Below are 115343 nucleotides of genomic sequence, written 5' to 3' on the forward strand. Positions count from 1 at the left end.
ATTCATCAACTGCTTCCAAATTCATACTTGCATCTTCACGAATCGCTGTATGAGGGCAACCTCCAGTCTCTACACCAATAATTCTATCTTCTGGTAAAAGACTATTTTTTGCCATAAATTTGGCATCTTCTGAACAAAAAATATCGTTTGTGATCACTCCTAAATTATAATCACTAAACATTTTTCGACTTAATTTTTCTAATAAAGCTGTTTTTCCAGAACCTACAGGTCCACAAACTCCAACTTTGATATATTTTCTATTTTCCATTTTGAATATTGTTTATAAAATTTATGACATGTATAAGCGAGAATATAAGCGTTCGTGTTGCATACATCTGATATCAAACGATGTGTTGCATAAGCCTACATATTCTCTATCTAATTCTATTGTTTCTTTGGCTGTTTGAGAAATTGTTTCGTACAAATCGAACATTAAATCTTGTCCATCCAATTGTCCCAAAGGCACTAATTTTACTGCGTTTGTTACAATTCCAGAAGCCGAAGTGTAGTAAAAAGCAAACAATGCTTCGTAAAGTGGAATTTGCAATAAACTGGTATAAATTCCGAAAACAATCGCATAATTAGAATAAGCGATGTTTTGTTTGATGTTGCGCTCGTATTCTTCAACAAATTCTGATTCTACGCGACGCTTGAAAATTTTGATTAAACGCAAACCTAATTTTTGACTTGCTTGTCTGATTTCTTTTGGCGCTTTTAGAGCAGAACATTCTTCATCTAATTTCAAAATTTCTTTCAAATCTGAATGTTGAGTTGCTTCGTAAGCTAATTTTACAAAAGCACCATCATTATATTTCAGATTATATTTCATCATATTTTCTACAAACTCTTGCGCCGTTTGTTTGTTATTGACTATTCCATTCTGAATATAAGTTTCTAATCCATTCGAATGTGTATAAGCACCAATCGGTAAAGTAGGATCAGAAATATGTAATAAACTTGCTAAAAATTCTTGTTTCATTCTTTATCTTTTTACGATAATTTTATTTTCAGATTTTTTGTAGACATTGAACCTCCTACTTTGGTTTCGCGATGATGATCTACATTGGCATTCAATAGATGTAGGAGTTTTAAATCTTGAACTTTTGGATTGTAGCCAGATGATTCTAACCAGCGAAAAATGGTCAATTCGAAAGGCATAAGCAACAAATCATTTTCATTGTAAAGTGGTAAATGTTTGTTTCCTATTTCGTGGCAAAGTGCGCTCATTTCGAGAATAGATTGAGGAGAAAGTACAATAGTTTTGGTTTCTAAAACATTCACAACAATTGCCGTTTCGTCATCCATAAAAAGAATATCACCATCGTGCAAACGTTGTTTATCTTTCAAAAATTTGATCGCGACATCTTTTCCACCTCTTGTTCTTTTGCGTTGAATTCTTTTGGTTGTTTCGTACCAATCTAAATCCAAATAATCAATTGACTGTGAAATTGATTGTTCTGCAACAGTTCCTATTCTCTCATTAATAATCATCTTGCTTAATTTTTTCTTCTAAAATCGATATTTTTAGATACGCCCATTCCAAATGCAGAGCCATTAACTCCAGCAACAGATGTTTTTGTCCAACCTTCTTTTGATTTTGTTTCTAACAGCGAAAAATCTGCAAATCTAAATTTCAATCCCCAGCCGCCGCCTAAAACAATTCCAATCATAGGATAACCTCTCAATCGAAAACCATTAAAATTTTCCATAGATGATGTTGTTTCAGACAATTGTTGTCCCCAAACATAATGCACATCAAAATGCGCAATTAGCGTAAAATATTTACCAAGCGCCAAAGACGGACTATACCAAATCCCTGTTTCATTTTGTTTGCTTACAACGTGATGATTGGCATTATCTTCGGTATATGCGTAGTTAACCCCAATCGCATCATTATTATTGAAGAAATATCCTATTCCAATCGGAGCACTTGAGACGTTGCTGCTACTACCAGATGGCGACGTAACTTTAGAATAATCCAATGAACCATATAGTGAAAATTGCCCTTTTGGACCTTCATCATTGTCTTTCAATCTCATTCCTCCTAAGATTTGCCCGTTCATTTTCCCTGAAATCAATGACATTCCAATTACTGCAATTGAAAAAACTATTTGATTAAAATTTATCATTTATACTTAAAAACCTAATTTTATTATTTCATTAAAAAATTTGAAAAGGCTCAGCACATTGTCTGAGCCTATTTTTAATGATTAGAATAAATAATACAATTGAGCTAAAGGAACTACTTCCGATGGTTCGCATGTAATATATTCTCCGTCAACATATACTTTATAATTTTCTGCATTCACTTCGATATTTGGTGTTTTATCGTTGTGAATCAAATCTTTTTTACCAATATTTCTACAGTTTTTAACAGGTAAGAAAACTCTGTTCAAATTATAGCTGTCAATTGTTCCGTTATCGATAGAAGCCTGAGAAACAAATGTGATATTCGTTTTCTGAACTGCTTTACCGAAAGAACCAAACATATTTCTGTAAATAACTGGTTGTGGAGTTGGAATAGATCCGTTTGGATCACCCATTTTACTACCTGCGATAAATCCTCCTTTCAAGATCATTTCTGGTTTAACACCAAACATTGCTGGTTTCCAGATGACTAAATCGGCAATTTTACCAACCTCAACAGAACCAATATAATCTGAAATTCCGTGTGCTATTGCAGGATTGATTGTATATTTTGCGATGTAACGTTTTGCACGGAAGTTATCATTGTCATGACCTTTATCTTCTGCGATTTCTCCACGTTGATCTTTCATTTTACTTGCCGTTTGCCAAGTTCTTGAAATTACCTCTCCAGGACGTCCCATTGCTTGAGAATCTGAACTCATGATACTGAAAACACCCATATCATGTAAAATATCTTCGGCAGCAATTGTTTCTGGACGAATACGAGAATCTGCGAATGCTACATCTTCAGGGATATTTTTACTCAAATGGTGACAAACCATTAACATATCCAAGTGCTCATCAATTGTGTTAACTGAATAAGGACGAGTTGGATTTGTAGACGCTGGTAATACATTTGGATACATCGCAGACTTGATAATATCTGGCGCGTGACCTCCACCAGCTCCTTCTGTATGGAATGTGTGAATAACACGACCATTGATCGCTTCCATTGTATCTTCTAAGAAACCACCTTCGTTTAATGTATCAGTGTGGATCGCAACTTGTACATCATATTTATCTGCAACTTTCAATGCTGCATCAATTGTAGATGGTGTTGCACCCCAGTCTTCGTGAATTTTTACCCCTAAAGCTCCAGCTTCTATTTGCTCTTCAATTGGCTCAACAGTTGCACAGTTTCCTTTTCCGAAGAATCCAAAATTCATTGGGAAAGACTCAGTTGCTTCCATCATTTTTTGAATATTGAATTTCCCTGGCGTAACCGTTGTTGCATTAGAACCGTCATTAGGTCCTGTACCTCCACCAATCATTGTTGTAATACCACTGAATAAAGAAGTATTGATTTGTTGCGGAGAAATGTAGTGAATGTGAGTATCGATACCACCAGCAGTCACAATCATTCCAGCTCCATTGTGTACTTCAGTCGAAGCTCCGATAATCATTCCTTCAGTAATTCCGTCCATTGTATCTGGGTTACCAGCTTTACCAATACCAACGATTTTACCATCTTTGATTCCAATATCTGCTTTTACAATTCCCCAGTGATCAATAATAATTGCACGCGTAATACAAAGGTCTAAAACACCTTCTGCACGCAATTTTGTAGAGTTTTGCCCCATACCATCACGTACAGTTTTTCCTCCTCCAAAAATTGATTCATCACCATAATGTCCAAAATCATCTTCAATTTCGATGATAAGATTTGTATCTCCTAAACGTACTTTATCTCCCGTTGTAGGTCCTAAAATATTGGCGTATTGTTTTCTGTCTACTTCTAAACTCATTTTAAAGACTTTTAAAATTGTGAGATTTCATATTCTCTAATGCTTGTTGTTTTTGCTCGTCTGATTCTATAGAACCTTGAACCAAATTGCTGAATCCGTACATTTTTTTGTCACCAGCGATTTCTACTAATTCAACTTCTTTTTCTTCTCCTGGCTCAAAACGAATAGCTGTACTTGAAATAATATTTAATCGTTTTCCGAAAGCAGCTTCACGATCAAAAAGCATCGCTTTATTTACTTCAAAAAAGTGGAAATGAGAACCAACTTGTATTGGTCGATCTCCTGTATTAATCACATTAATTTTTACCGTATCTCTACCTTCGTTACAAACGATTCTTCCTTCTTTTACAAAAATTTCTCCTGGTATCATTTTCTTTTATTTTTAGAATTAACGAATAGGATTATGAACCGTTACCAACTTTGTTCCGTCAGGAAAAGTCGCCTCCACTTGTACATCGTGTATCATTTCTGCAACTCCTGGCATCACATCGTCAGTTGTTAAGATGTTTGCACCTTCTTGCATCAATTCTGCAACTCGTTTCCCATCTCTTGCACCTTCCAAAATAAAGTGGCTGATAAGCGCAATAGATTCTGGATAATTTAATTTTACTCCTCTTGCTTTACGTTTCAACGCAAGCTCTCCAGCAGTATGTAACATTAGCTTTTCTAATTCGCGTGGTGTTAAATGCATTTTTTTATTTTTTAAAAAATTAGATATTTATCCTACACATTGATGTAAACAATTTGTGTATGAATATGTTGAATTTTGACAATAAGAACCCTTCATTGTTTAGCTAAAAACAACGAAATCTATTGTAGATCAATAAAAATTAATTATTTGTAATCAATTTGTAGCGAATGAAATAAGATGTATTTCGGTAAACTTTTTAAAGTCTTGACTTCAACTGTTTCCGATATTTTTTGATAAAAGGTTTGATGAAAATAAATGGTCAAAAAACGAACAAACAAATCACAATCGAATGTAAAAATTTCTGATTCTGATTTATTTTCATCAACTGATAATAGATTGAAATTATCAAATTGAGTAGATAATTTTTTTCCACAATCTATTTGTTCTGTGTGTTCTCTATGCGCCTCGACAAGACTTCTCGTTTGAGAAAACTTCGAGATACTTATTACAACCGTAATAAATAACATTAAAAATACTATAGAGAAAACCTTTTTCATTACTGATGTAAAATTAGACGTTTTACTTTGTTTGTTTCTTACTTAAAAAATCAGATAAATATTCAAAAACGTGACAATTTCATTCTTTTTGACTATTCTAAAACCTTTGATGAATAATCCTTAATCTTACTTCAAAATGATTAATCTATTCATTTTAAATGATTTAATTATTTATTAAAATAAATCATTGTCATCCAAAATCACTTATTTAATTCCTACGGAAGCTTCCAAACCAAATCTACTGCAACATAATGCACACCCGATTTCGCTTCTGAATAATTCCTAATCAAGTTGTTAACATAACCAATATCCATCGTCAACGGAGAATTTGGAATTTGGAACATATAATAAAGTCCCAAACGCGTTTCTTTGTACGCATATTTTGTCCAATGTTTTTCCACATCGTTCATATAACTCGTCGCAAATAAACCTTCAGCACTAAGCGCTAAAGATTGCTTATTCTTATCTGAAATCGGATATGTTAATTGCGTTTTTACACGCGTTCTTAACTGAAAGTTTTCGTCAACTTCATTAAAATCAGCATCAAAAAACTTTCTGAATTCTTGTCTAATTGTATTCTTCCATTTAAACTTTCCTAAATTCGCAGTATACGCATAACGCCCATAAACTCTAAACTCCTGCTCTATTCCTTCTTTATGAAAAGGAGCTTCAGAATCAAATTCATTTTGACGACGATAACTTATCGCATAACTATATTGTTGATTTGGTTTGAATTTATTGTAAATCTCATAATTCAAGACTAAAATCGCAGGTTTATCAACTGGATTATAATTATCTTGTGAACTTTTTCGTCCCATTCCAACATATGCAACTGCATATTTATTCCCTGTAGAATCTAACTTATGTTGCACACCAAAAGCAGCCCAAGAAGCGGTTTTAGCTTTCCCTAAACCTGGAGGACTTAATTGTCCAAAACTTGTTGTAATCGTAAATAAAAAGGCAGCAACAATGCTTATTTTGCGTGTAATTGAAATCATTTTTATGTTTTGTTTGTTTATTTATTTTAGAATGAATAGCTTAACGTAGCCATCATATTACTTGGAGATCCAGGGAAAACTCGTGTGTAATCAATTCCTCCTTGGAAATAATATTTATCGAAAATATTATTGAATTGTACTGAAATTTTTAATGGGTTCAAATCATAATAAATTGCAGCATTTACCACTGTGTAATCTGGCAAAAATCCCCACTCAGCATTCCCTTGTACATCTTTTCCAACAGAATTTTCCATACGTCGATTGCTAACATAAGAAGCACCAAGACCAAATCCTAAACCTTTGAAAGTATCATGCAAAACCGAATATTTAAACCAGACATTCGCCATATTTTTTGGTGCATTTGGCAAAGGCATTCCAACTTCCGAAGCTACAGAAGAAGCTTTAACCTCTGTGTCTGTGTACGTATAATTGAAACTCATTTGTAAATTACGATGCAATTGTCCTCGTAAATCAAGCTCCAAACCTTTCGAAGAAACTTTACCCGATTGACGATAAACAGGAAAACCAGCATCGCTCAATTGTCCTGTTGGCATCATCATATCATTGCGTTGAATTTGATAAAGCGCTAAATCTATTTGCAATTTTTTCTTGAAAAATTCTGTTTTCAATCCTGTTTCTACTTGGAAACTTCTCTCTGATTTGAATGGTTTATCAGCACCATAATTTTTGTAATTCGCTACATAATCGGCAGCAATTGGCACATAACCTTGCGAATAATTAGCAAAATAATTTATTGTTGGCGTTACTTTATATGTCAATCCCACACGAGGTAACCATGTATCTTGAGTTGCCGAATAAGGCGTTTTTGGATCTGCACTTTCCGATGTATAATGCTCATAACGCAAACCAAATAACATTTCTAATCGATTAAATTTCACTTGATCTTGTACATAAACACCCGTTGTTTTATAAGAACTCAAAAATGGAAAAGACGCTTGTTTTAACCATTTGTAAGAAGATAAATCTTTCGATTCGTAAATTGGATGATTCAAATCAAATGTCAACGGAACAATTTCTCCATTCACCTCTTTGCTTCTCGCCTCTTTTTGCTGATTGTCCGCATCTGGCTTATATTGTGCATAATCAACACCAAAAATTATATTTTGTTTTACTTGCCCTTTTTGCAATTTATAATTCAAAAAAGCAACAGCATTGTCTGTATAATCAGTTGCTTCACGAGACAAGAAACGCATATTAACAATTGTGTTGTAAGGTGCATCTGCAAAGCTATTCAACGTTCTGTGTTCGTTTAATTTTTCTTTATAAATTGATTTCGAATAATTAAGCGTTAATGATAAATTGTCTAAAATCTTTTGAGTTAATTTTGTACGAAACGAAAATGTTTCTGTTTTGAAAAAATCCGATGGTTGAGACAATGTAAAAGAACGATTGATTGCATATAAATCTGTTTGTTTCACGCCCATTCCACGATCCAAATAGCCATCAAAATTATCGTAAGTTAAATCCACATCGATTTGTGTTCCTTTTCTTGGTTTGAACGTAAAAGATGGCGCAACCGAAACTATTTTTTGATTATTATTTTTTCTGAATGTTTTACTTGTTTGGTAACCTGCATTCAATCGATAAAATAAATTATTACTCAATGGTCCACCAATATCCAAGGTTGTACGCAAAGTTTCAAAACTTCCTGAAGAAAAACTAACCGCTCCTTTAAAATCTTCTAATGGTTTTTTAGTCACTAAATTAATTGTTCCACCTGGCGCAATATCACCAAATAACGTTCCTCCCGAACCTTTCAAAACCTCAATTCTTTCCAAATTAATAGTCAAAGGCGAATTGAAATAACTTGTTCCATAACCAAAACCAGAACGCAAACCATTCACCAAACGCAAACTATTTCCATATCCGCTGCTAAAACCTCTCAACGTATAATCGTCATAAGATGAAGCTTGATTAACACCCGATAAATCATGCACCATATCCGAAACTTTGAACGCTTGTTTATCGTCCATCAATTGGCGATTCGCAATACTAATTGTCTGTGGTAAATCTTTCAGACTTCCATTCAATTTTCCATCAAAAGTGATCGTATGTTGATAATATGAATTCTTTTTATCCGAACTAATTAAAACTTCTCCTAATTGCGTTGATTCCTTTGATAAATAGATTTTAAGACCTGTTTGCTCGTTCCAATTTTGTTTTGTAATCACAAAATTTGTCGAATTCAAACCATCAGCCATAATCGAAATTGTCAACGGAAGTTGAACTTCTTTTTCGAATTTAAACTCTCCATTTTCAGCAGTTTCTACGTTGTACGTGTCATTTTCGATCGAAATAATTGCATTCGAAATTGGTTGATCTTCTTGATTAAGAACTTTACCAAAGATCATTTTTGCTTCTTGTGCAGTAGCTGTTATTCCAAGAAAAATGAAAAAACTGAACGTAATAATTTTATACATGAAAGATGTTTTCATTTTGAGAAATATTATTTTTTAATTCGTTTGTACCAATCTCTTTTTGCATGTGATAAGTCGGAAAATTTGATTCTTCGCAAAACATCATCAAATCAAAACCTTGTTTCAACCAAAATTCATACGCTCCCGGCAAACTTGGATGCGTGTGCAAATACAAACGATGAATATTTTTTTGATGCGCTTGTTTTTCCAATTCCTGAAACAATTGCGTTCCCAAACCAAATCGACGATAAGCCGGCTCCACAAACAAACGAGCAACCTCTACCGTTTTTTCTTTACCAACAGAAAGATGAGGAAAACGATAATCGAAAGGCATCATACCAATAACGCCAATAATTTTATTGTTTTCATCACGCGCCTGAAGAAAAATTCCAGTTTGGCTTTCGATGTAATTGGACATAAAGTTCAACAAGTCTTTTGGAACAATTGTTGGGTCTAATGTTGGAAATAAATCGCGTCTAAACTCGATCACATAAGGCAATATTTCTTCAACCTGATGAGTTTCAACAGGTGTAATTTTTATATTTTTCATTCAATTTTTATTTTAATTGTGGCACAAACAATTGTTTTCCTTGATGAGTTAAATTCAACAAAGGCAATTGATACGTTTCTTGCAGAATATTTTTAATCTCTTCTTGATTATAATTTTCTAAATCAACCAATTGATGATTTTTCATCATATAAAATTGATCACCATACATGAATGCCAAATTAGGATCATGCATCACACAAAGGACGGTTTTTCCTTGTTTGACAAGTTCTTGTAAGGTTTCTAAAACCAAAACTTGGTAATGCAAATCCAAGTGATTCGTTGGTTCATCTAACATCAAAACATCTGGATTTTGAACCAAAACACGACACAACAATACCAATTGTCTTTCTCCACCAGAAAGCGAAGTATAAGCTTTGTCTTTTAAATGCCACAGATTAAACTTCGTCAACATTTCTTCGACAATTTGATAATCGTCATTTTTAGGAGAAAACCTCGAAAAAGAAGCGCGACCAGTCATCACCACATCAAAAACTTTGAACGGAAAAGTAGTTTGATGAAACTGCGTCATAAAGCCTAAACGAAGCGAAGATGATCCAACTTTTATCTTTTTGCGTTCTTCATTTCCAATGAAAACATTTCCGTCGTATTTCTTCTCCAAACCTGCAATGATATTAAACAAAGTCGATTTTCCACTTCCGTTTTTTCCCATCACAACAGATAGTTTTGCTTCAGAAAAATTGACATTTACCTCATTCAGAATTTTATCTTTTCCGTAGGTAAACGATAAATTTCGTATGTTAACTATTGCTTTCATTAGCCCCAATTTGCTGCGTTTTTTCTCATCAGATAAATAAAAATTGGTGCACCAATCAACATTGTAAAAACACCAACCGGAATCTCAAAAGGCATTACCGTTCTCGAAAAATCGTCGATTACCAAAAGAAGAGTTCCTCCAATACTAATATTTGCCCAAACCGTTTTTTCGTTATTTGGTCCAAAAAACATTCGACTAATATGTGGAACGATTAATCCAAATAAACTTATCACACCAACTGCGGCAACACAAGCGGCTGTAATTAAGGTTGCAACACCTATCAAAATAACTTTCAAAAGTCCTGGTTTTACGCCAACTGCAAGCGCTTCTTCATCACCCAAAGACAATAAATTAAGTTTCCAACGGAATAAAATGATAATGGTTAAACCAATTAAAATCGGATAAAAAGCTATTTCTACTTTTTCCCAAGAAGCTGTATGTAAATTTCCCATCGTCCATTGCACAATCATTTGCAATTTGTATGGATCGCTGATGTATTGTAAAAGCGTCAAAACGGCTGTAAAAACTCCAGAAATTATCATCCCTGATAAAACCATATTGATTAACGAGCTTTTGACATTAGTTTTAGAAATTAAATACGTTAATAATACAGCACAAACACCAAATACAAATGCTGAAATATTAATTGACAACACAGGAACAACCATTGCTAAAGCTGCTCCAACAGCAGAACCAGATGATATACCTAATGTAAATGGATCTACAATTGGGTTTCTGAAAATTGCTTGTAAAACATTACCAGAAGATGCCAAAGCTGCGCCAACAATAAACGTTAATACAATACGAGGTAAACGAACTTGCCACAAAATAGTTTCTATACTTGATTGAGGTAAATTAGTTGTTCCCGAAATTAACTTACTGATTGCAGATGAACTGTAACGAATCAACTCCGAAATACCTACAAAATTCGTTGCGCCCATTGTCATAGAAAGGATAACAACCGTTATTGGCAAAATCAAAAGTAGACCGTAAAATTTCAATTTAGATTGCATTTTTCTTGTATAAATCTGGTTTTTGGTACAATTGCATGATATCGTTTTGCACCTCTTTGTTTAATTGTTCAGTCGAATAAGCCGAAGGATAGCACCAATTGCGAAGTTGTTTGGCAAATAATAAAAACTTAACCGTATGCGGATCGTAATAAAATGCAGGATTCATCGCGAAAACTTGTTTCGATTTTACCGCTGGCAAAGCATCCAATTCTTTTAGTTGATACACCTCATCAAGGCTCGAATTCCAAAGTACAATCAAATCTGGATTCCATTTATAAATCGATTCTGCACCAACATTTGGCGATTCCATTTCCAACGGACAAGCATTTTCTGCACCTGATAATTTGATCGCTAAATCTAACAAAGTTCCTTTTCCTGATGTCGAAAAAATACGTCCTTTCGACCATGCGTAATAGACTTTTTTAGGCTTTTCGTTTACAGGAGTTTTCAACTTTTCAGCCTCTGTTTTTACATATGAAACCACTTCCTCTGCTCGTTGTTTTTTCCCTAATAAAGTTCCCATTCCAAGCAATTCTTTGTAAATCTTATCTTGACTTAAACTTGAAACGGTAAAAACTGGAATATTTAACTCTTCTAATTGCTGAATTGTTTCGATATTCTGTTCATAAACAATTGCTAAATCAGGCTGCAAACCAACAATTGTTTCAATATTACTTGATCCACCTCCAAAAGTTGGCGTCGCAATTGTTTTGTTTTTGATTCGCTCATCTAGTTTCGCATAGAACTCATATTTATCTTCATTCTGAAAAACTTGTTGGGGAATTCCAACCACTTTATCTTCGGCGTGTAACATATAAATTTCGTCCAAAGAAGGTTCAAAAAGTACAATCACTCGTTTTGCTTCTTGCGGTAACGAAACTATTTTTCCACGACTATCTTCTGCTTTTATTTCGCCTTGTTGTTCGCTCTTTTTTGAAGAAGAATGACAACTTTGAAAGAAAATAAAGAATGATAAAACAAGGGTTATGCGATGAAATATTTTACAATTCATGGTTTAATTTTTTACCAAATTTTTTAATAAAAATTCACTGATTAATTGTGCTTCGACAAGTTGTATTTTATCTTGATAACGAGTCAAAAGTTGCTCGTACATACGACCATCATAAGGAAGCAAAAGTTGATTATCGTCGTTTTTCCAATAAATAGGAAGGTGACGATTGCCAACGAAGTAACAAAAATCAGCGGCATCGGACTTCGATTTTGCAGAAAACTGAATACACAAACAAGGTTTTATGTAAACTGAAGCTATGAAATTGTTTTCATGAAATAATCGATCGCCGTTCTGCCACTCATTTTTAGTTTGTAATCGAAGTTCTAATGTCAAACCAGCAGTTGTTTTTCGCGTAATTTTTTGTTTTCGAATCTCAAACCATTCAATCGTTAATTGATCCAAAACATTTTCTACTTGTTCAGTTTTTGACTGAATTTTATCTATAATTACCAACTGATTTTCCATTGTTTCGATCTATTATTTTTGTTGAGCAGCTTCTTTTTTCAACTGAACTTTCTCTTTCAACCATTGACACCATTCGTCAATTCCTTCTCCATTCAACGTACTGATTGTTTGTACTTCTAAGTTTGGATTAACCTCTCTTGCATCTTTAGTAACCGCTTCGATAGAAAAAGGTACATATGGTAATAAATCTGATTTAGAAACCAACATCAACTCACTTGTTAAGAACATACGTGGATATTTTTTTGGTTTATCATCACCTTCTGTTGTAGCAATAAGTGTTACACGATAATCTTCACCTAAATCAAAAGCTGATGGACAAAGAAGATTTCCTACATTTTCGATGAATAATAAATCTGTTCCGTCCAAATTAATGTGATCCAAAGCTTGTAAAATCATTTGCGCTTCGATATGACACATTCCACCTGTTACAATTTGTAAAGCATTAATCCCAACTTCGCGCATACGAACTGCATCACGCTCCGTTTCTGGATCACCAACTAAAACAGAAATATTCAATTCTTTTCCCAAACGTTTTCCAATTTCTTGTAACAATGTTGTTTTTCCTGATCCTGGAGACGAACAAACATTGATGATACAAACATCTTTCAGACGTTCGCGAATCGCATTTGCAACATAATCGTTGGCTTTTAATAAATGTAAAGTTGTGTTGTCGCATTGAACAGATCCTACTCTATTCCCAAGACTTTTTGGATTTTGTGTATTTGTTGACATAATTGAAATATGTTTAATTAATGATTATTTATTTTTAAAGATGACTTGCGAGATAAAAAGCTCATTTCCTTTGACAATTGTGCTGGACGGTGTTGAGCAATCTTCGCAAACAAATTTGTGATATTTGACTTCGAAATTCTTGTGACAATGTTCGCAATACGCCACAATTTCATTGACTAAAACCTCTAACTCGATTTCATTATAATTTTGGTTATCAGCTATAAATGCATCAAATGCATTTTGGATTAAAACAGGTTGAACATTTGATAAAAGCCCAGCTGTAATTTGAACTTTTTCTATATCTTCTATCTTCGAATCATAGTGCTCGTTCAACGTATCAAATATGTCTTTGACAATACTTAATTCGTGCATAATTTTTAATTTTTGTGAATAGATCCCCTCCTTCTAAACAAAATAAATGCTTAGAAAATAGCTATGTATAAGAAAGTTTTATGTTTATCAGATAAATGGTAAACCGTAGATATAATGCCTCAACAGGCAAATTTTATTCGTTGAAGTAGAAAATAAATCAGAAAAAATACGAACACAAATCTGTTGATTAAAATTAAATTTAACATCTGCGTTGATAAATTCGTCAAAAGAAAAATCATTGATTTTTAAATCTTCTACAGTAAATGTAAATCCCTCAATAGTGCTATTTGTATTATCACATTTTATTGTCTCTTTTTCTACTTTTTGATGCGCAGAAGATTGATTTGTTTTGTTAGAAAAGCTAAACAGAACAATCAAAAAAAAGACAGAAAATATGTGAAAAATCGTTTTCATTTACGATTGTAAAGGTACTACAACATTCTACCTAAAGGATTATTCAAAATAGAGGATAAATGTTCAAAAACGTTACAAATCAATAAAAATTATTTAGCTTAAAAAAACGACAATTAAATCGTTTATTAATATATTTTTATTGCTTTACAATAAATTTATTTTGTAATTCAAAATATTTCTATTTAATTTGAAAAATAAATTATTACTAAATATGGAAACTAAATCTAAATTTTATTTAAAATTAATTGGAGTATTACTAATCACTCTACCTTTTATTGATTTCTTTTTTAATAATGGATTAAATGATTTCAAAAGAGGTTTGAATGATGGAAATTCAAAAAGAAATTATGAATATTTTAATGTCATTCCAAAAAATAGTGTCAATAACACTATTTCTATTCCAAGAATAGATGGAGACATTTTAACAAACGAAATTAGTTTAGAAGTATATACTGATAGAAGTCTAGACATTTACCCATTTTATATTTGGGTTTTATATTTACTTTTAGGCGTTGTAATAGTTTTTTATTTATTTTCTACAATTCGATTAATTAAAAGATTTATTAACGGTGAATTATTTGAAAAAAGCACATACAATACTTTATTGTACAATGGGTTTGCTGTTATTAGTTTCACTTTAATAGATTCTTTATTAAATTTTATTAAAAATAATCAATTAGAAAAATATCTTGTAAACAGTAATTTCATTATTTCTGAGAATAATATGATTAATATTTCATCTCTATCTGCAGGTTTATTTACACTTGTATTCGCTATAGCCTTAAAACAAAGTATTCAAATGAAACAAGAAAACGATTTAACGATATAAATATGGCAATTATTATCAATTTAGATGTCATGATGGCAAAACGTAAAATGTCTTTGAATGATTTGAGTGAAAAAGTTGGTATTACATTATCTAACTTATCTATTCTAAAAAATGGAAAAGCTAAAGCCATTCGCTTCGAAACTTTGAATGCAATTTGCAAAGCTTTAGATTGTAAACCAGGTGATATTATTGACTATACGGAAGATTAAAACAAAACCCAAAAATTCTAAATTATTAAAAGAAAATACTATATTTGTTGACAACCAAAAGGTTTTAACTTAATTTTCCTTAGTGATAAAGATTTTCAACTATTTTGAATTAAAATAGACAAAATCTTATTTTACGGTTTATCTTCTTCCGACTATAACCGTTTTTAAGGAATAAAATTTAATAAAAAATTAGCAATCAATATACCTTTTCTACCCAAATAATCGGATAGAATTTTGTAAATTTGTAACCAATACATTAGAAAATTTAATGGAATATAATACACTTCGTTCGCAATTGATTATTCCAGAATATGGTCGTCATATTCAAGAAATGGTAAATCATTGTAAAACAATAAAAGACGAAACAGAACGCAACGGATTTGCCGAAATTATAATTGAAGTAATGGGAGAATTAAATCCTCACTTGCGTGATGTACCAGATTTTCAACACAAACTTTGGGATCAACTTTTTATCATGGCTGAATTTGATTTGGATGTAAAATCTCCTTATCCAATTCCGACAAAAAAAGATACGGTAAATAGTAAACCAAATAAAGTAGAATATCCAAAAAGCATCTATAAATACAGATATTACGGAAACAATATTCGTAAAATGATTGATGTTGCTGTAACGTGGGAAGAAGGTGAAAAACGCGAAGGTTTGTACTTTGCGATTGCTAATCACATGAAAAAATGTTATTTACTTTGGAATAAAGATACAGTTGATGATCAAGTTATTTTTAATCATTTGTACGAATTATCTGATGGTAAAATTGATTTGAGAAAAGTTGATGACCACTTGGTTTCACCTGATCGTTTGAATTCGAATAATAATCATTCAAACAACAATCAAAACAATAGAAATTACCAAAACAATAATCGTAATCATCAAAATAACAACAATCGAAATAATAACCAAAATTCGAATAATCGTCAAAACAACAATAACAGAAATAATCAAAATAACAACAATCGAAACCAAAACGTTCGAAACAATAAAGGTTAAATCAAAACTATTTAATACAACTAAATGGCTACATTTCAAATAAAGGGAGGGAAACCTTTGAAAGGAGAAATTACTCCGCAAGGTGCTAAAAATGAAGTACTACAAATTTTATGTGCGGTTTTATTAACCAATGAACAAGTTCGTGTTAAAAATATTCCAGACATTCGAGATGTCAATCGTTTGATTGAAATTTTGGGTGATTTAGGCGTAAAAACACAAAAAAATGGAAAAGGAGATTTCACTTTTCAAGCTGACGAATTACGATTAGATTATTTAAAAGGAAAACAATTTCGCAAAGATGGTGCTGCCTTACGTGGATCGATCATGTTAATGGGACCACTTTTAGCTCGTTTCGGAGAAGCTTTTATGCCAAAACCAGGAGGAGATAAAATTGGACGTCGTCGTTTAGATACGCACTTCGAAGGTTTCTTTGCTTTAGGAGCAAAATATCGTTTCAATCCTGACGAAGATTTTTACGGTGTAGAAGTGGACGAAAACGGATTGCAAGGTTCTTATATGTTATTAGAAGAAGCTTCTGTAACTGGAACTGCAAATATTATTATGGCTGCAGTTTTAGCGAAAGGAACAACAACTATTTACAACGCTGCATGTGAGCCTTACATTCAACAATTATGTAAAATGTTGAACAGAATGGGTGCTAAAATCTCTGGAATTTCTTCGAATCTTTTAACGATTGAAGGAGTTGAGAAATTAGGCGGAACTGAACATACATGTTTACCAGATATGATCGAAATTGGATCTTGGATTGGTTTAGCAGCAATGACAAAATCTGAATTAACAATCAAAAATGTTTCGTGGGAAAATTTAGGTGTTATTCCAGATGTTTTCAGAAAATTAGGAATCAAATTAGAACGTCGCGATGACGATATTTATATTCCAGCTCAAGAACATTACGAAATCGAGCGTTTTATTGACGGTTCTATTTTAACTATTTCTGATGCTCCTTGGCCAGGATTTACACCAGATTTATTATCAATTATTTTAGTAATTGCAACACAGGCAAAAGGAAGTGTTTTGATTCACCAAAAAATGTTCGAATCTCGTTTATTCTTCGTAGATAAATTAATCGATATGGGGGCGCAAATTATTTTATGTGATCCGCACCGTGCAACAGTAATTGGTCTTAATCACGAAACTCCGTTGAAAGGAGCCGAATTAACCTCGCCAGATATTCGTGCCGGTATGTCTTTATTGATTGCTGCACTTTCTGCGAAAGGAAAAACTGTTATTCATAATATCGATCAAATTGACCGTGGTTACGAAGATATCGATGTACGTTTACGTGCTATTGGAGCTGATATAATTAGAGCTTAAAAAATAAAAAATGCAATCTATTATTGAGTTTATCACCAATTTTGTTCAACGCCCAGACAAGGTATTAATGGACATTATCAATAATTACGGTTATTGGATATATGTTATTTTATTCCTGATAATTTTCGCCGAAACAGGTTTAATTATCATGTCATTTTTAATGCCTTTTTTACCTGGAGATGCACTAATCTTTTCGATTGGAATGATTGCTGCAAGCGATGACCAAAACCATTTGCATATCGAATATATTATTCCATTACTGATGGTTGCAGCAATTCTTGGTGATAACGTAAATTATTATGTTGGACGCAAATTTGGCGGTTGGATTTTAGGACGAAAAGACTCATGGTTTCTTAAAAAGAAACATATCGAAAAAGCAACAGAATTTTTTAACGAAAATGGTAAAAAAGCAATTATTATTGCTCGTTTTATGCCTGTTGTTCGTACTATAATTCCATTTATTTGTGGTGTTACAAACCTTAATTATCGCACATTTATTACCTATAGTTTTATAGGTGCGGTGCTTTGGGTTGGCGTTATTTCGCTTTTGGGACACACATTAGGTCAGTTTGACATTGTAAAAAATAATTTAGAGAAATTCATTTTCGGAATTATATTATTGGCGAATATGCCGTTGATTATCCGAATCGTGAAAGCTCAATTCAATAAAAATAAAACAGAAGAATGAGACAATTTGGATTAATCGGAAGAAATATTTCTTATTCATTTTCTAAATCTTATTTTGCTGAAAAATTTAAAAACGAGAACATTGTAGACGCTGTCTACAATGTTTTTGATTTACAGCAAATCGATGAAGTAGAAAAAGTATTCGAAACCGAAGGTTTAGTGGGCTTTAATGTCACAATTCCTTACAAACAAGAAATCATTCCATTTTTGGACGAATTATCGCCAGAAGCCAAAGCAATTGGTGCGGTAAATACGGTTTTAATAAAAGATGGAAAACGAATCGGACATAATACAGATTGTTACGGTTTTCATCATTCGATAGAACCTCTTTTAGAACCTCATCACAAAAAAGGGTTGGTTTTAGGAAATGGAGGCGCTGCAAAAGCGGTTTTTTATATTCTTGATTTATTGAAAATTGACTATAAAATTGTTTCGAGAACAAAAACCGAAAATCATTATTCTTATGATGAATTAAATAAAGAAATCATTCAGAATCATCAAATTATTGTAAATTGTTCGCCAGTTGGTACTTTTCCAACTATTGAAAACGCTCCACTTCTACCCTATCAATTTATTAACGAAAATCATCTATTGTACGACTTGATTTACAATCCACCATTGACAAAATTTTTAGAAAATGGTCAACAAAACGGAGCCAAAATAAAAAATGGTCACGAAATGTTGGTTCTACAAGCTGAAAAAGCTTGGGAAATTTGGAATAATCGTACAAAATAGACTTGATATTGTCCTCAAATTTTATTAGATTTGAGAAACAAAACTTAATTTCTTATGAATACTGAAATGGATAACCTGCAAAATGCAGACGGAGAACAATTACCTAAACCTGCAACTACAAACGACTCTAACACGGAATCTTACAAAACGGAAGAGTTAACGAACCAAGAAAAAATAAGCGATATTTCGTTCAAAGATTACGAAACATTTAGTTTTGATGTTTTGATTAACGAAGCAAAAAATCTATTAAGCAAATATGATGTTCAAGAGATTCGCGAGCATTTTAATCAAATTCGTGATGCATTCAAAGCTAAATTAGAAGAAGATGAAGCTGCGAAAAAAGAAGCTTTCTTAAGTGAAGGTGGTGATGAATTAGATTTTAAATACGAAACATCTTTTAGAGCAAAATTTAACGCTGTTTACAACGATTTTAAAAATCAATTAGCAGTTTTTCATAAAGAAAACGAAAAAAAGGAATCTGATAATTTAAAAGAACGTTTAGAAATTATTGACGAATTGAAAGCCTTGTATCAAGAACCAAGTGATTCTTCGGCGGCAATGTTCAAGAAATTTCGTGAGTTAAAAACTCGTTGGCACAATGCAGGAAGAATTCCGAGCAAAAATGCTGAAAATGTATTCAAAAATTATTTTTTCCACTTAGATAATTTCTACACATATTTGGATATGAATAAGGAATTGCAAACATTGGATTATGCACATAATCTGGAAGTTCGTCAATCGATTATCAAACGTGCAGAAGAATTAATTGGAGAGCAAAACGTGCAAAAAGCCTTGAATGAATTGCAATATTTGCATCGTTTATGGAAAGAAGAAGCCGTTCCTGTACAAGAAGATTTGCGCGAACCAACGTGGCAAAAATTCAAAGAATTAACAAATAAAATTCATGACCGTAAAGGTGAATTGAATGAAAAAATAAAACAAGAGCAAAAAGATAATTTAGAAAAGAAGAATCAAATTATCGCTCGTATCAAAGAAATTTCTGAGCAAGCAACAACAAAATCGCATGGCGATTGGCAAAAAGCTATTTCTGAAATAAACTCTTTGCGTGAGAACTTTATCACAATTGGACGTGTTCCGAAAGATAAAAATTCTGCAACTTGGGAAGCTTTCAAAGAAGTGACAAGACAATTTAATCACATCAAAAATGATTTCTATAAAAATCTAAAATCAGAGCAACAACTGAATCTTGAAAAGAAATTGGCTTTGTTAGAAATTGCAAAACAACATACGGAAAGCACGGATTGGAATGCTTCTGTACAAGTGATTAAAAAAATCCAAAATGATTGGAAAAAAATTGGTCATGTTCCAAGAAAAAATTCAGACAAAATCTGGAAAGAATTCAAAGATACATGTAATCAATTCTTTGATCGTTACAAAAAACGTCACGAACAAGCAAATCAAAAATTGGAACTAAATTTCGAAAAGAAACAAGCTTTCTTAAACGATTTCAAAAATCAAACGATTTCTGAAAACAAAGATGAAGCGTTGAAACAATTAGAAGAAATTCAACATAATTGGACAAGTTTAGGAAAAGTTCCATCAGAAAAAATTTCAATCAATCAAGAATTTACAGATGTTTACCACAAAAAATTAGATGCTTTAAATCTTTCTAAAAATGAATTGAACGATTATAAGTTGAAATCATTTGTCAATAAAGTAAAATCTGGAAATAATGGAAATTTATTGGATGATGAGATTAGAAAAACACGTAAAATAATTGAGGATTTAGAAAAAGAAATCAATCAATTGGATAATAATGTACATTTCTTTTCGAATGCAAATGAGAACAATCCTTTATTAAAAGACGTTTACAAGCAAATTGACGATAAACGAAAAAAATTAATTGAAGCAGAAATCAAACTGAAAACATTATTCAATATTGATTTTAATGCATAATTTTTAGGCATGACACAACAATCTATCGATGAGCAATATATGGCTCGTTGTATACAAATTGCAACAAACGGGTTAGGAACAACATATCCTAATCCGTTTGTTGGTTCTATTATTGTACATAACAACAAAATTATAGGCGAAGGTTTTACGTCAGAATATGGTGGACCGCACGCCGAAGTGAACGCAATTAATTCGATTAAAAATCAAGAATTATTAAAGGAATCTACGTTATATGTTACGTTAGAACCTTGTTCACATCACGGAAAAACACCTCCTTGTGCGGATTTGATTATAAAAAAAGAAATTCCAAAAGTCGTGATTGGAACTTTAGATCCTTTTGCGAAAGTGAATGGGCAAGGTTATTTGCGTTTGCTGAAAAATGGTGTTGATGTAACGCTGGGTGTTTTGGAAAAAGAATGCATCAAACTTAATAAACGTTTTATAACTTTTCATCAGAAAAAACGTCCATATATTATTTTAAAATGGGCGCAAACCGAAGATGGATACATGGGACGCGATGATGTGCAATTGTGGATTACAAATCAATATACAAAACAGTTGGTGCATAAATGGCGAACAGAAGAACAAGCTATTTTGGTTGGAAAAAACACCGCTTTGATTGATAATCCTCAGCTTAACACGCGATTATGGGAAGGTAATAATCCGTTGAGAATTGCGATTGACAAAAACTTAGCGATTCCGAGAAGTTTCCATTTGTTTGATCAAACGCAACCTACTGTTATTTTTAATTCTATTGAAAAATGTTCTGAAGAAAATTTAGAACTTGTTCAACTAGATTTTACGCAAAAAATATTGCCTCAAGTAATGGATTATTTATACGAAAATAATATTCAATCCTTGATTATTGAAGGTGGAAGTGATACCATACAACATTTTATTGATGCCGATTTGTGGGACGAAGCACGAATTTTGAGTTCGGATACCATCTGGAATGAAGGAATTTTAGCTCCTCGACTAAAAGGAACTCGAACTGAAAAACATCGCTTTTTAAATGATGAATTAAATATTTTCGAAAATAGAATAGAAATTGAAGAACCTTAGATTTTAAGGTTCTTTTTTATTATCTTTTATCAATTATTAAATCTGTTTCTAATATCCAAAGAGAATTTTTGATAAGATTATGATTATTAAGATTTAATTCATCTAAATCTTTATCAAATAACACTAAAACTCTTCCTTCAAATAAATCATTATTTATTTCAATAACTTTTCCACTTTCTCCAATTAAAATCCAATAATGATTTTCATCTCTTAAATTATTTGTATTCTTTTTTCCTAAAAAAGTATTTAAAATTACTTTATCATTCAATTTCATTCATAATTTTTTTCATCACTCATAAATATAAAACCTTTTTTCTTTAAAAGTAGTATTTAAACTATCTTTGCGGTACTTTTCAATACAACATGACGGACAATTATCGTACAATCGAGAAAGCTGTGGAAGATGTAATTTTCAAAGAATTGGGTAGTAAGTTTATTAATTTTGCTTATCCTGTTGAAAATGAAGATGACATCAAAATTTATTTGGATCAATTGCGCGAAATTCATCCCGACGCCAATCATCATTGTTACGCGTACGCACTTGGAATTGATGGTAAAAATCATCGTGCAAATGATGATGGAGAGCCAAGCGGCTCGGCTGGTTTACCAATTTATAATCAAATTTTATCAAGTGAAATCACCAATGTTTTGATTGTTTCTGTACGCTATTTTGGCGGAACAAAATTAGGAATTCCTGGTTTGGTAAAAGCGTATAAATATGCGGCACAAGTTGTGTTGGAAGAAGCAAATATTGTAGAAAAATTTGTTTCTAAACGTGTGAAAATGGTTTTTAATTATGATCAACAAGGAATTGTAGAGCGCAATGTCGATCGTATTTCTGGAGAGATTAAAGACAAACATTTTTCTGATAAATGCATGTTTACAATTTCGGTAAGAGAAAGTAAATTGGACGAATTTATTCGCATGTTTGACGAATATTATCAAATGGAAATTAAAATTATTGACTAATGCTAAATAGCTTAACTTCTTTACGTTTTTTCTTTGCTTTTGTAGTTTTCTTAAGCCATTTAACGTTTGTAAAAACCGATTTAGCTTGGTATAATTATCTAAAAAATAACGTCTTTTTCGAAGGTTATCTTGGTGTTGGTTTTTTCTTTATTTTGAGCGGATTTGTTTTGGCGCTTAATTACGAAAAGAAAGTCATCGACAATCCAAATTTTGACAAAAAGAAGTTTTATATCGCGCGAATTGCTCGTATTTATCCGCTTCATGTCCTAACATTTTGTGCCATGTTACCGTTTGTTATCATCAATGTTTGGCAAGGTTATTTTCATTGGGATATTGCAAGTGCGAACTTATTTTTATTACAATCTTATATTCCGGTAAAAGACTTTTATTTCTCTATTAATAACGTTTCGTGGAGTATTTCGACCGAATTATTTTTCTATTTAATGTTTCCTTTTTATGTGATTTGGTTGCATAAATTCCCGAAACTGAAATATATTTTATTACTAATTATTCCGATTATCATTTTTGCTGAACCTTATTTCAGAACAAATATGAAGTTGGAGAAAGCAATTTTTTACATCAATCCAATTGTTCGCAGTTTCGATTTTATTTTAGGAATTATTACCTGTCAAATCTATAAAAAGATAAAAGATACGCCCATCAGTTTTTCGAAAGGAACTTTATTAGAAATCATTGCAATTACAGTTTTGGCAATCTTTTTTTACTTCCACGATGATGTTGCGAGAGCTTTTCGTTACGGAATTTATTATTGGATTCCGATGGTTGGAATTGTCTTAGTTTTTGCATTACAAAAAGGTTTATTTTCGAGAATACTTCAACATAAAACATTGGTTTATTTAGGTGAAATCAGTTTTGCGTTTTACATGATTCATATGATTGTGATAAAATATGGAAATCAATATTTACCTAAAATCAATGATTTCCAGAAAATTGGAATTTATTTTGTAATTGCTTTAATTCTAAGTGCATTAACGTTTGAATATTTTGAGAAACCCGTTGCGAAGTGGATCAAAAATAAAGTGAAGTAGTAGCGAGCATTTCTAGAAAATTAATTCAAATAGTTGATTATAATTGAAATTGTAACAACGATAATTGAAACAACAATCAAAATATCTAAGTAATTTATTTTTTTCGAACCAAAATTTGTTGTTCGTTTGCGTTTTCGTGAATACACTATTTCTTTGTTCATTTTTTTAAAAGAAAATAAGCCGCGAGCTACCACGACTTATTTGTCAAATAATTAATAGTACATTATATAGTTTATAGTAATCCTATTATTGGTACTTGTAACAGCTTCCTGTTTTCTTTGCCGATTTACCTGTCATTTTATCAGATAATAATAGAATAAATGGACATCTAACTTCTGCAGCTTGTTGTTTCAAAACTTTTTCTGCACGTTCATCTTTTCCATTTCCAGTTCTGAAGTTAATCATACCTGTTTTAGATTTTAAATCATCTCCTTTTTTCAAACCTGCAACCAAAGATTTATCTTCCAAAATAATCACTTTCCCCCAATCTTTATCGTCAGTAATTTCAATTTTATCAGAAACATCTTCAATACGTGTACTTTTCCCGTAAAATACTTTATTAACAGAATATTTACTCAAAGACTGTATAGCATCTTCTCCATCATACGTATATTCTACCGTAAATTCTCCTACACGCTTAATCTGACCTTCGATAATCTCACCAGAATGTTTGTAAATTTTATCTACTTGTCCAAATGCTAGCGAAGCCATAAGACCTAATCCTAAAATAAAAATGTTTTTCATTGTTAATTGTTTTAAATATTGACTTAATTTTAATTGATCTCTAAAATACTTTCAGTTTCGTTGATTGTAATTGTGGTTTTTAGAGGACTAGATTCCAGTAAACCATAATTTTCTTTTAGATTGGTGGTCGGTTTTTTCAATAAATCAATTAATTGATCAATTGATTCTTGATAGATTTTCTTTTTTGTTGAGCTCTTAACTAAAGAAATATAATACGTCTTATAGTTTTTCTTAATTGGAGCTTCTTTTTCTATTTCTTCTGCAATATTTTTAAAGAAACTAGTTCTATTTTCAGAATTTTTGACCACAATACGTTTTATATTTTTACCTTCAGTTTCTACCTCAATATTCAACGTATATGGTTCAATTTTTACTGAGTTGTACATTACTTTTTGATTTCCAAAATTATCTTCAACAGATGTAGAAGAAACTTTATAAAAATCCTCTAACTCATTTACTCGATTTCCAATAAATTGTTTTAAATTTTTGTAATCCAAATTTTGAGAGAAACCCATACTACACAACAATAGTAATAAAGTAGATAAAATAATCTTCATTTTTATAAATAATTAGCTATTAACACTAGATTTATGTGTTAAATAAATTCTTTGCAAATTTTAGGATTCAGTACTTAAATTCCTACTTTTGCAGGAGTAGTTATGAGGTAGTTTAATGATTACTACCTATGGGTAGTTGAGTTACTTTACTAAATATCAGTCATATAATAAAAATGAATAACAAAACACTTTTAATATTCTTTACTCTATTTTTCACCCAGGTAGGGATAGGAAATACAATAAATTCCGAAATTCTAAAAAAAGAAATTTCATCTTATAATGAAATTGGTTCATTTGATAAATCAATTATCAAATTGGATAGTATTATACATTCTAAAAACGTAACGAATTACGATTTATATAATCTGTATTTGTTAAAATATCTTACATATAAAACATTATTAAATTATCCAGAAGCAGAAGAAAATTTAAACGTTGCTGAAAAATATGGTTTAAAGAGTGCTAAATACAAATCCGAAGTTGAGACAAGAGTTTTGATTGAACGAATCTTTATCCAATTTGATTATTTAAAATATGATAAGGTTGAGGAATTGCTCGAAAAAGTAAATAAATCTAATTTAAAATATTTGGATGCCGAAACGTTTGGCTTTTATATTTCTGTTATAGGCACAATGAATAGTATAAATAAAAATTATATTCAGGCAGAAAAAGATTATTTGGAAGGGATAAAAATTTTGAAGCAAAAATCTCCCAAACATTTACCTAATATTTATAGAAAGCTTTTACACTTATATACAGAAACAAAAGACAATAAGAAGGCTTTAGAAGCTTTTAACAAAGGGTTATATTATGCAAAACATTATGGTATAAAACTTTATATTTTGAATATGTACGAATCTCTTACTTGGTATTATGCTCAGAATGAAGATTGGGAAAAAGCATATAAAACAAGATTAATTGTGAATGATCTTGCAACCGATTATGATGCAATTAATCAAAGTGGAAAATTACAAAATTTAGAAAGAGAAATCATTAACAAACGAAATGATTTAGAAGTTCGAAATCAGAAAAATATCCGACTATTTCTGGTTATTATTTCTGCAATTTTGATCATATTATTAATTGTTCTTTATAAATTCTACAAGATAAACATCGAAAAAAGAAAACTTGTTGAAAATGAAAATGAACGGATGAGAAATAAACTTTCTAATTTGATTAATCATTCAAATAATGCAAATCAAGTTGAAAAGAAAATCATTTTAAGTGATTATAATCTTTCGGAAAGGCAATTGGATATCATCGAATTAGTAAAAAAAGGATTTACAAATAAAGAAATTGCAACTGAACTCTATATTTCTGAGAATACAGTGAAATATCATTTGAAGGTTATTTACAATACTTTAGGAATAGAGAGTCGTAATTCGTTGTAAATAATAAAAGTCTACTCATATAAAATGAGTAGACTTTTTGTTAATTAATTATAAAGCTATTTTATTATTTCTTTATAATTTTTTTAGTTTCAATACCATTATCTGTTTCGATTTGAACAATATAAATACCAGATTTCAATCCTTTCATTCCAATTATTGATTGATTATTCACTTGTTTTACAACTTGTCCTAAAGTATTTAAAACCGTCACTTTATTAATCTTATTATTCAAATTAGATCTCACCTCAAATTTATCTTGAACTGGATTTGGATAAATAGAAATATTCGAATTAGTGATGCTAACTTCTGATGTCATCAGATTTTCTTTTTCAAATTCAGTTTTGATATAATATAAGTTAGCCGTATCGCCTTTTGTAATTTTATTTTCACCAATAGGAACATCATTTATAATTACAATACCATCTTTTGCTACATAATTTACGCCATTAAGTTTTATCTTACCATTAAAACTTGGATCAAGAACCAATGTTAAAGTTGATTTCTTTTTAGTCGTATAACTAATAACTGTTGCAGATTCTATTTTCAGACGTTTTGTAAAAGTCAACTCATCATAAGTGGCCGTTCCATCTGTTGAATTAATATTAGCCGTTCCAGAAAATGTATAAAACTTACTTGATAAACCGTTTATTGTAAAGTTATGCGTTTCTACGCTTGCACTTGTTTCATCTGTATCAATTGTAATTGTTCCCGTTGCTGAAATTGGTGTTCCTGTACCAATAGTTTTAACCGTAAAACTTGTATCTGAAGTTGGTATACCAAATACCAATAATGTTTTTGTCGAAATATCTTTCGTAAAATCTATTCCATTTGCAGGAAGTCCAACTATTTCTAAATCACTTGCTGTTCCTCCCCAAACAAAATTCATTGGTTCTATTGCTGTATTTGATTTTACTGTCTGATCATTATTAGTTGGTATTACTAATGTGTGCGTACTTACAGGTGTATAATCGATACCTTGAACATAAACCAATGAGGATTTATAATTTTTCAATAAATTCATCAATGCCTGATTTACTGCGTACGATTTATCATCAACAGAATTATCAAACGTAAATTTTATATCTCCTCCCTGTACTCTACCTGCATATTTCATAATTTTATCTTTTGCGATACTTGGTTCATCAACTATCAAATTCTTTACATAAAATGAAGAATTTGTATCAAAATTATTATAAACCGAAGCTCCTTTCAAAGCTTTAATAGAAGAACTTAATACTTCATCTCTTGTTTTTGAAACATAAGCATCAAACTGAATAGGATTTGAAGATGCATCGTAAGGCAAAAATGAATTAGCTCCTTCTATATAATTATTAAAAGCTTTTATAATTCCGCCATCTTCATTAGAAAAAGTTCCTGTTGAATTAGATGCGATATCACTTCCTTGTTTAGAAATCAACATAGGATATTTTGAATTCCTGAAATAATTGCCTTCAGCAAAAATAGAAGCACCCATAGTCGTTCCAATACCATATTTAGAATTACCATCGTAATAATTATTATAAATGTGAGTTGTATAAGTTCTTACACGAGGATGTCTAGAATCTGAATGATCAAACCAATTATGATGGTAAGTTGCATAAGCATTAACTGTATTCGCTTCGCTCAAACCAAGCAGACTTGATTTACCATTATCCCAAAAATGATTATACGAAAAAGTGATATAGCCAGATTTTTTTGCATCTAAAGCTCCATCTCCTTTTTCTTGATCTGCATCTTTTCCAGGAAAACCATAAAATAGGTCATTATTATGTACCCAGATATAATCATTGGATTGTTGCAAGCTTATATTATCTCCTTCAGCTGCATCAGTTAACATAAATCCTAGATTACGAATTTCTACATTTGAAGCATTTTTAATTCGTACTCCCCATCCATTTGCTACAGCATCTATTCCAACACCTTCAAATGTGATATAACTTCCACTATTATTGTTATTTTCTATAACAATATCTCCATTCAACATGTATGAAAAATCAGTTACATTTCCTAAAAGACGTACAACAAGAGGTCTCGTATCTTTTCCTTTCTTAAAACCATCTAAGATATTTTGTAAACCAACACAAGGATTACTATTTGCCCCAGTAACATTCAAACTTATAGAGTTCTTGTTATCCTCTGAAACATACAAAACAACAGCATCATTTTTTAATGTTCCGTCAAAATTATACGCTCCTGGTGCTCTATTGTTACTATGTGCAAAACCATTACGGTCATAAGGTAATACAGTTACATTACTTGTGACAACATTCTCTTTTTCAATACCATTTACAACTGATACTATTTTAAATGTATATTCTCCAGAAGCCAATCCTAAAATATCAGCTCTGAAAAAAGATCCGTAATTCCTTATTAATTGAGTGTCTATTTTTCTGTTAGTGATTCCGTTTCCTGAATAATATACATTGTAACTATCAACTGTTTCTGAGGGAGGATTCCATTTAACATAAGCAGATTCTAACCATCCTGCTGATTCTGTAACATTAACTTTCTGAGCGGATAAATTAACTATTCCTAAAACTCCAAAAGCACTTAATAAAATTTTTTTCATAAATAGTGTTTTAATTGTAATCGATTACATTATTTGTTTAAAAAATAACTTTTATCTTGATTACATATGTGTATTATGTACAATATTAACAATTATTTTAAATATATTCCAAAAAACAAATCAAAATAAGTAATCTATTAATCAACAACTTATATAATTATACTTATATTTATTTTAAAGCGTCATATTTACACTAAAAAGTGAAATTTTATTGGAAAATAAAATAATATAATTAACTTTATGCAAACGATTACACTAATATTAATCACAAAAAAAATTCAAATTATGAAGAAATCTTTAATCTTTTCTGCATTATCTTTAACGATAATGTCACTTAGTGTTAATGCTCAAACATTAACTAAATCCTGGGATTTTAGTGCATGGGATAATGAATCAACTGGTTATTCTGAAACTAAAATTATTGATAACCTAGGTCTATTTGCTGGCGCAAGTGTAACAAATATGGGAGTTGTTGAAAGTAATAATGCTACATTTCCAGACGCATGGAAAGGAAGTAAGCGATTAAAATTAAATGGAGGAAGCTACGAAAGTACTGAAACTTCTTTTATCTCACCATCAAAAAGATATTTATTCTTTTCTGTTACAGAACCTGTTAAAATAAAGGTTTGGTTTAAATCTGGAAGCTCTTCAGGTACAAGAACATTATATATAACTGATGGAAAGGAAGTTATCAGTAAAATAGATGTAAATGGAAGTGATAATATTACAACCGATTACATTGAATATAAAGGAGGTGCAGGAACTATTTATTTAGGAGGTGATCAAGCTTTAAACATTTATAAAATAGAAGTTTATGACGGAAAATTAGGAACAACCTCTACTCTATCTACAAAAAACGTATCTACAAAAAATTCTGTAAAAGTTATAAGTTCTAATGGAAAGATTTTTATTTCCAACTTAAAAAACACGAATACTAAAATTAATGTCTATACTTATTCAGGAAATTTAATTAAATCTTTAAATACTACTCAAGATATTAATTTTGATTTAAATAATGGAAATTATATAGTTAATATTCAATCTGATGATGAAGTTACCTCAACAAAGGTTATTGTAAAAAAATAATCTCATAAAAAAATCTCGCAATTGCGAGATTTTTTTATTTATTCATTTGTTTCAATATACTTAATGTTTTTTTATCGACTTGATCTGCATAAAAAAACTTCAAAACATCTTTGATAATTTTTTCTTTCGGAACTATAAAGTTGAATAATGTCAAACTTGATTTCAGTTTCATTGCATCATTTTTTCCGAAAATTAATTGCGGAATTACGCCTATATGTTGCATTAATAATACAGATAAAACTTCTAAATAATTTCCCCAAAGTTCTTCATCTTTCACAAAAGCTCTCGCCTCTTCTTTTGAAGAAATCGAAAATTCTAATGACGAATCACTCGAGCCTAATCCAACTAATTGAGGAAACATAAAAACAATCCAATTCGTTTGTTTTTTTCCTGCATGAACTTCCATTAAGATTTCATCATACACAAAACTTTGCGCATCGTGAAATCGTTTCAAATTAAATTTATCGTGAGGATCTTTTTGTTTCAGTAAATCTCCTATTTTCATATTGTAAAGTTAAAAAAATACCTCACCAAATTGATGAGGCATTTTATTTATTTTATAAGTCGATTACATTCTTTCTGGAACACCAATTCCTAATAAACGTAACGAATTCTGAATTGTATTTGCAACCCATTGAGAAAGATATAAACGGAAATTTTTCACGTTTTCATCTTCATTTTTCAAGATTGGGTTATTTTGGTAGAATGAATTAAATAATTTCACTAATTCATACACATAATTCGCAATCAAAGCAGGGCTCATTTCTGTTGCTGCTTTTTCTATTGTATCTTCGAAATCGTATAATGCACGAATAATTTCTTTTTCTGCATCATTCAACTCTATTGCATTTACATCAAATTCTTTTGGTGATTCTTTTCTCAATAATGACTGAATACGCGCAAAAGTATATTGAATAAATGGTCCTGTATTTCCATTAAAATCGACAGATTCTTTCGGATCGAATAAAATACGTTTCTTAGGATCTACTTTCAAAATGTAATATTTCAAAGCACCCATCGCAATTGTTTCGTACAACTCAGCTTTTTCATCATCAGACATTCCGTCTAATTTTCCTAATTCTTCAGAAATCTCTTTTGCAGTATTGTAAACTTCTTGCATCAAATCATCTGCATCAACAACAGTTCCTTCACGCGATTTCATTTTTCCGTTTGGTAAATCAACCATTCCGTAAGACAAGTGATGTAAAGCATCAGCCCAAGAATAACCTAATTTTTTCAAGATTAAGAATAAAACTTTGAAGTGATAATCTTGCTCATTTCCTACAACATACGTTAATTCTTCTAACGTTGGATTATTTTTGAAACGCTCTACTGCAGTTCCCAAATCTTGCGTGATATAAACTGAAGTTCCGTCCGAACGTAAAACTAATTTTTCATCCAAACCTTCTGCAGTCAAATCAATCCAAACAGAACCATCTTCTCTTTTGTAGAAAACACCTTTGTTTAAACCTTCTTCAACAATATCTTTTCCTAAAATATAGGTATTTGATTCGTATAAATATTCGTCAAAAGCAACACCAAGACGTTTGTACGTTTTCGCGAAACCATCATACACCCAACCGTTCATTTTTTGCCAAAGCTCAATAACTTTTGGTTCATGTGCTTCCCATTGACGCAGCATTTCTTGTGCTTCTAAGAAAATTGGAGCTTCTTTTTTCGCTTCATCTTCAGTTTTTCCTTGTGCTTCTAATTCTTTGATTTCTTGACGATAGTGTTTGTCAAATTCCACATAATATTTTCCTACCAAATGGTCGCCTTTCATATTTGCAGATTCTGGCGTTTCACCATTTCCAAATTTTTCCCAAGCAATCATCGATTTACAAATGTGAATACCACGATCGTTGATAATTTGTGTTTTAATCACATTATTTCCTGCTGCTTCAATGATTTGAGAAACCGAAAATCCTAACAAATTATTACGGACATGTCCTAAATGCAAAGGTTTGTTTGTATTTGGCGATGAATATTCTACCATTACCGTTCTCGAATTTTCATCAACTTTTGTAATTCCAAAAGTTGAATTTTGAGCATTTTGAGTAAAATTTTCTAAAAATTCTACTGAACTTAAACTCATATTCAAGAAACCTTTTACAACATTAAACGCTGTAATTTTATTATTTTCAACCAAATTTTCACCGATTTTAGAACCGATTTCTTCTGGTTTACCTTTCAAAGTTCTGATTAATGGGAAAACAACCAATGTATAATCACCTTCAAACTCTTTCCTTGTAAACTGAATTTCAACAGATTCAGGGTTAATTTGATAAACGTTTTGAATCGCTTCTAAAACATTCTGCGTGATGTATTGTTTTAAACTCATTTTATTCCTTTTTACTTAATCGAAATGCAAAAGTACGAAGTTTCAACGAATTTGAACGGATTGCACATTGAGTTTTTAAGAAGTCATCAAGAAAACTTATCTTTGCAAAATGAAAGCTACATTCGCGGATTTCGAATTAACAAAACAATTGAGTTCGGCTTTAGAAAAGTTGAATATCACAACCCCTACTCCAATTCAAGAAAAATCATTCAAACCGATTCTTTCTGGACGAGATATAATGGGAATTGCCCAAACAGGTACAGGTAAAACAATGGCTTATTTATTGCCTTTGTTAAATACATATCAATACTCTAAAACGAATCAACCAAAGATTGTTATTTTGGTTCCGACACGCGAATTAGTTGTTCAGGTTACCGATATTTTAGAGCAATTAACAGAATTTATCAATGTTCGTGTTTTAGGAATTTATGGTGGTGTAAACATCAATACACAAAAATTATTGGTGTATGAAGGCGTTGATATTTTGGTTGGAACACCAGGTCGTGTCTTAGATTTGGCGATTGACAATGTTTTATCATTCAAAGAAATGAAAAAATTAGTAGTTGACGAATTTGACGAAATGTTGAGTTTAGGTTTTCGTCCGCAACTGATTCATTTATTTACAATGATGAGCGATAAACGTCAAAACATTTTATTTTCTGCAACGATGACAGATCAGGTTGATGATATGTTGCACGAATATTTCAAAAATCCTATTGAAATTTCGTTGGCTCGTTCGGGAACTCCTTTAGAAAAAATTTCTCAATCAGCTATTTCTGTTGAGAATTTCAATACAAAATTGAATTTAATTGTTCATCAATTAGATGATAAAGCTAAATTTGAGAAAGTTTTAATTTTCGCAAACAATAAAAAACATGCTGATTTAATTTTCAATCATTTAGATGAAATTTATCCAGATGAATTTGGTGTAATTCATTCTAATAAATCTCAAAATTATCGTTTGAGAACAATGGAAGCCTTTACCAGAGATGAATACCGAGGAATTATTACAACTGATATTATGGCTCGTGGTTTAGATATTCCAGATGTTACACATGTAATCAATTTCGAGATTCCAGATGTTCCAGAACAATATATTCACCGAATTGGACGTACAGGACGTGCGGATAAAAAAGGTGAAGCAATTTCTTATTTTTCTGAAAAAGAAATTGAGCGTTTAGATGATATCGAAGCCTTGATGGATAAAGAGATTGAAGAGATTCCTTTCCCTGAAGATGAAGTAAAAATCAATCCTGTAAAACGTGAATTCGAGAAAGATGTTGTAAAAATGAAACAGCTTACAACTGTAAAAATTGAAGAACGTGGTGCAGCATTTCACGAGAAAAAAGATAAAAATAAAAAGGTGAATTTGGGAGGTCCTACAAAACGTAAACCACCAAAATCTAAACCTAAAAACCGTGGTCAGCAAAAACAAAAAGCGAAAGCACGCAAAAAAGGAAAATAAAATGAAAGCGACCGATTGGTCGCTTTTCTTATTTTAAAATCTGTTTGAATTTAGATTTAAATTTTGCAATTTTTGGTCCAACAACTGCCGAACAATATGGCTGATCCGGATTTTCATTGTAATAACCTTGATGATAATCTTCGGCTGGCCAAAATTTATCTAAAGACTCTATTGTTGTAACGAATTTATCTTCATATAAAGTTCCGTTATCAAATTCTTTTAACGATTCTTCTGCTTGCTTTTTTTGTTCTTCTGATGTGTAAAAAATACTCGAACGATATTGTGTACCAACATCGTTTCCTTGTCTATTTAACTGTGTTGGATTATGAATATTCCAAAAAATTTCTAATAATTCTTTGTACGATATCACTTCATTGTCAAAAGTAATTTCAACAACTTCCGCATGATTTGTATCTGTATCACAAACCTGACGATAAGTAGGATTTTCTACATTACCTCCTGCAAATCCAGAGATAGCTTGTTCTACTCCATTTATCGAATTAAAAATTCCTTCCACACACCAAAAACAACCAGCTCCTAAAACTGCTATTTCCTTGCTCATGTCTTCTCTATTTTTACTTATTCAATCAAAAAAAATTCTAATTTATCAGAACCATTCTTATATTTTTATACCAATTGGAAAGCGGTATCATCTTTTACATCACCAATCACAAAAGTACTGTGAGTACTACCAATTACCTTTATTGTTGTTAGTTTATTTACCATAAAATCTCTGTATTCGTCCATATTTTCGAAAGACATTTTAATAATGTAATCGTAATCACCACTTACATGATAACTCGCCTGAACTTCTTTTAAATTCACAATTTCGTTTTCGAAAATCTTGATGTTATCAGCAGAATGTTGTTGTAACTTAATATGGCTAAATACCAAAAGCTCTCTGTTAATTAATCTTCTATTTACAAGCGCAACATATTTAGAAATAATTCCTGACTTTTCTAATTTCTTGATTCTTTCATGAATTGCGGTTGACGATAAATTTAACTTATCAGATAATTCTTTATAGGTAATTTTACTGTTTTCTTGTAGATACATTAGCAGTTGTTGATCGAGAGTGTCAAATTTCATTTCAATTAATTTTTTTCTAAAGTAACAATATTATTTTGAATAATTATCTATATAGAGTAAAAAAAATAAACGTTTACAGAAAATATATTTATAATTTATTAAAACACACCGTTTTTGTTCTATTCTAAAAAAGATAAAAAGTTAAACTCTATAATTTTTATATACTAATAAATGTTAAATATCTTTCATTATTCATATTATTCATTGTATATTTGAGCTCGAAAAAAATCGAGAGGAATGATTTGACTGATTGCAACCTCATAAAACAATTGCTAAAACAGGACTTCAGTTTTCTCCTTTCCTCTATCATTTAAAAAAAGTATAGAAATGTCATATTTATTTACGTCAGAATCAGTTTCTGAGGGGCATCCTGATAAAATTGCCGATCAAATTTCTGATTCAATTCTTGACCACTTTTTAGCATTTGATGCAAAAAGTAAAGTAGCTTGTGAAACTTTAGTAACAACTGGACAAGTTGTTTTAGCAGGTGAAGTAAAATCTAATTCTTACATTGATTTACAACGTGTAGCAAGAGAAACAATTGCTGAAATTGGTTACACGAAAAGTGAATATATGTTTGATGCAAATTCTTGTGGAATTTTATCTGCAATTCACGAGCAATCTCCAGATATTAACCAAGGTGTAGACAGACAATCTGACGAAGAGCAAGGTGCTGGTGACCAAGGAATGATGTTTGGTTATGCTACAAGTGAAACTGAAAACTATATGCCTTTGGCGTTAGATTTATCGCACAGATTATTGAAAGAATTAGCGCATATCCGTAAATACGAAAAAGATTTATTGCCATATTTACGTCCTGATGCTAAATCTCAGGTAACAATTGAATATGATAATGACAACAAACCTGTTCGTATCGATACAATTGTAATTTCTACTCAACATGATGACTTCGCTAACGAAGAAGCTATGAGAGATAAAATTACAAATGACTTAGTAAGTATTTTAATTCCTCGTGTTAAAGCGCAATTACCTGTTCATTTACGCGATTTATTTACAGATAGTATTACTTATCATATCAATCCTACAGGANNTTTCTCAGGAAAAGATCCATCAAAAGTTGACCGTTCTGCTGCTTATGCTGCGCGTCATATTGCAAAAAACTTGGTTGCAGCTGGTGTTGCTGACGAAGTTTTAGTACAAGTTTCTTATGCAATTGGTGTTGCTGCTCCAGTTTCTTTATTAGTAAATACTTTCGGAACTCAAAAAGTTGAGTTAACAGAAGGAGAAATTTCTACAAAAGTTTCTGAAATCTTTGATATGAAGCCTTTCGCTATCGAGCAAAGATTAAAATTAAGAAATCCTATTTACAAAGAAACTGCATCTTACGGACACTTAGGTAGAGATCCAAAAACGGTTTCAAAACGTTTTGAATCTGCTAATGGACAAGATGTTGTTGAAGTTGAAGTTGAATTATTCACTTGGGAAAAATTAGACTTCGTAGATCAAATTAAAACAGCTTTCGGATTATAATCTGAAAATTTTAAATCATACTAAAAAATCCACTCAATATTGAGTGGATTTTTTTATGATTAATTTTTACTAATCGAATTGACTAACCAATATCGTTTTCCTTCTTTGTAAGAAATATTGATACTATCTCTAGAAAGCATAATCAGTTTTGTTGGTGTCCAACCCACGTTTCTTAACGAATTGCTTCCTGTCATTTCCATTTGAATATTTTCTATCGGATCAATTTTTTGAGATGTGATAAAATCAAATTTATATAAATTCTTAGATTGAGAAACTTGCACTAATCCACTATCTTGTACAATTCCTCCTAAAGAATCTTGAAAAATAATAAATCGTCTTTCATATTTTTCTTTATAAATAGTATTCTGGCTATCATCCTCATTATTACAAGAAAATATCATCATTAATAATGAAGCAAAACATACAATCGTTCTCATAAAACATCATTTTATATTTAACAATTTTCAGCTCAAAATATTGTATAAAAAAAGACGCTCACTACTGAACGTCTTTTCTATTATTATTCCTAAAAATTATCTTGTTGCATTTGCAGTCCAAGTTTTACCGTCTTTTGTGTAAAGAATTGTCAATTTAGCATTATCAATTCTAATATAAGATAATTCATCTGCTCCAACACTCACCAAAGTATTGTCACCTTTCTTTTCAAACTCAACACCGTTCAAATCTGGAATTTTATCAGAAAAAGCAAAATTATACTTTGTTCCGCTTGCAATTTTTGTTACAAATACACTACCACTTTGAGTTGATAATGAATTATTCGCGTCTTTATAACTTAAACTTCCTTTGTAAGTTCCTGCAAAAAAATCGTTATTTGCCGGATCGTCATCATCATTACAAGCTGTGAATACAAATAAGGCGAAAAATGTTACCGCCAAAAATTTCAATAGATTCTTCATGTTTTTATTTTTTTATTGGTTATAACAATCAATATTTTCAATTATAATACCATAAAATGTTAAATAAAATTGATAAAGTATTTTTTAACATTTTTAACTCTCACAAAAAATCGTATTTTTGAAGCAATATATAATACCTATAAACATGAATTTATTGCAAGGTAAAACAGCAATCGTTACAGGCGCAACTCGCGGTATTGGAAAAAGTATTGCTGAAGTTTTTGTGAAAAATGGCGCTAACGTTGCCTTTACTTATGCTTCTTCTGTAGAAAAAGCTAAAGCTTTGGAAGAAGAATTGGGACAATTCGGTAAAGTAAAAGGATATCAATCTGATGCTTCTGATTACGAAGCTGCTCAAAAATTAGTAGAAGATGTAATTGCTGAGTTTGGTCAAGTTGATATTGTAATTAATAATGCTGGAATTACGAAAGATAATTTGTTGATGAGAATGTCTGCAGAGGATTTCGAAAAAGTAATTCAAACAAATTTAAATTCGGCTTTCAACTTAACAAAAGCAGTGATCAAACCAATGATGAAACAACGTTCTGGATCTATCGTGAACATGTCATCTATTGTTGGAATCAAGGGAAATGCAGGACAAGCAAATTATGCTGCATCTAAAGCTGGTTTAATTGGTTTCTCTAAATCTGTTGCGTTAGAATTAGGTTCTCGTAACATTCGTTGTAATGCAATTGCACCAGGTTTTATCGAAACTGAAATGACAGAAGTTTTAGATCAAAAAGTGGTTGAAGAATGGCGCAATGGAATTCCATTAAAACGTGGAGGACAGCCAGAAGACGTTGCAAATGCATGTTTATTCTTAGCTTCAGATTTATCAAGTTATGTAACAGGACAAGTTTTGAGTGTAGACGGAGGTTTACATACTTAATTCTTAAAAATATCATACTTTTTGAAAGGTTTTGTTTAGTAAATTTGCTAATCAAAACCTTTTATAATTTAAGACAACTACGTTGAGAAAAATATCAAATAAATTAAATGTTCAATTGATTGCTGAAACTTTTTTGGCTTTCGGAATTGATCATATCGTATTATCGCCAGGATCTCGAAACGGAGCATTAACCATGCAATTTGCGAATGACAAACGTTTCAAAACTTATAGTGTAATCGACGAACGTTCGGCTGGATTTGTCGCTTTGGGAATGGCTCAGCAAATTCAAAAACCTGTTGTGGTTTGTTGTACTTCTGGTTCGGCAACGGCAAATTATTACCCAGCAATTACGGAAGCTTTTTTTCAGAATGTTCCTTTAATCGTACTTTCTGCCGATCGTCCCGAACATTTAGTTGATAATTTTGATGGACAAACTATTCGTCAAAATAATTTATTCGAGCAACATTCTGTTCATAATGTTCAACTTTCCGAAAGTGAAGAAACAGACGATTTGACAAGAAATATGTTGTTGACGAAATATGCGTTGATTGATTGTATGCACAAATCTGCGCCAATTCATATCAATATGCCTTTTTCTGAACCTTTGTACGAATCTGTAACAACGCCAGATATTGAAATTGATACAATTACAATTCCTGCAAAAGATTATCCAGAAATTGATGTAATTGATTTTATGAAACGTTGGAATGCTTCGACACGTAAAATGATTTTGGTCGGATTACATCATCCTGATGCCAAATTTGATCATTTTGTAAAACAATTAGCCCAAGATGATTCGGTTGTTGTTTTGACAGAAGTGACGTCAAATATTCATGATGAACGATTTTTCAATAAAATAGATCAAGTTATTTTCCCTTATTCGGAAGAAGAATTAGAAGCGTTGAAACCTGATATTTTATTGACAATTGGGCAAAATGTTGTTTCAAAAAAAATAAAAAAATTCTTACGCGATCAAAAACCAACGCAACATTGGCATTTGGACGAATATTGGCAACCAGATACTTTCCAAGCATTAACAGATAAAATAGAAACAAAACCTGAATTGTTTTTAGAACAATTTGTTCCGTTTGTCAATCCAAAAGAATCTGAATATTACATTACATGGAATTCGATACGAGAAGCGAATAATATCAAACACAAAAACTACATCAATATGATTCCGTTTTGTGATTTGAAAGCATTTGATTCTATTATCAGAAATTATCCAGAAAATTGGCAAATTCAGTACGGAAATTCTACCGTTATTCGTTACGGATTATTGTTCGATCATAACAATTCGAATCCTGTTTTCTGTAATCGCGGAACAAGTGGAATTGATGGTTCTACGTCGACAGCAATTGGCGCTTGTATCGCTTCTGGTCAAAATACGGTGATGATTACAGGAGATATTTCATTTTTCTATGATTCGAATGCGTTGTGGAATGTCAATATGCCGAATAATTTCAGAATTATTTTGATTAATAATGGTGGCGGAAATATTTTCAAATTTATTCCTGGCCCTTCTGAAACAGATGTAGTTGAAGATTATTTTGAAACAAAACATCATTTCACTGCCGAACATTTAGCTAAAATGTATGATTTTGAATATAATGTTGTTTCGAATTTAACAGATTTAGAAAATTCGTCCAACGATTTTTATGCAGAAAGTAATCGCCCGAAGATTTTAGAAATTGATACACGAAATTCTGCTAACGATGCTATTTTAAGAGGATATTTTAGTAGTTTGAAGTAAAAATATTAGAAGAGAAATCAATTTGTTTGGTTTCTCTTTTTTTTATTTAAATTATCTCAATTTTCTTTCCTAAAAATTTTGGTTGAATACCAAAAAAGCTATCAATAAAAACTTTCGTTCGGGCAAAATATTCACGGATATTTGTTTTTAATCCAGCATGTTTATTGACATCTTTCGCATTGTAACCATATGCATTAATTCCTTTTTGACGTGCAATGTAAACTGCTCGTTGATTGTGAAATTCTTGCGAAACTATAATAAATTCATTCTGTCCAAAAATTTCCTTTGCACGTATCATCGAATCTAAAGTTCTAAAACCTGCATAATCCAAATAAATCACATTTTCTGGAACTCCACTTTTTATCAAAGCTTGTTTCATCGCTTCAGGTTCGTTGTAATTTTTTCGACCATGATCTCCACTCAAAATAAAATGCGTCACTTTTCCTGATTGGTACAATTTTGTTGCTGCTTCTATACGATACGTGAAGTAATAATTTTGATAACCACTCACCAAATTTGGCGCAGTTCCCAACACAACCGCAACTTTAGTTTTAGGTAAAATTTCTAATTTATCTGTGACAAATTCTTCCGTAGAGTTTTCTATTTTATAATTCGCAAAAGCTGTAAACAAAAGACTTAAAACACCAAAAATAAGTAAAGTATAAAAAGATTTTTTCAGAAACTTTTTGGTTTTAATTTTCATACAATAAATTCGATTGATTCTTAGCTAAAATACACGATTAATATGATTTTAACTAATAAAAAAAGTAGCTAAAATTAGCTACTTTTCTATATAATTGTTAAAAATTATTAACTAATTATTTTTTTAGTTTTTGGAAATTTTTTGCGTAAAAGTTTTATCAGCTGTTATTACTTTTAAGATATAAGTTCCTTTAGAAAGAGAAGATACATTTACTTGTTTTGTATTTTCTTTTGTTAAAATTAACTTTCCATCCATTGAATATAATTCTATTTTCAAGTTATTATTTTCAATGTTTATATTTAGAAAATCTTTTACTGGATTTGGATAAATAACCATCTCATTTTTTGAAATTTCAGCTGTACTCAAATCTGATAAACTTATTTTTACTACTTTATTTCTAGAGACTAATGCGCAATACAATTCATCATTATAAACAGCAAGCCCGTTTGTATATCCTAAATCAGAAACAAATAAATCTGCTTCAGTAGTAGTTTCTGATAAATNNTTATACTTATAAATTTTACCTGCATAATCAGTTGAAATATATAAATTTTGATCTTTATCTAATGCCAAATAAGAAGGATTTTTCACATTTGTAACAACGGTAGACAATATACCATTTTGTGTAATTTTATATACTTTATTGTCTTTAACAGAAGCTACATATAAGTTTCCGTTTTTATCAAAAACAAGTCCTCTCGCCCCTTGTATCGAATGAGATAAATTAGTAATTTCTATTGTATTTAAATCAAATACAGATATTACACCATCTCTTTCTTCAGAAAAATAAATATTCTTTGATATAGGATCAATAGCCATTCCGTAAGCAGAATAAGCAGGATAAGAAACCGATGTTCCTGTCAAAGAATTGATTGACTTAATACTTCCTAAAGCTTGAAAAGAAGCCCAAATATCTCCAAAAGAGTCAATCGCTAATTGTCTTGGTTGACCATTCATTCCTGTTTTAAGAGTTGTCAAAGAGTTATTTTCAAATTTTTTTATACCATAATCAGATTCTGTTCCCACATAAAGTATACCTTTTGAATCGAAGACAATTCCCGTAGGGTTTCCAGATACAGTTACATAATCAGATACGGTTTGTGCATTTAACATTGATGTTAATAGCGTAACAAAAAATAAAAGTTTTTTCATAATCATAAAAATTTAAGTTGTTTAATAATGCAAAGCTAAAATTTTATTATGAACAAAAATCTGATTATTATCATAACAAACTCAACTGCAATAAGATACAAATAAACGTTTATATATGTAATTATTAACTTAATAGCTATTAAACTATAAATTCAAACTATTGGATACAATCCTTGATTAATATTGTATTTAGAAATAAATTAGAAAATATCTTGAAAAAAAATTAGAAAATAAAAAATCCCTCTAATTAATTAGAGGGATTTTTTGTTATAATTGTTCAGAATATATTATTCTTTAATTCTTTCTACATAAGAACCATCTTCTGTGTTGATTTTCACTTTATCACCTTCGTTAATGAATAAAGGAACACGAATTTCAGCACCAGTTTCTGTCGTTGCAGGTTTTGTAGCATTTGTAGCTGTATCACCTTTAAGACCTGGCTCTGTGTATGTAATTTCCATTACAACTGTAGTTGGTAACTCAGCTGCTAAAGCTGTTTCATCAGAAGCACGGAACAAGATTTTTACTTCGTCACCAGCTTTCATAAATTGTGAATTATCAATCAAATCTTTGTTTAAATAAACTTGAGAGAAATCATCATTATTCATGAAGTGGAAACCATTATCATCTTCATATAAATATTGGTAGTTACGTGTTTCTACACGAACCTCTTCAATTTTATGACCAGCAGAAAATGTATTGTCTAATACTTTTCCATTAGTTAATGATTTTAATTTTGTACGAACGAAAGCAGGTCCTTTACCTGGTTTTACGTGTAAAAATTCGATAATTTTATACGTATCATTATTAAAAATAATACATAAACCTTTTCTGATATCAGAAGTTGTTGCCATTTATTCTATTGTTATTTTATTAAACTCCCGAGCTATATCCTTTCATAATTCCACGATCACTTGTATTGATAAAATCAAGGATTACTTCACGATAATGTGAATCTGGGAATTTTTCTAAGATTTGTTCTACAGCCTGAGATACGTTATTTTTTTGTTGATATAAGATTCTGTAAATACCTTGAATTTCGAAGATTTCTTCTGATGTAAAACCTTTTCTTCTCAATCCAATTGCATTAACTCCTGCATAAGCAACAGGATTTTTTGCAGCTTTAACATACGGAGGAACATCTTTACGAATTTGTGTCGCACCAGCTACAAAAGCATGTTCTCCAATTTTTGTAAATTGATGAACTGCACTATAACCACCAATAAAAGCGAAATCTCCAACTTCTATATGTCCTGCTAAACCAACCGCATTTACGATTACGACATTATTTCCTACAACACAATCGTGCGCGATATGTGCAGTTGCCATAATCAAACAATTGTCACCAATTTTAGTATAACCTAATGCATTAGTTCCTTTGTTTACAGTAACGCATTCACGAATTGTTGTATTGTCACCAATATATGTTAAAGTTTTTTCACCTTCGTACTTCAAATCTTGAGGCTCACCAGAAATTACCGTACCTGGATAAATTTTACAATTTTTTCCAATACGTGCTCCTGACATAATTGTTACATTAGGACCAATCCATGTTCCATCACCAATTTCTACATCTTCGTAAACAGAAGAGAAAGGGCTGATTGTAACATTTTCACCTATTATTGCAGTTGGATGAACATATGCCATCGGATGATTCATAACTTCCATTTCTTTAATTATTCTTTTGTAATAACTGCCATCATTTCTGCTTCCACAGCAATTTGATTGTTTACATATCCAATTCCTTGCATATGAACAATTCCTCTTCTAATTGGTTCAACCAACTCTAATTTAAACACCAATGTATCACCTGGAATAATTTTGCGTTTAAATTTAGCACTTTCAATTTTCATGAAATAAGTTGAATAATCTTGAGGATTTTCTAATTCTCCTAAAATTAATAAACCTCCTAATTGCGCCATTGCTTCGATTTGCAATACACCTGGCATAACAGGTTCTTTAGGAAAATGTCCAACAAAGAAAGGCTCGTTCATCGTTACATTTTTCACGCCGATTAAACCTGTCGCACTTTTTGAAATTACCTTGTCAATCAATAAAAATGGTGGACGATGTGGTAATAACTTCATGATATCATTAATATCATAAACTGGTTCTGCTGTCAAATCAAATTCTGGCACTTTGTTACGTTGCGCTAATTTAATTTGTTTGCTTAATTTCTTAGCAAAATTTGTATTGGTATGATGTCCAGGCTTTGTTGCAATAATTTTAGCCTTCAATTTTTTACCTACTAAAGCCAAATCTCCCACAACATCTAATAATTTGTGACGAGCAGCTTCGTTAGGATAATGTAAAGTCAAGTGATCTAAAATTCCATTCGGACGAATAGAAACATCATCTCTATTGAATGCTTTACATAATTTTTCTTTTGTTTCTGGCGTAATTTCTTTGTCAACATAAACAATTGCATTGTCTAAATCTCCACCTTTTACTAAACCAGCTTCCAACAATTGCTCTAACTCGTGTAGGAAACAAAATGTTCTTGCTTGAGAGATATCTTGTTTGAAATTTTTGATAGATGTTAAAGTTGCATTCTGAGTTCCCAAAACTTTCGTTCCGAAATCTACCATTGCTGTAACTTGGTATTCATCTGCAGGAATCGCTGTGATTTCTGATCCTGTTTCTGGATCTACATACGTTACAATTTCTTTAATTCTATAATATTCTCTGTCTTTATCTTGCTCTACAATTCCAGCAGATTCTATTGCTTCGACGAAAAAACGAGAAGAACCGTCCATAATTGGTGGTTCCGCATTGTCAATTTCAATGTAACAATTATCAATATCCATACCTACCAAAGCCGCCAAAACGTGCTCTGTTGTATGTACTTTAACTCCTTTCTTCTCTAAAGTTGTTCCTCGAGCTGTGCTCACAACATATTGTGCATCAGCTTCTACTTGAGGTTGACCTTCTAAATCTGTTCTAACAAATACAAATCCTGTATCTGGTTCGGCTGGTTTAAATGTTAAGGTAACAAATTTACCTGTATGTAAGCCAACACCTTTTAGAACGGCTTCATTCGCTAAAGTTTTTTGTTTATCAGACATTAACTTTTACTTTTGTTTGTTCTCTTTTTCTAATTTATCGATTCGTTTCACAATTTCTGGAAACTTTCTAAAATGTACATACGATTTTCTAAAGCTTGACGCTTCGATTGCTGGCGAACCATACAATTGCGTTTTACTTTCTACATCACCATTAATACCACTCTGAGCTTGTACTTGTACAAAATCTCCGATTGTCAAATGACCTGCGATACCAACTTGACCTCCAATCATACAATTGCGTCCAATTTTTGTAGATCCTGCTACTCCACTTTGCGAAGCAATAACAGTATTCTCTCCAATTTGAACGTTGTGAGCAATTTGAATTTGGTTATCTAATTTTACTCCTTTACGAATAATTGTAGATCCCATTGTTGCTCTATCTATTGTTGATCCTGCTCCAATTTCGACATTATCTTCAATCAAAACATTTCCTATTTGAGGAATTTTTTCGAAAGAACCATCTGGATTTGGCGCAAAACCGAAACCATCAGCACCAATCACAACATTAGAATGAATGATACAATTTTGACCAATTTCACACTCTTCATACACTTGTACGCCTGAATGTAAAACGGTATTATCACCAATCTTAGCATGATCGCCAATCGTTACATTTGGATATATTTTCACATTATTCCCAATCGAAACGTTAGCTCCAATATAAGAAAAACTTCCAACATATACATTATCTCCTAGTTGCGCAGTAGAATTTACTTTCGTATATTCTTCTATCCCAACTTTATTATTTTTTATCGTATTGTAATACTGCAATAGCTGTGTAAAGGCTTGATATGCATCTTCAACCACAATCAATGTAGACGAAATAGAATCTGTTGCCACAAAATCCTTACTCACAATCACAATAGAAGCGTTTGTTGTATAGATAAAATGCTCGTATTTCGGATTAGCCAAAAACGAAATCGAACCTTCTTTTCCTTCCTCTATCTTCGATAATGTGGAAACATCTACATTTGCATCACCTTTTACGGTTCCTTGCAATAATTGCGCAATCTCTGCAGCTTTAAATTTCATAGTCTGCAAAACTAATAATTATTCTTAAATTTATAAAATGATTATTTAAGTTATTTAACTTTTTTGTCAAATTCTTCAAATCACTATTTAAACGCTGTGGTAATGATATTTTGTAATTTCTTGTTGCAAAAATTGCGTTAACAAACTTTTTTCTGAACTCGAAATTTCTTTTACCTCACCATTTTTATATAAAACCTTTATCGGACTTTTTGATTTTTCGTAGGGAACAATTTTTATCGTTGTTTGCTCTACAAAATAACTTGCATCATCAATTCCTAAAGCTTTTTCTACTCTATTTTTTTCAACCAAAATTTCTTCTTCAGATAATTTTGTATCCATCAAATATGATTTTGGTAATGTACGCTGAATAATATTTTTGGATAATTTACTCAAAATTAAATCATCATGAAACTGCCATTCTTTTATCGCTGATAAAACATCCGAATCGTCTAAACGCGTAAAAATTTCTAAACCTTCTTTCGATAAACTTCCTACTTCATTTTCTTCTAAAAAGTATTTAAAAGCAAACGTAGCAAAAAGATTTTCTCCCGCTTTTGTCAATTCTTTTGCTCTTCTCAAAACGCTAATCAAAAAATTCTCTGCTGTAAACGACTTATTGTGCATATACACTTGCATGTACATAAACATACGCGCCATCAAAAATTTCTCGACCGACGAAATTCCCTTTGCTTCTATCACCAGCTCATCATTCGAGACATTCATCATCGAGATAATTCGTTCTGGATTGATATTTCCTTCTACCACTCCTGTGTAAAAACTATCGCGTTTCAAGTAATCCATTCTATCACAATCCAACTGACTAGAAACCAATTGCGACAAGAATTTTTTCGGATAATTCCCTTTAAAAATCTGAATAGCTAAAGCTAATCGATTATCAAAAATTTGATTCAATTCTTCCATCAAACGAAGCGAAATTTCTTCGTGATGCGAACCATTAATGATAGAATGTTCAAGAGAATGAGAAAAAGGACCATGTCCCAAATCGTGTAATAAAATTGCAATTAAAGCTCCATTTTCTTCTTCTGGAGTAATATCGACGTTTTTTCTTTTGAGAATATTTAAGGCTTTTTGCATCAAATGCATACAACCTAAAGCGTGATGAAAACGAGAATGTCTGGCTCCTGGATAAACTAATTCTGTTAAACCCGTTTGCGAAATCCTACGAAGTCGTTGAAAATATGGATGTTGAATAATCTGATAAATAAGCTCGTTTGGAATCGTAATAAATCCATGAACTGGATCATTTACTATCTTCAACTTATTATTGTTTAATGGATTCAAACGTACTATTTTATCGGCAAAGATAAGAATTTTTACTCATTCTGAACGTTACTTTTTTGATTAAGAATGGTTTTTATAAAATATTTTAGATAAAAATCATTTTTGGAATTATTTATGCTAAATAATCATCGCAAATTTTGGGAAAACTCCAATTTTGTTTAACATACAATTTTGATTTTAACATTTCCGTTATCGCTATATTTGGAATAATTCTAAAACGTAGAAATCAATATAAAAAATAAAAATATAACAAATGGCTATAAAAATTTTATGGATTGATGATGAAATCGATTTATTGAAACCACACCAACTTTTTTTAGAGAAAAAAGGATACGATACAACAATGATAAATAATGCGACTGATGCATTAGAAGAAATAGAAAAAGAGAACTTTGCAGCGGTTTTAATCGACGAAAATATGCCAGGTTTAAGTGGATTGGAAGCCTTACCAAAAATTAAGGAATTGCGTCCAAACCTTCCTGTTATTATGGTCACAAAAAGTGAGGAAGAGCATATCATGGAAGATGCAATTGGCTCGCATATAGCAGATTACTTGATTAAACCAGTTAATCCAAATCAGATTTTATTGAGTTTGAAAAAGATTTTGGATGCTTCGAAAATTATTTCAGAAAAAACAGTTATCAATTATCAACAGGAATTCAGAAATATCACAATGGATATGATGAATGCGCGCGATTATGAGGATTGGCAAGAGATTTATAAAAAATTAGTTTTTTGGGAACTTGAGCTTGAAAATATCGAAGATACAGCACTTTCTCAAATCATCGAAAATCAAAAAAGTGAAGCGAATGCAGCTTTCTTCAAATTTATAGAACGTAATTACGAAGATTGGTTGCATGACGACGAAGATCGTCCCGTTTTATCGCACACAATTTTCAATCAATTAGTTCGACCTCATCTTGGAAAAGATAAAAATGTCTTATTGATTATGGTTGATAATTTACGCTACGATCAATGGAAAGTTATTGAGCCAATTTTCAATCGTTATTATAATTCGGAAGCCGAAAATTTATATTATAGTATTTTACCTTCGGCTACTCAATATGCTAGAAATGCGTTCTTTTCGGGTTTAATGCCTTTAGAAATTGAGAAAAAATATCCTGAATATTGGTTGAATGATACCGACGAAGGAAATAAAAATATGTACGAAAAAGAATTGTTAGGAGAACAATTAAAACGTCTTGGTTTTGGCGATTTATCGTATAATTATTTCAAAATTTTAAATTCTGATTTCGAGAAAAAAATTGCAGATGATTTTAATAATTACAAAAAGAACAATCTAAATGTAATTGTCTACAACTTTATCGATATTCTTTCGCATGCGAAAACGGACAACAAAATTGTTGGTGAAATTATTCGTGATGATAAAACGTATCGTTCGATCACAAAACATTGGTTTGAGAATTCATATTTAATGGAAATTGTGAAAAAAGCGGCGCAAGAAAAAATGAAAATTATTGTAACAACCGATCACGGAACAATTTACGTAAAGGAACCTACAAAAGTGATTGGCGACAAAGAAGCAAGTACAAATTTGCGTTATAAACTGGGGAAACAATTGCAATACGATCCGAAAGATGTTTTGGCGGTTGAGCAACCAGAAAAATTCCTTTTACCTAAGGTTAATGTTACGTCAAAGTATATCTTTGCAAAAGAAAATTTATTTTTAACGTATCCAAAAAATTACAATCATTTCGTTAATTATTACAAAAACACTTACCAACACGGTGGAATTTCGTTGGAGGAAATAATTATCCCAATGGTTGTTTTAACACCAAAAAATTAAATGGAATTTATCATCAATAATTTAGACGAATTACCAGAAGTTGCTCAAAAAATAATCGATCAACTTCAACATAAATTAATCACTTTCGAAGGAGAAATGGGAGCTGGAAAAACAACTTTTATCAAAGAGTTTGTAAAAGCTTTGGGAACAAATGATGAAGTTTCGAGTCCTACTTTTTCGATTGTAAATGAATACGAAACAGATAAAGGAAAAGTTTATCATTTCGATTTTTATCGTTTAAATCACGAAGATGAAGCCTTAGATTTTGGGATTGAAGAATATTTATATTCTAATCAATATTGTTTAATGGAATGGCCAAATAAAATTGCTAACTTTATACCAGATGAACACCACACAATTACATTGGAAAATGTAGATGGAGTTCGTCATTTAAATTTTAGTTAATCGTATATGGACGGAAAAAATATTTTCACGCCTTTTTCTCAAGAAGATCTTATTCCTCAACCCGAGCGTTTAGAGATTCCTCATAAGAAAGAACGCTTTGATATTGGAATTCCAAAAGAAACAAATAATCAAGAAAAAAGAATTTGTCTTTCTCCTGATGCAGTCGAAATTTTAGTCAATAATGGACATCAAGTTACGATAGAAACTGGAGCAGGAGAAGGTGCAAATTATTCGGATAAAGAATATTCGGAAGCTGGTGCGCAAATTTCTTACAATACGCAAGCTGTTTTCGAGAAACCTATTATTCTAAAAGTTGGACCACTTACTTTAGATGAAATTGATTGGGTGAAACCAAATGCATTGATTATTTCATCTGTTCCGGCGAATACCTTAAGACGCGAATATTTTCAGAAATTAATTACAAAACGTGTAAACGCTGTTGGATTTGAATTTATTCGTGATGAACAAAATCATTTACCAGTCGTTCGCTTATTAAGTGAAATTGCAGGAACAACGGCAATTTTGGTTGCAAGTGAATTGATGTCTTCTACAAACGGAGGAAACGGAATTTTGATGGGCGGCGTAACAGGCGTTCGTCCAACAGAAGTTGTGATTCTTGGAGCTGGAACGGTTGCAGAAAATGCGACAAGAACAGCTTTAGGTTTAGGTGCTTCGGTTCGTGTTTTTGATAATTCATTAACAAGATTAAGACGATTACAACAAAATATAGGACAACGAGTTTCTACTTCTACATTAGATCCAAAAGAATTAGGAAAAGCTTTGCGACGTTGCGATTTAGCAATCGGTGCTCTTCGAGGAGAAACACGTACACCTTGTGTTGTAACTGAGATGATGGTGCAAAATATGAAAGCTGGCGCTGTTATTATTGATGTGAGTATTGATCAAGGTGGATGTTTCGAAACATCTGAATTAACAACCCATGATCATCCAATTATTATTAAGAATGATATAATTCATTATGCGGTTTCTAACATCACTTCTCGCGTCGCACGTACCTCTACCAAAGCGTTGAGCAATTATTTCTTGTCGTATTTATTCCAAATTTCAGAAGAATCTGGTTTTGCGAATGTGGTACAATCGGATAAAACTATAAGAAATGGCGTATATTTGTACAAAGGAAGAATTGTAAAAAAGAACTTATGTGATTGGTTTGATTTACCATTTCACGACATTAATTTATTGATCATATGACGTTTACGCAAAGATTTATGAAGTATTTGATGGGAGTTGGAATTGGGTTAGTTTTCGTCGCAATGGCGTTTGGACCTCGTGCTTTCTCATGTAATTACTTTCCAAATGCAAGGGTTTTGGATGAAGCTTTTTCAAAAAGATTAGCTATTTCACCAGAAGCTCAGGCATTTTTAAAAGCAGAAAATTTAGATTCGACATTCTTGAAAAAAGAATTATTCAAAAGAAGTAAAGTTGATTTTGATCACTCGAAAAAAGATCAGGTTCCTTGTAGAGAATATTTGGCAAACTATAAAAGCAAAGACAATACGAAAGATTATGATTTTGTATTAGAAATTTGTAAAGAAGATTCGAAATTAGTTTCCATCAAAAAGAAATAAAACAAAAAAACCACTTCGTTTGAAGTGGTTTTTTTGTTTATGATTAATTTATAAATTTCAAAATTACTAAAACAATTACGAAGATTAATATTGCGACAATAATTACATCTTTAAATTGTACTTTTTTAGTTCCGAACTCTACGTTTCGGTTTAAACTTTTTCTTTTTTTATTGGCTTGCATGGGTTGATATTAGACTGCAAATTTATTAAATATTATCAAATATCAAACCTTTATTTTATTCTAAGATATTTAATTTACAATAAGATATCTTAAATTCCAATTTCTATCTGAAAACGCGCATACCAGTTGTTTTTCTTTTCTAAATTATAGAATTTTTGTTGCTCATACGTGAACTCTGCTTGTAATTTGAACGCATGTTCCCAAATATATTTTGTCAAACCTAATGTGAATTGGTTTGTATTTGGCGTAAACTCAAAAATATCTTTATCTACTGTTTGAGTTGAATAACGTCCTATCACCTCCCAATGTTTCGGAAATGTGTACGAACCTTGAAAATCCATCCCTTCTCCATTATAAATATAATTAAAATCAGAAATATCCGCAGGGTTATAAAATAATACATTATCCGAATTACGATTCATATAAGAATACATCAAATTCCATCCACGATATTTTAACATCGCATCCAAAAACAATGATTTTATATTAGCTGTTCCTCCACCTACAATATCATCTCCTAACATTCCCGCCGTTCTATGCGCTCTATCATTATAACTATAAGCTCCCGAAAGCATCAATTTTGGTGTTTGTTCATGAACTAAATCACCTTCATAATTGCTCCCTCCTTTTGTAAATTCTCCAAGTGGAAACAGCTCAACTTTTCCTGTATAAGCTAAACCAGTATCTTTAAAATTTGTCCAATTTCGTCCTTCACCAGTAGAAATAGCTCCTCTCAAAATATATGAGAATTTTTCTTGATTTCTTTTATTGTATAAGACCTGAAATCCAAAATCGCGATCAATATTAAAATCTGCATTATTGATAGATCGATCCGTTAATTGTAATGCTCCAGAAGAATTAACACGTTGCCTATTTCCTGGAAGTTTTGTTTGACCAAATCCTAAACTCCAATGTTTATTTGGGTAATAGAAAATCATCGCATCACGAATAATATTCGTATTCTTCCCCTCTTCTGCTTTTCCTACATCACCTGCTGCAAAAGATAATTGCATCGAATAACCAAATTTTGGATCTCCGATATATCCATCAAAACGCAATCTTAAACGACGAATTTGTCCATCAATATTATCTTCTTCTCCATCATTATGATTATAACTAATGCGATTTTGCATACGAAATCTAATGTTGACCTGATAAAGACTATCTGGAGAAGTAATTCCCAATCCGTTACCATAGCTATAATAGGGCGACATCATATTCTTAAAATCCTGTACAGTTTTCTTTTTAGATTCTGTAGAATCTTTTACTTGCGCATACGAACTGATTGAAAATACAATAAGTATTAATATTAAAAATTGCCTCATGTTTATTTGTTTCTTGATTCGTGTGCAAAAATGCAGTTAATAAAATTAAATAATTGTAAAGCGTAAATTAAATTAACGTTAACAATGACTCGAAGTTACGTATTCGATGATTGTCATCAATTTCTATGATTTCGATTTGTTGTGGAAAAATATTTTGTTGAATTTCGAAGAAAGTTTTTAGTTTTTCAAAATCCAAAACTTCATCATGCACAGAAAGAAAAACCGTTGTATTTTCGAAACGATTCATATCAACTAAATACTGCGAAAGATTTTCAGGAAAATTATTTTCGACTTTCATTGAAACATCAACCAAAGGATTTAACAAAATCAATTCGCTCGATTTTCCATTTTCCTTTAATTTTTGTTGCAATTGCCAACCAAAATTCCCTCCAGTAGAGCTTCCTATAATTGTCAAATCATTTACCAAACCTTTTAAATGTTCGTAAGCTTCAAATAAAATAGTTGCAATATTCTCCTCGGTTTTCCATTCAATACAAATCGCTGAAGGATATTTTTTTAGAATAGTTTTGAATTTAGTTGAATTTGCCGAACTATTTAGTCCATGGATATAAACAATTTGTCGATTATTTGTATTCATATTTAGTGCAATTAAACCTTTAAATTAAACTTTTTCAATAAGTTAATCAAAATGAATTGTAAATTTAACAATATAATTGTGTTGTAAGAAATTCTTTTGACAAAAAAAGCGACCAAATAAATTTGATCGCTTTTATTATTTTGTAAAGTTATTTCTCAAGATCGAAGCCCCAATCAACTCCCTTAGAAATAGCAGGAACTCCTTCTGTCATCCATTTTGGAGCAGGTTTATCTTTCAGATAATGATCAAAAAATTGCACTTGACGTTGCTGAATATCATTTTTATTTGCACGTTTTATCAAGTTATGGTCATCACCATTATAATTTAACATCCAAACTGGTTTTTGTAAACGACGCAATGCCATAAACATCTCAATTCCTTGGTACCAAGGAACAGCACCATCTTCGTCGTTATGCATGATTACAACTGGCGTCGTAACTTTCGGCATATTGAACAAAGGCGAATTTTCGATGTATAATTCTGGCGCTTCCCACAAGGTTTTACCAATTCTACTTTGCGTTTGTTCGTACTGAAATTGACGACTCATACCCGTTCCCCAACGAATTCCACCATAAGCAGAAGTCATATTCACAACAGGAGCACCTGTCCAAGCAGCAGCATACATATTGGTTGCAGTAATCAAATGTGCCACTTGGTATCCTCCCCAACTTTGTCCTTGTATTGCAATTTTACTACCGTTTACCCACGTATTTTTCTTCAATGTTTCTACTCCAGAATTGATATAATCTTCGGCAGATTTCCCAGGATGACCAATTGTATACGAAATATCTGGTGTAAACACAATATAATCGTTACTTACAAAATATGTATGATTGATACGAGAAGGCGTTGGCGCAGGCGCTTGATAACGATTCAGATTATCCGAAAGTTTTTCGTAGAAGTAAACAATCATTGGATATTTTTTATTTGGATCAAAATTCTCTGGTTTGTATACAACTCCAGTTGCATCTTTACCCGAATACGTTTTCCACGTTACCAATTCACCGTTCCCCCATAAATAATCTTTTTGTTGCGGATTGATTGCTGATATCTTTTTCTCATCTTTAAAATTAGTTGAAACATATACATCAGGCGAATTTTGGAACGATTCTTTTGTATAAATAAATTCATTCGCATTCAACGCTTTCGTCATTTTTTGCGTTCCCCAAGTATTCGACATCACAACTTCTTCAGGATTTTTTGCTTTCGAAATGATAGTTTGATAAACTCCAGATTGTTTATTCTGATTATTAAAAGCACCTAAATAAACTAAATTATCACGATTAAGAGTTTTTATATCATCATTTAATTGATTGATATCAAACGTAATGTTATGTTTACGGCCGAAACCATTTGTCATATTTTCTGGACGACGATTTCCCACCAAATCAAACTCCCAAATATCATAACGATCTTTGATTAAAACCGTTTCGTCATTATCCGTAAAATAAGCAACACCATATTCTTGCGCTAAAGTTGGTGAATCATTTTCTTCGTCATAGAATTTCACTTTTAGCTTTTTATTCAGAACTTTTGTTTCCTTTGTTTCGATATTATAGCTCGACCACAAACCATTTTCGGCATTATAAAAAACAGCAAATTTTCCATTTGGCGACATCTCTACTCTTCCAGCCAAAGCTTTTGCAAATAACTCGCGTTGTCCCGTTTTCGTATTAATGATATAATAATCTTTACGACCTGTTACATCCCAATTAGAGCTTAATCGATAGGCATTATCAGAAGTTCCTAAAGCAAAATTTGAATTTCCTTCGTTCAAAATTTCGACTTGATTCATATCCAAATCCGCTAATTGTGTCACTTTTACAGGATTCGATAAATCAATCACAGATAAATACGAACGCTTTTTTTCACGCTCAAGATTCTTTAATTGTTGTGGCTGAATAAAATCGTCTTTGTAACTCCAAACATCCACTTTTGCATAGTCATCAGCAATTAAAGTTGTGTCTTTTTCTGCTAATTTAGGCATCAAACCAATGAACAAAGAATTTCCATCTTTACTAAATTTTGGTTGACGATTTTCTGAAACTTGCCAATCTTTTTTCAATCCTAACAATTCAGATTTCTTGATTTGTTGTGGATTATTTGTTGCAGAATAATATAAATAATATGTTTTATTTTCCTTTTTCTCTTCGTCAGAAGTTCCAACAAAAGCAACTTTATTTGCTAATTCATCAAACGCAAATTGTTTGAAATCTCCAATTGTATCAACAAATTGTTTTTGAGCAAAAGTTACTGTATTTACCAAGAAAACGCCATATTTAGTTTTATCTAAACTGTCTTTTTTCTCTTGTTTTGTCGAAAAAATTAATTGTTTACCATTTTCGCTAAACTCATAATTCATTACATTTTTGAAAGATTTTTTCTGACCAGAAATCAAATTTCTCAACACCAATTCTAACGGCGTATCTTTCTTATCTTTTCCAGCTGGTTTTGCAACTTTATCTTTCGTTTTTGTAGAATCTGACTTGTCTTTTTTATCATTCTTCGCTTCTTCTTTTTCTAATAAATAAGCTAAAAGAGAACCTCCTTTTTTCGGTGTTTTGAATGATTTTATATTCGGTAATTTCTCAACTTGATTTGTTGCTAGATTTAATATTCCAATTGAATCTTTAGCAATTTCGTGTTCTTTCTTTTTCTTAATTCGAACCAATTTCAAATCTTTATAAAAAGGTCGAATTTTAAAAACGGCAAATTTAGAATCTGATGTAAAAACACTTTGTTCACCACGATGAAAACTAAGATTTTTATCCGTTTTCAAACCAAAAAAGTTCAATGTATTATCACTTTCTTGTGCATTAACTTGATAAGCAACCCACGAACCATTGTTCGATAATTCTTTCATTCCGATTGATTGCCATTCATCAAAAACAGTCAAATCTAATGGTTTCTTTTGCGCATCAACATTTGTTGCCAATAAAGCGATTGCCGCAGCATACATTGCTTTTTTTGTCATCAGTTGAGTCGCATAATTTTTAAATATTTTAGTAGATAATTTCGATTTCATTCTAACTAATTTTATGCGTTAATTTTTAAAGAAGTGTGAAAATACTAAAGTTTTTAGAAACTATGAGGATATTTTAGTTTAATAATACTTTCAGTTGTATTTTTGTTAAAATTCTTTTTATGAAAAAATATCTATTAAGTATTGGATTTGGAATTTCGATGATTGCATCAGCACAAAATATTCAGATTGTTCCACTTGGTGTTTATGGTGGTAGCAACGAAAGCAATCTTTCTTCTTATTTGATTGGTGAAGAAACGACAAATAGCTATTTAGCATTGGATGCTGGGACAATTCTTTCTGGAATCAATAAAGCAATAGAGAAAGGTACTTTTGAAGAACAAAATAGTAAAATTCTTAAAAACTATATCAAAGGATATTTTATTTCGCATGGACATTTGGATCATCTTTCAGGCATGATTATTAATTCTCCAGAAGATGCAAACAAGCCTATTTATGGTATTTCTGAAACAATTTCAGTTTTAAAAAATAAATATTTTACCAATGATGCTTGGGCAAATTTTGCCAATGAAGGCGAATCGCCAATTTTGAATAAATATTACTACAAATACGCTGAAATTGGAACACCTTTCACAATAGAAGGAACTAATTTTACTGGAACTATTTACGAATTGAGTCATGTAAATCCTTTGAAAAGTTCGGCAATATTAGTAGAAAATGGCTCAAATGCAGTCTTATATTTTGGTGATACAGGAGCTGATCGTATCGAAAAAACTAAAAATTTAGCAACTATTTGGAAAGCAATTGCACCTAAAATCAAATCAGGTAAACTGAAAACAATGATGTTGGAAGTTTCTTTTCCGAATTCTCAACCCGAAAAATTATTATTTGGACATTTAACGCCAAAATTGATGAACGAAGAATTAGGAGAATTAGCGAAAGAAGTTGGAAAAAGTAAGTTAAAAGGTTTTACAATCATCGTTACTCATATCAAACCAAAAGATGATTATGAGCAAAAAATTAAAGACGAATTATTAAAAGATAATCCATATAACATCAATTATATTTTCCCTCAACAAGGTGAAAGAATAATTCTAAAATAAATAATAATTACGAATTTATCATTTAAAGACAAGATAATTTTTAACCATTTTATTTTAGTCGGTCAATTTTTATTATTTTGATAAATTAGCGCTATTGATTCTTCATTAATTCGTGTGGCTATTCTACATTTGAATAAACCATAAGAAAAAATGACCGCGCAAATAGGAGAAATTTTATTAATCGACAACCAACAATATATTATAGCCGAACAACCATTACATCATTATTTTAGAAAATTAAATCTTCCACCTTATTTTACTCCGCCTTCGCCAACATGCTGGAGAGGATATTATGGGAAATGGGAATTGAGAAATGACGAATTGTTTTTAATTAATTTCAGAGGATATTTGGATGGTTTGGATGAAGTTGAATTGAATTATTTATTTCCAAAAAGAGAAGAAGTTTTTGCGAGCTGGTATTCTGGAATTATTAAAATTCCTCAAGGAAAATTATTACAATTTAATCAATTGACACATACATCAATTTATGAAGAAGATTTGATGTTGTGTTTTGAAAATGGAAAACTAATCGATTATATCGTTCATAGCAATTGCACAAATTCTGAACGAGAAGTTGAGATCTAATCAATCGAACGCTTCAAAGCTTGTCGGTGAATTCGTCTTGTTATTTGACCTTATTATTCTTTCGAATTCACCGATTTTTATAAAATAAAAAAAACCAACTTTTCAGTTGGTTTTTCTTTTATAATCAAATCAAAAATTAACAATTTTCGATTACGCTTTTTACCACGCGAATTACATTTGGCATTGCTGTGTTTGCTGCATTTAATACATCTTCGTGCGAAACATCAAATGAAATTTCTGGCCCTCCTAAATCTGTAATAATAGATAAACAGAAAACGCGCATATCCATGTGACGAGCAACAATAACCTCAGGAACTGTACTCATACCAACACAATCTCCACCAATAAAACGAACCAATCCGTATTCTGATGGCGTTTCGAAAGTTGGCCCTTGTAATCCTACATAAACTCCTTGATGAACCAAAATATCATTTGCTTTTGCAAATTCTGCCGCTTCATTCAACATTTCTCTGTCATATGCTTTTGACATATCCACAAAACGAGGTCCTAATTCATCAATATTTTTTCCACGTAAAGGATGTTCTGGCATCATATTGATATGATCTTTTACCAAACAAATATCCCCTACACTAAAACTTGGGTTAACACCTCCAGAAGCATTCGATAAAACAACTTTCTTAATTCCTAATCCATTGAAAACACGCATTGGGAACGTTACTTCTTCCATCGAATATCCTTCGTAATAATGAAAACGACCAGCCATCATCAAAACTTTTTTACCTAAAATAGTTCCGTATACTAAATGACCTTTGTGCCCTTCTACTGTTACTTGAGGAAAGTTTGGTATATCTTTGTAGCTAATAACAACTTTATTTTCTACTTCGTCTTCTAATTTTCCTAATCCAGACCCTAACACAATTACAAATTCTGGTTGATCTGGCAATAAATTATTGATGTACTTTACAGCCTCATTAATTCTGTCCAACATACTCTAAAATAGTTTGATTAAATTTTTCTTTATCGTTAATATCGATACTAATTGGGATGTAGTATAAATCGTCTTTTATCATGGATTCTTCCATCAAACGCATATAATCTTTCTCTGTTGTCATGATAATTTTATCAAAACGCTTTCTACCTTCCGTATCTTCGTATCGTTTGTAAATATACTCAATTTCTGATTGACTAAAATTATGATGATCTGGATATTCTAAATGCAAGACATTTGCAAAGTTTTCTTCCGCAAATTTTACCAAACCATCTGTTTTAGCAATTCCTGTAACCAAAATAACATTCAGATTTTTCCAAGTTGATTTATCAACATTATCCAATTTTCCAATCAATTTGTTGTCATAAACAATTTTTGAGAAAAATAATTGCTGATGAGATCTTAACTTAATCTTTTTCGAAATTTCTTTGTGCTTTTCCTCCGATATTCTGTCTGGACATTTCGTTACAATAACAATATCTGCACGACGAACTCCACTTCTACTCTCTCTCAAATCACCAGCTGGTAATAAAAAATCTTTATAATATGGATTATTGTAATCAGTCAACAAAATATTGAAACCAGCTTTTATTCCACGATGTTGATAGGCATCATCTAACAAAATTGCTTCTGCATTGTAATGATCAATTAATTTTTGTGCTCCAAAAGCTCTGTCTTCGCAAACTGCAATCAAAATTCTATTCTTGAAACGTTGAAAAAACTGCATTGGTTCGTCTCCAATATCATAAACTTTGGATGAATAATTTGCAATCAAAAAACCTTTTGTTTTTCGTCCATATCCTCTACTCAATGTTGCAATTAATTTTTCGTCTTTCAACAAATCGATTAAATACATGATATGAGGAGACTTTCCCGTTCCGCCAACAGATAGGTTTCCAACATTAATAATTGGAATTTTGAATGATGATGAACGCATCATTCCTATATTGTAAAACAGATTTCGAACCGAAGTCCCAATCCAATATAAACCAGAAAATGGAAGTAAAAATCTACGCCAATTCATTTTTATTTTTAATATTAAGCGAAAATACTATTTTCAATTTTAATTCTAAAGAAAGAAACACTTCATTTCTTTATTCAGCGAAAAAAAACCTATTCTATCGGAACAGGTTTTTAATTATTTATTAATCGTATAATTTATTCAATTCGTTGGCGTAACTCGTTTTATCCTCTATCTTCCAACCATAGGTTTTGGCAAGGAAATACAAATCTCCAAGATTTTGAATTAATTGTTGATGTGCTTCTTGTTTTAGTTTGGTTTGATCAACGGTTTTTTCTACATGCTCTACAGCACGTTTTTTAATTCCGTTCAAATCATCTTTACTAAATTTATTGAAAACACTTTGATCCATGTCATAAAAACTAACATCTGGATACACTTGGATTTCAACTGGAGGAATAGATTTGATGATAATTTTTTTATTCACCGAATCCAATTCAATATCCATTTTTTTCAAATCATACGTTGCTTGTGCTTTGGCTTTCACCAAAAGTGTCACCTTTTTATCCGCAGAAAAAATATCAGTTAAACCTGGCAACGATTTTTTTGACGTGTGATTGTATAAATCTGAATAGGTTTGTTCTGCAACAATCATTTTATTCATTCGTTCGATTTGATACGCAATCACATGAGATTGTTCGGTATAACTTTCAGATTTGAATTTATCCATGATGAAATACGTTATCATCACACCAAAAATGAAGGCTACAACGACAAGAATTATTTTCTTTAAATTATTCATTTGCATAATTTGGAGTCAATGGCGTACCATTCACAATCTGTGCCAAATCTTCTTCTAAATAGCCCGAAACTGGAGATTCTACAATTCTACCAACTTCTTCTTTTTTATTATTATATACGATAATTGTCGGAACGTGAGTAATGTTTTTATTAATTTCTTCTCCGTTAAAACTTTTCTTTTGATAGTTTACACCAATCACTTTCAAACGATTTTGAGGAAATTTAATGTCATCTAAAATCTTATATAAACGCGGCAATTCACGACGAGAATCTGAACACCAAGTTCCCATAAAAACTTCCAAACGATAATTACGTAAATCTTTTAAACTTTTCAATTTACTTTTTTCAACTTCGTAAGTGTCATATTCATGATGATACCAATCTTTAAAATCATCTTCTTCCAAAGCTTTTCTATTGAATTCTCCCGTCAACATTTTCTTCCCATTTTCAGCTGTAATCGTACGATTCAACACTTTATTTTGAGCAAACGATTGTGTAGAAAATCCCAACATCGCAACAAGTGCAATTGCCAATATTTTTTTCATTGTATTTTTAGTTTATAGGTTAAATGTATAAATAATTATGAAATGATTTGACCATTTTCAACTTTAATTGAACCAATCTCGAAAGTAGCCAATTGATTCAATAAAGGATAATTTTTGGTAGTTCCTTTATAAACTTGTTTTTCAGCATCAATTTCGAGATGACCAATAAATTTTCGCAAATCACCAATTTCAATAATTTTCGCAATTTGCTCTACCGAATTATTTTCTTCGTTGTATTCTTCTTCAAAATAAATTCCTAAATCAACAACAGAAGAATTTTCACCATTTTGGATTTGAACATTATGAATCACAACATCCAAATATTTTTGTCCATTTTGAGGAATCGATAAATACTCATCAAACGGAAAATTTTCTTGCGTAGCTAAAGCATTCAGTCCAGCCAAAATAGCCAATGCATTGTATTTTCTTGTTGTATCACGTTGATAATCATTCGGAAAATGTCCCGCTTCAAATAATACACAAGGATAACCCATTTTTGTGAAATTATCTCCGGTTGACATCGGATAAAACTCTGATGTATAACGACCTACATGACCAGAAATTACTTTTTGTAATTCAGTATTCATTGCTTGAATAATTCCCATCGTTTTTTCGCGAACTTCGTTTACATCTTCCTCAACATTATAAGAAGGCGCCAAAAAAGAAAGCGTTGCAGGTTTTGCTGATTGCCCAACATTGAAAATCGTACGTTGATCGTGTAAATTGAATAAGGTTTGATAATTTCCTTTCTCTACTTGATTCAACAAAACGTGAATTTCTGTTGATTCTTTTGCTAAAAAATCACGGTTAATATCAATTCCAACCGCATTTCTACGTGTATTAACATTTGCACCATCAGGATTTAGCATCGGAATAAAATCAATCGTCAATTGAGATAAAATGGTTTGAGATAATTCAGATTTTTGTTCAAAAAAATTAATCACATCAAACATTGCACGCGTACCAGATGATTCGTTTCCGTGCATTTGAGACCAAATCAATAAACGTTTTTCTCCAGTTCCGAAACTTAATTTATAAATTTCGTTTCCTAAAAAAGATGTTCCAATTTGTTCTTTTTGAATTGATTTTAATGAAAAATAGTGATTTAAAGCTTCAAAATTTAACCATTTCGAATCAAAACCTTCTTGTCTGAAAGTTGAATATTCTTTCTCTAATTGATGAATATCAAACATATTTTTTAAGTTATACGTTTATAAGTTTTATGTTATAAATACTGATTATCAAATAAATAAAACCGTCAATTCGAGTGAAATTCGTTTAGAATTTTGTATCGAGAATAAAGTTTTAGAAGATAAAATTCATCTTAATTCTCGATACAATTTTTAGAAATAATCTTTCTAAAAATCACTCGAATTGACAAATTTTAATTCAAAATATATAACATTATTATTTATATTTTACTGAATTGATTTCTTGAAAGTTTTACGACGTTTGTGGTTTACAGGATCATAAGCTTTCCACAAAACTTGAATACTTTCGTTGTCCGCTAGTTCAGGATTTGTTTCCAAAAATTTGATCCCGTTGTTTCTAAACGTATCAAACATTGCATTAAAAATCAATGCTGTAACACCTTTTCCTTGAAATTTTGGATCAATTCCGATCAAATAAAATTGAGCAGAATCATTATTTTTACTTGCTCTCATCAAATGCCACCAACCAAAAGGAAAAATTTTACCTTTCGCTTTTTGCATCGCTTTCGAGTAAGAAGGCATCGTAATAGCAAACGAAACCATTTTTCCGTCTTCATCAACAATACAGTTTACAAAATCTGGATTAATAAACGGAATATATTTCTTTTTGTAATATTCAATTTGATAATCCGCAATTGGTACATAAGTATCCAATTCGCTGTAAGTTTTATCTAACAAATCGAACATCTCGTCAACATACGGAATAATCTCTGAAGTTTTTGTAAACTTCAATTCTCGTAATTTGTAACGTTCTCGAATAATTTTATTGAATTTGATAACTTTTTCTGGTAATTCTGTTGGTGCAGACAATTCATATTCTACCCATTCGTTTGCAGTTTCAAAACCTAACGATTCTAAGTGTTGCGCATAGTACGGAAAATTATATAAACCAACCATTGTAGCCAATTTATCAAATCCGAAAGTTAGTAAACCTGCCTTTTCCAAATTCGAAAAACCAACTGGGCCTTCTATATATTCTAATTGATTTTCTTTACCTATTTCCGCAACTTTTGCCAAAAGTGCTTTTGTGACGTCGATATCATCAATCATATCAAACCAACCGAAACGCATTTTACGTTTTTGTTGATTATTGACTTCTTGCCAATTGATAATTGCCGCAACACGCCCCACAATCTTACCTTCTTTTTCGGCAAGAAAATAACGCGCTTCTGCATCTTTGAAAACGGGGTTTTTAGAAACATCTAATGTTTCCTTCTCCTCATTAATAAAGGGCGGAACGTAATATTGATTATCCTTATACAAATTCATCGGAAACTTAATAAATGCTTCCAAATCATGTTTTGATTGTACTTCTTTTATGCGAATACTCATAGCTGGCAAAGGTAATAAGTTTTGTAATTTCAATTCAAAAATTTTTGAGCAAAATGTCAGCTTTTGTTTATTTTTTATATGATTTAATACAGAACTCTGCCAAAAAACCAACTTTTCTGCTATTTTTGTCTCTATTCACTTATTGGAATACTTTTTGAATTTTGAATGAATATTAAAATTGATTAAAAAATAAAATAGAAATAGATGACAGGTTATTACATTATTATTGGACTGTTTATGTTGATTAGTTGGTTTGTTAGCAACCGACTTCAAAGTAAATTTAAGTATTATTCGAAAGTACATTTGGCAAATGGAATGTCTGGAAAAGAGATAGCTGAGAAAATGCTTTCTGACAATAACATTCACGATGTACGTGTTATATCTACTCCAGGACAATTAACAGATCATTACAATCCTGCTGATAAAACGGTAAACTTATCGGAAGTTGTTTACCACGAACGAAATGCGGCAGCGGCGGCTGTTGCAGCGCACGAATGTGGACATGCAGTACAACATGCGGTTGGTTATAATATGTTGCAATTACGCTCGAAAATGGTTCCGATGGTAAATGTAGCATCTCGCTTAAATCAATGGATTTTGATGTTAGGATTAATCGTGATGGCTTCATCTAAAAATGCAACTTTGTTATGGATTGGTATTTTCTTATTTGCAGTAACAACCGTTTTTGCTTTTGTTACTTTACCAGTTGAATACGATGCTTCTAACCGTGCATTAGCTTGGTTAAAAGGAAACAATATGGTGATGCCAAACGAATATGAAGGTGCAAAAGATTCATTAAAATGGGCTGCAAGAACTTATGTAGTCGCAGCGATTGGTTCGTTAGCTCAACTACTTTATTTTGTCATGATGGCAATGGGCGGACGACGAGATTAAAACTTGATTATTATAGAATTAAAAAATCCTTTCAAAAATTTTTGAAAGGATTTTTTAATTGTTTTTTTATTTACTTTTTATCGTATAATTTATTGTATAAATCTTGATATTTAGCTAGCACATTTTTACGTTTCAATTTTAATGTTGGCGTTAATAATCCATCATCAATTGTCCATTCATCAGGTGTTAATTCGAACTTTTTGATTTGTTCCCAATGTCCCAAACCTTTATTCATTTTTTCAATTTCTCGACCAATAACATCTAAAATTGCAGGTTCTTTAATCAAATCTGCATTCGTTGCAGGTTCAGCAATTCCTTTGATACGTAAATAATCTTTCAACACTTGGAAATTAGGTTGAATAATCGCACAAGGCATTTTCTCTCCTTCTCCAACAACCATTACTTGCTCGATAAAACGAGATTGTTTGAATTTATTTTCGATAATTTGCGGCGCGATATATTTACCTCCAGAAGTTTTGAACATCTCTTTTTTACGATCAGTAATTTTAAGTAAACCTCTTTCAAGAACTCCAATATCACCCGTTTTGAAATAACCATCTGGCGTAAATGCTTCAGCAGTTTTTTCAGGATCTTTGTAGTAACCTTGTGTAACGTTAGGACCTTTGACTAAAATCTCTCCGTCTTCTGCAATTTTAACCTCTATTCCTTTTAGTGGAGCACCAACAGTTCCAATTCCGAAACCGTCTTTCTTCATACAATTCACCGAAATTACTGGAGAAGTTTCCGTCAAACCATAACCTTCTAAAATAGGAATTCCAGCACCCCAGAAAATATGATTCAAACGTGCTGCTAAAGGCGCAGAACCCGAAACCATACATACTAAATTACCACCAACACCTTCTTTCCATTTACTGAAAACCAAACTTTTTGCGATAGAATGTTTCAACCCAAATAATCCACCTTTTGGATTGTAAGGATCGTAATCTTCAACAAGGCTTAAAGCCCACATAAAAATTTTCGTTTTAAGACCTCCTGCAGAAGCACCTGTATTGTAAATTTTATCATAAACTTTTTCTACTAATCGTGGTACAACCGTCATTACATGCGGTTTCACCTCTTTCATATTATCTCCTAATTTATCGATGCTTTCTGCATACCAAATTCCGATGCTCAAATGTTGATACAAATAAATCAACATACGTTCGAAAACGTGATTAATCGGAAGAAAACTCAATGCAATTGCATGATTTGGAAAATCTGGAATACGATCAACGGACATTAAAACATCAGAAACGATATTTTCGTGCGTTAATACAACACCTTTCGGACGACCTGTTGTTCCTGAAGTATAAATCAAAGTCGCCATATCAGATGGTTTTATCATCTCTTTGATACTATCTACTTCATGTTGCGTTGAATTATCTTCACCCAAATCTAAAATCTCTTTATAATTTGGAACTCCAGCAATTTCATCAAAACTATAAATCCCAACCAATGTTGACACTTTATCTTTTACAGCTACAACTGTATCATATAAACCTTTATCAGAAACAATGATAAATTTACATTCAGCATTGTTTAAGATATAATCAAAATCGTCTTCGGAAAGTGTTGGATATAACGGAACGGAAATCGCGCCAACTTGCTGAATACCGATATCACAGATGTTCCATTCGGTACGATTAGTTGAAGTAACTATTGCAATTTTATCTTGTGGCTTGATTCCTAATTGTAATAATCCTCGACTAAATGCATTTGCTTTGCCAACGTATTCTTGCGTAGATGTTTTCACCCAAGTTCCGTTCACTTTAGACACCAATGCATCTTCTCGAGGATTATTTTCTAATTGATTTTGTGGAAAATCAAATAATCTTTTTATTTCCATGGTTTTGAATAATTTTCTTAGTTGCAAAATACTAATAAAAAAATTATAATGCAAGCATATAAAATTATTTTAGTGTAAATCTTACACTAATAAAAACATAGAAATTTTATTTATTTAAGACTTATTCTTCGTCATCTAACAAAGACATTTCTTGATCATAAAAATCTAAAGCGTCTTCGATTAAATTAGCAATTTCAGTATTAAATTCTTCGTTATCTTCTTCTTCAGAAATATCTTCAAACCACTCGATATCGTCAGTTTCAACGTCTAATAAAAAACGAGGATAATCTGTATGTAAAATAAAGATTTTGTCTGGCATTGTTGAGTTATCAGCCAATAAAAATTTTGGTAATTCCATTTTATATGTTTTTTAATTTATCTTCTAAAATTATTTCTGCATTAGGATTTTCCCTAATCATTTTCTTCGTTTGACGATTGTAACGAATCATCAAAAATATTGCCGAAGCCGTTAAACCAGTTCCTAAACCAATCCACATTCCAAACGCGCGCATTTCGAAAACAATTGCTAATACTACACCAATCGGAATTGCGATTAACCAATATGATATAAATGTTAGAATTGAAGGAATTTTGACATCGGTCATTCCTCTCAAAGCACCTAATAATACCAATTGTACGCCATCAGACATTTGGAAAAGTGAGGCAATGATTAATAATGATGCAGCTAAGTTGATAACATCTGGATTATCTAAATAAATTGTTGGTAATTGATAACGGAAAATAATGAATAAAATTCCGCACAAAATCATAAATGATAATACCATTAAAATACAAGACCAACCTGCTTCTCTTAAAGTTTTGTAATCTTTTAAACCTAATTGATTTCCGATACGAACCGTTGCTGCAACTCCAATTCCTGTACACATCATAAAAGTTGTGGAAGCTAAATTTATCGCAATTTGATGCGCTGCTAAATTTACTTTTGCTAATTCTTGATCTGCGATAGAATTTGTAAATGTATAACCGCAAACAAAGGCTGCCAAAGAGAATGCACTCATTTCGAAGAAAGATGTTAATGCGGTTGGAATTCCAATTCCAGCAATTTTTCTAAAAATTACTTTCTGGAAATTACTTGCTTTAAATTGAACTTCTTGTAAAACAGATTTCGTTTTCTTGAAATTAAATAAAACTATAATCAAGAAAATCATCATTACTGAACGTGCAACGAATGTTCCCCAAGCTGCACCAGCGACTTCTAAACGTGGGAATCCCCAGTTTCCATAAATCCAACCATAGTTTAACGTAATATTGACAACGTTACTTAAAATTGTCGCAATTGTAACGGGAATCGTTAATGATAAACCTTCTGATAATTGACGAAATGTTTGAAAAATCATCAATGGAATCATCGAAAATGTCATAATAGTTAGATACGGAATACATTTTTCTACCACATCAGCGGGTTGTCCCATGTAGAACATCAGCGGTTTTAGGAATGTAATCAATAAGAATAAACCGATTGATAAAGTAATATTCAAGACCAAACTGTGCGAAAAATAATTTGCAGCCATTTTTTTATCGCCTTTCGAATCTTCTGCCGCAATCAATGGTGACAGCGCAAAACTAAATCCAAAAGCAAATACTAAAACTGCAAAAAACAATGAATTTCCTAAAGAAGCTGCTGCTAGAGCTGTTTTACCCAAAACCTCATCTTCTATATTATCATATTTCCCACCTAAACCACCAACCATAATGTTATCAATAATGTTGACAGAAATTTGTCCCATTTGAGTAATCATTACAGGAAATGCTAATTTGATATTACGCCTTAAATGCTCTTTTAATTCCAATTTATTTTCTATTTACGATTGCAAAGATACAGCAAAGGTTTTGCTTCTACATTTAGAAATTGTGATGTAATTTAAAATTAATCAATAAAAAAAGATCAAAATAAAATTTTGATCTTTTTTCTATATCAGTATATTTCATTTAAATCGTTTTACAACGAAACAGTTGTCAACATAGTGCTAACCGTAAATGATTTTATTGTGCTTCCTTCAGTCACTGTTCCTCCCACAATATACCCACTTAGAGATTCTGTTCCTCCAGAAACTGAAGCCCCTTTACTAATCGTGTAATTTCCGTTTAAAATTAAAGGATCTGTGATTAAAATAGTAACTGAATTACCATTTCCATTAGAAGAAAAAGCAGGAACTCTATATGTTAAAATTCGCGTTCCAGTAGAACTTTTTAGATTAATGATTGTTGATATATTATTGGTTAAAGTTGTTGTGATTTTTATTGATCGCTGCGTACTTACATTCGTAGTAGGATTACTCGTTGCTCCACCTGTTCCTATTATTGTACCTCCAGTTATTTTGAATGTATTATTATCACAATCAAAACCTTCTTCTGGTGATCTAGCTCCGTTTGAAACTGTAAACCCTCCATTTATAGTAAGCGTTCCATTACTATCAATCCCATCATTTCCTCTTGCTTTCACCCATGTATTTCCTCCATTAATTATTATAGCTGTAGCTGCATTAATTGCATCATCATAGGTTTCAATATTAATTATTCCATCATTAATTGTAAGAACTGCTTTACTTTCCAAGCCTTCTCCTCCATCTGCATTTTGTGTTCCTTTTATTGTTATCGTTCCACTATTAACAGTTAAATTACCATCTGCTTTTACGGCTTTAGGATTTGCATAATCTGCATTATTACCAGATCCTGATACAAGAAATCTTTCCCCAGATGTTGTAATATTTAGATTTAACAAAGAATTATCTTTATTCAACTCTCCTATTGTAATATTACCATCAGCCGAAATTCCTTTTCCTCCATTACCAGTACTTGTAATTGTAATATTTCCTCCATTAAGATAAATATTAGTATCAGCTGTTATAGCAGTAGAAGCATAAGAATCTTTTATTCCGCTTTCATTTACATAAACGGCACCAGTCGCAGCAGTTTTAATGTTTATTGAACCTCCATTAATGATAATTTCTCCATCAGCAGAAATTCCTTTTCCTCCTTGAGAAGCAGCGGTTAGCGTGAAATCATACGTTCCTGAATTAATGGTAATATTTTTGTCTGATTTTAATACTGTTCCATACGATGGATCATATCCACTTCCAATTGCTTCAAGAATTACTTTACTACTTATAGATGCTGTAATATTTGCATCTGATATATTAATATTTTGATTCGATTTTATACCTTTTGAAGCCGCGCCTGAAACTGTTAAAACAATTGTCCCACCTGAAATATCAACATCTGCTGCTCCATTTTTTATTGCTTTTACATCATCTGAAGTCGAAACAATATCAATATTTCCGTTAGAAATAGTTATTTTTCCATCTCCTGCATCAATTCCGTCACTTAAAGAATTTACTTTCAGATTTCCATCAATCATTGTAAAGCCTTCAGAATGTAATCCATCGCTAACAGCAGTTTCAACAACAATATTTCCATTATTTACAGTAATCAAAGAACTCGAATTTATTCCATGCTTTTTATATCCTTTGATTGTTAAATTTCCTGTATTTTCAAAAATAAGCGCTCCATTACTTGTCACTACACCAGAATTACTTCCTCCAGTTCCATCTATTAAAGTATTTTTAGAATTTTGTTTTACATCAATAGTTGTTGTTTTCTTTCCACTAATCGAGACTGCAGCTCCGTTTGGATTTGTTAAATTCAAATTATTAAATACTAATTTTGAAGACAAATCAGTATTAAGCGAAAAAGATCCATTTGATGATGTTCCTATTAAATTATAAACCAAGTTTGTAATTCCAGCAATAGAAATCGCTGAAACCGTTCCTCCATTTACAAAAATCACAACGCCTTTATCACTATAGGGATTAATAATTGTTGCATTTTCTAATCCATTATAAATCACAAAAATTTCTCTTTCATTTATAGGATTAGTATCAAAGGAAATACTATCAATAAATGATTTCTGAATTTCAAAAGTTGATGCAATTGAAGATTCTTTGATATTAACAAATTGATTCGTTAATTTTATACTATCAACTTTAGTAATTTCGGATTTGTAAATAGTATTTCCTGCATAATGAACATTTATATTATGCTGAGCTTTTACTCCAAATGGAATCAAAGCAAGAATAAAAATCAGTAAAAAACTTCTCATTTCTTTATTAATTTTAAAGTTGAACCATTCACTTTTATAAAATAAATCCCAGGTAATAAATTTGATACATTTATATCTTCATTTTTTTTGTAGACTTTAGATAAGACTAATTGCCCCACCGAATTATAAATATTTAACGTAGATTTTGCTTCTTTAGAAGAAATTTTAAAATAATTAGTTGCAGGATTTGGATAAATGATGATTTGTTCTCTATTCTGCTTAATATCTTCTACTGCTAGAGAATTTTTAAACGTAATCTTCGAAATAATTGAAACTGGAATATTAATTTCAGTACTTTCAAGTGATGTTTTAATGATTAAATTATCATTTGAAAAAAATAATTTTCCAGAATCTTCAACAGCATATTGTTGCTGGGTTCCTGTATAGTAATTGATAACTATATTTGTTTGTGCGCAAGCATTATAACTTACAAACAAAAAAATCGCAAACAAGAACCTAATTAGAAATTTGTTATTTAGTTTCATATATAGTGTTTTATCAAAACTAAAATTTCAATTATTCATTTCTAAATTTAATCGGTAAACCGTTAAAATTTGTCGGTAAATATTTTTTTATAAAAGAACGTTAAATTCATTTTTTCTATTAAAAACTTCTAGATTTTCATTCTAAATTATCCTTATATTGCATCCTATACCACATCAAAAAAAATTTTAGTATGACCCTACAAGAATTTAAAAATAGTTTAGATTTACCTTTAATCACTTCTCCTATGTTTCTTGTTTCTCGAACTGAATTAGTTGTAGAAGCATGTAAAAATGGAGTATGCGGAACTTTTCCTTCTTTGAATGGAAGAACTGCCGAAGATTTCGAACAAATGTTAATTGATATCACTTTTCAATTAAAACAATTTGAAAAAGAAACAGGTAAAAAAGCAGCTCCATTTGGAGTGAATTTAATCGTTAACAAAACAAATCCTCGTCTCGAAGGTGATTTAGCTTTATGTGCAAAATATAAAGTACCGCTTATTATTACGTCACTTGGTGCTGTAAAACAAGTTGTAGATGCAGTTCATAGTTATGGAGGTTTGGTTTTTCATGATGTGATCAAAAAACGTCATGCAGAAAAAGCTGCCGAAGCTGGTGTAGACGGAATTATTGCTGTAGCTTCTGGTGCTGGTGGACATGCTGGTACGGCTAATCCTTTTGCTTTGATTGATGACATTCGTACTTTTTATGATGGTTGTTTAATTTTAGCAGGTGCGATGAACAACGGAAATGATATCTTAGCAGCCGAAAATATGGGTGCTGATTTTGCATACATCGGAACTCGTTTTATTGCGACAAAAGAAGCGTCTGCTGATCAAGATTATAAAACAATGTTAGTCGATTCTACTTTCGAAGATGTGATTTATACAGATGGAATTTCTGGTGTAAATGCAAATTTCTTGAAACCAAGTATTATTCATTCTGGAATTGATTTAGACGAAAAGAAAGAAGAAGATTTTTCGAAATTAATTGGAGGAGATGGACATAAAGCATGGAAAGACATTTGGTCTGCTGGACACGGAGTTTCTGGAATTCATGATATTATTTCAACCGAAGAATTAATCAATCGAATGAAAAATGAATATAAATGTGCATTAGAACAAAATGTGCAGAAATTAAATAATTTGAAATTTTAAACTTAATAATGAAAACTACTCAAGAACTCATCGAATTAATTTCTCTCAAAAAACTAGAAGAAAATTTATTCGAAGGGAAAAGTTCTTTTATGGGAAGTCCAAATGTTTTTGGAGGTCAAGTTGTAAGCCAAGCTTTACACGCGGCGTATCAAACTGTTCCTACAGATCGTTTTTGTCATTCCCTTCACTCCTACTTTATTTTACCTGGACATTTAGAAAAACCTATCTATTTTGAAGTAGCAAATCTTCGTGATGGAGGAAGTTTTAGTACGCGTGTTGTTACAGCAAAGCAAGACAGTGTGCCTATTTTTGTAATGGCTTGTTCATTTCAGTTAAAGCAAGAAGGTTACGAACATCAAGAAGAAATGCCTGTTGTAACACCTCCAGAAGAATTAATGAGCTGGAATGATGTAGCAGAGCAATTTGGTTCGGTTTTACCAAAATCAATTATGCGATTTGTCTTAGCAGAACGTCCATTAGATTTCAAACCTGTTGAATTTGTCAATCCTTTTGATAAAAAAGATTATCCTAATTTCAGTAATGTTTGGTTAACTTTTAATGATGCTCCAGAGGGGTTACCTTTACCTATTATTCAGCAATTAATTGCTTATAGCTCTGATTACAATTTGTTATCAACAGCGATAAAACCACATGCTTCTAAAGCTCATTTTGGAAATACGCAAATGGCAAGTTTAGATCATTCGATTTGGTTTCACAGAGAACCAAATTTGCATGATTGGATATTAGTTAATGTTGAATCTCCAAGTGCAAATGACACAAGAGGTTTTACAAGAGGAAATTTATTCAATCGTTCTGGTGAACTAATTTGTAGTGTTGCACAAGAAGGTTTAATCAGACCAATCATTAAAGATAAATAACGAAAAAAGCTAACCAATTGGTTAGCTTTTTTATTTAAATCTATTTTTTAATTTGATTTTACTATCTTTAATAAAACAATTAAAATGAACAAAGAAAAATCTTTGAGCGAATTATCATTAGAAGAATTAAATGAAAAAAGAAAAAAAGTTAACAAACTAAATCTTAGCATTCAAATCCCATTATTACTTATAGCAGTCATTCTATTAATTCTGAAAATGACAAACAAATATGATATCAATGTAACATTCGTTATTTTATTATCATGTTCTGTAACTTTTATTCCTCTTATAACAGATTTAGCGAAAATAAACGCAGAAATAAATACTAGAAAAAAAGAGAATCAATGACTCTCTTTTCTCTTTTTCCTAAGATGTAAAACGTTTTTGATTGGATTATAAATCATAATAAAAACCATCATTACAATTCCGAAATAAAATAAAGTTCTAAAAATTTGAATATCTGCAATCAACAAGGCTTGGTTATACAATTGAGATTTCAGATTACTTGCTGTCAAACTGATAGATTCATTTACTAAATGAGTTGTATTGTGTTTATTGAATAGATTATTCCATTGTTCTTGAAAAATCGTATTGGTAATATCTAAATTTTTCGTCATCAAAAATTGATGTTTAGTCGTCAAGAAAAGAATTGCATTTTGCATAATCGAAAAACTAATTGTCGACGACCAATAACGCATTGCAACTGCTGCTTGCATGGTATTCATAGAAAAATTAGCATGTACAGAACATACCATATATTGCAAAATTGGCGCAAACAACATTCCTTGTCCCATTCCTTCCATCAACAATGGCGGAATAACTGCATTCGGACGAGTATCTGGAACCAAAATGTAACTAAACCACAACATAGCAAACGTTAAACAAAAAAAACCTCCAAAAAACACATACTTATATTGCGTTTGAAATTGTGTAATGATGTAATAAGCAAACAATGCTCCGATATAAATTCCGGCACAATTATAATATTGTATTTGCAAAACAAACTCCCAATTCCATTTCCAAACAACATTCATAACTTGATAAATGTTACTCATACTCGATTTGAAAATATAAAATGTAAAAAACAACAACATACCTACAATAACTCTTTCGGAACGAAGAATCTCGAAATGAAAAATCGGTTTTTTAGACGTTAATTGTTGCAAAATAAATAAGCCTGAAAAAATAAACATTGCAGCAAACGCAATAACGATATAAAGCGATTCGAACCAATAATATCTTTTACCATAAATCAATAAAAAAGCTCCTGCTATTAATGACATCATCATCAAAAAATAACCCGCCAAATTTAACTGATACAATGGTTTTTTGGGATACAATCTACCATGACTAAAGAGAAAAACATAAATCAATAATGATAAAACATGAAAAAAGATGACAGTATAAATCACCATATTGAAATTATAATTTTCGATGGCAAATTTTACAATAGAAGTCGTGTATTTATCAGCCGTCATCATAAATCCATACAAAAAAGTATTTCCTAATAATCGTCCATATTCGCCTTTTATACGCGACATAATTAGCGGAACAATAATACATCCTTCGAGATAAGATGTTGTCCCTTGTATCACACGAAGTAAATAAATCAATTGCGTATTTGTTGTCAACGAAATTATTAACATTAATACAATATTGATAATAGTCATAGACAATAAATAAGAACGAATATTAAAGAACTGAAAAAGCCGTTCGTTAATAAAAAGTCCACAAACAATTGTAGCGTAAGCCAAAGAAAAAATGAATTGTAAATCGTCTACATCAACATCTAGAAATGAAGCTGTAAATATACTATTCATATTGAAAAGTGAGAGAATCATCACATGCGGAATCAACGCGGCAATGAGAATTGGAAGCACCAATTTTTCTGGTATCCATTTCTTGAAAATGGGATGTTGATTGTGCATTGAGTTATTTATTCAATTTTACAATCAAGTTCAAAACATTCATTCGAAAGTTTGTCTAATTAAAAATATTTTATTGATTTCGTGATTATCTTACCTAAAAAGTAAAAAAAGGAAGCTGCCTGAGAAAAGTCAAAAGGCTAAAATGTGATTCTGAATAATAAATCGTTAAAATACGATGATTCATTTTTATAAAAATATAAAAAATTTAAAATCAATAAAATACAACTAACATTTATTAAAACAATTAATCATTTTTCGTTTGATTTATTTTGATGGCAAAAGTAAGTGCTAGCGCATAAAAACAAGTTGATTATTTGAGAATAAAATTTGTTCATTTAAGCCATTTTCAAATTTAAAAAACTTTAAAACACCTCCTTTTTACAAGATAATTTTGATAAAACATTCATTTTTAAAATTTGTCATAAAAAAAACGTACTTGATTCTATTAAATCAAATACGTCAATTAAATAAAAAATAATTTATAAAACTTATTTTAAGGATGTAAAAGTCTATTTTTTATCGGTTGATAAAGAATGACAAAAATCGCTACGATAATTCCCACAACAAACAATGTTCGGAAAATCTCAATATTACTAACCAACAAATCTTGGTTATACAATTTTGCTTTTAAGGCTGCAGCAGTAATACTTTCTGCTTCGTTTGGAAGATGATTCGCAATATTTTTATTGAACAAATTATTCCATTGTTGTTGAAAAATCGGACTCGTTTTGTCTAAATTTTTGGTCATCAAAAATTGATGTTTAGTCGTCAAATATAAAATTGCATTTTGCATTAACGAAAAACCAATTGTTGTAGTCCAAAAACGAATAGCCGTACCTGCTTGTGCCGCACTACCAGTAATAGAAGGATGTACAGAACCTGTAATATACAACACCAATGGCGTAAAAATAACACCTTGTGCAATTCCTTCTAACATCAGCGTTGGCGCTATTGCCTCGACTTTTGCGTCTGGATAAAACAAATAACTAAACCACAACATGCTCATGGCTAAAAGTACAAATCCAAGAAAAAATATTTTTCTAAAATCGACTCTATTCTTAACCATAAAAAATGAAAACACAACACCAATGATAGAACCAGCTACATTAAAATATTGAATCTGCAACACATATTCCCATTGCCATTTCCAAACTGTTGACATAACTTGGTAAATATTGCTCATTCCAGCACGCAAAGTATAGAAAACAAAAAACATTAATATTCCTAAAATGACACGTTCTGATTTGAAAATCTCAAAATGGAACAAAGGTCGTTTGGCTGTTTTTTGATGCAATAAAAATAAACCACTAAAAACAAGTGTTGATGCAAATGCTATGATAATAATTGGTGATTCGAACCAATAATATTTTTTTCCATAAATAAAGAAAAATGCACCAGAAATTAGAGAAATAATCATCAAAAAAATTCCGCCTAAATTTAATTGANNTCTGTTGTGATTAAAGAAAAATACATAAATGATTAATGCAACAACATGAAAACTCATAATCGTATACACCATCATATTGTGGTTATAATTCTCAATCGCAAACTTCACGATAGAAGTCGTGAATTTATCACCTGTTAACATTACGCCGTACAAAAACGAATAAGCAATCAATTTTGAATGTTCACTTTTAATATTCGACATAATGATTGGCAACAAAATACAACCTTCGAAAAGCGATAAAGGTCCTTGAATAAAACGCAGAATCAAAATCAATTCTGTATTTGTCGTTAATGTCATTCCAAACAACACCAAAATATTGAGCATGGTCATTGTTAGCAGATAACTTCTGATATTGAAAAAGTGAAAAAATCGAACGTGAATAAATAAGCCACAGACAATAGTGGCATACGCCATCGAAAAAAGGAACTGCAAATCGTCAACCTCCAAATCCAAAAATGATGCTGTAAACGTACTATTCATGTTGAATATCGTCAAAATCATCAAGTGTGGAAATAGCGCAAGGATAAAAATTGGCACAACCAATTTTTGCGGAACCCATTTATTGAATATTGAATTTTGTTGTGACATTTATTTAATTTACTTTTTCTGCGGAAACATTTACATTCATTCCGGCACGTAATTTTTCGTTATTTTTAGACTCTTTCAGAATTATTTTCACAGGAAAACGTTGTTCAATTTTCACGAAGTTCCCTGTTGCATTATCAGGTTTAATCAAAGCAAACTCAGACCCAGAAGCTGGCGAAAGAGATTCAATTTTTCCTTCAAACTCAATGTTTTTGTAGGCATCAGCTTTTATAATAACTGGTTGATCCAAATCGATTTCTCCAATTTGCGTTTCTTTAAAATTTGCAACAATCCATTTCTCTTTCGAAACTACTTGCACCAAGGCCTGCCCTTCTTTTATTAACTGACCTTCTTGTATATTTTTTGTTCCAACCCAACCATCGTAAGGTGCTACAACATAGGTATATGAGAGAATAAGTTTAGCATCGTTCAATTGGGCTTTTCGTTGTAAAATTTGAGTTTTTGCAGGCGCAACTTTTGTTTGTTCTGCAGACGCACTAACATTCACGGCATTACGTTGTTGTTCCAAAGCACTCAAACTTGCTTTTGCTTGTTTATATTTCGCTTCAACTTCTTCAAACTGTTGCACGGTTGCAGCATCTTCTTGCACTAAATTTTTGAAACGATTATAATCTTTTTCAGTTCTCCAAACCTCTATTTTAGCAGCTTCTATATTTGCATTAACAATATTAACATCACTTGATTTTGTATCTACCGCTTTTTCATATGTTAAAACAGATTGCGAAGTCGATTCTAAATTTGCTTCTGCAATATCAATCTGGTTCTGAAATTCTCTATTGTCAATCACAACAAGCGTATCACCTTTGTGTACAAATTGATTTTCTTCGAAATTTACTTTTTTGATAAAACCAGAAACTTTACTCGAAACTGGCGTAATATATTGTCGCACTTGCGCGTCATTTGTATTGACATGTGAACTCGAAAAGAAATAAAACCAAGCTACTGCAGTGATTCCTATGATAATAAAAATCCAAGCAATCGCAGAAAGCGTTCTATTCATTCGTTTTTCTCCTTTTGTCTGTTGTTTTCCCATTTTTATAAGTTTCCTAAAATGTATTGTAATTGATAGTATTTTAATTGTTTGTTAATTTGCAATGAAATCAAATTCGATTGAGCTTCTAAATAAGCGTTATCCGCATCGATAAGTTCTGTAATCAAACTCAATTTGTTGATGTATTTTGTTCTAACAATTCGATAATTTTCTTTGGCTTGACCAATTGCTTCTTCCGCAATTTTTATTTTATCGATCGATTCTTCTAATCGTTTATTCGCTGCAAAAACATCATGTCGAATTTGTTCTTCTTTCTCTTCTATTTCTAATTTTGCAATTGAAATGTTACGATCTGCGATTTGCATTTTTTGTTTATTCTTGAAAAAATTACTCAACGGAATCGAAACATTTACACCAACAGAACCAAATCTGTACAAATATTCTTCTGGTGGAAAAAACATAAAGTTTGGATAATTATATCCATATTCCGCTCCAGCAGTTATTTTTGGTAATGTATTAGCTTTGGTAATTTTCTTATCAATTTCTTTCAAATTCAAATCATCTTTCGCAATTTTCAAGCTTTCACTTTGATCTATTGCTTCCAAAATCATTTCATCAACCAAACCCAAATGCTCTTCATTTGTAAACAAATCATTGGTGTCAATATGCATTTCTTGATTTTCTGGTAAGGCTAAAATTGTTTTGATTTGATGTTCAATAATCGAAATTTCATTCGCCAATTCTGTAAAAGACATTTTATGATTTGACAATTGCAATTCTGTTCTCAAGACTTCGTTGTAGGTTACCAAACCATTTTTTTTCAAGGATTCTGTTTGTTTAATCACAACCGAATCTTCTCTCATTTTATCTGAAATTAACTTTTGTTGTTCTTGCAAATGCAACGCTTGTAAATAAGCTGTGATGATTTGCATTCTCAATTCTCGTTCATCTTTTCGAACTTGCAGTTTCGAAATATTAGTTTCTATTTCAGATTTTTTCTCATCATTTTTTAATTTACCACCTAAATAAATTGGAATTTCTGCCGAAAGTGTAAAATCGTATTTCACGCGAGGAACAGCATATTTTGTAGAAGGTTTTAGAAAACCGTCTTCATATTGGCGTAAATTACTCAAAACATGAAAACCAGTATGAAAGTCTACATCTGGCAATTTCTCATTTTTAAGATCTTTCTCTTTTAATTCAGCAATATTAGTTTTTAAAGCGCTAATTTGTAATTTTTTATTATTTTGAAGTCCAATTTCAATTGCTTTGCTTAATTTCAGTTGGTTATAGTCTATTTCATTTTGAGCATAACTCAACCCACTCAGCATTAACAACAATGTAAGCAACTGATATTTAACGAATTTAAATATCATTTTGTATTATTTATAAGTCTGTTATTGATTTTTAGTGATGCAAAGTTACATTCAAAACACCTTTACCCTCTTGATAAAAAAAGAAAATAATTTGCTCATTTACGCCAAAATAAAGTAATTTGCAAAAGCAAAAATATTTCACTTTATAAAAGTATAAAACAATGTTGTTTGATCAGTTTTTTTTTAACGAAGTTGACAAATCTAAAGTCCATTTTTACATACAACATGCACATTTAGATACGATAGGAACGCGCGTACATGAACACAAAAAAGCACAATTATTATATGCAGAAGGCGGAATTGTACATGTTTTTGTAAACGACAAACATTGGTATTTGCCTGCGCGTTGTTTTATGTGGATTCCTGCAAATACGCCACATTCTATCTTAACGAATAGTAAAACAGGCGATTTGTATAACTTTTATTTCAAGACCGAAAAAGAAGAAAACGATTTTTATTCGATTACAAATATTTATTACACGAATGAGTTGTTAAGGGAAATGATTTTGTACACCAAAAATTGGAGTGGATCAATTTCGGAAAAAGATCCTGCAAAATATGATTTTGTAAAAGCCATACGATCTATTCTACCCGAAATGGAATCGAACAAATTACCTGCTTTTATTCAGCATCCATTTCCAAAAGATCAGAAACTGATTGATATTGCTCGATTTCTGATGAAAAATATCGAGAAAAACTATACAATAGATGAAGTTGCGCAACAATTTGGTTTGAGCACGCGAACATTATCTCGAAAATTCAAAGATAATATGGGAATTAATTATGTTCGATTTTTACGCGCATTACGTATCACAAAATCATTGGAATTGATTGCTGAAAATAAATACAATATGTACGAAATCGCAATGTTAGTTGGGTATAATTCGTTGTCTTCTTTCAGTAATATTTTTCAGAAAGTTTCGGGAATTCGACCAACGGAATATGCGCAATTATTACACACAAAAAAACAATAACTTAAGATAAAAACTATGATTATTAAAGCTTTTGCTGGTAGTAACAGCTCTACTTCTATCAACAAACAATTGGTAACTTATGCTACTTCATTTTTAGATGAATTTGAAATTGAAATTTTAGATTTAAACAATTATAATATTCCAACTTTTGACATCGATATTGAAAAAAGAGAAGGCTTTTCTGATGAAATAAAACGTTTTTATCAAACTTTGATTGATACAGATGTTTTATTGATTTCTTTAGCGGAGCACAATGCAAATGTAACCGCGGTTTTCAAAAGTTATATGGATTGGTGTTCTCGCATCAATCATAAATTTTTGGAAGGAAAGAAAATATTTGTCATGAGTACTTCTCCAGGAAGTTATGGCGCTAAAAATGCACTAGAAAGTGGATCTAAATTATTGGTAAAATTAGGTGGAGAATTAATCGAAAATTATTCATTACCAAAGTTTAAAGACAATTTCCAGAACGGAAAAATTATAAATGAAGAATTTGATGCTGAATTATTCGCTAAAATAAATGAGTTTAGAAAAAAAATATAAGTTTTTATCTTTTCCTAACATAGGTCAATAAAATTTATCGTTGCTTGCAATAACTTTGCTTCATCAAAAATAAAATAACTCAATTAGAATATGAAAATTTTAGCTTTCGCTGGTAGTAACAGCAAAAAATCAATCAATAAAGAATTATTAAATTATACTTTAAATCAAATCGAAAATGCAGAAATCGATTTAGTTGACATCAATGATTTCGAGATGCCTATCTACTCTATTGACCGTCAATTAGAAAATGGATTTCCACAAGAAGCACAAGATTTCTACAACAAAATCAAAGATGCAGAAGGTGTTGTAATTTCTTTGGCAGAGCATAATGGAAACTTTTCTGTCGCGTTAAAAAACATTTTGGATTGGGTTTCTCGTATTGAAATGCCATATTTGAAAGATAAAAAAGTATTGTTATTAAGTACATCTCCAGGTGCTTACGGAGGTGGAAATGTAATGGAAGTTGCGACAAAATATTTTGGAATGTTTGCAAGTGGAGAAATTGTAGCAAGCACGACTTTCCCATCTTTCAACGATAATTTCCGAAATAGTGAAATTGTAAATGAAGAATTAAAAAATAAAGTATTAGCGCAAGTTAATATCTTTCAAGATGCTTTAACTGCTGTTGAAGCTTAATTGAAAATGTATGTATTGAAAAAAGGTCTTTCGAACGAAAGACCTTTTTTTTGTTATCAATTTAATTCACATTTATCTCGTAGGTGATATCAATCCCGCCATTTGCAAGCATATCATGTACACTACAATACTTCTTAACCGCTAATTCAGCAGCTTTATTTGCTTTATCTAAATCAATATTTCCTTTTAAGAAAAATTTGATGTGAATATTCGTGAAAATATTTGGAATTTCATCTCTACGTTGACCTTCAACTTCAACTTTAATATCTTCAATTTCTTGGCGTTGTTTCTTCAAAATCTCATTCAAATCAAAAACACTACAACTTCCCAAAGCAATCAAAACTAACTCCATCGGGCGAACTCCTTTTCCTTCTCCTCCAATAGATTCTGGTCCATCAATATTTACTTTTACTGAAGAACTTGGTGCTGTCGCTTCATAGTGAGAAGCCTGATTTACTCTATTTAATTCAATTTTCATCTTATTTCTTTTAAAGTATAAAAATAATCATTCTCAAAAGATTTATTCTAATATTTGATTGAATAATGATTTTCTGAATAAATTTTCACTAAATTTAAATTCAATTATAGAAAATTTACCACAGATGAATAGCATTGTATATTTTGAAATTCAAGCAAATGATCCACAGAAATGCATGACATTTTATGAAAATGTTTTCGGATGGAGTTTTTTAAAACAAGAAGGTTTACCGCTCGAATATTATCGTATCAATACATCTGGAATGGAGGGAGGAATGTTTAAGCGCCCTGCCGAAACACCTCCTCTAAATTGTGGTACAAATGCTTTTACATGTACCATGGAAGTAGAAAATTTTGATAAAACTGCTCAAAAAATCCTGGAAAACGGAGGAATAATAGCTATGCCAAAATTTGCAATTCCTGGAATGTGTTGGCAAGGTTATTTTTTGGATACAGATAACAATGTTTTTGGAATTTTTGAAGTTGATAGGCACGCGAAATAAAACTAAAACACACCAATATGAAACAATTTACTTTTCTAATTTTATTTATTTTTTCGCTGAATTCTTGCGAATCAACTAAAACTTCTGCTGATAAACCAAGTTTTGATTTTTTGGTTGGAGAATGGATTAGGACGAATGAAAAACCTGATCGAAAAACGTATGAAAACTGGAAAAAAGTTGATAAAAACACTTTTTTAGGTTGCGGGTTTACAATCAAAAATAATGATACAATTTCGCAGGAACATCTTACTATCACAAAGATTGATGATAAATGGATATTGAAAGTTAATTTGGACAAAACTAAAAAAGAGACAACTGATTTTGAGTTAATCAATTCTGATAGAAATTCGTTTACATTAGAAAATCAAGAGAATGATTTTCCTAAACTTATCAAATATTGGAAAATTGGTCATCAGTTAAAAGCTGAAATTAGCAATGATGAATCAAGTAAAATTGCTTTTACTTTTGAAAAAGTAAAAAAATAATTAAGCAACATTTGTGATCATCGCGTAAGCAAACGTTAGAACAGATAAAATAGTTCCAATCATAAAAATTGTGTAGGTTATGCTTAACAAACGATATTTTCGTTCCAAAACTTTTCCTAAATAATACAAATCCCTTGTCAAAGAAGTATATACATAATCTCTGTCTTTCATCAACTCTTGCATAGCATCATCGTAGGCTTCAAGTGACATTTGATAAAAATTACCAAAGAAAAGCAAATTCACTTTTTTGTTTTTGACATCTTCTTCGTTAAAACTTTCGTATGTTACATTTGGTTTAGTTGCTAAAATTGCAAAAATAATTGAAACAACACTTGATAAAAGCATTACAATTGAAGGTAAAAGTAAATACTCATTCTTTGGACTTCCTAACTTTGGAACCAAAGTAGAAAGTGCAATCGAAATCACGATCGCGTTTACAGACAATAATATATTAGCTTTACTATCGGCAATATCACTTAAACGAGTATGATTGTTCAACGTTACACGAAAAAGTGTATCAACACCACGATCTGGTTGTTGAATCTTATCGTTTTTCTTTTTCTTGATTTCATACTTATTGGGAATATCACCAATCAACTCTATCTCTTTGATTTTATTTTGGGTAAAGATCAAATTTTCTTCTTTTCCTTTCTGCCAAAGCTTTTTTGCGGCATCCGTATAAAAATGATGTATGTTTAGAAAAAAATTTCTATTCTCTACATGCCATTCATAATCAGAAAATTCTTTGTGACATATTTTAGCTATTTCATCACGTAATAACTCAGAAATTTTAGGATATTCAGTTTGTCCTAAATGATAGTTATCTGCATCTTTTACAATTGCTTCACCTATATTTTTTGGAACATTATTTAGCGCTGTGATTAAAATATAATCTTGGACTTCTTTGATGTAATTTTCGTCAAAATTATGCTCAATCAAATACTCTTTTGCAATGTTTGCACTCTCACTTTCATGCCCTTGCACGATTTTTGTGTAACCCGTATCATGAAACCAACCCGCTATTAATAATTTTTCTCGTAAATCTGTAGATATTTGCTCATCAGTAGACAACGTTTTTATTGCTTCTACAACTTTTACGGTATGCATAAAATTATGATACGTAAAATCTAAAGAAAGATTATCTTTGAACAGATTGAAAACATAGTTTTCTATATTTAATAACAATTGGTTCATCACAAGTTTTTAACGCTTAAATGTATGAAATTATTACCAACACTAAACAACAAAAAATTGAATTATCCTTTTTTGGCTTTAGTAGGTTCTTGCCTTTATATGACATCTTGCGCTACGCAACATCCTCAATATGGGAAAAACATTAAGACAGAAAAAGTACAAAATGTAGAAGGAAATAAAATTCAATCTATCTATTTAATTGGCGATGCAGGAGATCTTGATCAACCAAAAAATAAACAAAATTTAGAAATTTTAAAGAATCAATTAGCGAAAGCTGACTCTTCTTCTTATCTTTTCTTTTTAGGTGATAATGTTTACGAAAATGGAATTGTAACGGATTCTACAAAAGCTGAATACACAACAAGTAGAGAGAAGCTTCAATTTCAGATTGATTTAGCGAAAGAATTTAAAGGAAAAACTCTTTTTATTCCAGGAAATCATGATTGGCGAAATGGTGTAAAAGGATTAAAAGAACAAGAAAAATTAGTCAAAAAACAATTGGGTAATAAAAAATCATTTTTACCAAAAGATGCGTGTCCAATTGATAAAATAAATGTAAATGATAGTATCGGAATTATTGCGATAGATTCTGAATGGTATTTGCAAGATTGGGACAAACATCCTGGTCTAAATGAAAAATGTGATATCAAATCGCGAGAAGCTTTCTTCGAAGAATTAGAATCGCAATTGAACAAATATCAAAACAGAACAACTGTTATCACGATGCATCATCCGTTATATTCGAACGGAACACATGGTGGACAATTTGATTTCAAAAAACAGTTTTATCCATTAGGAGATAATTTCAAAGTTCCATTACCTGTAATCGGATCTTTTATTAATTTATTAAGAAGTACAACAGGTCTTAGTCCTCAAGATGTTAATAATTTCAAATACAGAGAAATGGCTTCTCGTATTGCAACACTTATCGAAAATAGAAATAATGTAATTGTTGTTTCTGGACACGATCACAACTTGCAATATATTCAACAAAACAATGTCAAACAAATTATCAGCGGTTCTGGTTCTAAAAAAGAATCTGCAAAAGCGGTTGGTAAAAACGATTTTTCTTACGGAGATAATGGTTTTGTTGTACTAGATTTATATGATAATGGCGCTTCTAAAGCTAATTTCTATGGTTTTAAAGACGATGGAATCGAATTATTATTAACAAAACAAATTACAGAAAAGAAAAAGGAATATTTGGCACAAGTTTATGATGATAAAAAAATGCCAAAAACGAAAGAAACAAGTGTATATCCATTAGACGTTACACGTAAATCTGATCCGTATAAATTCTTTTTTGGTCGTCATTATCGTCGAACATATGGACAAACAATTACTGCTAATACTGTTAATTTAAGTCAACTAAATGGAGGTTTAACCCCTGTTAGAATGGGTGGTGGACATCAAACGCAAAGTTTACGATTGGCAAATGCAAAAGGTGAAGAATACAATATGCGCTCGGTGAAGAAAAGTGCCACGCAATTTATTCAGCAAGTAGCGTTTAAAAATAAATATGTTGCAGATGAATTTGAAGATTCGTTCACAGAGAAATTTTTGATGGATTTCTATACAACCAATCATCCATATTATCCATTAACAGTTGCTAATTTGATGAAACCGATCAATATTATGCATTCTACGCCAAAATTATATTATGTTCCAAAACAAGAAGCCTTGAAAGCATATAATGAAAATTTTGGTGATGAATTATACATGATAGAAGAACGACCAATGTCCGGATATCAAGACGGTGTTTTCGGAAAACCAAAAGATATTGTTAGCACAGATGATATGTTGGCTGCGATTCACAAAAACAAAGATGTTGTCGTGGATAAGCAAGCCTATATTCGTGCACGACTTTTTGATATGTTAGTTGGAGATTGGGATCGACATTCTGACCAATGGCGTTGGGGCGTTTACAAAGAAAATAAACAAACTATTTATAAACCAATTCCACGTGATAGAGATCAAGCATTTCCACGTTATGACGGACTTTTCTTTCATTTGATTATGAAAATTCCTCCGCTTAGACATATGCAAGATTACAAAGATGATATCAAAAATGTAAAATGGTTCAACAGAGAACCTTATCCATTGGATTTAGCCATTTTAGAATCATCCGATCTTGATTTATGGAAAAAAGAAGCAAAATATATTCAAGATAATTTGAGTGATGATTATATCAAACAATCATTTGAATTAATTCCTGAAGAAACAAAACAAGAATATGATCAAGAAGTCATTAATAATCTTATTGCTCGAAAATCTAAATTAGAAAAATTTGCTGAAGAATATAATAAAGTTCTTCGCAAATTAGTCATTCTGAAAGGAACAGACGAAGATGAAGATTTTGTGATAACTCGTTTACCAAAAGGAAAAACAAATGTAAAAATCTATTCAGGACAAAATCGAACTTTAATTCTTGATGAAGATTTTGATAAAAAAGAAACGAAAGAAATTCGTTTATATGGATTAAACGGAAAAGATAAATTCAAGGTTGAAGGAAAGCCAAATAACGCTATTTTAGTTCGTATTATTGGTGGAATAGATGACGATATATACGAAGTAAAGCGTTCTGCAAAAGTAAAAGTATATGATTACGCTAACGGAAGCGATGCATCTGAATCTACCTTTTTAACATCGAAAAATTTTGTCAACGATTACGAAGTTAATACATACGATTACAAACAACCGATGTATAATTTCTTTACTATGTTACCTAATATTGGCTACAATCCTGATGACGGAATAAAAATTGGTTTATCGCCAACCTACACTGTCAACGGTTTTGATCGTAAACCATATTCGCAACGTCACAATTTGCAAATAAGTTATTATTTTGCGACAGGCGGTTGGGATGCCAAATATAAAGGAACGTTTACAAAAGCTTTGGGTAAATGGAATTTAGATCTTAATGCAGCTTACACGAGCCCAACTTATAGTACAAATTTCTTTGGTTTAGGAAACGAGACCATGAATAATCAAGAAGAAATTGGAATGGATTATAACCGTGTTCGATTAGAAAGTTATAGCATTGGACCGTCTATTTTCAAGATTATGAATAACAATGGTCGTTTAGATTTTTCTGCAATTTATAGTTACAAAAAGATTGAAGAGAATAAAGATCGTATCGTCGAAGATTTACCATCAATTAATAGAGACGTTTTCAAAGGACAACATTTCGGAGAAATTGGAGCCAAATATTTGTTCAAAAATTACGATAACGAATCATTGCCAAAATTAGGTATGACATTTTTAGCTAATGCAAAGTGGATTTCTAACTTGACAGATTTTGAACGTAATCATTTTTATACCGAACTTAATTTAGGTTTTACGCACAAAATTTCTGCAAATGGAAGATTAACAGTTGCTTCTATGCTAAAAGGTAAAGCAGTTTGGGGTAATTTTATGGAATTCTACCAAATGGCTAATTTAGGTGGAGATCAAGATTTACGTGGTTATCGATTAGGTCGTTTTGCTGGAGACAAAGTTTTCTTACAAACATCTGATTTACGATTTGATGCTTTACGTTTCAAAGCCGTTGTTCCATTGCGATTAGGCGTTTTTGTTGGAGCTGATTATGGACGAGTTTGGTTAAACGGAGAAGACTCAAATAAATGGCATTCATCTATGGGTGGCGGACTTTGGATAAACGGAGCACAATCTATTACCGCAACAGTTTCATACTTTAAAGGTGAAGATCCGGGACGAATCGTTTTTGGATTGAATTTCGGATTTTAACATATAAAAAAATAACCTTCAAAAATTTGAAGGTTATTTTTTTTGTACATATTTCTTGATTGCTTGCATCATATTTATCCACGCATTTTCTGAATGCGAGCGCTCAAAATCATCCGCAAAATCTTTTCCTTCAATTGATAGATAAGTAAAATTACCCGAAACTTTCAAGTTAAAAATTACTTCAATCTCATGGTCTGTATTTTGTTTTTTATAATTATATCGCAAACGTTCATTCTCCATAATTGATGTAATCAAGGCTTCATCTATCAACGTTTCATTATTTTTTTGTGATACAAACTTTATCTTCTCTCCTACTTTCCATTCGTTACAAGTCATTTTTATGTTTTCAAAACATTCATTAAATGCTTGTTCATCTGTCAAAACTTTCCAAATATTTTCGACAGTACTATCTATCGAAATATTAAGCAATACATCATCTTTTTCCATTCTTTATTCTTCTATTTTTGTATATTTTTCGAGTTTATTTTTATAATTAATCGAAACTCTAATTGCTTGCAAACCACTTATACCTTGCAAATCATCAATTTCCAAATATTCAACATCTTTTTTCAAAAATTTCTTATCAATTAATAAATTGATATAATTTGAGTATTCTTCTTTTAGGATATATTCGGTATAAATAATACAAATTTTGTGTGGCAAATTGATTCGTTCATTTGTTCCTTTCACAAAAGCTTTACTCAATCTTTTCTTGATTATTTCATATTTTGCATTGTTATATCCATTAACATCAAAACGTTTCTCATCTAATTTGAACAAAATATCTAAAGTGGTATTCGTTGCAAAAATCAACGAAGCAACCTCAACTTTTAATGGTGTTTTTTTCTGAATTTCTTTGTAAGATTGTTCCAAGGCTATCATCGCTTGTAGTTGCCAATATCTAATTTCTCGAATATTTTGATAGGAGAATTTTTTGAACGGCGCAATACTTCGCCCAACATACAAATTGTAATCAATTCCATCTGTCTTGAAACGTTCGTAATAATGCGGAAATACATCTTGAGCATCTTTCTGAAAAGTGTCTAATTTGTTCGACAAAAGTGAATTTGTCATTACAATTGTTTGGTCAAATTTTTTGCGTTCTACGTAAAATAATCCCGTTGTAGAATCTAACTTTTTTAGATATTCTTCGATAATTGATTTCTCATTGTCCTTTACATATTTGGGAATTTCAGGATGAATATGCAACGTAATGTAATCAAATAATTCGCTTTCGAAATAGATTTTATCTACATTATCTATTCGTTGCAAAAAATCAGTCAAATCGTCAATATAATCCAAAAATTTATTCTTTTTTGTACGATTATATAACTCGTTACAAATCAAAATCAAGTAATTAATCTGATTAGTATAATCCATTTTTAAACATTGATTTCGAATCACTGACGAATTTCTCACATCGAATTCACCATAAATTGGATATACATTTTGAAAAGAGATCTGCAATTTTTGTTTTGTATTTCCCGGATGCAATATATGTTCGCGAGCTTTTTCTCTAAATTTCCAATCTACACTTGGATGCAACGACGTATATTCGGTTTGTATATAAGCATTGATTTGATTCTCAAATTCTACCGTATAGCGATAAATAGATTCTTCTAAAAGAGGCGTGATTTCGCGTAAAAGGTTTGCATTAATTCGATTGAAAACTCCAGCTTCTTTCGAGCCTATTTCCAAAATACCTAAATGAGATTTTCCGTTTTTCAATGGATAAAGAATCAAACTTTTCAGACCAGATTCATTTGCCATTCTCAACATTTTATCTTGTGGAAACTTCTCCAAAGCTGCGTCAATATTAGAAACAACATAATAATCTGATTTCGATATTTTGTTCTCTAAATCAGCACAAAAAACTTCATTCAGTTTTATTTTTTTATGATTATCAATCAGTAAGCTATCATTCAATTGTAATAAATGACTAATTTCTAATTGATTTTTATCCGAATTATAAGCTGAAAAACCGACTTCTAAATTATTAATTCTAAAAATAGATTTTAATGCAGAAATAATATCATTTCGAACAATATTAAAAGGTTCTCCATAAGATAATAATTTAGATTTTAAGTTAGAAAGTGCAATTTCAGTCGTATTATCAAAAAATGATACAAGATTAAACCCTTTTGCAATCCAAGATCCAATTGGAATTTTTCTCATCCACAAAGCTGTATCTTCATAATTATTCAACAACTCTTCAATTTCATCTTCAGTCAATTTAAATTTATCTTCAGATGGATAAATACGAAAATAATCATGGTTTATATCAGTCCCAAGATAAATTCTGTAGCCATTTTGATTGTCTATCACCAACTGATTTGATAAATTAAAATCTAAATTTTTATGATAATATTTTGATAAGATGAAGCAACAACAAAACTTATATAATGTATCATAATCTAAATCTTCAAAATTGAATTTTAGTCGTGATTCATTATTATCAATCAACTCTTTAAGTCGATCCGTTGCAAAAATAAATTTATCTGAAAAGGGAAAAGTTATCGCTTTTAAATTATATTTTACAAATGGTTTAGGAATAATTTTCTCAATAATTGGCTCAACATCTTTAATAATTTTCTGAAAATCTTCAAATGTTTCAACACCATCAATCAACTCTGGTCGAGTAGCTTTCAGATATTCTAAAAAAGCTTTAAACTCTCCAAAGTTGTATTCAGATCGTTCTAATTCTTCAATCAGCGATTGGAACGAGTAAATAATTTTGATGGGTAATTTATCGATAAAATTTTCTTTCATATATGATTTAAAAATAACAAAAGACTACTAATAAAGCAGTCTTCAAGTTATTATTTTTTTTAGTCATTATCTTGTAAATACCAAAGTTTCTTCGGTAGAAAGGTTCTCATCAAAACGATAACCATCCACGTCAAATGCTTTCACTTGATCCAAAGTTTCAACTTTATTTTCTGCACAATAACGCGCCATTGCACCACGAGCATGTTTAAAATACATCATGATTTTTTTCAATTCACCGTTTTTGTAATCTTGAAACTCTACATCAATCATCGGAACTTTTAACGATTTTTTATCCAAAACTTTAGCATATTCATTACTTGCTAAATTTAAGATAAATTCTCCTTTTTTTAATTTCGAATTTAGAAAAGATGTCAAAATTTCTTTCCAAAAACCATACAAATTTTTCGAACCATGAACATCTAATTTCGAACCCATTTCCAAGCGATACAACATTACTTTATCCGAAGGACGCAACATTCCATAAAGCCCAGATAACAAAAATGCATGTTTATTGAAATAATCAAGTGCTTCGTCGTTTAACGTTTCAGCATTCAAACCTCTATACACTTCACCTTTGAAAGCTAAAGCTGCCGGAATAGCTTGTTTCGCAGTAGGTTTAACATTCCAAACCTGATTACGCTCCACATTCATTTCTGCAATATCTTTCGAAATTTTCATTAATTTTTCAAGATCAGTTGTACTCATCTCTTTCATAACATCCATAATTTTTTGCGAATGTTCTAAAAATTGAGGTGTTGTTGCTCTCCATTTAGCATTCGTTTCCAAATTCATCATCTTCGCTGGAGAAAGTAATATTTTCATAGTTTTTTTCTTAAAATAAATTATAAATAATCTTCAATATCACCTTTACCTTCACGTAAAACCTCTACTCCATCTGTCATATCAACAACAGTAGACGCAATATTATCTCCATAACCACTATCAATCACAGCATCTACAAGTTTCTCCCATTTTTCAAAAATCAATTCAGGATCTGTTGTATATTCTACAATTTCATCTTCATCATAAATAGAAGTTGAGGCAATAGGATTTCCTAATTTTTCTACAATCATTTGTGGAACAGCATGATCAGGAACACGAATACCAACCGTTTTTTTCCCTTTGTAAGCGACAGGTAAATTGCGCGAAGCATTCATAACAAATGTAAAAGGGCCTGGTAGAGCGCGTTTCAAAATTTTGAACGTACTATTATCAATTGGTAAAGTATATTGAGACAAATGGCTTAAATCGTTACAAACAATAGAAAAATGAGATTTTTCAAGTTTAACACCTTTTAATCGTGCCAATTTTTCCATTGCTTTAATATTCGTAATATCACATCCTAATCCATACACAGTATCAGAAGGATAAATAATTAAACCTCCATTTTGTAGAATCTTAACCACTTGATCAATCGCTTTTTCTTGTGGATTTTCTGGATGAATTCTGATATAATCTGCCATTTGTAAATCTTTATTCAAAGATACAAAATTGACAACAAATCTATAATTTCGGAGATTTTAGTTTTTGATTATATGATTGACTAAATTTATAATATTGGATAATTAGGATAGATTCATCAATTTAATTAATATTAAATTCATGAATTTTTCAAAACAAAATAAACACGCATAACATTAATATAAAATGTTTTACATTTTAAAAAAAATGAATTTTAATTATATAATAATCATTTTGTTAATGAAATTCATTATATAAATAATTTTGAACTATACAATTAACACAAATATGTAATTATGAAAAAAATTTATTCTTGTTTGTTAAGTGCTAGTTTTTTTGCATTAACAATGTATTCAAATCTATTAAATGCTCAAGTATATTTAATAGGAAATGGTGAATTCTCTTATAGAATATCTGATGATGGAAAAGTTGTTACCTCAAATACAACATCGGGTAGTTATTACTGGACAAAAGAATTAGGAACTCAATTACTAGGTACAATGCCTGATAATGTATATTATCAAGGAGTTCCTTCGGTTTCTTCTGACGGGAAAATAATTGCTACAACTATCACAAATCCAAATAAAAATATTGCAGAAATAGGCATATTCGATACTACAACCAAAACTTGGACATATTTGGGATCATTAGGATTTTCAACTGATGGTGTTGCGAGTTCTCTTTGGGGAATGACGCCTGATTCTAAAAAATTAGTTGGTTTAGCTCAAACTTCTGGCAAAACAGCACATGCTGTTTATTGGACGAAAGAAACTGGCCTAGTTGATATAGGATCTACTATAGAAACAAGTAGCTCTAGAATTAATAATGTAAGTGATGACGGTAAAATATTTGTTGGATGGCAAGATAATATTACAGGATTAAGAGAAGGATGTTATTGGGAAAATGGAGAACAGGTAATTATTAAAGACCAGAATGGATATTCCGTTAATGAAATTGGTTACATATCTGGAAATGGAAAGTGGATGTTAGGTTCTAGTGGATATTATGCTTCAAAATGGAGCAAAGAAACTGGATTAATCAAAATTGAAGATCCTAATGCGGGAATGTACTATAGAGGTAGTGCTACTTCTTCAAATTATAATGGTAGTGTCATTATTGGTTATTATAGAAATTGGCCAGGAGGAGCAACAATGGGACAAGGATTTATTTGGACAGAAAAAGATGGTTACCAAAACTTAAATGATTATGTTAAAAGTTTAGGAATAGATAATTTAGGAGTTACATTTTCTTTACCGTTAGGAATATCAAGAGATGGCAAACATATCGTTGGAGTAGGAAGAACAGATACAACTTCAGTTTCATTCTTAATAGATTTACCAAAAGATGATTTATTTACAAATGAATCAAACAAAGTTAGTTTTGACATTTTTCCTAACCCAACAACAGAAACCATAAATATTCAAACAAATGGAAAGTTAACCACTGCTACCTTGTATGATATGAATGGTAAATTAATTCTTAACACTTCTGAAAAGTCTATCAATGTAAAACATTTACCAAAAGGCATTTATATACTAAGAACAATTATAGATGGAAAAGAAAGTACAAAAAAAATAATCAAGAAATAATATAACAAAAAAGGCTTAAAAATTAATTTTAAGCCTTTTTTGTATGTTGTAGTTTACTACTTATTTTTCAGGATCTCGTGGAAAACAGTTTGAGCTGAGAAAATTCTGTTCGTTGCTTCATCAATTACGATAGAACAATCAGAATCTAAAACTTCGTCAGATACTACCACATTACGACGAACTGGTAAACAGTGCATAAATTTTCCGTTATTTGTTAAATTCATTTTATCCATTGTCACTTCCCAATCTTTATCACCATCATTCGCTTGACCATAATTTTCATAAGAAGACCAGTTTTTTGCGTAGACAAAATCTGCATCTTTCAATGCTTCATCTTGATCATAAGCTATCATTGCTCCATCAGTAAATTTGGAATCTAATTCATATCCTTTCGGTTGTACAACTGTAAAATCTACCCAATCTACTTTAGAAAACCATTGCGCAAAAGAATTCGGAACAGCTTGTGGCAAACGACGTGGATGCGGCGCCCAAGTCATCACAACTTTCACTTTCTTTTCAGGTTTTGTCCCAGGCGTATAACCCGTTTTTTCTGCAATTGTAATTAAATCAGCAAAAGATTGTAATGGATGTAATGTTGCACTTTCCAAAGACACAACAGGAACAGAAGATAATTCTTTTACTTTATTGAACATGATTTCGTTATAATCTTCATCACGATCTACTAATTTCGGAAAAGTACGAACGCCTAAAACATCACAATACGCACTCATTACCTGAATTGCTTCTTTGATATGTTCTTGCGAATCTCCGTTCATCACAGCACCATCAGCCATTTCCAATGTCCAAGAATCTGCTCCAGCATTCAAAACCCAAGCATTTGCTCCAAGATTATAAGCCGCTTTAATAGAACTTAGACGTGTACGTAAACTTGGATTAAAAAAAATTAAACCAACTGTTTTATTTTTACCAACTTCTTGTTGAGCAAAAGGATTTGCTTTAATTTCTAAGGCTGTTTTTAGTAATTCGTCGATGTTTTCTACATCATAAACCGAAGTAAATTGTTTCATAATTGAGAAGAATCTTTTGTTTTATTTGTTCTGCAAAATTAGTTGAAACAATCGAGGTTTAAAGAATTATTTGTATATTTTTGTGAGAATTATATACTAATCTTTTTCAAAAAATAGAATGAAATACTTTATACTTTTCTTCTCTTACTTATTATTAATACAATCTGTTTATCCACAAACAAAGGAATTAGATTCTAAGTATATTAAAAATATAAAATCAACTCTTAGTAATTTCAATTCAAAAGAAGAAAGAAAAGAATATGAAAATTATTTTGAATTTTTAGAACATCGAATTTCTCTTAATTATACTAAAAATAATTACGTATTAGATAATGATTATCAGAAATTTACTCAAAATATTTTTAATCAAATCATTTCTAAAAACGCTGAATTACAAATAAATAAAAATAAATTTTATATCATAAAATCTAATATTCCAAATGCTTCTTCACTTGGTTTTAATGTATATTTTATAGAATCTGGTTTGTTTAATTTGTTAGATAATCAATTTCAATTTGCAGCAGTAATCTGTCATGAGATTGCTCACAATCAATTAAATCACACAAGATTAGCAATAGAACAAGATGCTGAATTTGAGAAAGATTTTAAACGTGAAATTAAGTCAATCAAGCGACAAGATTTTTTAAAATTGATTAAATCTCAAAATGAAGTTATTCAAAAAAAATATGATTTAGCAGAACAATCACGCAAGAAAGAGATTTCTGCTGATAGTTTGGGATACATTTTATATAAAAATCTTAATTATCCTAAAAGCGAATATTTTCATCTTTTAAAGAAAATTGAAGAATTTGATCAAAGCGATAAATTTATACTTGATGATTCTATCTATGCTTATTTATTTGATTTGCCTGAACAAAAATTCAATCCTAAATCGATTAAAATAGAAAAAAACTCATTGTTCGAAGGATTAAATTTTACTGAATATATTGATAAAGATTCTATTCGTACACATCCAAATTTGAAAGATCGATTAGATTGGATTCAGAATAATTTTCAAGAAGATTTTACGAAACAAAATGTAACTCCTTCGGCAGAATTTGAAAATATTAAAGCAAAAGTAATCCAAAATTATTACGAAAATTATATTCACAATAAAGAATATACAACTGCACTTTTGGAGTTGATGTATGAGAAGCAAAATCATTCGAATAGAACATATTTAGACAAATATATTGGAATGATTTTCAGTAAACTATATGAAAGTCGAAAATCGTTGAAGTTTAATAAACATGTTGCTCAAGTTGATGCAAATGATAAAAATATTAATAAGCAAAAGTTACTCAGTTTCTTATGGAGTTTGACTAATGACGAATTAAAAAATATTGGTGAACATTATACAAAAAAAGCAACTAATTAGTTGCTTTTTTCCTTTTTATAAATTTAATTTTTATATTCGAACTGAGCTTTCTTTTTCATCTTTATTATATTCACTAATAAAAATATAACCATATTTAGCTTTACCAAAACGCATACTTGTTTCCTTTGTTTTGAAAGGCATTTTATCTTGAGTTAACACGCCATTTTTAAGTTTATTGATAATTAAATTCCAAACTTTTTTATCATTTTTATCTTGTTCACTATAAAAAAACAAAACTTCGTTTTCAGTTTTATTTTCTTGAGAAAAAAGATAACTATCAAACATTTTTTGTTTCGATTTTTCTAGTACAATATGATTTTTAAAAATCCCATTACTATCAAAATTAGCGATAATATAATCTGTAGATCTAATAACGGTAAAGCTATTATCTCCTTTTTGCTTTTCTAATAAAACCGTAAACGAATTATCATTATAATTAAAAAATTCTTTCAAAGCATAGCGATAACCATCATTATCTCTTAACGTTTTAAAACCAATATCAGAAAATATTTCGCTGTAGTTAATTCTTTTTTCTAACAATTGCTTTCCTACATTATCATAAATTGTTCGTATCAATCCAATAGTTGGTCCAAATCTAGAGAATGGAATCGCATATTCTGAAGATTCTTTTATTTCTCCAATTACAAGTAGTTTATCATTTTGTATTTCCATCTCAGGAAAAACATAAATTCCGTTTCGATTAGTTTTTGAACTATATACAATATTTGATGTATTTTTCCCATCAGCTAAATCATACGTTAACAATCTTTCCACTCCTATTTTATTAAATCCAGAAGATTCGTCATTCTTTTTTTGCAATAAAACTAATTGATCATTTTTAAAAGTTCCTAACTCAAATTTATATCCATCTTTTCTCATCTTTTTATCAATTACATAAGAAAAAGTATTCTCATAATTATCGTTATAAATATTTATACTTTCTAAAAGATTTTCGAAACCAATCTTAAAATCAACATAATAAACTTGATTTTCGTCTTTATATATTTTAAATACATTGGCAGAATACATTGAAGTGTTTAAAAATTTCATCTTATCAAAACTTTCAACTTCAGAAAACAAAGTATAACTACCATTTCTATAAAACATAACATCTTCACTTTTATTTGTTTTCAAATCAAGCTTCATCAAAATATTTCCATATTCTCCAAAACTTTTAGCATGGTATAATTTTGAATTGATATACAATTTTTGTTTCAAAAATTCTATTCCTGTAAAGGTATAAATTGACTTTGCAATGTTACGAAGCTCAAAATCTCCATTCGTAATTTTGTTCAAATTATTGTCTAACAATACATATTCGTATTGAACAAATTTATCTTCTTTTATTAATCCTTTGTTGAAAATGAATGCATATCCGATCACATTTCCATCGTTGTCATTAAGTCGAGAAGATTGCTCTAAAACTCCAGTAGACAACTCTTTCAAATTCTGAACTTGAGCAAAAGAAAAAGTGAGAGTAATAAATGTAAGTAGTACAAATAAAAGTTTTTTCATATAGTTTTTAAAATAATTTCTAATAATCTTAAACGTCTAAAACAACGTCAATTCATCTTGCGGACCACGAATGTCTAAATCCAAATCATTGTTTAATTTTTTGATAAAATATTTTGCAAGCATAGGAGATTCGAGTTCCAAATTTTGATGAATAAAGAAATACAATTTTTGCAAACCTTCTGCTTTCCAAAGTTTAATTGTATCAATCCATTCATCCAAGCGTTCATAATCAGATGGAATATTTGCTCCAACAAAACGTACAAAAGCTTCGCTAGAAGTCAATCGCATATGCACCATATCTCTCCTACCTGCAGCATCAACAATAATATTTGAAATATTATGCTTTTCTAATAAAGTTATCAATCGATTAAAGTTTTCTTCATTAGAAAACCAATCTTCATGGCGTAATTCTACTGCCAAAGGATAACCTTTCGGAAAATTTTCAATAAAATTCTGAAGTTTATCAAAATCTTTTGGAGCGAAATTTTCATGCATTTGCAAGAAAATCATTCCTAATTTATCTTCAAACAACGCTACTGCATCCAAATATTGAGTTAATTTATCTGTCACATTTTGTAATCGACCATAATGACTTATACTTTGTGGAATTTTCGGGAAAAATTTAAAATCTTTTGGCGTTTTATTCGCCCAAGTTTCTACATTTTCTTTGCTAGGAGAACGGTAATATGTTGCATTAAGCTCAATACTATTGAATTGAGTCGAATAATAACTTAATTCATCTTTCGTTTTAGGTGGATAAAAATTCTTCAAATCTTGTTTATTCCATTTTGCACAACCTACATAAACTTCAAAATTATTTGTTTTATCGTAAGAATTTAAAAGCTCAATAGTTTCATTAGGTGTTTTGGGCAATGTAAAATCAACCAATTCTGGATTTTCTACTTTTCCGAATTTCATCTTTGTAAATTTTAATCGAAAATACGGATAAATCCAATAGCATTAAAATTACTGCTGCGACAAATTGTCAGAAATCTTGGTTTGGAATATCTTTTGAAAATTAGTTTCCGTCTACAAATCATACATTTTAGACCATTCAATAGAAAACTAATTTTATAAATAAAAAAATACAATAAAATGAATAAAGGAAATATTAATGTTTCGGTTGAGAATATCTTCCCATTAATTAAAAAATTCTTGTACAGCGATCACGAAATCTTTTTACGTGAGTTAATTTCTAATGCTTCTGATGCAACATTGAAATTGAAACATTTAACAAGTATTGGTGATGCAAAAGTTGAGTACGGAAATCCAAAAATTGAGGTAAAAATAAATAAAGAAGACAATACTTTACATATCATCGACCAAGGTTTGGGAATGACAGCTGACGAGGTTGAAAAATACATCAATCAAGTGGCGTTTTCTGGAGCGGAAGAATTTATCAATCAACACCAAGATGCGGACGGAATTATCGGACATTTTGGTTTAGGTTTTTATTCTGCGTTTATGGTTGCGGATAAAGTAGAAATCATTACAAAATCATACAAAGACGAGCCAGCAGTTCATTGGACATGTGATGGTTCTCCTGAATTTACATTAGAAAATTCGGATAAAACTGAGCGTGGAACTGAAATCATTTTACATATTGCTGAAGATTCGAAAGAGTTTTTAGACGAATGGAAAATCCGTGAATTATTGAATAAATACAATAAATTCATGCCAATTCCGATCAAATTTGGAACGAAAAAAGAAACACTTCCTTTACCAGAAGGTGCTGCTGAAGATGCAAAACCTGAGGAAATCGAAGTTGATGATATTATCAATAATACAAATCCGGCTTGGACAAAAGTGCCATCTGAATTATCTGACGAAGATTATCAAAATTTCTACAGAGAATTGTATCCAATGCAATTTGAAGAACCTTTATTCCACATTCATTTAAATGTTGATTATCCATTTAATTTGACTGGAATTTTGTTCTTCCCAAAATTAGGAAACAATATCAATATTGATAAAGATCGTATTCAATTGTACCAAAATCAAGTGTTTGTAACAGACGAAGTGAAAGGAATTGTACCTGATTTCTTGATGTTATTGCGTGGTGTGATTGATTCTCCAGATATTCCGTTGAATGTTTCTCGTTCGTACTTACAAGCTGATGGAGCTGTGAAGAAAATTTCGGCGCACATTACGAAAAAAGTGGCGGATAAAATGTCTTCATTAATGAATCAAAATCGTGAAGATTACGAGCAAAAATGGAACGATATTAAAGTTGTCATTGAATATGGAATGATTTCGGAAGATAAATTCTTCGAAAAATCTGACAAATTTGCATTGTATCCAACAGTTGATGGTAAATATTTCACTTGGGATGAATTGAATGCTGCAATCAAAGACAATCAAACCAACAAAGACGGAAAATTAGTTATTCTTTATGCTTCTGATGTTGATGGACAAGATCAATACATACAAATTGCGAAAGAAAAAGGTTACGAAGTAATTTTATTAGATTCTCCTATTTCTTCTCACTTGATTCAGAAGTTAGAATCTACAAAAGAAAATGTAACATTTGTTCGTGTTGATGCAGATCATATCAATAATTTGATTGAAAAAGATGAAGTTAAAATTTCCAAATTATCTGATGATGATAAAGAAAAATTGAAAACTGAAATCACAGAATCAATCAACAACAAATCATATACAATTCAATTAGAAGATTTATCTGGAACAGATGCGCCTTTCATCATTACGCAATCAGAATTTATGCGTCGTATGAAAGATATGCAGGCTTCTGGTGGAGCAGGAATGTTTGGAATGGGTAATTTCCCTGAAATGTATAATGTTGTTGTGAATGCAAACTCGGATTTAGCAACAGAGATTTTGGCTAAAGATTCGAAAGAAGAAAAAGATGCGTTGATTAACCAAGCATTAGATTTAGCAAAATTATCACAAGGTTTGTTAAAAGGTAAAGAGTTAACAAATTTTATCAATAGAAGTTTTAAGAACATTAAATAATCTCAGAACACTATATTTTAGTAGTCTTAAACTTAAAATCCAGCACATAATGTGCTGGATTTTTTATTTCTAAATAGATTTATTGATGTGTTAAACTTTTAAAATTAATCTGAAATAATTTGCAAAACATGATTTTTGTCATTAATTTTACATCAAGGAATTAATAATTATTCGTTCAGGACTTCAAAATACTTTAGTTGTTTTGAAACAGAACATTAAAATTAATAGTTGTTTTTCCACAAAATAACGAAATTTTTAAGCCGACAGAGAATTTTCATAATAAGGTGAAAATTAATTCAAATCATTATCAAAAATTTCGGGAAGGATTTCAAGAAATTGAAATCCTTTTTTCCCTAGACGTTCTTTTTAAATCGATTTTGCTCATAGTTATTGCATAGGATTAATAGTCTCTCATATATGAGTACATTTCATTTATTATTTACAATAGATATTTGTTCTATTTATAAAAATTCTTTTTTATAATCATTTAAAAAGAACAAGTTACAATGGACTTATTCAGAAGAAAGAATTTGACATTGGGAAGGATTTCAAGAGATTGAAATCCTTTTTTTTTTTGCAATTATTATAACAAAAAAAGAGCGACAAACATGTCGCTCTTTTAATATATATCAGAATGTTATTATTCTTGTGATACAATTTTTGCAGATAAATACTCACGGTTCATACGTGCAATGTTATCTAAAGAAATTCCTTTTGGACATTCGATTTCACAAGCTCCTGTATTTGTACAGTTACCAAAACCTTCTAAATCCATTTGTGCAACCATTTTTTGAGCACGACGAGCAGCTTCTACTTGTCCTTGTGGTAACAATGCGAATTGAGAAACTTTAGCTCCTACGAATAACATTGCAGATCCATTTTTACAAGTTGCAACACAAGCTCCACAACCAATACATGTTGCAGCGTCGAACGCTTCATCTGCATGCATTTTGTTTACTGGAATATTGTTTGCATCTACTGTACGTCCTGATGTATTTACAGAGATGTAACCACCAGCTTGTTGGATACGGTCGAAAGATGAACGGTCTACAATTAAATCTTTGATTACTGGGAATGCAGCAGATCTCCATGGTTCGATGTAAATCGTTTCACCATCTTTGAACATACGCATATGTAATTGACAAGTTGTAACACCTCTATCTGGTCCGTGCGCTTCTCCATTGATGAATAAAGAACACATACCACAAATACCTTCACGACAGTCGTGGTCGAATGCAACTGGCTCTTTTCCTTCCTCTATTAATTGCTCGTTTAATAAATCAAGCATTTCTAAGAAAGAAGAATCAGTAGAAACATCTTTTAAGGAATATGTTTCCATTTTTCCTTGAGCATTAGCGTTTTTTTGACGCCAAATTTTCAGCGTGATGCTGATTGTTTTTGATGATGCCATAATTCTATATGATATTTTGACATTTTGCTTGAAAGTTTGTTATCAAGCAAAATGATTTTATTATTTATAACTACGAGTTTTAAGCTCGATATATTTGTAATTTAATTCCTCTTTGTGTAAAACCTCAGTGTTGATATCATCACCTTTATATTCCCAAGCGGCAACATAAGTATAGTTTTCATCATCACGCATTGCTTCACCTTCTTCTGTTTGGTACTCCTCACGGAAGTGACCACCACAAGACTCATTACGGTTAAGAGCATCAATTGCCATTAACTGTCCTAATTCTAAGAAGTCAGCTACACGTCCAGCTTTTTCTAACTCAGTATTCATTTCGTTAGCATCACCAGGAACTTTTACATCACGATAGAATTCTTCACGTAAAGCAGCAATTTCAGCAATCGCTTCTTTTAAACCTTGAGCATTACGAGCCATACCTACTTTGTTCCACATAATATTTCCTAAACGTTTGTGGAAACTATCTACAGTTTTAGTTCCTTTATTGCTTAAGAAATGTTGAATTTGGTCTTTAACAGCCTTTTCAGCTTCATCAAATTCTGGCGTATTTGTAGGAATTTTACCTGTACGAATATCTGCTGATAAATAATCTGCAATTGTATAAGGTAATACGAAATAACCATCTGCTAAACCTTGCATTAATGCAGAAGCTCCTAAACGGTTAGCTCCGTGATCAGAGAAGTTAGCTTCTCCTACTACGAAACATCCAGGAATTGTTGATTGTAAGTTGTAGTCAACCCAAACACCACCCATTGTGTAGTGAATTGCTGGATAGATACGCATTGGATTTTCGTATGGATTCTCATCTGTAATTTTCCAATACATTTGGAATAAGTTACCATATTTCTCCTCAATCCATTTTTTACCTAATTTCTCGATTTCAGCATCTGATGGATTTTGATCTCCGTTTGCGAAAGCAACCTCACGACCTTTTTTCTTGATCTCATCTGTAAAATCTAAGTAAACTCCTTCTCCAGTTTCATTTGCTTCAATACCATAACCAGCATCACAACGCTCTTTTGCAGCACGAGATGCAACGTCACGAGGAACTAAGTTACCAAATGCAGGATAACGTCTTTCTAAGTAGTAATCTCTGTCTTCTTCTTTGATATCAACTGCTTTTTTCTTACCAGCACGGATTGCTTCAGCGTCTTCTTTCTTTTTAGGAACCCAGATACGACCAGAGTTACGTAAAGATTCAGACATTAAAGTCAATTTAGATTGATTTGTTCCGTGGATTGGAATACAAGTTGGGTGAATTTGTACATAACAAGGGTTAGCAAAATAAGCACCTTTTTTGTGAATTTTCCATGCAGAAGTTACGTTAGAACCCATTGCATTAGAAGATAAGAAATATACGTTTCCGTAACCACCAGTAGCAATAACTACTGCGTGAGCAGAATGTCTTTCGATTTCACCTGTAATTAAATTACGAGCGATAATACCACGAGCTTTACCATCTACAAGTACAATGTCTAACATTTCGTGACGATTGTACATTTGGATGTGCCCTAAGTGGATTTGCTGATTCATTGCTGAATAAGCTCCTAATAATAATTGTTGTCCTGTTTGACCTTTCGCATAGAAAGTACGAGATACTTGTACCCCACCAAAAGAACGGTTATCTAATAACCCACCGTAATCACGTGCAAAAGGAACCCCTTGCATTACACATTGGTCGATAATATTACCAGAAACCTCTGCTAAACGATAAACGTTAGACTCACGAGCGCGGTAATCACCACCTTTGATTGTATCGTAAAATAAACGGTAGATAGAGTCGTTATCTCCTTTATAATTTTTAGCAGCATTAATCCCCCCTTGTGCAGCAATAGAGTGCGCACGACGTGGTGAATCTTGGTAACAGAAAGCTTTTACTTTGTATCCTAACTCTGCTAAAGTAGCAGCTGCAGAACCACCAGCTAAACCTGTACCTACAACAATAACATCAATTTTATCACGGTTATTTGGAGCCACTAAGTTTAAGTGTGCTTTGTGTTCGCTCCATTGTTGTGCGATATCTCCTTGTGGAGATTTTGAATCTAATATACTCATTTCTTGATATTATTTAATTATTTAACAAAAAAATGGTAAACAGCGATGATAATGAAACCTGCTGGAATTAAAATTGAATACCATTTCCCGAAAGCAACAATTACTGGAGTGTATTTGTTGTGTCTTGCACCAATAGATTGGAATGCAGATGCAAATCCATGTTGTAAGTGTAATGATAAAAATACAAATGCAACAATGTAAATTACTAATCTTACAAAACTTAAAGCACCTTCTAATGTGAAAACGTGGTTTAAGTGATCCATAAAGTAATTTCCTTGAGCAAACTCAGGATTTGGAGCAATGTAGTGATCAGTAATTGTAGGAACCCAAAAGTCATACAAGTGTAATAATAAGAAAACTAAAATTACAGATCCAGAAACTAACATGTTTCTTGACATCCAAGAAGCATTTGCAGCACCATTATACTTTTGATAAGCAACTGGTCCACGCGCTTTCTTGTTTTGCGCTTCTAATACAAACCCCATTACAAAGTGGTATACAACACCAATTAATAAAATAGGCTGCATTAAATATTGGATAAAAGGGTTATCACTCATGAAAGCCGAAACTTCATTGAACCCATTCGGATTAATAACAGATAATGCATTAATCACGAAATGTTGTAACAAGAACACGATCAAAAATAACGCTGAAAGCGCCATCGCGAACTTCTTACCAATCGACGATTTTAGTAATGATTCATTTGCCATAAAGCAATTCGTTTAATTTTTTAGATATTTCCACAAATTTAATCATCCCGTTGCTCTAATCACAATGAATTATATCATTTCGTTAACAGATTTCGATAGTTTAGAATCATTCTTAGTTAATTAAGACATTTTTAACAAATTTTCTAAATTTTTATTGCTTAATAAATAATTAATTTCTATACTTGCAGTAGAAAAGTAGAACAACTTTTCATAGGTTTAAGTTAGTTAGGTTAATCCTCTTATAGAAATATAAGAGGGTTTTTTATTTTTTAGTTGTAACATTATTCTTTTTTTTACTACAAATAAAGAGCAACAGAATAATAGTTTGAATAATAAAGCAAAAATATTTACCGAATTAGTCGAGAAAAATCAGGGAATTATCCATAAAGTTTGTCGTATTTACACAGACGACAAGGATTCTCATGACGATTTATTTCAGGAAATAGTTTTGCAATTATGGCGCTCTTATGACTCTTTCAAAGGAGATTCAAAATTTAGTACGTGGATGTATCGTGTTAGCTTAAACACAGCAATTACTTTAATTAGAAAAAAAACAAAATCCAGTGAAACTGATTTTAATGAAGCTCAATTTTTAAACTTAAAATCTGATGACAAAGACGAATTTTTAGAAGAGCGTATCACACTTTTATACGCAGCAATTAGATTATTAAACGACGTAGAACGTGCATTGGTACTGCTATTTTTGGAAGACTTACCTTATAAAGATATTGCTGAAACTTTAGGAATTTCAGAAGTTAATGCTCGGGTAAAAATGAACAGAGTAAAGATAAAATTAAAAGAAATAATGTCTAAAATGGAACAATAATGGAGTTAGATGACTTAAAATCAATTTGGGGTTCCATAAAGGAAGAAGAAAAGTTTGATCAAAATCAAATTTTTCAAATGTTGAAGAAAAAATCATCAACGACAATAAAATGGTTATTTATATTCACTTTTTGCGAATTTATCCTTTTTCTTGTCTACAATTTATATGTTTTAATTTCAGGAAAAAATTTTTTTAATAACGAAGTCAAAACATTAGTCGAAGAAAAAACAATTAACAATTACGAGATCGCTTCGGTTTTTAGTATTGTGATTACGTTTGGATTTTTGGTGATGGCTTATCGTTATTTCAAAAAAATAGATCTTAATCAATCTGTAGTCGATTTGATGAAAAATATTATTTCATTTCGTCGATTGGTGAACTTGTTTATTCTTTTCACCGTTTTAAGTTTAATTGTTTCTTCTGCCCCATTCTATTACGAATTAGGCCAATCTATTTATTTGGCAAAACACGCTCATGATATACAGCCAATTGTGAATAATGCTGCTGTTTATGGTTGGATTGCAATAATAACTGCTGTTGCTTTTATTGTGATTATAGGAACGGTTTATTATGGGATTATTTATTTTTTATTTTTAAGAAAACTTCAACAAAACATGAAAGAGTTGAAAGAAATGAAATAAAATCTTATTTTTGTAAACTGAATGAAAAAATTTATCCAATATATTATGCTTACGATTTCACTGTTTATGACAGTGTATCAGTCTGCGCATATATTGGATCATGCTCTAAATAAAGAGCACAAAGAGCTGAAAGACAAATTCTCTAACGTACACGATCATAGCTGTACAATTTGCCATTTCAATCAACATTTTATAGAAAATGATTCAGAAATTGAGTTATTTGAATGGTCACAATCATTTATCCAAAAAGATAAAACACTTTACACAACTCGTGTAAAACAAGCTGTATTACTTACTCAAAAAAGTCTTCGAGCACCGCCCTACGCAATTTAATTTCAGAAAAAACCACCTTATTTTTTTAACGTTATTAAATTATTGTATTTATGTCAATCAACATAAAATGTAGTATTGCGGCTACATTATTGTGCGGAACTGTGTTTGCACAAAACATTTTCGAAGGTCAAATTATAGATAAAAATCAAAAACCAATTCCTTTCGCAACTGTATACTTCAACAACGAAGAATATCACACAAATGCCGAAGGAAAATTTAGAATTGAGAATTTAAACAAAGGAAATTATCAAGTTCAAATTGATGAGCAAGGTTACGAACCTTTTTCTCAAAATATTACGTTTGATTCTCAACAAAAATTTGTTTTTACACTTACTTTTCACAAAGCATATAATTTAGATGAAGTTACTGTTTTAGGGCATCATCACGATTTTTCAACAGCTAATGTAGATCGTGTCGATCAATCTTATATTCAAGAAAACTATGCAGGATCATTAGCCAAATCACTTGAAAATATTGCAGGTGTTAATGCTTCTGGAATTGGATCATCAGCTTCAAAACCAATTATTCGTGGACTTGGTTTCAATCGATTAATTGTTGCTGAAAATGGTGTAAAACAAGAAGGACAACAATGGGGAGCCGATCATGGTTTGGAGATTGATGCGCTAAATGTTGAAGATGTCGAAGTGATAAAAGGGCCTGCGGCTTTGGAGTACGGAAATGAAGCTATTGCTGGAGTTATCAAGATTAACAATAACAATTTACCAGCGAAACATTCACTTTCTGGAGAAGCAAAAACTTTATATCAATCAATAAATGATAATTACGGAATTGGATTTAATTTGAAATCTCGTAACGATCATTTTTTCTATAAAATAAAAGGTTCTTATTCTGATTATGCAGACTACAGAACGACTACCGATCGCATTTATTACCTGAATCGCTATTTACCAATTTACAATAAACGTGTAAAAAATACGGCTGGACAAGATTTGAATGCTGAAATACAAACAGGTTATATTGGTGAGAAATTTCGTTCAATTTTAACGGTTTCTAACGTTAATCAGAAAATCGGTTTCTTTCCTGGTTCACACGGAATTCCTTCTGTAGATAGACTTCAAGATGATGGAAATTATAGAAATATCGAATTTCCTTATCAAAAAGTGAATCATTTTAAAGTAATTTCCGAAAATGAATTTCGTTTAAATTCAAAAGACGTTTTAAAATTTTTAGCAAGTTATCAAAACAATCGTCGACAAGAAGTTAGTTCATTTCACACACATTATGCAAATCAACCAGTTCCAACAAAAAATCCTGATTTAGAATTAGATTTTAATTTATCAACGTATGATTCTCAATTAAAATTTGAACATAATCATAGCAAAAATTTCAAAACAATAATTGGCGCACAAGCGCAATTACAAGCCAATAATATTGCCGGTTACAATTATTTATTACCAAAATATGACCGAAATATTTTTAGCGGATTTTTGATTGAAGAATTCAAAAAAGGAAATCGTTGGAAAGTAACTGCTGGTTTACGTTACGATTATTCGACGTTCAAATCGGAAGGTTATTTTGATGAATTTCTTTACAATTATTTGATTGAAAAAGGTAATTCTGAAGGCATTGCAGATTATTATGCAAATCGTAGCAAATCAATCGATCGTAGTTTCAGTAATTTAAACGGAATGATTGGTGCAACTTTTCAACCAAATGATTTATGGGATTTCAACTTGAATGTTGGAACAAATTTCCGTTTACCAACCGCTATAGAATTGGGTTCTAACGGAATTCATCACGGTAGTTTTAGACATGAACGAGGTGACGAAAATCTTGATATAGAAAAAGGAATTGCTGTAGATTTCAAATCTGTTTTTCACAAAAATGATTGGAATATTTCGCTAAGTCCGTATTTATATTATTTCAGCAATTATATTTTCTTAAAACCTTCGGGACAATTTTCGATTCTTCCTCATGGTGGACAAATTTATCAATATACACAAAGCAAAGCTTTGTTGACTGGTTTTGAATTTGAAGTTCGTAAGAAAATCAACGAAAATTTTGATGCAAATCTTGTGTACGAATATTTATACAATCGACAAATTACGGAAAATAAAAAATTCGGAAATTATCTTCCTTTCACTCCTGCAAATAATTTATTTGGACAAATTAATTATAAAATCAATCAAAATATTGCATTTTTAGAAGGTTTGAGCTTTTTTGCAAATGGAAAATATACATTTGAGCAAGATAAAATTGCACAAAATGAAGATATCACTCCAAGTTATTTCTTGGTTGGAATTGGAGGAAAAACGAAACTTAAATTCAATAATTTTAGTGCAAATTTAAGTGTTCAGGTTTCTAATTTATTCAATAAAAACTATTACAATCACACCAGTTTTTATCGTGCATTGCAATTACCAGAACAAGCTCGAAACATACAAATTATGTTAGGAATTCCGTTCGGAAAATAGTTGATACATGAAAAAGAAACATCCTATTTTTGGACTTTTCTTTAGTATTATTCTTTTTTCGATTCCAACTTTTAATCAATTACATTTTTCTTTAATCGATCATTCACAAGATTTTTCGAATCAAAAGAAAGAAATTATTCATCATCAATGTAATCATTTCACCTATTACTCTGTCTTTATTGACACGCATGATGAACCAAAAATAGAATCAAAACCGAACGAAGAATTTTACAGTAAAGAAAGTTTTGAACAAGTAGAAAAAATTAAACATTCTACAATTGAATATCATTTTACACGAGGTCCGCCTCAGGATTTTGTTTATTAATAAATCAACCAAAATCTTAAAAAAATAATATTCAATTCAAAAAAAATAAAACAATGAAAAATTCAATTTTAAACTATTCATTTATAACATTATCAGCATTATTCATTACATCTTGTTCATCAGATGATTCTTCATTAGATACAACAAAACCTGAAATTAATTTGATTGCACCTAAAGACCACGATGAATTTCATTTAGGCGAAACCATCTCAATTGATGCTATTTTGAAAGACAATGTAGAATTGGGAACGGTAAAAATTGAAATTCATTCCGCAGAAGATGGTCATCAACACAGAACAGCAAATGTTAATTGGACGTATGATGCAGAAGAAGCTATTCCAGCAGGAAAAACTGAGCACACATTAAGTCATAAAGTAAATATTCCTACAGAAGGAATTACGGAAGGACATTATCACTTAGGATTATTCTTAATTGATCGCGCTGGAAATCAAACGCAATCTTTTATCGAAATCGTTGTAGGTGAAGATTACGACCATGATCACTAAAAAAAAAATTTGAAAACGTCCGAAATTTCGGGCGTTTTTTTATGTGCATTGTTAAAAGAATACTATTTTAGCACTCTTCAATTATATCAAAACAAAAAAATGATTGCAATAGCAGATAGTGGTTCTACTAAAACGGATTGGGTAATTTTAGATAGCGACCTTAATGAAGTTTTTAGAACAAGTACAATTGGATTTAATCCGTATTTTGTAACAGCAGAAGATATTACGACTGAATTACAAAAAAATGAAGATTTTGCACCTGTTGCAAATGATTTCGCAAAAATCTTTTTTTATGGTGCTGGAACTTCCAGCGAAACAATGCATGCTGTTGTTAAAGAAGGTTTACAAAACTTCTTTACAAATGCAGAATTTGTCGTAGACCATGATTTATTAGCCGCTTGTTATGCCACTTACATGGGAAAACCTGCAATGGTTTGTATCTTAGGAACAGGTTCTAATTCTTGTTATTTCGATGGAACAACAATGCGCGAAGAAACAAAATCTTTAGCTTATATTTTAGGAGACGAAGGTTCTGGAAATGACCTAGGAAAACGTGTATTACGCGCTTTTTATACAAAAAAAATGCCTCCACATTTAGCAAAAGCTTTTGATGATTATTATAAATTATCTGTAAATGAGTTAAATAAAAATGTGTACCAAAATAAATTTGCAAATACTTATTTAGCCTCTTTCAATAAATTTGTTGTCGAACATAAAAATGATCCATTTATTCAGAAAATTATTTATGATGCAATGTCTTCTTTTATCGAATATCAAATTATGCCTTACGAAGAAGCTCGTCATTCTGAATTAAATTTCATTGGTTCGATTGCTCATATTTACGAAGATGTTATTCGTTCAGTTGCGGCAGAATATCACTTAACAGTTGGTCATATTATTAGAAAACCAATTGATAATGTTGTTGATTATCACAAAAAATATTTGATTAAATAATCATGGCAACTCAACCAAAAATAGCAGTAATTTCTTACAATACTCCTCATCGCAAAACACAAGATGTTTTACACGGATTAAAAGCTAAAGGTTATCAAAATGTAAAAATATTTGCATTGCCTTTTGTACAAAGAGAAAATCCGTTCAAACCAATTTATCAACATCGTCCAAGTAAAGCGATTCAAGTAAATTTAGATGATTACTGTAATAGTTTTGGTTATAATTTTGATTTAACAACTGCTGAAACGTTGAATAATCAATTAAACGATTATAAAGCTGAATATGTAATTATTGCAGGTGCAGGATTATTACCAGATGAATTGGTTGAAAATCATAAAATTATCAATACACACCCAGGTTTTTTACCTTTGACAAGAGGTTTAGATTCATTAAAATGGGCAATCACAAAAGGAGTCGAAATTGGTGTTACAACTCATTTTGTAGACACAGAAGCCGATGCTGGTTTTTTGATTGAACAACAATATGTTCCTGTTTACGGGAATGATACGTTTCATTCTTTGGCTAATCGTCAATATGAAACAGAAATTGAAATGTTAGTTAATTCGATTGAATTAATACCAACACTTTCAGAATTCAAATCACTTTCATCAAATGAATTTGACANNGCAAGCATTTGATACTTACAAAGAAAAATATAAAAGGGATTAAATATTTTTTAGAAAAAAATTAAAAAGCTAACCGAATTGGTTAGCTTTTTTTATTAATATAATCCTTCACTCTTTTCACAATTCTTCCGCCAATAACTGATCACCTTTTTTTCTAACACTTTTATATGCTCTATAACACACATATAAAATAATCAGTACAAAAATAAACGCCAAAGGAGCCAATACAATTGCCGTAATACTTAATACAATAGAACTAAACGTTTCACCTGTATTAACCAAAAAATTTCCAGCTCCCGCAGTTGTGGTGGTCGAAACAGCTCTTGCAGCAGCAGTTGTACCGCTAATCGCAGCCGCAGTTCCTCCTCCTGCTATAATCGCCAAAGCCCAAGTTGCAACTTCGTTCATTTCTGGCATCGTAATTCCAACCGCTATTGTTCCTGCAATTCCAGCTAAGGGAACCGCAATCGTATCCAACAAATTATCAATAATTGGAATATAATAAGCTCCAATTTCCACTAACATCGCTACACCAAGTGTTATAAGAGCTGGTGTACTCCCAACCCACATCCAATTTTCGTCGAGATTAATAAAACTTCCTGCAAATTTGACAGCTAAACTCAATATAAATAAGGGAAGAAAAATCCGAAAACCAGCAGCGGCGGCTAATCCTATTCCGAGAAATAACGAAAAAATAGTAGACATTGAGATTAAATCGTTCATAGTTTAGTATTTTATAATAGTTCTGATTTTATAAATATAATGATAAAAAAGATAAAGTTTTTATAATTTTTTCTTTCCTTTGCATCCGATTAAGAGAAACCAAGTACTGCAAAGTACTTTTTTTGTGTAAATAAACCTAAATGTTTGAGCTACATCTAAATAATCGAATAATAAATCAATCATTTTTTAAATGCGTTGATAATTATTTCTTTTCTCAAAATCAATCAACCAAAACTTCTTCACGACAACATTTAAAATTTTGCGAGAATCAATTTCTTTTTATTTTAATTTCTGATAGGAAAATTTTATCTTTAAGGAAATTTTACGAGAACTCTTGCAATGGAAACATCAAACGAAATTAAAAAAATTAATAAAACAAAAATGCTGGTAATAGGAATTGCAGGAGGAACAGGTTCGGGAAAAACAACTGTTGTAAATAATATTTTAAGAGATCTTAATGCGGAAAGCGTTATCGTTATTTCTCAAGATAATTATTATAAAGATCATCCTGAATTATCTTTTGATGAACGTTCTAAAATCAATTTTGATCATCCAAGATCAATTGATTTCGAATTACTAAAAGAACATGTCGCTTTATTGAAAAATGGCGTATCAATAGAACAACCTGTCTATTCGTTTATTACGCATAGTCGCAAGGAAGAAACGATTTTAACACATCCACAATCGGTTATTATTGTAGAAGGAATTTTGGTATTGACTGACCCAGATTTACGCGATTTATTTGATGTAAAAATCTTTGTTCATGCAGATTCTGACGAACGTTTAATTCGTCGCGTACGCCGTGATATACAAGAACGTGGGCGCGATTTAGACGAAGTTTTAACACGTTATCAAAAAACGTTAAAACCTATGCATCAGCAATTTATAGAACCATCTAAAAACTATGCAGACATTATTATTCCGAATATGAAAAAGAAAAATTCTGTCGCAATCAAAGTTTTATCAACTGTAATTAAAGAAAAACTCAACTCGAAAACTACTGTATAATGAAAGAAAAATCGGAAGAAATCTTTGACAAAGAACTTACACCAGAAGTACCGAAAAGAAAAATTAAGGATACACGTGTATTCAAATTTGTTTGGAATCGTTACTTTGTTCTAACGGTTGCGTTTGCTGTTTGGATGATTTTTTTCGACCAAAATTCTTTTTTCGTACATCGCGAGTTGGATAAACAAATCAAATTATTAGAAGTTGATCAACAATATTACCAAGAACACTTGGATACTGAGTCTGAAAAATTAAATCAACTAAATAGTAATCCTGCTGAAATTGAAAGGATTGCAAGAGAAAAGCATTTCTTGAAAAAAGATGATGAAGATATTTTTATCATTCAGCAAGAAAAAGTTACGAAGCCGCAAAATAAAGAAAATGAGTAAGTTATTTGAAAATTTTGATTCTATTTCTGAAAAAGAATGGAAAAATAAAGTTCAAGTCGAGCTAAAAGGTTTAGAATATAATGAAACTTTGGTTTGGGGAACGAACGATCAAATAAATGTAAAACCATTATATACAAAGGATGATGTCGATTATTCGGCTGTACAACCATTACCAAAATCCTCAAAAGATTGGAAAATTATTTCGAAATATACTGGAAATAAAAACCAAGATTACAGCTTTTTGTATGGATATTTGATTAATCAAAATCAAATTGATTCATCGTTAGAACTTCCTAATTATCTAGATTTATTTATTAAATATAATGGAACTTCTGATTTAAAATCGCTTGAAAATCTTCCAAATCTGAAATATTTAGATTTAGATATTTATGGATATTTGGCACAGAATGGACTTTGGCAAAATGATTCAGAAAAAGCATCAAAAGAATTGGTGAAAGAAGCTTTGGCATTGAAAAATTTCGAAAAAGTAATTTCAATTCAAGGAGATGTTTATCAAAATGCTGGAGCAAATCATGTTCAACAAATTGCGATTACACTTGCACATGCAGTAGAATATTTAGAAAATTTTGGAGCTGATATTGCGGACAAAATTTATTTTAAATTTGCTGTTGGAAGTAATTATTTCTTCGAAGTTGCGAAATTAAGAGCATTTCGCTTTTTATGGAAAATGATTTTGGAGCAATATAATAAAGAAAGTGAAGCATTTATTTTCACTTCAACATCCGATCGCAATAAATCTAAATTAGATATTTACAACAACGTTATTCGCTCTACAATAGAAGCTTCTTCGGCTATCTTCGGATCAAGTGACGCTATTTTTGTTGGATCATATGATGAAGTTAATAAAGAGTCTGATTTTGGGTTAGAATTAGCTGCTAAACAACAATTATTGTTGCAAAAAGAATCTTATTTAAACCAATTTGCTGATCCTGCTGCTGGTTCTTTCTACATCGAAAGTTTGACAAATCAAATGGCTGAAAATGCGTTAGAATTGTTCAAAACAATACAAAATGTTGGTGGTTTTGTGAATGCTTTACAAAATGAAACTATTCAAGATTTTGTTTACACAAGCGCGAAAAAAGAGCAAAAAGATTTCGATGAGCAAACCATTAAATTAATTGGTGTAAACAAGTTTAGAAATCCTGCGGATGTGATTGAAAAATCGCCAAAAGAAAAAGTGGTAAAACAAGCACTTTTTGTTCCAATTGTTCCAACTCGTTTGGCAGAAAAAGAAGAAAAAAAATAGTTTTACATGAATTGGACGCCAATTTCATTAAAAGAACTCAACAATATAATCGAAACTTCAGTAGCTGTGATGGATACTGAAGTTTTGTGTTTTTGGAATTCTATAAAAATAGTTCCAGAAAAAAGACAAGTTCCTTTTTATAGTAATGAAGATTATTTTTGGATAGTAGGTAAAATCAAGAATTATATGATTTATTACAACGATATTGAAGAAGGTTTTAATATTTCCTTAGAAAATAATTTATCGTATATCGAAGTTACTTCTGCCGAACAAGATGAACTTCATTTTGCTTTGATAAAACTTCTTAAAAACTATGAAATCTAATAAATACATTTTTCAACGACTTATAGCCGGATTTATTGATTACGCACTATTTATAATCATTGCAGCGCTCTATATTTATAAGTTTGGAACTTTAGCAAATGACGGAAGTTATAATGTAAACGGAATAAATGCTTTACCTATTTTTATCTTTTGGTTCATTTATTTTGTAGTAATTGAAGTTATT

Annotated in this window: 112 protein-coding genes (1 of these 112 running past the window's edge); 48 read left to right on the plus strand and 64 right to left on the minus strand. The window is 31.0% G+C overall.

Features of this window, described 5'->3' with window-relative positions; all coding sequences use genetic code 11:
* The 17 genes from B4H69_RS05790 to B4H69_RS05870 form a co-directional block, all read right to left on the minus strand.
* On the minus strand, positions 1 to 268 hold a 268-nt coding region (locus B4H69_RS05790; protein ID WP_291093116.1), incomplete at its 3' end, for a GTP-binding protein.
* A gap of 21 nt (positions 269 to 289) precedes the next feature.
* Complete coding sequence (locus B4H69_RS05795) at positions 290 to 979, minus strand: urease accessory protein UreF (RefSeq protein WP_115000043.1); 690 nt, start codon at positions 977 to 979, stop codon at positions 290 to 292.
* 11 nt (positions 980 to 990) lie between these two features.
* Positions 991 to 1491: an urease accessory protein UreE gene (locus B4H69_RS05800; RefSeq protein WP_280045780.1), complete on the minus strand. Its 501-nt coding sequence runs from the start codon at positions 1489 to 1491 to the stop codon at positions 991 to 993.
* Positions 1492 to 1496: 5 nt separating this feature from the next.
* A complete protein-coding gene (locus B4H69_RS05805; RefSeq protein ID WP_280045779.1) occupies positions 1497 to 2129 on the minus strand; it encodes a hypothetical protein in 633 nt (210 codons plus the stop codon).
* An 81-nt stretch (positions 2130 to 2210) separates the two neighbouring features.
* A complete protein-coding gene (gene ureC / locus B4H69_RS05810) occupies positions 2211 to 3932 on the minus strand; it encodes an urease subunit alpha (RefSeq protein WP_115000038.1) in 1722 nt (573 codons plus the stop codon).
* Between the two features lies 1 nt (position 3933).
* The gene (ureB, locus tag B4H69_RS05815; RefSeq protein WP_280045778.1) at positions 3934 to 4302 is read right to left on the minus strand and encodes an urease subunit beta; all 369 of its coding nucleotides are present in this window, start codon (positions 4300 to 4302) and stop codon (positions 3934 to 3936) included.
* Positions 4303 to 4320: 18 nt separating this feature from the next.
* Complete coding sequence (gene ureA / locus B4H69_RS05820; protein WP_038336653.1) at positions 4321 to 4623, minus strand: urease subunit gamma; 303 nt, start codon at positions 4621 to 4623, stop codon at positions 4321 to 4323.
* Between the two features lie 712 nt (positions 4624 to 5335).
* Positions 5336 to 6118 carry a DUF2490 domain-containing protein gene (locus B4H69_RS05825; RefSeq protein ID WP_280045777.1) on the minus strand — a complete coding sequence of 261 codons (783 nt, stop codon included), beginning with the start codon at positions 6116 to 6118 and terminating at the stop codon, positions 5336 to 5338.
* A 26-nt stretch (positions 6119 to 6144) separates the two neighbouring features.
* Positions 6145 to 8574 carry a TonB-dependent receptor gene (locus tag B4H69_RS05830; RefSeq protein WP_291093121.1) on the minus strand — a complete coding sequence of 810 codons (2430 nt, stop codon included), beginning with the start codon at positions 8572 to 8574 and terminating at the stop codon, positions 6145 to 6147.
* Positions 8552 to 9106 carry a GNAT family N-acetyltransferase gene (locus tag B4H69_RS05835; RefSeq protein WP_221414075.1) on the minus strand — a complete coding sequence of 185 codons (555 nt, stop codon included), beginning with the start codon at positions 9104 to 9106 and terminating at the stop codon, positions 8552 to 8554. Before B4H69_RS05835 ends, B4H69_RS05830 begins: the two co-directional genes overlap by 23 nt.
* A 7-nt stretch (positions 9107 to 9113) precedes the next feature.
* On the minus strand, positions 9114 to 9881 hold the full coding sequence (locus B4H69_RS05840; protein ID WP_180906403.1) for an ABC transporter ATP-binding protein: 768 nt from the start codon (positions 9879 to 9881) through the stop codon (positions 9114 to 9116).
* Positions 9881 to 10894 carry a FecCD family ABC transporter permease gene (locus tag B4H69_RS05845; RefSeq protein WP_180906402.1) on the minus strand — a complete coding sequence of 338 codons (1014 nt, stop codon included), beginning with the start codon at positions 10892 to 10894 and terminating at the stop codon, positions 9881 to 9883. Before B4H69_RS05845 ends, B4H69_RS05840 begins: the two co-directional genes overlap by 1 nt.
* Positions 10884 to 11906, minus strand: coding sequence for an ABC transporter substrate-binding protein (locus B4H69_RS05850; RefSeq protein WP_180906401.1), 1023 nt, complete (start codon positions 11904 to 11906; stop codon positions 10884 to 10886). Before B4H69_RS05850 ends, B4H69_RS05845 begins: the two co-directional genes overlap by 11 nt.
* Before the next feature lie 3 nt (positions 11907 to 11909).
* Entirely contained in the window at positions 11910 to 12371 is a 462-nt protein-coding gene (locus tag B4H69_RS05855) for an urease accessory protein UreE (RefSeq protein ID WP_291093127.1), read from the minus strand.
* Between the two features lie 12 nt (positions 12372 to 12383).
* Positions 12384 to 13103 carry a hydrogenase nickel incorporation protein HypB gene (hypB, locus tag B4H69_RS05860; RefSeq protein ID WP_052217937.1) on the minus strand — a complete coding sequence of 240 codons (720 nt, stop codon included), beginning with the start codon at positions 13101 to 13103 and terminating at the stop codon, positions 12384 to 12386.
* Between the two features lie 24 nt (positions 13104 to 13127).
* Complete coding sequence (locus B4H69_RS05865) at positions 13128 to 13475, minus strand: hydrogenase maturation nickel metallochaperone HypA (protein WP_038336663.1); 348 nt, start codon at positions 13473 to 13475, stop codon at positions 13128 to 13130.
* Between the two features lie 87 nt (positions 13476 to 13562).
* Positions 13563 to 13889 (minus strand): hypothetical protein, encoded by a 327-nt coding sequence (locus tag B4H69_RS05870; RefSeq protein WP_180906399.1) that lies wholly within the window; start codon positions 13887 to 13889, stop codon positions 13563 to 13565.
* A 187-nt stretch (positions 13890 to 14076) separates the two neighbouring features.
* On the opposite strand from B4H69_RS05870, the gene B4H69_RS05875 reads away from it, so the two are divergent.
* From B4H69_RS05875 to ribD, 8 genes are all read left to right on the plus strand, one after another.
* Positions 14077 to 14718, plus strand: a complete 642-nt coding sequence (locus B4H69_RS05875; RefSeq protein WP_180906398.1) for a DUF2975 domain-containing protein — start codon at positions 14077 to 14079, stop codon at positions 14716 to 14718.
* A gap of 2 nt (positions 14719 to 14720) precedes the next feature.
* Positions 14721 to 14927 (plus strand): helix-turn-helix domain-containing protein, encoded by a 207-nt coding sequence (locus B4H69_RS05880; RefSeq protein ID WP_180906397.1) that lies wholly within the window; start codon positions 14721 to 14723, stop codon positions 14925 to 14927.
* 268 nt (positions 14928 to 15195) lie between these two features.
* Positions 15196 to 15933 (plus strand): DUF4290 domain-containing protein, encoded by a 738-nt coding sequence (locus tag B4H69_RS05885; protein ID WP_180906396.1) that lies wholly within the window; start codon positions 15196 to 15198, stop codon positions 15931 to 15933.
* Positions 15934 to 15957: 24 nt separating this feature from the next.
* Complete coding sequence (gene murA / locus B4H69_RS05890) at positions 15958 to 17268, plus strand: UDP-N-acetylglucosamine 1-carboxyvinyltransferase (protein ID WP_280051833.1); 1311 nt, start codon at positions 15958 to 15960, stop codon at positions 17266 to 17268.
* 10 nt (positions 17269 to 17278) lie between these two features.
* Entirely contained in the window at positions 17279 to 17956 is a 678-nt protein-coding gene (locus tag B4H69_RS05895) for a DedA family protein (protein WP_038336669.1), read from the plus strand.
* Positions 17953 to 18690 (plus strand): shikimate dehydrogenase family protein, encoded by a 738-nt coding sequence (locus B4H69_RS05900; protein ID WP_180906394.1) that lies wholly within the window; start codon positions 17953 to 17955, stop codon positions 18688 to 18690. The genes B4H69_RS05895 and B4H69_RS05900 overlap by 4 nt, the downstream gene beginning before the upstream one ends.
* Before the next feature lie 54 nt (positions 18691 to 18744).
* A complete protein-coding gene (locus B4H69_RS05905) occupies positions 18745 to 20607 on the plus strand; it encodes a DUF349 domain-containing protein (protein WP_180906393.1) in 1863 nt (620 codons plus the stop codon).
* A gap of 9 nt (positions 20608 to 20616) precedes the next feature.
* Positions 20617 to 21669 (plus strand): bifunctional diaminohydroxyphosphoribosylaminopyrimidine deaminase/5-amino-6-(5-phosphoribosylamino)uracil reductase RibD, encoded by a 1053-nt coding sequence (ribD, locus tag B4H69_RS05910; RefSeq protein ID WP_280045771.1) that lies wholly within the window; start codon positions 20617 to 20619, stop codon positions 21667 to 21669.
* 19 nt (positions 21670 to 21688) lie between these two features.
* Here ribD and B4H69_RS05915 read toward each other — a convergent pair whose 3' ends face one another.
* The gene (locus B4H69_RS05915; protein ID WP_291093133.1) at positions 21689 to 21937 is read right to left on the minus strand and encodes a hypothetical protein; all 249 of its coding nucleotides are present in this window, start codon (positions 21935 to 21937) and stop codon (positions 21689 to 21691) included.
* A gap of 95 nt (positions 21938 to 22032) precedes the next feature.
* On the opposite strand from B4H69_RS05915, the gene B4H69_RS05920 reads away from it, so the two are divergent.
* Complete coding sequence (locus tag B4H69_RS05920) at positions 22033 to 22638, plus strand: IMPACT family protein (protein ID WP_038336679.1); 606 nt, start codon at positions 22033 to 22035, stop codon at positions 22636 to 22638.
* Positions 22638 to 23687: an acyltransferase family protein gene (locus tag B4H69_RS05925; RefSeq protein WP_291093135.1), complete on the plus strand. Its 1050-nt coding sequence runs from the start codon at positions 22638 to 22640 to the stop codon at positions 23685 to 23687. The genes B4H69_RS05920 and B4H69_RS05925 overlap by 1 nt, the downstream gene beginning before the upstream one ends.
* A gap of 246 nt (positions 23688 to 23933) precedes the next feature.
* Here B4H69_RS05925 and B4H69_RS05930 read toward each other — a convergent pair whose 3' ends face one another.
* On the minus strand, positions 23934 to 24431 hold the full coding sequence (locus B4H69_RS05930; protein WP_244957947.1) for a hypothetical protein: 498 nt from the start codon (positions 24429 to 24431) through the stop codon (positions 23934 to 23936).
* A gap of 29 nt (positions 24432 to 24460) precedes the next feature.
* Positions 24461 to 24988 carry a hypothetical protein gene (locus B4H69_RS05935; protein ID WP_180904659.1) on the minus strand — a complete coding sequence of 176 codons (528 nt, stop codon included), beginning with the start codon at positions 24986 to 24988 and terminating at the stop codon, positions 24461 to 24463.
* A gap of 173 nt (positions 24989 to 25161) precedes the next feature.
* Between B4H69_RS05935 and B4H69_RS05940 the strand changes: the two genes are divergently transcribed.
* On the plus strand, positions 25162 to 26379 hold the full coding sequence (locus B4H69_RS05940; RefSeq protein WP_180904660.1) for a LuxR C-terminal-related transcriptional regulator: 1218 nt from the start codon (positions 25162 to 25164) through the stop codon (positions 26377 to 26379).
* 64 nt (positions 26380 to 26443) lie between these two features.
* On the opposite strand, the gene B4H69_RS05945 is transcribed toward B4H69_RS05940, so the two are convergent.
* Entirely contained in the window at positions 26444 to 28948 is a 2505-nt protein-coding gene (locus tag B4H69_RS05945; protein WP_180904661.1) for a T9SS type A sorting domain-containing protein, read from the minus strand.
* Positions 28949 to 29233: 285 nt separating this feature from the next.
* On the opposite strand from B4H69_RS05945, the gene B4H69_RS05950 reads away from it, so the two are divergent.
* Positions 29234 to 30034: a T9SS type A sorting domain-containing protein gene (locus B4H69_RS05950; RefSeq protein WP_180904662.1), complete on the plus strand. Its 801-nt coding sequence runs from the start codon at positions 29234 to 29236 to the stop codon at positions 30032 to 30034.
* A gap of 34 nt (positions 30035 to 30068) precedes the next feature.
* Here the strand turns inward: B4H69_RS05950 and B4H69_RS05955 are convergent, their stop codons facing one another.
* Positions 30069 to 30539: a DUF1810 family protein gene (locus B4H69_RS05955; RefSeq protein WP_180904663.1), complete on the minus strand. Its 471-nt coding sequence runs from the start codon at positions 30537 to 30539 to the stop codon at positions 30069 to 30071.
* Positions 30540 to 30602: 63 nt separating this feature from the next.
* Positions 30603 to 32375, minus strand: coding sequence for an arginine--tRNA ligase (argS, locus tag B4H69_RS05960; protein WP_180904664.1), 1773 nt, complete (start codon positions 32373 to 32375; stop codon positions 30603 to 30605).
* Between the two features lie 109 nt (positions 32376 to 32484).
* Between argS and B4H69_RS05965 the strand changes: the two genes are divergently transcribed.
* Positions 32485 to 33840, plus strand: a complete 1356-nt coding sequence (locus tag B4H69_RS05965; RefSeq protein WP_180904665.1) for a DEAD/DEAH box helicase — start codon at positions 32485 to 32487, stop codon at positions 33838 to 33840.
* A 28-nt stretch (positions 33841 to 33868) separates the two neighbouring features.
* Here the strand turns inward: B4H69_RS05965 and msrA are convergent, their stop codons facing one another.
* Entirely contained in the window at positions 33869 to 34402 is a 534-nt protein-coding gene (gene msrA, locus B4H69_RS05970) for a peptide-methionine (S)-S-oxide reductase MsrA (protein WP_180904666.1), read from the minus strand.
* 65 nt (positions 34403 to 34467) lie between these two features.
* Positions 34468 to 34929: an Lrp/AsnC family transcriptional regulator gene (locus tag B4H69_RS05975; RefSeq protein WP_115001022.1), complete on the minus strand. Its 462-nt coding sequence runs from the start codon at positions 34927 to 34929 to the stop codon at positions 34468 to 34470.
* Positions 34930 to 35256: 327 nt separating this feature from the next.
* Between B4H69_RS05975 and B4H69_RS05980 the strand changes: the two genes are divergently transcribed.
* The gene (locus B4H69_RS05980) at positions 35257 to 36420 is read left to right on the plus strand and encodes a methionine adenosyltransferase (protein ID WP_291093138.1); all 1164 of its coding nucleotides are present in this window, start codon (positions 35257 to 35259) and stop codon (positions 36418 to 36420) included.
* Between the two features lie 59 nt (positions 36421 to 36479).
* On the opposite strand, the gene B4H69_RS05985 is transcribed toward B4H69_RS05980, so the two are convergent.
* Positions 36480 to 36857, minus strand: a complete 378-nt coding sequence (locus B4H69_RS05985) for a hypothetical protein (RefSeq protein WP_180904668.1) — start codon at positions 36855 to 36857, stop codon at positions 36480 to 36482.
* Positions 36858 to 36953: 96 nt separating this feature from the next.
* Positions 36954 to 37337, minus strand: a complete 384-nt coding sequence (locus B4H69_RS05990) for a hypothetical protein (protein WP_180904669.1) — start codon at positions 37335 to 37337, stop codon at positions 36954 to 36956.
* A gap of 145 nt (positions 37338 to 37482) precedes the next feature.
* Between B4H69_RS05990 and fabG the strand changes: the two genes are divergently transcribed.
* Both fabG and menD read left to right on the plus strand, forming a co-directional pair.
* Positions 37483 to 38226 (plus strand): 3-oxoacyl-[acyl-carrier-protein] reductase, encoded by a 744-nt coding sequence (gene fabG / locus B4H69_RS05995; protein ID WP_038336119.1) that lies wholly within the window; start codon positions 37483 to 37485, stop codon positions 38224 to 38226.
* An 82-nt stretch (positions 38227 to 38308) separates the two neighbouring features.
* A complete protein-coding gene (gene menD / locus B4H69_RS06000; RefSeq protein ID WP_180904670.1) occupies positions 38309 to 39979 on the plus strand; it encodes a 2-succinyl-5-enolpyruvyl-6-hydroxy-3-cyclohexene-1-carboxylic-acid synthase in 1671 nt (556 codons plus the stop codon).
* 46 nt (positions 39980 to 40025) lie between these two features.
* Here the strand turns inward: menD and B4H69_RS06005 are convergent, their stop codons facing one another.
* The 7 genes from B4H69_RS06005 to B4H69_RS06035 form a co-directional block, all read right to left on the minus strand.
* On the minus strand, positions 40026 to 40682 hold the full coding sequence (locus tag B4H69_RS06005; protein ID WP_180904671.1) for a SanA/YdcF family protein: 657 nt from the start codon (positions 40680 to 40682) through the stop codon (positions 40026 to 40028).
* Between the two features lie 123 nt (positions 40683 to 40805).
* The gene (locus B4H69_RS06010; RefSeq protein WP_422653365.1) at positions 40806 to 41840 is read right to left on the minus strand and encodes a T9SS type A sorting domain-containing protein; all 1035 of its coding nucleotides are present in this window, start codon (positions 41838 to 41840) and stop codon (positions 40806 to 40808) included.
* Between the two features lie 281 nt (positions 41841 to 42121).
* The gene (gene efp / locus B4H69_RS06015) at positions 42122 to 42688 is read right to left on the minus strand and encodes an elongation factor P (protein WP_038336113.1); all 567 of its coding nucleotides are present in this window, start codon (positions 42686 to 42688) and stop codon (positions 42122 to 42124) included.
* A gap of 19 nt (positions 42689 to 42707) precedes the next feature.
* Positions 42708 to 43493 (minus strand): acyl-ACP--UDP-N-acetylglucosamine O-acyltransferase, encoded by a 786-nt coding sequence (gene lpxA, locus B4H69_RS06020; protein ID WP_115002092.1) that lies wholly within the window; start codon positions 43491 to 43493, stop codon positions 42708 to 42710.
* 17 nt (positions 43494 to 43510) lie between these two features.
* On the minus strand, positions 43511 to 44899 hold the full coding sequence (locus B4H69_RS06025; protein WP_135835139.1) for a bifunctional UDP-3-O-[3-hydroxymyristoyl] N-acetylglucosamine deacetylase/3-hydroxyacyl-ACP dehydratase: 1389 nt from the start codon (positions 44897 to 44899) through the stop codon (positions 43511 to 43513).
* A gap of 6 nt (positions 44900 to 44905) precedes the next feature.
* Complete coding sequence (gene lpxD / locus B4H69_RS06030; protein ID WP_291093141.1) at positions 44906 to 45931, minus strand: UDP-3-O-(3-hydroxymyristoyl)glucosamine N-acyltransferase; 1026 nt, start codon at positions 45929 to 45931, stop codon at positions 44906 to 44908.
* Positions 45932 to 46018: 87 nt separating this feature from the next.
* A complete protein-coding gene (locus B4H69_RS06035; protein ID WP_291093143.1) occupies positions 46019 to 47209 on the minus strand; it encodes an HD domain-containing protein in 1191 nt (396 codons plus the stop codon).
* 277 nt (positions 47210 to 47486) lie between these two features.
* Here B4H69_RS06035 and B4H69_RS06040 point away from each other — a divergent pair, with 277 nt between their 5' ends.
* From B4H69_RS06040 to B4H69_RS06055, 4 genes are read left to right on the plus strand one after another with little or no spacing between them, the layout of a single operon-like run.
* Positions 47487 to 49040, plus strand: a complete 1554-nt coding sequence (locus B4H69_RS06040) for a bifunctional response regulator/alkaline phosphatase family protein (RefSeq protein WP_180904674.1) — start codon at positions 47487 to 47489, stop codon at positions 49038 to 49040.
* Positions 49041 to 49445, plus strand: a complete 405-nt coding sequence (gene tsaE, locus B4H69_RS06045; RefSeq protein ID WP_180904675.1) for a tRNA (adenosine(37)-N6)-threonylcarbamoyltransferase complex ATPase subunit type 1 TsaE — start codon at positions 49041 to 49043, stop codon at positions 49443 to 49445.
* Positions 49446 to 49451: 6 nt separating this feature from the next.
* Entirely contained in the window at positions 49452 to 50657 is a 1206-nt protein-coding gene (locus B4H69_RS06050; RefSeq protein WP_180904676.1) for an alanine dehydrogenase, read from the plus strand.
* Between the two features lie 17 nt (positions 50658 to 50674).
* Positions 50675 to 51034 carry a hypothetical protein gene (locus tag B4H69_RS06055; RefSeq protein WP_147280013.1) on the plus strand — a complete coding sequence of 120 codons (360 nt, stop codon included), beginning with the start codon at positions 50675 to 50677 and terminating at the stop codon, positions 51032 to 51034.
* Between the two features lie 270 nt (positions 51035 to 51304).
* On the opposite strand, the gene B4H69_RS06060 is transcribed toward B4H69_RS06055, so the two are convergent.
* The 3 genes from B4H69_RS06060 to B4H69_RS06070 all read right to left on the minus strand — a co-directional run bounded on the left by B4H69_RS06060 (position 51305) and on the right by B4H69_RS06070 (position 56163).
* Positions 51305 to 52540 (minus strand): porin, encoded by a 1236-nt coding sequence (locus tag B4H69_RS06060; protein WP_180904677.1) that lies wholly within the window; start codon positions 52538 to 52540, stop codon positions 51305 to 51307.
* A gap of 67 nt (positions 52541 to 52607) precedes the next feature.
* The gene (locus B4H69_RS06065; RefSeq protein WP_180904678.1) at positions 52608 to 53138 is read right to left on the minus strand and encodes a YqiA/YcfP family alpha/beta fold hydrolase; all 531 of its coding nucleotides are present in this window, start codon (positions 53136 to 53138) and stop codon (positions 52608 to 52610) included.
* A 148-nt stretch (positions 53139 to 53286) separates the two neighbouring features.
* Positions 53287 to 56163: an alpha/beta hydrolase family protein gene (locus tag B4H69_RS06070; protein ID WP_291093147.1), complete on the minus strand. Its 2877-nt coding sequence runs from the start codon at positions 56161 to 56163 to the stop codon at positions 53287 to 53289.
* A 119-nt stretch (positions 56164 to 56282) separates the two neighbouring features.
* Here B4H69_RS06070 and B4H69_RS06075 point away from each other — a divergent pair, with 119 nt between their 5' ends.
* Entirely contained in the window at positions 56283 to 57224 is a 942-nt protein-coding gene (locus B4H69_RS06075; protein WP_180904680.1) for an MBL fold metallo-hydrolase, read from the plus strand.
* A gap of 150 nt (positions 57225 to 57374) precedes the next feature.
* Positions 57375 to 57809, plus strand: coding sequence for a hypothetical protein (locus B4H69_RS06080; RefSeq protein ID WP_180904681.1), 435 nt, complete (start codon positions 57375 to 57377; stop codon positions 57807 to 57809).
* Positions 57810 to 57945: 136 nt separating this feature from the next.
* On the opposite strand, the gene B4H69_RS06085 is transcribed toward B4H69_RS06080, so the two are convergent.
* The 6 genes from B4H69_RS06085 to B4H69_RS06110 form a co-directional block, all read right to left on the minus strand.
* Positions 57946 to 58758 (minus strand): purine-nucleoside phosphorylase, encoded by an 813-nt coding sequence (locus tag B4H69_RS06085; RefSeq protein ID WP_038336092.1) that lies wholly within the window; start codon positions 58756 to 58758, stop codon positions 57946 to 57948.
* Positions 58742 to 59782, minus strand: coding sequence for a tetraacyldisaccharide 4'-kinase (gene lpxK, locus B4H69_RS06090; protein WP_180904682.1), 1041 nt, complete (start codon positions 59780 to 59782; stop codon positions 58742 to 58744). Before lpxK ends, B4H69_RS06085 begins: the two co-directional genes overlap by 17 nt.
* A gap of 121 nt (positions 59783 to 59903) precedes the next feature.
* Entirely contained in the window at positions 59904 to 60521 is a 618-nt protein-coding gene (locus B4H69_RS06095) for a DUF4230 domain-containing protein (RefSeq protein WP_052217853.1), read from the minus strand.
* Entirely contained in the window at positions 60514 to 61065 is a 552-nt protein-coding gene (locus B4H69_RS06100; RefSeq protein WP_180904683.1) for a TlpA family protein disulfide reductase, read from the minus strand. Before B4H69_RS06100 ends, B4H69_RS06095 begins: the two co-directional genes overlap by 8 nt.
* 35 nt (positions 61066 to 61100) lie before the next feature.
* Complete coding sequence (locus tag B4H69_RS06105) at positions 61101 to 62258, minus strand: M14 family zinc carboxypeptidase (RefSeq protein ID WP_180904684.1); 1158 nt, start codon at positions 62256 to 62258, stop codon at positions 61101 to 61103.
* A 225-nt stretch (positions 62259 to 62483) separates the two neighbouring features.
* Positions 62484 to 63608 (minus strand): GNAT family N-acetyltransferase, encoded by a 1125-nt coding sequence (locus tag B4H69_RS06110; protein WP_180906844.1) that lies wholly within the window; start codon positions 63606 to 63608, stop codon positions 62484 to 62486.
* A 204-nt stretch (positions 63609 to 63812) separates the two neighbouring features.
* Between B4H69_RS06110 and B4H69_RS06115 the strand changes: the two genes are divergently transcribed.
* Complete coding sequence (locus tag B4H69_RS06115; protein WP_115001061.1) at positions 63813 to 64502, plus strand: zinc metallopeptidase; 690 nt, start codon at positions 63813 to 63815, stop codon at positions 64500 to 64502.
* Between the two features lie 70 nt (positions 64503 to 64572).
* On the opposite strand, the gene B4H69_RS06120 is transcribed toward B4H69_RS06115, so the two are convergent.
* The 5 genes from B4H69_RS06120 to B4H69_RS06140 form a co-directional block, all read right to left on the minus strand.
* Entirely contained in the window at positions 64573 to 66348 is a 1776-nt protein-coding gene (locus B4H69_RS06120) for an AMP-dependent synthetase/ligase (protein WP_180904685.1), read from the minus strand.
* Between the two features lie 121 nt (positions 66349 to 66469).
* Positions 66470 to 66706: a hypothetical protein gene (locus B4H69_RS06125; protein WP_038336082.1), complete on the minus strand. Its 237-nt coding sequence runs from the start codon at positions 66704 to 66706 to the stop codon at positions 66470 to 66472.
* Between the two features lies 1 nt (position 66707).
* Positions 66708 to 68159, minus strand: coding sequence for an MATE family efflux transporter (locus B4H69_RS06130; protein ID WP_180904686.1), 1452 nt, complete (start codon positions 68157 to 68159; stop codon positions 66708 to 66710).
* Positions 68160 to 68308: 149 nt separating this feature from the next.
* A complete protein-coding gene (locus tag B4H69_RS06135) occupies positions 68309 to 70468 on the minus strand; it encodes a carbohydrate-binding domain-containing protein (RefSeq protein ID WP_180904687.1) in 2160 nt (719 codons plus the stop codon).
* On the minus strand, positions 70465 to 70953 hold the full coding sequence (locus B4H69_RS06140) for a T9SS type A sorting domain-containing protein (RefSeq protein WP_180904688.1): 489 nt from the start codon (positions 70951 to 70953) through the stop codon (positions 70465 to 70467). Before B4H69_RS06140 ends, B4H69_RS06135 begins: the two co-directional genes overlap by 4 nt.
* 191 nt (positions 70954 to 71144) lie before the next feature.
* Between B4H69_RS06140 and B4H69_RS06145 the strand changes: the two genes are divergently transcribed.
* The 3 genes from B4H69_RS06145 to B4H69_RS06155 all read left to right on the plus strand — a co-directional run bounded on the left by B4H69_RS06145 (position 71145) and on the right by B4H69_RS06155 (position 73336).
* Entirely contained in the window at positions 71145 to 72110 is a 966-nt protein-coding gene (locus tag B4H69_RS06145) for an NAD(P)H-dependent flavin oxidoreductase (RefSeq protein ID WP_180904689.1), read from the plus strand.
* Between the two features lie 8 nt (positions 72111 to 72118).
* The gene (locus B4H69_RS06150) at positions 72119 to 72988 is read left to right on the plus strand and encodes an acyl-CoA thioesterase (protein WP_180904690.1); all 870 of its coding nucleotides are present in this window, start codon (positions 72119 to 72121) and stop codon (positions 72986 to 72988) included.
* 84 nt (positions 72989 to 73072) lie between these two features.
* Positions 73073 to 73336 (plus strand): hypothetical protein, encoded by a 264-nt coding sequence (locus B4H69_RS06155; RefSeq protein WP_180904691.1) that lies wholly within the window; start codon positions 73073 to 73075, stop codon positions 73334 to 73336.
* On the opposite strand, the gene B4H69_RS06160 is transcribed toward B4H69_RS06155, so the two are convergent.
* From B4H69_RS06160 to B4H69_RS06170, 3 genes are all read right to left on the minus strand, one after another.
* Positions 73330 to 74916 (minus strand): hypothetical protein, encoded by a 1587-nt coding sequence (locus tag B4H69_RS06160; RefSeq protein WP_180904692.1) that lies wholly within the window; start codon positions 74914 to 74916, stop codon positions 73330 to 73332. The two genes, B4H69_RS06155 and B4H69_RS06160, sit on opposite strands and share 7 nt — an antisense overlap.
* 2039 nt (positions 74917 to 76955) lie before the next feature.
* On the minus strand, positions 76956 to 78002 hold the full coding sequence (locus tag B4H69_RS06165) for an HlyD family secretion protein (RefSeq protein ID WP_180904694.1): 1047 nt from the start codon (positions 78000 to 78002) through the stop codon (positions 76956 to 76958).
* Positions 78003 to 78004: 2 nt separating this feature from the next.
* On the minus strand, positions 78005 to 79336 hold the full coding sequence (locus tag B4H69_RS06170) for a TolC family protein (RefSeq protein ID WP_260391946.1): 1332 nt from the start codon (positions 79334 to 79336) through the stop codon (positions 78005 to 78007).
* A gap of 161 nt (positions 79337 to 79497) precedes the next feature.
* Between B4H69_RS06170 and B4H69_RS06175 the strand changes: the two genes are divergently transcribed.
* From B4H69_RS06175 to B4H69_RS06185, 3 genes are all read left to right on the plus strand, one after another.
* Positions 79498 to 80310 (plus strand): AraC family transcriptional regulator, encoded by an 813-nt coding sequence (locus B4H69_RS06175; RefSeq protein ID WP_038336064.1) that lies wholly within the window; start codon positions 79498 to 79500, stop codon positions 80308 to 80310.
* 15 nt (positions 80311 to 80325) lie between these two features.
* A complete protein-coding gene (locus tag B4H69_RS06180) occupies positions 80326 to 80853 on the plus strand; it encodes an NADPH-dependent FMN reductase (protein WP_180904696.1) in 528 nt (175 codons plus the stop codon).
* Positions 80854 to 80943: 90 nt separating this feature from the next.
* The gene (locus B4H69_RS06185) at positions 80944 to 81489 is read left to right on the plus strand and encodes an NADPH-dependent FMN reductase (RefSeq protein ID WP_180904697.1); all 546 of its coding nucleotides are present in this window, start codon (positions 80944 to 80946) and stop codon (positions 81487 to 81489) included.
* Positions 81490 to 81550: 61 nt separating this feature from the next.
* Here the strand turns inward: B4H69_RS06185 and B4H69_RS06190 are convergent, their stop codons facing one another.
* Positions 81551 to 81967 carry an OsmC family protein gene (locus B4H69_RS06190; RefSeq protein ID WP_038336062.1) on the minus strand — a complete coding sequence of 139 codons (417 nt, stop codon included), beginning with the start codon at positions 81965 to 81967 and terminating at the stop codon, positions 81551 to 81553.
* A gap of 124 nt (positions 81968 to 82091) precedes the next feature.
* On the opposite strand from B4H69_RS06190, the gene B4H69_RS06195 reads away from it, so the two are divergent.
* Both B4H69_RS06195 and B4H69_RS06200 read left to right on the plus strand, forming a co-directional pair.
* Positions 82092 to 82469 (plus strand): VOC family protein, encoded by a 378-nt coding sequence (locus tag B4H69_RS06195; protein ID WP_180904698.1) that lies wholly within the window; start codon positions 82092 to 82094, stop codon positions 82467 to 82469.
* A gap of 17 nt (positions 82470 to 82486) precedes the next feature.
* Complete coding sequence (locus B4H69_RS06200) at positions 82487 to 82954, plus strand: DUF6265 family protein (protein ID WP_291060698.1); 468 nt, start codon at positions 82487 to 82489, stop codon at positions 82952 to 82954.
* On the opposite strand, the gene B4H69_RS06205 is transcribed toward B4H69_RS06200, so the two are convergent.
* Positions 82955 to 84148: a Pycsar system effector family protein gene (locus B4H69_RS06205; RefSeq protein WP_219034917.1), complete on the minus strand. Its 1194-nt coding sequence runs from the start codon at positions 84146 to 84148 to the stop codon at positions 82955 to 82957.
* 24 nt (positions 84149 to 84172) lie between these two features.
* Here B4H69_RS06205 and B4H69_RS06210 point away from each other — a divergent pair, with 24 nt between their 5' ends.
* Positions 84173 to 87895, plus strand: coding sequence for a metallophosphoesterase (locus B4H69_RS06210; RefSeq protein ID WP_291093159.1), 3723 nt, complete (start codon positions 84173 to 84175; stop codon positions 87893 to 87895).
* Positions 87896 to 87928: 33 nt separating this feature from the next.
* Here B4H69_RS06210 and B4H69_RS06215 read toward each other — a convergent pair whose 3' ends face one another.
* The 4 genes from B4H69_RS06215 to B4H69_RS06230 all read right to left on the minus strand — a co-directional run bounded on the left by B4H69_RS06215 (position 87929) and on the right by B4H69_RS06230 (position 92127).
* Positions 87929 to 88342: an SRPBCC domain-containing protein gene (locus B4H69_RS06215; protein WP_115001075.1), complete on the minus strand. Its 414-nt coding sequence runs from the start codon at positions 88340 to 88342 to the stop codon at positions 87929 to 87931.
* 3 nt (positions 88343 to 88345) lie between these two features.
* Positions 88346 to 90664, minus strand: coding sequence for a hypothetical protein (locus B4H69_RS06220; protein ID WP_291093162.1), 2319 nt, complete (start codon positions 90662 to 90664; stop codon positions 88346 to 88348).
* Between the two features lie 66 nt (positions 90665 to 90730).
* Entirely contained in the window at positions 90731 to 91486 is a 756-nt protein-coding gene (gene yaaA / locus B4H69_RS06225) for a peroxide stress protein YaaA (protein ID WP_291093164.1), read from the minus strand.
* A gap of 20 nt (positions 91487 to 91506) precedes the next feature.
* Positions 91507 to 92127 (minus strand): L-threonylcarbamoyladenylate synthase, encoded by a 621-nt coding sequence (locus tag B4H69_RS06230; RefSeq protein WP_219034359.1) that lies wholly within the window; start codon positions 92125 to 92127, stop codon positions 91507 to 91509.
* Positions 92128 to 92421: 294 nt separating this feature from the next.
* On the opposite strand from B4H69_RS06230, the gene B4H69_RS06235 reads away from it, so the two are divergent.
* Complete coding sequence (locus tag B4H69_RS06235) at positions 92422 to 93714, plus strand: T9SS type A sorting domain-containing protein (protein WP_291093166.1); 1293 nt, start codon at positions 92422 to 92424, stop codon at positions 93712 to 93714.
* Between the two features lie 56 nt (positions 93715 to 93770).
* On the opposite strand, the gene B4H69_RS06240 is transcribed toward B4H69_RS06235, so the two are convergent.
* Positions 93771 to 94742: an N-acetylornithine carbamoyltransferase gene (locus B4H69_RS06240; RefSeq protein WP_291093168.1), complete on the minus strand. Its 972-nt coding sequence runs from the start codon at positions 94740 to 94742 to the stop codon at positions 93771 to 93773.
* A 118-nt stretch (positions 94743 to 94860) separates the two neighbouring features.
* Here B4H69_RS06240 and B4H69_RS06245 point away from each other — a divergent pair, with 118 nt between their 5' ends.
* The gene (locus tag B4H69_RS06245) at positions 94861 to 96120 is read left to right on the plus strand and encodes a M48 family metalloprotease (RefSeq protein WP_291093170.1); all 1260 of its coding nucleotides are present in this window, start codon (positions 94861 to 94863) and stop codon (positions 96118 to 96120) included.
* Between the two features lie 30 nt (positions 96121 to 96150).
* Here B4H69_RS06245 and B4H69_RS06250 read toward each other — a convergent pair whose 3' ends face one another.
* Positions 96151 to 97635, minus strand: coding sequence for a hypothetical protein (locus B4H69_RS06250; protein ID WP_291093172.1), 1485 nt, complete (start codon positions 97633 to 97635; stop codon positions 96151 to 96153).
* Between the two features lie 36 nt (positions 97636 to 97671).
* Positions 97672 to 98553 (minus strand): DUF72 domain-containing protein, encoded by an 882-nt coding sequence (locus B4H69_RS06255; protein ID WP_180904709.1) that lies wholly within the window; start codon positions 98551 to 98553, stop codon positions 97672 to 97674.
* 177 nt (positions 98554 to 98730) lie between these two features.
* Between B4H69_RS06255 and htpG the strand changes: the two genes are divergently transcribed.
* Positions 98731 to 100608: a molecular chaperone HtpG gene (htpG, locus tag B4H69_RS06260; protein WP_180904710.1), complete on the plus strand. Its 1878-nt coding sequence runs from the start codon at positions 98731 to 98733 to the stop codon at positions 100606 to 100608.
* A gap of 640 nt (positions 100609 to 101248) precedes the next feature.
* Here htpG and B4H69_RS06265 read toward each other — a convergent pair.
* Genes B4H69_RS06265 through B4H69_RS06275 form a run of 3 tightly spaced genes read right to left on the minus strand, consistent with a single transcriptional unit; the run spans position 101249 to position 104802 of the window.
* Complete coding sequence (locus B4H69_RS06265; protein ID WP_038337216.1) at positions 101249 to 102019, minus strand: succinate dehydrogenase/fumarate reductase iron-sulfur subunit; 771 nt, start codon at positions 102017 to 102019, stop codon at positions 101249 to 101251.
* 60 nt (positions 102020 to 102079) lie between these two features.
* Positions 102080 to 104092, minus strand: a complete 2013-nt coding sequence (locus tag B4H69_RS06270; protein WP_125349258.1) for a fumarate reductase/succinate dehydrogenase flavoprotein subunit — start codon at positions 104090 to 104092, stop codon at positions 102080 to 102082.
* A 17-nt stretch (positions 104093 to 104109) separates the two neighbouring features.
* Positions 104110 to 104802 (minus strand): succinate dehydrogenase cytochrome b subunit, encoded by a 693-nt coding sequence (locus tag B4H69_RS06275; RefSeq protein WP_038337219.1) that lies wholly within the window; start codon positions 104800 to 104802, stop codon positions 104110 to 104112.
* Positions 104803 to 105127: 325 nt separating this feature from the next.
* Here B4H69_RS06275 and B4H69_RS06280 point away from each other — a divergent pair, with 325 nt between their 5' ends.
* The 8 genes from B4H69_RS06280 (at position 105128) to B4H69_RS06315 (ending at position 111460) form a co-directional block, all read left to right on the plus strand.
* Positions 105128 to 105628, plus strand: coding sequence for an RNA polymerase sigma factor (locus B4H69_RS06280; RefSeq protein WP_038337221.1), 501 nt, complete (start codon positions 105128 to 105130; stop codon positions 105626 to 105628).
* The gene (locus B4H69_RS06285) at positions 105628 to 106269 is read left to right on the plus strand and encodes a hypothetical protein (RefSeq protein WP_115001090.1); all 642 of its coding nucleotides are present in this window, start codon (positions 105628 to 105630) and stop codon (positions 106267 to 106269) included. The genes B4H69_RS06280 and B4H69_RS06285 overlap by 1 nt, the downstream gene beginning before the upstream one ends.
* Positions 106270 to 106290: 21 nt before the next feature.
* On the plus strand, positions 106291 to 106602 hold the full coding sequence (locus B4H69_RS06290) for a hypothetical protein (RefSeq protein WP_038337225.1): 312 nt from the start codon (positions 106291 to 106293) through the stop codon (positions 106600 to 106602).
* A gap of 50 nt (positions 106603 to 106652) precedes the next feature.
* Positions 106653 to 109037 (plus strand): TonB-dependent receptor, encoded by a 2385-nt coding sequence (locus B4H69_RS06295; RefSeq protein ID WP_038337227.1) that lies wholly within the window; start codon positions 106653 to 106655, stop codon positions 109035 to 109037.
* A 7-nt stretch (positions 109038 to 109044) separates the two neighbouring features.
* Positions 109045 to 109362 carry a hypothetical protein gene (locus tag B4H69_RS06300; RefSeq protein WP_038337229.1) on the plus strand — a complete coding sequence of 106 codons (318 nt, stop codon included), beginning with the start codon at positions 109045 to 109047 and terminating at the stop codon, positions 109360 to 109362.
* A gap of 53 nt (positions 109363 to 109415) precedes the next feature.
* Positions 109416 to 109868 (plus strand): DUF4625 domain-containing protein, encoded by a 453-nt coding sequence (locus B4H69_RS06305; protein WP_115001091.1) that lies wholly within the window; start codon positions 109416 to 109418, stop codon positions 109866 to 109868.
* A 99-nt stretch (positions 109869 to 109967) separates the two neighbouring features.
* Positions 109968 to 110822: a BadF/BadG/BcrA/BcrD ATPase family protein gene (locus B4H69_RS06310; protein ID WP_291093177.1), complete on the plus strand. Its 855-nt coding sequence runs from the start codon at positions 109968 to 109970 to the stop codon at positions 110820 to 110822.
* A gap of 2 nt (positions 110823 to 110824) precedes the next feature.
* Positions 110825 to 111460, plus strand: a complete 636-nt coding sequence (locus B4H69_RS06315; protein WP_291093179.1) for a formyltransferase family protein — start codon at positions 110825 to 110827, stop codon at positions 111458 to 111460.
* Between the two features lie 105 nt (positions 111461 to 111565).
* On the opposite strand, the gene B4H69_RS06320 is transcribed toward B4H69_RS06315, so the two are convergent.
* The gene (locus B4H69_RS06320; protein ID WP_221855583.1) at positions 111566 to 112171 is read right to left on the minus strand and encodes a DUF4126 domain-containing protein; all 606 of its coding nucleotides are present in this window, start codon (positions 112169 to 112171) and stop codon (positions 111566 to 111568) included.
* A 381-nt stretch (positions 112172 to 112552) separates the two neighbouring features.
* Between B4H69_RS06320 and udk the strand changes: the two genes are divergently transcribed.
* The 5 genes in view from udk to B4H69_RS06345 are tightly spaced (at most 6 nt apart) and all read left to right on the plus strand, a layout consistent with a single transcriptional unit that may run on beyond the window.
* On the plus strand, positions 112553 to 113179 hold the full coding sequence (udk, locus tag B4H69_RS06325; protein WP_115002100.1) for a uridine kinase: 627 nt from the start codon (positions 112553 to 112555) through the stop codon (positions 113177 to 113179).
* A complete protein-coding gene (locus B4H69_RS06330) occupies positions 113179 to 113568 on the plus strand; it encodes an FtsB family cell division protein (protein ID WP_221855581.1) in 390 nt (129 codons plus the stop codon). Before udk ends, B4H69_RS06330 begins: the two co-directional genes overlap by 1 nt.
* On the plus strand, positions 113561 to 114835 hold the full coding sequence (locus B4H69_RS06335) for a methylmalonyl-CoA mutase family protein (protein WP_291093181.1): 1275 nt from the start codon (positions 113561 to 113563) through the stop codon (positions 114833 to 114835). Before B4H69_RS06330 ends, B4H69_RS06335 begins: the two co-directional genes overlap by 8 nt.
* A 6-nt stretch (positions 114836 to 114841) precedes the next feature.
* On the plus strand, positions 114842 to 115159 hold the full coding sequence (locus B4H69_RS06340; RefSeq protein ID WP_052218001.1) for a hypothetical protein: 318 nt from the start codon (positions 114842 to 114844) through the stop codon (positions 115157 to 115159).
* A protein-coding gene (locus tag B4H69_RS06345) for an RDD family protein (protein WP_038337054.1) crosses the window boundary here: on the plus strand, positions 115149 to 115343 show its start. It continues 219 nt past the right edge of the window; the window shows 195 of its 414 coding nt (coding positions 1-195); it begins with the start codon at positions 115149 to 115151; the stop codon falls past the right edge of the window. Before B4H69_RS06340 ends, B4H69_RS06345 begins: the two co-directional genes overlap by 11 nt.

This window comes from Empedobacter sp. UBA6745, assembly GCF_002453775.1.
Taxonomy (GTDB): Bacteria; Bacteroidota; Bacteroidia; order Flavobacteriales; family Weeksellaceae; genus Empedobacter; species Empedobacter falsenii_C.

Bases quoted from the DNA above. Each gene is read 5' to 3' on its own strand.
- hypB (WP_052217937.1), bottom strand. From the start codon at position 13,103: ATGTCAACAAATACACAAAATCCAAAAAGTCTTGGGAATAGAGTAGGA.
- B4H69_RS06080 (WP_180904681.1), top strand. From the start codon at position 57,375: ATGACCGCGCAAATAGGAGAAATTTTATTAATCGACAACCAACAATAT.
- B4H69_RS05825 (WP_280045777.1), bottom strand. From the start codon at position 6,118: ATGATTTCAATTACACGCAAAATAAGCATTGTTGCTGCCTTTTTATTT.
- B4H69_RS05930 (WP_244957947.1), bottom strand. From the start codon at position 24,431: ATGAAAAACATTTTTATTTTAGGATTAGGTCTTATGGCTTCGCTAGCA.
- B4H69_RS05855 (WP_291093127.1), bottom strand. From the start codon at position 12,371: ATGGAAAATCAGTTGGTAATTATAGATAAAATTCAGTCAAAAACTGAA.
- ureC (WP_115000038.1), bottom strand. From the start codon at position 3,932: ATGAGTTTAGAAGTAGACAGAAAACAATACGCCAATATTTTAGGACCT.
- B4H69_RS06285 (WP_115001090.1), top strand. From the start codon at position 105,628: ATGGAGTTAGATGACTTAAAATCAATTTGGGGTTCCATAAAGGAAGAA.
- B4H69_RS06055 (WP_147280013.1), top strand. From the start codon at position 50,675: ATGAAGTATTTGATGGGAGTTGGAATTGGGTTAGTTTTCGTCGCAATG.
- tsaE (WP_180904675.1), top strand. From the start codon at position 49,041: ATGGAATTTATCATCAATAATTTAGACGAATTACCAGAAGTTGCTCAA.
- B4H69_RS06095 (WP_052217853.1), bottom strand. From the start codon at position 60,521: ATGAATAATTTAAAGAAAATAATTCTTGTCGTTGTAGCCTTCATTTTT.
- B4H69_RS05830 (WP_291093121.1), bottom strand. From the start codon at position 8,574: ATGAAAACATCTTTCATGTATAAAATTATTACGTTCAGTTTTTTCATT.
- efp (WP_038336113.1), bottom strand. From the start codon at position 42,688: ATGGCAACAACTTCTGATATCAGAAAAGGTTTATGTATTATTTTTAAT.
- murA (WP_280051833.1), top strand. From the start codon at position 15,958: ATGGCTACATTTCAAATAAAGGGAGGGAAACCTTTGAAAGGAGAAATT.
- B4H69_RS06335 (WP_291093181.1), top strand. From the start codon at position 113,561: ATGAGTAAGTTATTTGAAAATTTTGATTCTATTTCTGAAAAAGAATGG.
- B4H69_RS05955 (WP_180904663.1), bottom strand. From the start codon at position 30,539: ATGAAAATAGGAGATTTACTGAAACAAAAAGATCCTCACGATAAATTT.
- B4H69_RS06025 (WP_135835139.1), bottom strand. From the start codon at position 44,899: ATGTCTGATAAACAAAAAACTTTAGCGAATGAAGCCGTTCTAAAAGGT.
- B4H69_RS05990 (WP_180904669.1), bottom strand. From the start codon at position 37,337: ATGAAGAATCTATTGAAATTTTTGGCGGTAACATTTTTCGCCTTATTT.
- B4H69_RS05850 (WP_180906401.1), bottom strand. From the start codon at position 11,906: ATGAATTGTAAAATATTTCATCGCATAACCCTTGTTTTATCATTCTTT.
- B4H69_RS05925 (WP_291093135.1), top strand. From the start codon at position 22,638: ATGCTAAATAGCTTAACTTCTTTACGTTTTTTCTTTGCTTTTGTAGTT.
- B4H69_RS06170 (WP_260391946.1), bottom strand. From the start codon at position 79,336: ATGATATTTAAATTCGTTAAATATCAGTTGCTTACATTGTTGTTAATG.
- B4H69_RS06050 (WP_180904676.1), top strand. From the start codon at position 49,452: ATGGACGGAAAAAATATTTTCACGCCTTTTTCTCAAGAAGATCTTATT.
- ureA (WP_038336653.1), bottom strand. From the start codon at position 4,623: ATGCATTTAACACCACGCGAATTAGAAAAGCTAATGTTACATACTGCT.
- B4H69_RS05840 (WP_180906403.1), bottom strand. From the start codon at position 9,881: ATGAAAGCAATAGTTAACATACGAAATTTATCGTTTACCTACGGAAAA.
- B4H69_RS06135 (WP_180904687.1), bottom strand. From the start codon at position 70,468: ATGAGAAGTTTTTTACTGATTTTTATTCTTGCTTTGATTCCATTTGGA.
- B4H69_RS06305 (WP_115001091.1), top strand. From the start codon at position 109,416: ATGAAAAATTCAATTTTAAACTATTCATTTATAACATTATCAGCATTA.
- B4H69_RS06075 (WP_180904680.1), top strand. From the start codon at position 56,283: ATGAAAAAATATCTATTAAGTATTGGATTTGGAATTTCGATGATTGCA.
- B4H69_RS05885 (WP_180906396.1), top strand. From the start codon at position 15,196: ATGGAATATAATACACTTCGTTCGCAATTGATTATTCCAGAATATGGT.
- B4H69_RS06235 (WP_291093166.1), top strand. From the start codon at position 92,422: ATGAAAAAAATTTATTCTTGTTTGTTAAGTGCTAGTTTTTTTGCATTA.
- B4H69_RS06060 (WP_180904677.1), bottom strand. From the start codon at position 52,540: ATGAGGCAATTTTTAATATTAATACTTATTGTATTTTCAATCAGTTCG.
- B4H69_RS06160 (WP_180904692.1), bottom strand. From the start codon at position 74,916: ATGCACAATCAACATCCCATTTTCAAGAAATGGATACCAGAAAAATTG.
- udk (WP_115002100.1), top strand. From the start codon at position 112,553: ATGCTGGTAATAGGAATTGCAGGAGGAACAGGTTCGGGAAAAACAACT.
- B4H69_RS06065 (WP_180904678.1), bottom strand. From the start codon at position 53,138: ATGAATACAAATAATCGACAAATTGTTTATATCCATGGACTAAATAGT.
- lpxD (WP_291093141.1), bottom strand. From the start codon at position 45,931: ATGAAATTTAAAGCTGCAGAGATTGCGCAATTATTGCAAGGAACCGTA.
- B4H69_RS06255 (WP_180904709.1), bottom strand. From the start codon at position 98,553: ATGAAATTCGGAAAAGTAGAAAATCCAGAATTGGTTGATTTTACATTG.
- B4H69_RS05835 (WP_221414075.1), bottom strand. From the start codon at position 9,106: ATGAAAAATATAAAAATTACACCTGTTGAAACTCATCAGGTTGAAGAA.
- B4H69_RS06070 (WP_291093147.1), bottom strand. From the start codon at position 56,163: ATGAAATCGAAATTATCTACTAAAATATTTAAAAATTATGCGACTCAA.
- B4H69_RS06220 (WP_291093162.1), bottom strand. From the start codon at position 90,664: ATGAAAGAAAATTTTATCGATAAATTACCCATCAAAATTATTTACTCG.
- B4H69_RS05905 (WP_180906393.1), top strand. From the start codon at position 18,745: ATGAATACTGAAATGGATAACCTGCAAAATGCAGACGGAGAACAATTA.
- lpxK (WP_180904682.1), bottom strand. From the start codon at position 59,782: ATGAATTGGCGTAGATTTTTACTTCCATTTTCTGGTTTATATTGGATT.
- B4H69_RS06185 (WP_180904697.1), top strand. From the start codon at position 80,944: ATGAAAATTTTAGCTTTCGCTGGTAGTAACAGCAAAAAATCAATCAAT.
- B4H69_RS05945 (WP_180904661.1), bottom strand. From the start codon at position 28,948: ATGAAAAAAATTTTATTAAGTGCTTTTGGAGTTTTAGGAATAGTTAAT.
- B4H69_RS05935 (WP_180904659.1), bottom strand. From the start codon at position 24,988: ATGAAGATTATTTTATCTACTTTATTACTATTGTTGTGTAGTATGGGT.
- fabG (WP_038336119.1), top strand. From the start codon at position 37,483: ATGAATTTATTGCAAGGTAAAACAGCAATCGTTACAGGCGCAACTCGC.
- B4H69_RS05845 (WP_180906402.1), bottom strand. From the start codon at position 10,894: ATGCAATCTAAATTGAAATTTTACGGTCTACTTTTGATTTTGCCAATA.
- B4H69_RS06230 (WP_219034359.1), bottom strand. From the start codon at position 92,127: ATGGCAGATTATATCAGAATTCATCCAGAAAATCCACAAGAAAAAGCG.
- lpxA (WP_115002092.1), bottom strand. From the start codon at position 43,493: ATGAATCATCCGATGGCATATGTTCATCCAACTGCAATAATAGGTGAA.
- B4H69_RS05800 (WP_280045780.1), bottom strand. From the start codon at position 1,491: ATGATTATTAATGAGAGAATAGGAACTGTTGCAGAACAATCAATTTCA.
- argS (WP_180904664.1), bottom strand. From the start codon at position 32,375: ATGAGTTTAAAACAATACATCACGCAGAATGTTTTAGAAGCGATTCAA.
- B4H69_RS06240 (WP_291093168.1), bottom strand. From the start codon at position 94,742: ATGAAACAATTTACTTCGGTTTATGATGTAGAAAACATCGACGAATTA.
- B4H69_RS06310 (WP_291093177.1), top strand. From the start codon at position 109,968: ATGATTGCAATAGCAGATAGTGGTTCTACTAAAACGGATTGGGTAATT.
- B4H69_RS06110 (WP_180906844.1), bottom strand. From the start codon at position 63,608: ATGAGTATTCGCATAAAAGAAGTACAATCAAAACATGATTTGGAAGCA.
- B4H69_RS06320 (WP_221855583.1), bottom strand. From the start codon at position 112,171: ATGAACGATTTAATCTCAATGTCTACTATTTTTTCGTTATTTCTCGGA.
- B4H69_RS06330 (WP_221855581.1), top strand. From the start codon at position 113,179: ATGAAAGAAAAATCGGAAGAAATCTTTGACAAAGAACTTACACCAGAA.
- B4H69_RS06005 (WP_180904671.1), bottom strand. From the start codon at position 40,682: ATGAAAATTAAAACCAAAAAGTTTCTGAAAAAATCTTTTTATACTTTA.
- B4H69_RS06145 (WP_180904689.1), top strand. From the start codon at position 71,145: ATGACCCTACAAGAATTTAAAAATAGTTTAGATTTACCTTTAATCACT.
- B4H69_RS06275 (WP_038337219.1), bottom strand. From the start codon at position 104,802: ATGGCAAATGAATCATTACTAAAATCGTCGATTGGTAAGAAGTTCGCG.
- B4H69_RS06215 (WP_115001075.1), bottom strand. From the start codon at position 88,342: ATGGAAAAAGATGATGTATTGCTTAATATTTCGATAGATAGTACTGTC.
- B4H69_RS06150 (WP_180904690.1), top strand. From the start codon at position 72,119: ATGAAAACTACTCAAGAACTCATCGAATTAATTTCTCTCAAAAAACTA.
- B4H69_RS05965 (WP_180904665.1), top strand. From the start codon at position 32,485: ATGAAAGCTACATTCGCGGATTTCGAATTAACAAAACAATTGAGTTCG.
- yaaA (WP_291093164.1), bottom strand. From the start codon at position 91,486: ATGAAAATATTACTTTCTCCAGCGAAGATGATGAATTTGGAAACGAAT.
- B4H69_RS06085 (WP_038336092.1), bottom strand. From the start codon at position 58,758: ATGTTGGACAGAATTAATGAGGCTGTAAAGTACATCAATAATTTATTG.
- B4H69_RS05880 (WP_180906397.1), top strand. From the start codon at position 14,721: ATGGCAATTATTATCAATTTAGATGTCATGATGGCAAAACGTAAAATG.
- B4H69_RS05975 (WP_115001022.1), bottom strand. From the start codon at position 34,929: ATGAAATTTGACACTCTCGATCAACAACTGCTAATGTATCTACAAGAA.
- B4H69_RS06210 (WP_291093159.1), top strand. From the start codon at position 84,173: ATGAAATTATTACCAACACTAAACAACAAAAAATTGAATTATCCTTTT.
- msrA (WP_180904666.1), bottom strand. From the start codon at position 34,402: ATGAGCAAGGAAATAGCAGTTTTAGGAGCTGGTTGTTTTTGGTGTGTG.
- B4H69_RS06175 (WP_038336064.1), top strand. From the start codon at position 79,498: ATGTTGTTTGATCAGTTTTTTTTTAACGAAGTTGACAAATCTAAAGTC.
- B4H69_RS06200 (WP_291060698.1), top strand. From the start codon at position 82,487: ATGAAACAATTTACTTTTCTAATTTTATTTATTTTTTCGCTGAATTCT.
- B4H69_RS05865 (WP_038336663.1), bottom strand. From the start codon at position 13,475: ATGCACGAATTAAGTATTGTCAAAGACATATTTGATACGTTGAACGAG.
- B4H69_RS05985 (WP_180904668.1), bottom strand. From the start codon at position 36,857: ATGAGAACGATTGTATGTTTTGCTTCATTATTAATGATGATATTTTCT.
- htpG (WP_180904710.1), top strand. From the start codon at position 98,731: ATGAATAAAGGAAATATTAATGTTTCGGTTGAGAATATCTTCCCATTA.
- B4H69_RS05950 (WP_180904662.1), top strand. From the start codon at position 29,234: ATGAAGAAATCTTTAATCTTTTCTGCATTATCTTTAACGATAATGTCA.
- B4H69_RS06270 (WP_125349258.1), bottom strand. From the start codon at position 104,092: ATGAGTATATTAGATTCAAAATCTCCACAAGGAGATATCGCACAACAA.
- B4H69_RS05940 (WP_180904660.1), top strand. From the start codon at position 25,162: ATGAATAACAAAACACTTTTAATATTCTTTACTCTATTTTTCACCCAG.
- B4H69_RS06300 (WP_038337229.1), top strand. From the start codon at position 109,045: ATGAAAAAGAAACATCCTATTTTTGGACTTTTCTTTAGTATTATTCTT.
- B4H69_RS06155 (WP_180904691.1), top strand. From the start codon at position 73,073: ATGAACAAAGAAAAATCTTTGAGCGAATTATCATTAGAAGAATTAAAT.
- B4H69_RS05920 (WP_038336679.1), top strand. From the start codon at position 22,033: ATGACGGACAATTATCGTACAATCGAGAAAGCTGTGGAAGATGTAATT.
- B4H69_RS06120 (WP_180904685.1), bottom strand. From the start codon at position 66,348: ATGGAAATAAAAAGATTATTTGATTTTCCACAAAATCAATTAGAAAAT.
- ureB (WP_280045778.1), bottom strand. From the start codon at position 4,302: ATGATACCAGGAGAAATTTTTGTAAAAGAAGGAAGAATCGTTTGTAAC.
- B4H69_RS06125 (WP_038336082.1), bottom strand. From the start codon at position 66,706: ATGGAATTACCAAAATTTTTATTGGCTGATAACTCAACAATGCCAGAC.
- B4H69_RS06295 (WP_038337227.1), top strand. From the start codon at position 106,653: ATGTCAATCAACATAAAATGTAGTATTGCGGCTACATTATTGTGCGGA.
- B4H69_RS06115 (WP_115001061.1), top strand. From the start codon at position 63,813: ATGACAGGTTATTACATTATTATTGGACTGTTTATGTTGATTAGTTGG.
- B4H69_RS05795 (WP_115000043.1), bottom strand. From the start codon at position 979: ATGAAACAAGAATTTTTAGCAAGTTTATTACATATTTCTGATCCTACT.
- B4H69_RS05895 (WP_038336669.1), top strand. From the start codon at position 17,279: ATGCAATCTATTATTGAGTTTATCACCAATTTTGTTCAACGCCCAGAC.
- B4H69_RS06165 (WP_180904694.1), bottom strand. From the start codon at position 78,002: ATGGGAAAACAACAGACAAAAGGAGAAAAACGAATGAATAGAACGCTT.
- B4H69_RS06245 (WP_291093170.1), top strand. From the start codon at position 94,861: ATGAAATACTTTATACTTTTCTTCTCTTACTTATTATTAATACAATCT.
- B4H69_RS06205 (WP_219034917.1), bottom strand. From the start codon at position 84,148: ATGAACCAATTGTTATTAAATATAGAAAACTATGTTTTCAATCTGTTC.
- B4H69_RS06040 (WP_180904674.1), top strand. From the start codon at position 47,487: ATGGCTATAAAAATTTTATGGATTGATGATGAAATCGATTTATTGAAA.
- B4H69_RS05805 (WP_280045779.1), bottom strand. From the start codon at position 2,129: ATGATAAATTTTAATCAAATAGTTTTTTCAATTGCAGTAATTGGAATG.
- B4H69_RS06290 (WP_038337225.1), top strand. From the start codon at position 106,291: ATGAAAAAATTTATCCAATATATTATGCTTACGATTTCACTGTTTATG.
- B4H69_RS06195 (WP_180904698.1), top strand. From the start codon at position 82,092: ATGAATAGCATTGTATATTTTGAAATTCAAGCAAATGATCCACAGAAA.
- B4H69_RS05870 (WP_180906399.1), bottom strand. From the start codon at position 13,889: ATGAAAACGATTTTTCACATATTTTCTGTCTTTTTTTTGATTGTTCTG.
- ribD (WP_280045771.1), top strand. From the start codon at position 20,617: ATGACACAACAATCTATCGATGAGCAATATATGGCTCGTTGTATACAA.
- B4H69_RS06265 (WP_038337216.1), bottom strand. From the start codon at position 102,019: ATGGCATCATCAAAAACAATCAGCATCACGCTGAAAATTTGGCGTCAA.
- B4H69_RS06105 (WP_180904684.1), bottom strand. From the start codon at position 62,258: ATGTTTGATATTCATCAATTAGAGAAAGAATATTCAACTTTCAGACAA.
- B4H69_RS06340 (WP_052218001.1), top strand. From the start codon at position 114,842: ATGAATTGGACGCCAATTTCATTAAAAGAACTCAACAATATAATCGAA.
- B4H69_RS06190 (WP_038336062.1), bottom strand. From the start codon at position 81,967: ATGAAAATTGAATTAAATAGAGTAAATCAGGCTTCTCACTATGAAGCG.
- B4H69_RS06250 (WP_291093172.1), bottom strand. From the start codon at position 97,635: ATGAAAAAACTTTTATTTGTACTACTTACATTTATTACTCTCACTTTT.
- B4H69_RS06100 (WP_180904683.1), bottom strand. From the start codon at position 61,065: ATGAAAAAAATATTGGCAATTGCACTTGTTGCGATGTTGGGATTTTCT.
- B4H69_RS06140 (WP_180904688.1), bottom strand. From the start codon at position 70,953: ATGAAACTAAATAACAAATTTCTAATTAGGTTCTTGTTTGCGATTTTT.
- B4H69_RS05900 (WP_180906394.1), top strand. From the start codon at position 17,953: ATGAGACAATTTGGATTAATCGGAAGAAATATTTCTTATTCATTTTCT.
- B4H69_RS06180 (WP_180904696.1), top strand. From the start codon at position 80,326: ATGATTATTAAAGCTTTTGCTGGTAGTAACAGCTCTACTTCTATCAAC.